94 protein-coding genes, 2 pseudogenes and 1 other annotated feature (1 of these 97 running past the window's edge) are annotated in these 88,816 nt (G+C 38.1%); of the genes and pseudogenes, 14 read left to right on the forward strand and 82 right to left on the reverse strand.

All coding sequences use genetic code 11. From position 1 onward, the window contains the following. From fabG to J416_RS00935, 8 genes and pseudogenes are all read right to left on the reverse strand, one after another. On the reverse strand, nucleotides 1-624 hold the 5' portion of the coding sequence (gene fabG / locus J416_RS00905) for a 3-oxoacyl-[acyl-carrier-protein] reductase (protein ID WP_003462994.1). The gene continues 120 nt to the left of window position 1, outside the view; only the first 624 of its 744 coding nucleotides appear in the window; its start codon is at nucleotides 622-624; its stop codon lies off the left edge, out of view. A 2-nt stretch (nucleotides 625-626) separates the two neighbouring features. Further along, the gene (fabD, locus tag J416_RS00910) at nucleotides 627-1,571 is read right to left on the reverse strand and encodes an ACP S-malonyltransferase (protein WP_003462998.1); all 945 of its coding nucleotides are present in this window, start codon (nucleotides 1,569-1,571) and stop codon (nucleotides 627-629) included. Between the two features lie 3 nt (nucleotides 1,572-1,574). Next, nucleotides 1,575-2,578, reverse strand: a pseudogene (gene plsX, locus J416_RS00915) (phosphate acyltransferase PlsX). Further along, the gene (fapR, locus tag J416_RS00920; protein ID WP_003463001.1) at nucleotides 2,575-3,156 is read right to left on the reverse strand and encodes a transcription factor FapR; all 582 of its coding nucleotides are present in this window, start codon (nucleotides 3,154-3,156) and stop codon (nucleotides 2,575-2,577) included. The pseudogene plsX and the gene fapR overlap by 4 nt, the downstream one beginning before the upstream one ends. Nucleotides 3,157-3,276: 120 nt before the next feature. Further along, on the reverse strand, nucleotides 3,277-4,428 hold the full coding sequence (locus J416_RS16520) for an ATP-dependent DNA helicase RecG (protein ID WP_338029435.1): 1,152 nt from the start codon (nucleotides 4,426-4,428) through the stop codon (nucleotides 3,277-3,279). Between the two features lie 2 nt (nucleotides 4,429-4,430). After that, the gene (locus tag J416_RS16525; protein ID WP_338029436.1) at nucleotides 4,431-5,309 is read right to left on the reverse strand and encodes an ATP-dependent DNA helicase RecG; all 879 of its coding nucleotides are present in this window, start codon (nucleotides 5,307-5,309) and stop codon (nucleotides 4,431-4,433) included. Between the two features lie 64 nt (nucleotides 5,310-5,373). Next, the gene (locus J416_RS00930; protein WP_003463003.1) at nucleotides 5,374-7,041 is read right to left on the reverse strand and encodes a DAK2 domain-containing protein; all 1,668 of its coding nucleotides are present in this window, start codon (nucleotides 7,039-7,041) and stop codon (nucleotides 5,374-5,376) included. Nucleotides 7,042-7,118: 77 nt separating this feature from the next. Then, nucleotides 7,119-7,484, reverse strand: coding sequence for an Asp23/Gls24 family envelope stress response protein (locus tag J416_RS00935; RefSeq protein WP_003463005.1), 366 nt, complete (start codon nucleotides 7,482-7,484; stop codon nucleotides 7,119-7,121). Between the two features lie 225 nt (nucleotides 7,485-7,709). On the opposite strand from J416_RS00935, the gene rpmB reads away from it, so the two are divergent. Next, on the forward strand, nucleotides 7,710-7,898 hold the full coding sequence (gene rpmB / locus J416_RS00940) for a 50S ribosomal protein L28 (RefSeq protein WP_003463007.1): 189 nt from the start codon (nucleotides 7,710-7,712) through the stop codon (nucleotides 7,896-7,898). Between the two features lie 56 nt (nucleotides 7,899-7,954). Here the strand turns inward: rpmB and spoVM are convergent, their stop codons facing one another. The 14 genes and pseudogenes from spoVM to J416_RS01010 all read right to left on the reverse strand — a co-directional run bounded on the left by spoVM (nucleotide 7,955) and on the right by J416_RS01010 (nucleotide 21,203). Further along, nucleotides 7,955-8,035, reverse strand: coding sequence for a stage V sporulation protein SpoVM (gene spoVM, locus J416_RS00945; protein WP_003463010.1), 81 nt, complete (start codon nucleotides 8,033-8,035; stop codon nucleotides 7,955-7,957). Between the two features lie 138 nt (nucleotides 8,036-8,173). Then, entirely contained in the window at nucleotides 8,174-8,815 is a 642-nt protein-coding gene (locus J416_RS00950) for a thiamine diphosphokinase (protein WP_003463012.1), read from the reverse strand. Nucleotides 8,816-8,839: 24 nt separating this feature from the next. Next, nucleotides 8,840-9,489 (reverse strand): annotated as a pseudogene (gene rpe, locus J416_RS00955) (ribulose-phosphate 3-epimerase). Between the two features lies 1 nt (nucleotide 9,490). Further along, entirely contained in the window at nucleotides 9,491-10,372 is an 882-nt protein-coding gene (rsgA, locus tag J416_RS00960; RefSeq protein WP_003463021.1) for a ribosome small subunit-dependent GTPase A, read from the reverse strand. Continuing rightward, on the reverse strand, nucleotides 10,373-12,373 hold the full coding sequence (gene pknB, locus J416_RS00965; RefSeq protein ID WP_003463024.1) for a Stk1 family PASTA domain-containing Ser/Thr kinase: 2,001 nt from the start codon (nucleotides 12,371-12,373) through the stop codon (nucleotides 10,373-10,375). Continuing rightward, the gene (locus J416_RS00970) at nucleotides 12,370-13,125 is read right to left on the reverse strand and encodes a Stp1/IreP family PP2C-type Ser/Thr phosphatase (protein WP_003463026.1); all 756 of its coding nucleotides are present in this window, start codon (nucleotides 13,123-13,125) and stop codon (nucleotides 12,370-12,372) included. Before J416_RS00970 ends, pknB begins: the two co-directional genes overlap by 4 nt. A 26-nt stretch (nucleotides 13,126-13,151) precedes the next feature. Continuing rightward, nucleotides 13,152-14,507 carry a 16S rRNA (cytosine(967)-C(5))-methyltransferase RsmB gene (gene rsmB, locus J416_RS00975; protein WP_003463029.1) on the reverse strand — a complete coding sequence of 452 codons (1,356 nt, stop codon included), beginning with the start codon at nucleotides 14,505-14,507 and terminating at the stop codon, nucleotides 13,152-13,154. After that, nucleotides 14,504-15,442 (reverse strand): methionyl-tRNA formyltransferase, encoded by a 939-nt coding sequence (gene fmt / locus J416_RS00980; protein WP_003463031.1) that lies wholly within the window; start codon nucleotides 15,440-15,442, stop codon nucleotides 14,504-14,506. Before fmt ends, rsmB begins: the two co-directional genes overlap by 4 nt. Before the next feature lie 11 nt (nucleotides 15,443-15,453). After that, entirely contained in the window at nucleotides 15,454-17,862 is a 2,409-nt protein-coding gene (gene priA / locus J416_RS00985) for a primosomal protein N' (protein WP_003463032.1), read from the reverse strand. Next, a complete protein-coding gene (gene coaBC / locus J416_RS00990) occupies nucleotides 17,849-19,060 on the reverse strand; it encodes a bifunctional phosphopantothenoylcysteine decarboxylase/phosphopantothenate--cysteine ligase CoaBC (RefSeq protein ID WP_003463034.1) in 1,212 nt (403 codons plus the stop codon). Before coaBC ends, priA begins: the two co-directional genes overlap by 14 nt. Nucleotides 19,061-19,155: 95 nt before the next feature. Continuing rightward, nucleotides 19,156-19,356 carry a DNA-directed RNA polymerase subunit omega gene (gene rpoZ, locus J416_RS00995; protein ID WP_003463036.1) on the reverse strand — a complete coding sequence of 67 codons (201 nt, stop codon included), beginning with the start codon at nucleotides 19,354-19,356 and terminating at the stop codon, nucleotides 19,156-19,158. Next, complete coding sequence (gene gmk, locus J416_RS01000; protein ID WP_040512495.1) at nucleotides 19,353-19,973, reverse strand: guanylate kinase; 621 nt, start codon at nucleotides 19,971-19,973, stop codon at nucleotides 19,353-19,355. The genes rpoZ and gmk overlap by 4 nt, the downstream gene beginning before the upstream one ends. 15 nt (nucleotides 19,974-19,988) lie before the next feature. Beyond that, nucleotides 19,989-20,249: an extracellular matrix/biofilm regulator RemA gene (gene remA, locus J416_RS01005; RefSeq protein ID WP_003463047.1), complete on the reverse strand. Its 261-nt coding sequence runs from the start codon at nucleotides 20,247-20,249 to the stop codon at nucleotides 19,989-19,991. A gap of 81 nt (nucleotides 20,250-20,330) precedes the next feature. Continuing rightward, complete coding sequence (locus J416_RS01010; RefSeq protein WP_240407232.1) at nucleotides 20,331-21,203, reverse strand: YicC/YloC family endoribonuclease; 873 nt, start codon at nucleotides 21,201-21,203, stop codon at nucleotides 20,331-20,333. Nucleotides 21,204-21,375: 172 nt separating this feature from the next. Here J416_RS01010 and J416_RS01015 point away from each other — a divergent pair, with 172 nt between their 5' ends. Beyond that, the gene (locus J416_RS01015) at nucleotides 21,376-23,100 is read left to right on the forward strand and encodes an Rqc2 family fibronectin-binding protein (protein ID WP_003463050.1); all 1,725 of its coding nucleotides are present in this window, start codon (nucleotides 21,376-21,378) and stop codon (nucleotides 23,098-23,100) included. A 65-nt stretch (nucleotides 23,101-23,165) separates the two neighbouring features. On the opposite strand, the gene J416_RS01020 is transcribed toward J416_RS01015, so the two are convergent. After that, nucleotides 23,166-23,366 (reverse strand): hypothetical protein, encoded by a 201-nt coding sequence (locus J416_RS01020; protein WP_040512498.1) that lies wholly within the window; start codon nucleotides 23,364-23,366, stop codon nucleotides 23,166-23,168. A gap of 91 nt (nucleotides 23,367-23,457) precedes the next feature. Here J416_RS01020 and J416_RS16090 point away from each other — a divergent pair, with 91 nt between their 5' ends. Next, nucleotides 23,458-23,781: a hypothetical protein gene (locus J416_RS16090; RefSeq protein WP_003463067.1), complete on the forward strand. Its 324-nt coding sequence runs from the start codon at nucleotides 23,458-23,460 to the stop codon at nucleotides 23,779-23,781. A 48-nt stretch (nucleotides 23,782-23,829) separates the two neighbouring features. Next, nucleotides 23,830-24,318, forward strand: coding sequence for a nitroreductase family protein (locus J416_RS01030; RefSeq protein WP_003463070.1), 489 nt, complete (start codon nucleotides 23,830-23,832; stop codon nucleotides 24,316-24,318). A gap of 139 nt (nucleotides 24,319-24,457) precedes the next feature. Here the strand turns inward: J416_RS01030 and pyrE are convergent, their stop codons facing one another. The 21 genes from pyrE to J416_RS01130 form a co-directional block, all read right to left on the reverse strand. Continuing rightward, nucleotides 24,458-25,084: an orotate phosphoribosyltransferase gene (pyrE, locus tag J416_RS01035; RefSeq protein ID WP_003463072.1), complete on the reverse strand. Its 627-nt coding sequence runs from the start codon at nucleotides 25,082-25,084 to the stop codon at nucleotides 24,458-24,460. Continuing rightward, nucleotides 25,077-25,781, reverse strand: coding sequence for an orotidine-5'-phosphate decarboxylase (pyrF, locus tag J416_RS01040; RefSeq protein ID WP_003463074.1), 705 nt, complete (start codon nucleotides 25,779-25,781; stop codon nucleotides 25,077-25,079). The genes pyrE and pyrF overlap by 8 nt, the downstream gene beginning before the upstream one ends. Next, on the reverse strand, nucleotides 25,778-26,689 hold the full coding sequence (locus J416_RS01045) for a dihydroorotate dehydrogenase (protein ID WP_003463081.1): 912 nt from the start codon (nucleotides 26,687-26,689) through the stop codon (nucleotides 25,778-25,780). Before J416_RS01045 ends, pyrF begins: the two co-directional genes overlap by 4 nt. Further along, nucleotides 26,686-27,447, reverse strand: a complete 762-nt coding sequence (locus J416_RS01050) for a dihydroorotate dehydrogenase electron transfer subunit (RefSeq protein WP_003463090.1) — start codon at nucleotides 27,445-27,447, stop codon at nucleotides 26,686-26,688. The genes J416_RS01045 and J416_RS01050 overlap by 4 nt, the downstream gene beginning before the upstream one ends. Beyond that, nucleotides 27,444-30,644, reverse strand: a complete 3,201-nt coding sequence (carB, locus tag J416_RS01055; protein ID WP_003463097.1) for a carbamoyl-phosphate synthase large subunit — start codon at nucleotides 30,642-30,644, stop codon at nucleotides 27,444-27,446. The genes J416_RS01050 and carB overlap by 4 nt, the downstream gene beginning before the upstream one ends. Then, complete coding sequence (locus tag J416_RS01060; RefSeq protein WP_003463100.1) at nucleotides 30,631-31,737, reverse strand: carbamoyl phosphate synthase small subunit; 1,107 nt, start codon at nucleotides 31,735-31,737, stop codon at nucleotides 30,631-30,633. Before J416_RS01060 ends, carB begins: the two co-directional genes overlap by 14 nt. After that, a complete protein-coding gene (locus tag J416_RS01065) occupies nucleotides 31,734-33,014 on the reverse strand; it encodes a dihydroorotase (protein WP_003463102.1) in 1,281 nt (426 codons plus the stop codon). The genes J416_RS01060 and J416_RS01065 overlap by 4 nt, the downstream gene beginning before the upstream one ends. Continuing rightward, on the reverse strand, nucleotides 32,974-33,903 hold the full coding sequence (locus J416_RS01070; protein WP_003463104.1) for an aspartate carbamoyltransferase catalytic subunit: 930 nt from the start codon (nucleotides 33,901-33,903) through the stop codon (nucleotides 32,974-32,976). The genes J416_RS01065 and J416_RS01070 overlap by 41 nt, the downstream gene beginning before the upstream one ends. Nucleotides 33,904-33,937: 34 nt before the next feature. Continuing rightward, complete coding sequence (locus J416_RS01075) at nucleotides 33,938-35,320, reverse strand: uracil-xanthine permease family protein (RefSeq protein WP_003463106.1); 1,383 nt, start codon at nucleotides 35,318-35,320, stop codon at nucleotides 33,938-33,940. 146 nt (nucleotides 35,321-35,466) lie between these two features. Further along, on the reverse strand, nucleotides 35,467-36,009 hold the full coding sequence (pyrR, locus tag J416_RS01080; protein ID WP_276116381.1) for a bifunctional pyr operon transcriptional regulator/uracil phosphoribosyltransferase PyrR: 543 nt from the start codon (nucleotides 36,007-36,009) through the stop codon (nucleotides 35,467-35,469). Between the two features lie 166 nt (nucleotides 36,010-36,175). After that, complete coding sequence (locus J416_RS01085) at nucleotides 36,176-37,090, reverse strand: RluA family pseudouridine synthase (protein WP_003463109.1); 915 nt, start codon at nucleotides 37,088-37,090, stop codon at nucleotides 36,176-36,178. After that, nucleotides 37,091-37,561 carry a signal peptidase II gene (gene lspA / locus J416_RS01090; RefSeq protein WP_003463110.1) on the reverse strand — a complete coding sequence of 157 codons (471 nt, stop codon included), beginning with the start codon at nucleotides 37,559-37,561 and terminating at the stop codon, nucleotides 37,091-37,093. A gap of 112 nt (nucleotides 37,562-37,673) precedes the next feature. Further along, the gene (ileS, locus tag J416_RS01095) at nucleotides 37,674-40,433 is read right to left on the reverse strand and encodes an isoleucine--tRNA ligase (protein ID WP_003463111.1); all 2,760 of its coding nucleotides are present in this window, start codon (nucleotides 40,431-40,433) and stop codon (nucleotides 37,674-37,676) included. Nucleotides 40,434-40,516: 83 nt separating this feature from the next. Next, nucleotides 40,517-40,745, reverse strand: a binding site (T-box leader). A gap of 54 nt (nucleotides 40,746-40,799) precedes the next feature. After that, entirely contained in the window at nucleotides 40,800-41,321 is a 522-nt protein-coding gene (locus tag J416_RS01100; protein ID WP_003463112.1) for a DivIVA domain-containing protein, read from the reverse strand. 83 nt (nucleotides 41,322-41,404) lie between these two features. Next, nucleotides 41,405-42,178 carry a YlmH family RNA-binding protein gene (locus tag J416_RS01105; protein WP_003463113.1) on the reverse strand — a complete coding sequence of 258 codons (774 nt, stop codon included), beginning with the start codon at nucleotides 42,176-42,178 and terminating at the stop codon, nucleotides 41,405-41,407. Between the two features lie 19 nt (nucleotides 42,179-42,197). Next, complete coding sequence (locus J416_RS01110) at nucleotides 42,198-42,467, reverse strand: YggT family protein (RefSeq protein ID WP_003463114.1); 270 nt, start codon at nucleotides 42,465-42,467, stop codon at nucleotides 42,198-42,200. Nucleotides 42,468-42,471: 4 nt separating this feature from the next. Then, nucleotides 42,472-42,891: a cell division protein SepF gene (locus tag J416_RS01115; RefSeq protein ID WP_003463115.1), complete on the reverse strand. Its 420-nt coding sequence runs from the start codon at nucleotides 42,889-42,891 to the stop codon at nucleotides 42,472-42,474. A 32-nt stretch (nucleotides 42,892-42,923) separates the two neighbouring features. Beyond that, on the reverse strand, nucleotides 42,924-43,613 hold the full coding sequence (locus J416_RS01120; RefSeq protein ID WP_003463116.1) for a YggS family pyridoxal phosphate-dependent enzyme: 690 nt from the start codon (nucleotides 43,611-43,613) through the stop codon (nucleotides 42,924-42,926). 76 nt (nucleotides 43,614-43,689) lie between these two features. Then, nucleotides 43,690-44,265, reverse strand: coding sequence for a peptidoglycan editing factor PgeF (pgeF, locus tag J416_RS14900; protein WP_083875501.1), 576 nt, complete (start codon nucleotides 44,263-44,265; stop codon nucleotides 43,690-43,692). A gap of 11 nt (nucleotides 44,266-44,276) precedes the next feature. Beyond that, a complete protein-coding gene (locus J416_RS16375) occupies nucleotides 44,277-44,492 on the reverse strand; it encodes a laccase domain-containing protein (protein WP_003463125.1) in 216 nt (71 codons plus the stop codon). Between the two features lie 79 nt (nucleotides 44,493-44,571). Continuing rightward, nucleotides 44,572-44,847, reverse strand: a complete 276-nt coding sequence (locus tag J416_RS01130; protein ID WP_003463129.1) for a YlmC/YmxH family sporulation protein — start codon at nucleotides 44,845-44,847, stop codon at nucleotides 44,572-44,574. 130 nt (nucleotides 44,848-44,977) lie between these two features. Between J416_RS01130 and J416_RS01135 the strand changes: the two genes are divergently transcribed. Further along, nucleotides 44,978-45,166 carry a YfhD family protein gene (locus J416_RS01135; protein WP_003463131.1) on the forward strand — a complete coding sequence of 63 codons (189 nt, stop codon included), beginning with the start codon at nucleotides 44,978-44,980 and terminating at the stop codon, nucleotides 45,164-45,166. A gap of 50 nt (nucleotides 45,167-45,216) precedes the next feature. Here the strand turns inward: J416_RS01135 and sigG are convergent, their stop codons facing one another. The 3 genes from sigG to spoIIGA form a co-directional block, all read right to left on the reverse strand. Continuing rightward, nucleotides 45,217-45,996: an RNA polymerase sporulation sigma factor SigG gene (gene sigG / locus J416_RS01140; protein WP_003463133.1), complete on the reverse strand. Its 780-nt coding sequence runs from the start codon at nucleotides 45,994-45,996 to the stop codon at nucleotides 45,217-45,219. Nucleotides 45,997-46,088: 92 nt separating this feature from the next. After that, complete coding sequence (gene sigE / locus J416_RS01145; RefSeq protein ID WP_003463134.1) at nucleotides 46,089-46,808, reverse strand: RNA polymerase sporulation sigma factor SigE; 720 nt, start codon at nucleotides 46,806-46,808, stop codon at nucleotides 46,089-46,091. Between the two features lie 27 nt (nucleotides 46,809-46,835). Further along, on the reverse strand, nucleotides 46,836-47,729 hold the full coding sequence (spoIIGA, locus tag J416_RS01150; protein WP_003463136.1) for a sigma-E processing peptidase SpoIIGA: 894 nt from the start codon (nucleotides 47,727-47,729) through the stop codon (nucleotides 46,836-46,838). Between the two features lie 418 nt (nucleotides 47,730-48,147). Between spoIIGA and J416_RS01155 the strand changes: the two genes are divergently transcribed. Genes J416_RS01155 through J416_RS01165 form a run of 3 tightly spaced genes read left to right on the forward strand, consistent with a single transcriptional unit; the run spans nucleotide 48,148 to nucleotide 50,409 of the window. Continuing rightward, nucleotides 48,148-48,897: a methionine ABC transporter ATP-binding protein gene (locus J416_RS01155; protein WP_003463138.1), complete on the forward strand. Its 750-nt coding sequence runs from the start codon at nucleotides 48,148-48,150 to the stop codon at nucleotides 48,895-48,897. After that, a complete protein-coding gene (locus J416_RS01160; protein ID WP_040512529.1) occupies nucleotides 48,890-49,552 on the forward strand; it encodes a methionine ABC transporter permease in 663 nt (220 codons plus the stop codon). Before J416_RS01155 ends, J416_RS01160 begins: the two co-directional genes overlap by 8 nt. Nucleotides 49,553-49,566: 14 nt before the next feature. After that, nucleotides 49,567-50,409 (forward strand): MetQ/NlpA family ABC transporter substrate-binding protein, encoded by an 843-nt coding sequence (locus J416_RS01165; RefSeq protein WP_003463142.1) that lies wholly within the window; start codon nucleotides 49,567-49,569, stop codon nucleotides 50,407-50,409. A gap of 358 nt (nucleotides 50,410-50,767) precedes the next feature. On the opposite strand, the gene ftsZ is transcribed toward J416_RS01165, so the two are convergent. The 17 genes from ftsZ to J416_RS01250 all read right to left on the reverse strand — a co-directional run bounded on the left by ftsZ (nucleotide 50,768) and on the right by J416_RS01250 (nucleotide 69,192). After that, a complete protein-coding gene (gene ftsZ, locus J416_RS01170) occupies nucleotides 50,768-51,901 on the reverse strand; it encodes a cell division protein FtsZ (protein WP_003463144.1) in 1,134 nt (377 codons plus the stop codon). Between the two features lie 67 nt (nucleotides 51,902-51,968). Next, the gene (gene ftsA / locus J416_RS01175; protein ID WP_003463146.1) at nucleotides 51,969-53,261 is read right to left on the reverse strand and encodes a cell division protein FtsA; all 1,293 of its coding nucleotides are present in this window, start codon (nucleotides 53,259-53,261) and stop codon (nucleotides 51,969-51,971) included. 165 nt (nucleotides 53,262-53,426) lie between these two features. Further along, nucleotides 53,427-54,212 (reverse strand): cell division protein FtsQ/DivIB, encoded by a 786-nt coding sequence (locus tag J416_RS01180; protein WP_003463175.1) that lies wholly within the window; start codon nucleotides 54,210-54,212, stop codon nucleotides 53,427-53,429. A 102-nt stretch (nucleotides 54,213-54,314) separates the two neighbouring features. Further along, nucleotides 54,315-55,415 (reverse strand): stage V sporulation protein E, encoded by a 1,101-nt coding sequence (spoVE, locus tag J416_RS01185; protein WP_003463177.1) that lies wholly within the window; start codon nucleotides 55,413-55,415, stop codon nucleotides 54,315-54,317. Between the two features lie 126 nt (nucleotides 55,416-55,541). Further along, nucleotides 55,542-56,888, reverse strand: a complete 1,347-nt coding sequence (gene murD, locus J416_RS01190; RefSeq protein WP_003463179.1) for a UDP-N-acetylmuramoyl-L-alanine--D-glutamate ligase — start codon at nucleotides 56,886-56,888, stop codon at nucleotides 55,542-55,544. Next, nucleotides 56,885-57,871 carry a phospho-N-acetylmuramoyl-pentapeptide-transferase gene (gene mraY, locus J416_RS01195; RefSeq protein ID WP_003463181.1) on the reverse strand — a complete coding sequence of 329 codons (987 nt, stop codon included), beginning with the start codon at nucleotides 57,869-57,871 and terminating at the stop codon, nucleotides 56,885-56,887. Before mraY ends, murD begins: the two co-directional genes overlap by 4 nt. 47 nt (nucleotides 57,872-57,918) lie before the next feature. After that, nucleotides 57,919-59,388: a UDP-N-acetylmuramoyl-L-alanyl-D-glutamate--2,6-diaminopimelate ligase gene (locus J416_RS01200; RefSeq protein ID WP_003463183.1), complete on the reverse strand. Its 1,470-nt coding sequence runs from the start codon at nucleotides 59,386-59,388 to the stop codon at nucleotides 57,919-57,921. 86 nt (nucleotides 59,389-59,474) lie between these two features. Continuing rightward, a complete protein-coding gene (locus tag J416_RS01205; RefSeq protein WP_003463186.1) occupies nucleotides 59,475-61,400 on the reverse strand; it encodes a stage V sporulation protein D in 1,926 nt (641 codons plus the stop codon). A 101-nt stretch (nucleotides 61,401-61,501) separates the two neighbouring features. After that, nucleotides 61,502-63,655, reverse strand: a complete 2,154-nt coding sequence (locus tag J416_RS01210) for a penicillin-binding protein (protein ID WP_003463189.1) — start codon at nucleotides 63,653-63,655, stop codon at nucleotides 61,502-61,504. A gap of 10 nt (nucleotides 63,656-63,665) precedes the next feature. Continuing rightward, nucleotides 63,666-64,046 (reverse strand): cell division protein FtsL, encoded by a 381-nt coding sequence (gene ftsL / locus J416_RS01215; RefSeq protein WP_003463192.1) that lies wholly within the window; start codon nucleotides 64,044-64,046, stop codon nucleotides 63,666-63,668. A 36-nt stretch (nucleotides 64,047-64,082) separates the two neighbouring features. After that, entirely contained in the window at nucleotides 64,083-65,021 is a 939-nt protein-coding gene (gene rsmH / locus J416_RS01220; protein WP_003463195.1) for a 16S rRNA (cytosine(1402)-N(4))-methyltransferase RsmH, read from the reverse strand. Nucleotides 65,022-65,057: 36 nt separating this feature from the next. Continuing rightward, entirely contained in the window at nucleotides 65,058-65,489 is a 432-nt protein-coding gene (gene mraZ / locus J416_RS01225; RefSeq protein ID WP_003463198.1) for a division/cell wall cluster transcriptional repressor MraZ, read from the reverse strand. Nucleotides 65,490-65,655: 166 nt separating this feature from the next. Then, on the reverse strand, nucleotides 65,656-67,281 hold the full coding sequence (bshC, locus tag J416_RS01230) for a bacillithiol biosynthesis cysteine-adding enzyme BshC (RefSeq protein WP_003463201.1): 1,626 nt from the start codon (nucleotides 67,279-67,281) through the stop codon (nucleotides 65,656-65,658). Between the two features lie 87 nt (nucleotides 67,282-67,368). Continuing rightward, the gene (locus J416_RS01235; RefSeq protein ID WP_003463205.1) at nucleotides 67,369-67,755 is read right to left on the reverse strand and encodes a DUF3397 domain-containing protein; all 387 of its coding nucleotides are present in this window, start codon (nucleotides 67,753-67,755) and stop codon (nucleotides 67,369-67,371) included. A 123-nt stretch (nucleotides 67,756-67,878) separates the two neighbouring features. Beyond that, nucleotides 67,879-68,337, reverse strand: coding sequence for an RsfA family transcriptional regulator (locus tag J416_RS01240; RefSeq protein ID WP_003463207.1), 459 nt, complete (start codon nucleotides 68,335-68,337; stop codon nucleotides 67,879-67,881). A 142-nt stretch (nucleotides 68,338-68,479) separates the two neighbouring features. Beyond that, nucleotides 68,480-68,653 (reverse strand): 50S ribosomal protein L32, encoded by a 174-nt coding sequence (gene rpmF / locus J416_RS01245; protein ID WP_003463209.1) that lies wholly within the window; start codon nucleotides 68,651-68,653, stop codon nucleotides 68,480-68,482. A gap of 23 nt (nucleotides 68,654-68,676) precedes the next feature. Next, nucleotides 68,677-69,192: a YceD family protein gene (locus J416_RS01250; protein ID WP_003463212.1), complete on the reverse strand. Its 516-nt coding sequence runs from the start codon at nucleotides 69,190-69,192 to the stop codon at nucleotides 68,677-68,679. A 164-nt stretch (nucleotides 69,193-69,356) separates the two neighbouring features. On the opposite strand from J416_RS01250, the gene J416_RS01255 reads away from it, so the two are divergent. Next, nucleotides 69,357-70,568 (forward strand): nucleotidyltransferase, encoded by a 1,212-nt coding sequence (locus J416_RS01255; RefSeq protein ID WP_003463216.1) that lies wholly within the window; start codon nucleotides 69,357-69,359, stop codon nucleotides 70,566-70,568. A gap of 27 nt (nucleotides 70,569-70,595) precedes the next feature. Here J416_RS01255 and J416_RS01260 read toward each other — a convergent pair whose 3' ends face one another. Beyond that, on the reverse strand, nucleotides 70,596-71,597 hold the full coding sequence (locus tag J416_RS01260) for a SepM family pheromone-processing serine protease (protein WP_003463219.1): 1,002 nt from the start codon (nucleotides 71,595-71,597) through the stop codon (nucleotides 70,596-70,598). Between the two features lie 208 nt (nucleotides 71,598-71,805). Between J416_RS01260 and ylbJ the strand changes: the two genes are divergently transcribed. Next, complete coding sequence (gene ylbJ / locus J416_RS01265; RefSeq protein ID WP_003463221.1) at nucleotides 71,806-72,993, forward strand: sporulation integral membrane protein YlbJ; 1,188 nt, start codon at nucleotides 71,806-71,808, stop codon at nucleotides 72,991-72,993. 2 nt (nucleotides 72,994-72,995) lie between these two features. Here ylbJ and coaD read toward each other — a convergent pair whose 3' ends face one another. From coaD to J416_RS01300, 8 genes are all read right to left on the reverse strand, one after another. Then, entirely contained in the window at nucleotides 72,996-73,493 is a 498-nt protein-coding gene (coaD, locus tag J416_RS01270) for a pantetheine-phosphate adenylyltransferase (protein ID WP_003463222.1), read from the reverse strand. A 1-nt stretch (nucleotide 73,494) separates the two neighbouring features. Further along, nucleotides 73,495-74,055 carry a 16S rRNA (guanine(966)-N(2))-methyltransferase RsmD gene (rsmD, locus tag J416_RS01275; protein ID WP_003463223.1) on the reverse strand — a complete coding sequence of 187 codons (561 nt, stop codon included), beginning with the start codon at nucleotides 74,053-74,055 and terminating at the stop codon, nucleotides 73,495-73,497. A gap of 275 nt (nucleotides 74,056-74,330) precedes the next feature. Then, nucleotides 74,331-74,606: a YlbG family protein gene (locus J416_RS01280; RefSeq protein WP_003463225.1), complete on the reverse strand. Its 276-nt coding sequence runs from the start codon at nucleotides 74,604-74,606 to the stop codon at nucleotides 74,331-74,333. A gap of 31 nt (nucleotides 74,607-74,637) precedes the next feature. Further along, nucleotides 74,638-75,081 (reverse strand): YlbF/YmcA family competence regulator, encoded by a 444-nt coding sequence (locus J416_RS01285; protein ID WP_003463227.1) that lies wholly within the window; start codon nucleotides 75,079-75,081, stop codon nucleotides 74,638-74,640. Between the two features lie 63 nt (nucleotides 75,082-75,144). After that, nucleotides 75,145-75,477 carry a YlbE-like family protein gene (locus tag J416_RS16530; RefSeq protein ID WP_338029437.1) on the reverse strand — a complete coding sequence of 111 codons (333 nt, stop codon included), beginning with the start codon at nucleotides 75,475-75,477 and terminating at the stop codon, nucleotides 75,145-75,147. Beyond that, on the reverse strand, nucleotides 75,392-75,775 hold the full coding sequence (gene ylbD, locus J416_RS01295; RefSeq protein WP_003463230.1) for a spore coat protein YlbD: 384 nt from the start codon (nucleotides 75,773-75,775) through the stop codon (nucleotides 75,392-75,394). Before ylbD ends, J416_RS16530 begins: the two co-directional genes overlap by 86 nt. Before the next feature lie 81 nt (nucleotides 75,776-75,856). Next, on the reverse strand, nucleotides 75,857-76,219 hold the full coding sequence (locus J416_RS14910; protein ID WP_052000903.1) for a CAP domain-containing protein: 363 nt from the start codon (nucleotides 76,217-76,219) through the stop codon (nucleotides 75,857-75,859). Then, nucleotides 76,195-76,896: a CAP-associated domain-containing protein gene (locus J416_RS01300; RefSeq protein ID WP_052000904.1), complete on the reverse strand. Its 702-nt coding sequence runs from the start codon at nucleotides 76,894-76,896 to the stop codon at nucleotides 76,195-76,197. Before J416_RS01300 ends, J416_RS14910 begins: the two co-directional genes overlap by 25 nt. Nucleotides 76,897-77,038: 142 nt before the next feature. Here J416_RS01300 and J416_RS01305 point away from each other — a divergent pair, with 142 nt between their 5' ends. Both J416_RS01305 and ytvI read left to right on the forward strand, forming a co-directional pair. Further along, nucleotides 77,039-77,404: a YugN family protein gene (locus J416_RS01305; protein WP_003463232.1), complete on the forward strand. Its 366-nt coding sequence runs from the start codon at nucleotides 77,039-77,041 to the stop codon at nucleotides 77,402-77,404. 104 nt (nucleotides 77,405-77,508) lie between these two features. Beyond that, complete coding sequence (gene ytvI / locus J416_RS01310; protein WP_003463233.1) at nucleotides 77,509-78,567, forward strand: sporulation integral membrane protein YtvI; 1,059 nt, start codon at nucleotides 77,509-77,511, stop codon at nucleotides 78,565-78,567. A gap of 92 nt (nucleotides 78,568-78,659) precedes the next feature. Here the strand turns inward: ytvI and J416_RS01315 are convergent, their stop codons facing one another. The 7 genes from J416_RS01315 to cyoE form a co-directional block, all read right to left on the reverse strand. Next, entirely contained in the window at nucleotides 78,660-79,115 is a 456-nt protein-coding gene (locus tag J416_RS01315) for a DUF420 domain-containing protein (RefSeq protein ID WP_003463244.1), read from the reverse strand. A 21-nt stretch (nucleotides 79,116-79,136) separates the two neighbouring features. After that, complete coding sequence (gene ctaG, locus J416_RS01320; protein ID WP_003463246.1) at nucleotides 79,137-80,033, reverse strand: cytochrome c oxidase assembly factor CtaG; 897 nt, start codon at nucleotides 80,031-80,033, stop codon at nucleotides 79,137-79,139. 189 nt (nucleotides 80,034-80,222) lie between these two features. After that, the gene (gene ctaF / locus J416_RS01325; RefSeq protein WP_003463248.1) at nucleotides 80,223-80,540 is read right to left on the reverse strand and encodes a cytochrome c oxidase subunit IVB; all 318 of its coding nucleotides are present in this window, start codon (nucleotides 80,538-80,540) and stop codon (nucleotides 80,223-80,225) included. A 1-nt stretch (nucleotide 80,541) separates the two neighbouring features. After that, nucleotides 80,542-81,162, reverse strand: coding sequence for a cytochrome (ubi)quinol oxidase subunit III (locus J416_RS01330; protein ID WP_003463250.1), 621 nt, complete (start codon nucleotides 81,160-81,162; stop codon nucleotides 80,542-80,544). Beyond that, nucleotides 81,162-83,012: a cytochrome c oxidase subunit I gene (gene ctaD, locus J416_RS01335; RefSeq protein ID WP_420805419.1), complete on the reverse strand. Its 1,851-nt coding sequence runs from the start codon at nucleotides 83,010-83,012 to the stop codon at nucleotides 81,162-81,164. The genes J416_RS01330 and ctaD overlap by 1 nt, the downstream gene beginning before the upstream one ends. 55 nt (nucleotides 83,013-83,067) lie before the next feature. Then, entirely contained in the window at nucleotides 83,068-84,126 is a 1,059-nt protein-coding gene (gene coxB, locus J416_RS01340; protein ID WP_003463254.1) for a cytochrome c oxidase subunit II, read from the reverse strand. Between the two features lie 116 nt (nucleotides 84,127-84,242). Next, on the reverse strand, nucleotides 84,243-85,184 hold the full coding sequence (gene cyoE / locus J416_RS01345; protein ID WP_003463256.1) for a heme o synthase: 942 nt from the start codon (nucleotides 85,182-85,184) through the stop codon (nucleotides 84,243-84,245). A gap of 346 nt (nucleotides 85,185-85,530) precedes the next feature. Here cyoE and J416_RS01350 point away from each other — a divergent pair, with 346 nt between their 5' ends. Then, nucleotides 85,531-86,421, forward strand: a complete 891-nt coding sequence (locus tag J416_RS01350) for a COX15/CtaA family protein (RefSeq protein WP_003463258.1) — start codon at nucleotides 85,531-85,533, stop codon at nucleotides 86,419-86,421. 49 nt (nucleotides 86,422-86,470) lie between these two features. Here the strand turns inward: J416_RS01350 and ftsW are convergent, their stop codons facing one another. Both ftsW and J416_RS01360 read right to left on the reverse strand, forming a co-directional pair. Beyond that, nucleotides 86,471-87,658 carry a putative lipid II flippase FtsW gene (ftsW, locus tag J416_RS01355; protein WP_003463261.1) on the reverse strand — a complete coding sequence of 396 codons (1,188 nt, stop codon included), beginning with the start codon at nucleotides 87,656-87,658 and terminating at the stop codon, nucleotides 86,471-86,473. Nucleotides 87,659-87,801: 143 nt separating this feature from the next. Further along, nucleotides 87,802-88,104 (reverse strand): Fpa/YlaN family protein, encoded by a 303-nt coding sequence (locus J416_RS01360; RefSeq protein WP_003463263.1) that lies wholly within the window; start codon nucleotides 88,102-88,104, stop codon nucleotides 87,802-87,804. Nucleotides 88,105-88,282: 178 nt separating this feature from the next. Between J416_RS01360 and J416_RS01365 the strand changes: the two genes are divergently transcribed. Continuing rightward, complete coding sequence (locus J416_RS01365; RefSeq protein ID WP_003463278.1) at nucleotides 88,283-88,744, forward strand: hypothetical protein; 462 nt, start codon at nucleotides 88,283-88,285, stop codon at nucleotides 88,742-88,744. Nucleotides 88,745-88,816: the final 72 nt, after the last annotated feature.

The following is an 88,816-nucleotide window of genomic DNA, read 5'->3' on the forward strand; positions in this document are numbered from 1 at the left end:
CGGAATTAATGACAAAATTTGTTCTTTTTGATCTTCAGTTAATTCATCCGTCATATCTGTAGCAATAAAGCCGGGAGCAACGGCGTTCACTAATATATTTTTCGCTGCAAGTTCTTGGGCTGCTGATTTCGTTAAACCAATCACTCCAGCTTTAGCAGATACGTAATTCGCCTGACCAGGATTACCACTAATTCCTACAACGGAAGAAACATTAATAATTCTACCCGATTTTTGTTTCATCATTTGTCGTGTCACTGCTTTTGTACAAACAAATACACCTTTTAAGTTCGTATCGATGACATCGTCAAAATCTTCTTCACTCATTCTCATTAATAAATTGTCTTTCGTAATGCCAGCATTATTCACAAGAACATCAAGACGTCCAAATGTGTCAATCGTTTGCTTGACCATCGCTTTTACTTCTTTTTCATTACTGACATTGGCTTGTATTTTGATTGCTGTTCCACCGATTTCTTCAATTTCATCAACTACTGCTTGTGCTTTATCAGCACTCCCAGCATAATTAACAGCGACACTAGCACCATTTTTCGCCATTTGAAGTGCGATTGCGCGGCCAATGCCACGGGATGCTCCCGTCACTAATGCTACTTTGTCTTGCAACATATTTATTCCTCCTTCACCCAATCAATAAACGCTTGAAAGGATTCAATATCTTGTACATTGAAAACTGTTGCTCTTCTTTTCACTTTTTTCACGAGCCCCGTCAATACCTTTCCAGTTCCAACCTCTACGATTGCATCGATATCTTGTTCCAATAAACCTTCAATGGTCTCCTCAAAACGAACTGGTGAATACAACTGTTGTACGAGTAAATCTTTGATATCTTCAACTTGTGTGACTTGATCAGCAGTTACATTAGCATAAACCGGAACAGTCGCCTTGTTCCAATCAATCGCCTCAACTTCCGTGCGCAAATCCTCGGCAGCAGGTTTCATTAAACTTGAATGGAATGGACCACTAACTGGTAACGGCATCACTCGTTTCGCTCCTGCTTCTTTTAACACATCAATACTTGCGGTAATTCCACTTTTCGTACCTGAAATCACAATTTGGCCTGGACAATTTATGTTTGCTAGTTCAACAGTTTCACCATGAGCTTCTTGAATACGGTCTAATTCATCTTCAATGGTATTACGGTCTAATCCAAGCACAGCAGCCATTGATCCTTGTCCTTTTGGATAGGCTTTTTCCATTAATTTGCCCCGCTCATGAACCAGTTGTATGGCATCTTTAAAATCAATCGCATCTGCAGCAACAAGAGCACTATATTCACCTAAACTATGACCGGCCGTGATCGAAGGATGGATTCCTTGTTCTGCTAATAATTGTGTAATTGCTGTACTGACAGTCAACAATGCTGGTTGTGCATTCTCAGTATTTGTTAGTGTTTCTTCAGGTCCTTGAAGCATAATTGATTGTAAGTCATAACCTAATTGGTCGTTTGCTTTTTGAAACAGTTCTTGAACAAGTGGAAATGATTCGTACAATTCTTTTCCCATTCCAATGGTTTGTGACCCTTGCCCGGGATAAATAAAAGCTAATTTTTTCAAAAGTTACTCCTCCCTTGTTTCCACAGATAAATTTCCTATCTCTTGCTGAATCGTCTCTGTAACATTAGCTTCGATCATATGTACAGCTTGCTGAATCGCATTAAAGATCGCTTGTTGATTGGATGATCCATGTGCTTTAATAACAGGTGCTCGTAATCCAAACAAGCCTGCACCTCCATACTCTGAATAATCAAGCTCATCTTTTAACCCTTTTAATTCATTTTTGGCTAAAAGTGCCGCTAGTTTGGTTTTCGGATTGGCTGTAAACTTCTCTTTCATTAATGAAAACAACGTCAGTGCCGTTCCTTCAATTGTTTTTAACGCAATATTACCACTAAATCCGTCGGTAACAACAACATCTGCTACCCCCTCTAATAAATCTCTTGATTCCACATTTCCGACAAAATGAATAGGGCTTCATTTAACAGTTCATACGCTTTCTTCGTTAATTCACTACCTTTGCCACTTTCGGTTCCGATATTTAATAATCCAACTCTCGGTTGATCAACGTTTCTCACTCGGTTCATATAAATAGAACCCATCACACCGTATTGCAACAAATGTTGTGGTTTAGCATCCACATTCGCTCCTACGTCTAATAAAAGAAAACCATCACCTGATGTAGTTGGTAGTGTTGGACTTAGCGCTGGACGATCAATGCCATTTATGCGCCCAATCGTAAATAAACCTGTACTCATCCACGCCCCGGTATTTCCTGCTGATATACAAGCATCCGCTCGCTTTTCTTTCACTTCATTTGCTGCTAATACCATGGAGGATTGTTTTTTTCTACGTACCGCTCTAACGGGTTCATCTTCACTCGTAATCACTTGCTCGGTATGAATCACATCGATCGAAGCATGATCATGAAGAAACGGTTGAATTTTTTCTTCATCTCCGATTAATGTAATTTGTATATTCGGAAGGTGTTTCACAGCCTTGATCGCTCCCAATACCATTTCACCTGGAGCATGATCACCACCCATAGCATCAATCGCTATTCTCATGATTCATCTCCTTCCTTATCTTGATTTGAACGAAACATTTCAAATCTCCCAGTAAATACTTGCTCGTTTTCTACCGTACTATGAACTTCCACTATTGTCCGACGATGTTGTGTCCGAACAACTTTAGCTTTTGCTACAACGCGTTCTCCTTCTAACACTTGCCTAGTAAATGTAATATCTGCGTTCGTAGTTAACGCCAGTTCATCATTGATCACAGCTACCGCCAATGAATTGGCTTGTGCAAATAAATGATGTCCTCTCGCAATTTTATTCCGTGAAAAAACGTGTTCACCTGTAATATCTAAGATGGAAATCGCTCGTTGGTCTAGTTCTAAATCAATGATTTCTCCAATGACTTCATCGATCGGCAATGCTTTCACTTCTTCATTCCATTGATGAGTCGCGACAGATTTAATTCGCTCACGCAATTCGGGTATGCCTAACTCCATACGATCCAATCGAATGGTTTGAATACTGACACCAAAATCCTTCGCTAATGCTTCATCTGTGATAAACGGCTTTTCATCGATTGTCTCTTTAAGTATGGATTGTCGTTGTTTTTTTGATTGTTTTCTCATTCAATTATCCACCATCCATTAGGAACCTTATCATGTATCCTCTTCTTTAAACGAATTGTTATTAATTATGACTAGGTACTAATAGTAATATATAATACCAGCGTTAATTATGCAAGGTTCTTAATGTAATAAATCCCGATTTGCTTTAGCTTGTTGCAAAAAATAATGTCGCAATGGTTGATACGCTTCTTCTTGTAACTTGTTTGTCTCAACGATTTCATACGCATCTTGACGGGCTGTCTCTAGCGCACGATAATCATGAACTAAATCACCAAGACGAAATTCAGGCAGTCCACTTTGCTTGACTCCGAAAATATCGCCAGGACCTCGCAATTCAAGATCCTTTTCAGCTAAATGGAACCCATCTGTTGTTTCAGTCATAATCCGCATTCGTTCTTTGCCTGTATCTCCTTTTGGATCGGCTACTAAAATACAATAACTTTGCGCCTCTCCTCGACCTACCCGACCACGAAGTTGATGGAGTTGACTTAATCCGAATCGGTCGGCATCTTGAATCATCATTATCGTAGCATTTGGAACATTCACACCTACTTCAACAACAGTTGTTGAAACTAGAATTTTCGTTTGGTTCATAGCAAAACGATTCATGACGTCTTCTTTTTCTTCTGTGGAAAGACGTCCATGCATGAGCCCGACCTCTGTTTCATTTGACAGCATTTCTTCTAACTGATGGTATAAATCAACAGCATTTTGAATATCAAGCTCATCCGATTCTTCAATGAGTGGACAAATAATATAAGCTTGATGGCCTTGTTGCACCTGTTTTAAAACAAAAGACAATACTCGATTCATCATATTTTCTTTTACCCAATACGTTTCTACAGGCTTTCTTCCTGCTGGCATCTGATCGATTTTAGAAACGTCCATATCACCATAAGTTGTTATGGAAAGTGTTCGTGGAATCGGTGTAGCGGTCATAAACAACACATCAGCCAAAATCCCTTTTTCTTTCAGCGATTTCCGTTGTTGTACACCGAATCGATGTTGTTCATCAATGACGACAAAACCGAGATCAAAAAATTCAACATCATCCTGAATTAATGCATGTGTTCCGATCACAACATGGCAGGTGCCATCACCAATGGCGGTCGTTATTTCTCTTCGTTTTTTTCCTTTCACAGAACCTGTCAGACGTTCCACTACCACATCTGTAGGCAACCATTCTCTTAATGTTTGTTCATGTTGTTCTGCTAAAATTTCAGTCGGTACCATGACAGCAGCCTGTTTTCCTGCGGTCACACTTGCAAACAAACTTAATATGCTACAGCCGTCTTTCCTGAACCAACATCTCCTTGAAGCAAACGATTCATGCAATAAGGTGATGTCATATCCGTTAAAATTTCATGCAAACTTCTCGTCTGAGCTTCTGTTAAAGGAAAAGGTAATTCGTCAATCATCGTTTGCAGTCTCTCTTTATCATAGAGTTGTGCGTTACCACTTGTAGCCTCACGTGTTTGTCTACGATACAATTGCATTTTTAACTGAAACAACAAAAATTCCTCATAAATAAACCTGCGTTTGGCATGTTTTAACGTCGAAAAAGAACGAGGAAAATGTATGTCTTTAATAGCATCAGATCGGTTCGGTAATTTATATGCATGAAGGTACGTTGAGGGCAAAATCTCTTCGCACGCATCTGCATAGGATTGAATAGTCGATTGCATCACTTTTTTTAATTGATAATTTTTCAAGTCACCGGTTAACGGGTAAATCGGCGTGATTGGTGTATCTTGATCCATTGTTCCTTGCTGAAACTGATCAATTGTAATCTGTAATCGATGTTGATCCCACTTTCCATTTACAGAAACGGTTTCTCCTGGGTGAAAATATTTTTTCGCAAATGCTCGGTTAAACATAATCCCTTTAATCGCAATCCCGTCTACTTGCAAACGCACAGTTAATCGCGAACGCTTTTTGCCATAATATTGTACAACAGGTTCTTGCATGACTTGTGCAACAATTGTCACTTTCTCATCATGCATCAACTCATGAATCGGCTTTTGCTCATAGTGATCATACCGATTCGGAAAATGTAGCAATAAATCTTCTATCGTATATATACCTAAGTCAGTTAATGATTCTGCCAGTTTAGATCCGATCCCTTTAATGTCCTGTATTGATCGTTGTAACATTTCCTCGCCCCACTTGTCTATACATGATAAAGCCCTATCGAATGGCGATAGAGCTCAGGCAACACTATTCAACTGAAAGAATATATGAATAAATGGGTTGTCCACCGTCAACAGTTTCTACCTCGATATCTTCAAAGTTCGCTTCCATAAAATGATTTATTTCCTCGACTTCTTCCTTTGTCGAATCATCACCACAGATGATCGTCATAATCTCGTCTGTTTCATCATCAATCAAATCGTGTAAAAGTTGTTTCATGACAGTCATTTTATCTTGATCTGAAGAGTTAATTTTGCCGTCATACAATCCCATGAAATTTCCTTTTTCGATGGTAATTCCTTCAATTTGTGTGTCACGTACAGCATACGTAATTTGACCTGTTTTCACACTGCCGCTAGCTTCTTTCATTTGTTCTTGATTTTCTTTTAGATCGATCTCTGGGTTAAAAACAAGCATGGCGCTAATTCCTTGAGGTATGGTCTTTGTAGGAACGACTGCTACATTTTGATCAGCTAACTCTTGCGCTTGTTCAGCTGCCATGACAATATTTTTATTATTCGGAAGTACGATAACATTTTCTGCATTCGTTTGTTCAATCGCATCGGCAAGGTCTTGTGTACTCGGATTCATCGTTTGGCCACCTTCAATCACTACCGTTGCGCCTATGCTTTCAAACAAATCACGAATGCCGTCCCCCATGGCTACTGTAACGATTCCATATTTTTGCTTTGGTTGAAAGGATGTGTTTGCATCATTTTGAACAATGTCAGAATGTTGTTCTCTCATATTTTCCGCTTTTAAATGAATAAAACTACCAAAACGCTGACCGAGATTAAACACATCTCCAGGATATTCCGCATGAATATGCACCTTTACCATCTCATCATCAGATACAACTAAAAGTGAATCACCATATTCACTCAATTCTTCACGAAACTGAGCTTCGTCAAATGGGTGTTCCTTTAGCTTCTCCTTTTCAAATTGAACCATAAACTCCGTACAATAGGTATAAGTGATTTCATCGGTGTTCATAAAATCTTGAGCAATTTTATGGTGTTCAGCCTGTACCATATCATCTAAATCTAACGTATCTTGATGCTCGCTCTCAGGTAATTCCTCACCTTTCAAAGCTGCTAAGAACCCTTCATAGATGACAACTAATCCTTGTCCACCACTATCAACAACACCAACTTCCTTCAATACCGGTAAAAGGTCTGGTGTCGTTTTTAATGATTTTTTTGCAGCTTCAACGACTTTTTCCATAAAAACAATCACATCTGACTCATTTTCAGCTATTTGCCTAGCTGTTTCAGAAGTATCTTTAGCCACTGTTAAAATGGTACCTTCAACGGGTTTCATGACAGCTTTGTATGCTGTTTGCACGCCATTATCCAACGCTATTGCCAAGTCAGTTGTTGTTAACTGCTGTTTTTCACTTACTCCCTTTGAAAAGCCACGGAATAATTGTGATAAGATAACACCTGAATTCCCTCTAGCCCCCATTAACAAACCTTTTGCAAAAGCATTGGACACTGCTTCTACATGATCATGATTTGCTTTTTTTACCTCATCAGCACCAGAAGTAATTGACAGATTCATATTCGTTCCTGTATCACCATCAGGCACAGGGAACACATTTAATGCATCGATTCGTTCCGCATGATTGGATAAGTGGTACGCCCCTGTTAATACCATCTTGGCCAACGTCGGGCCGTCAATATATGTTTGTGTCACTTCCAACTTCCTCCCTCTCACAACATAAAAAACTTTTTAACGTTTGTATTACTATGTACGGATCATGTTTCATGAATTTACCGATCTGTTAACACTCGAACACCTTGAATGTAAATATTAATCGACGTAATACTTAATCCAAGTGTCTTTTCTAGATTATATTTCACTTGTGATTGAACATTGTGTGCTACTTCAGAAATTTTTGTACCATAACTCACGATAATATACATATCAACATGTATATCATTGTTATTTTGTCGGATGATAACCCCTTTTGTAAAGTTTTCTCGACGTAAGATTTCACTAATTCCATCACGTAATTGATTTTTCGAAGCCATCCCTACAATACCATAACATTCAACCGCTGCACCACCTGCTACTGTGGCGATCACTTCATTTGTAATGGTCACTTGGCCATCTTTTGTATTCAATTCAATGGACATACGCCATCCTCCTTATAAATAAACATATATGACAGGTTTTGCTCAAAACACCCATCGATCATTTGTTATCATACAATAGAGATAGATTTGTTCACCTAATACAATGTATCAAAAAAACAATTCTGTCAAGATATCGATTCAATAATGATGAATTGCAAAATGATGTGAAATATGATAAATTAAATAAGTATGTGAAGAGATAGTGTAACTAGGAGGGAACGTAATATGGGACGTAAATGCGTTGTTACAGGTCGTAAAACGACTTCTGGAAATAAGCGTTCACACGCAATGAATGCGAATAAGCGTAAGTTTAAGGCAAATGTACAAAAAGTACGAGTTATGATTGACGGTAAACCGCAGCGTGTCTATGTATCAGCTCGCGCGTTAAAATCCGGAAAAATTGAGCGTGCTTAAACGATACGCTTGTAGAAAAAAGGCTCCTCTACCATGGAGCCTTTTTTCTTTTTCAATTATTCTTTTTTTCCTGTACCTAAAATCGCTCGGATAAATCCACCTAGAAATTTAGGGAGTTTAATAGTATAAAACCTCATTCTACCCCTCCTCATCCGCTTTTGAAACGTTGGAACCTGTATTTCGATTGGACACTTGTTTATCACAGTTTATGTTTGAATGACTTCATTATTGCTAGATTTTCTATTATTTGTTGTTATTAGAAAGACAAGCTATTTTCAAAGACTCTTTATCATTATTAATATGCCGTCATGGAATGAAAAAGTACCTGTTTCTGCAATTAATTGATTAGAAATACATAAAGTTGTTCCCCAATGAATCGTCTGGTTGACAAGCGGATAATAAAAACCTTCTAGAGATAAATTTTTCACGGTTTCCGTAAAGGGGAGAAATGAAAATTTTTGATCATAAGCGCTCTTTCGCACATGATGTATGCCTGGTTGGTGGATCGTTAATTGGTTTAAATGGTCAACTAAAACGGGTTCAATCCCTTTCATTAAAAGACGATATAACAACTGAATATTAGCTAATTCGTGGTCTAAACGTCCACCTGTAATACCGAATAAAAATAGACGTGTCGGTTGATAACTCAAACCAGCCTGTATCGCTAGTTCCAAGTCAGTTTCATCCTTTTCCATAGGATACTTTTCGATTCGTTCTGCTTCGTGTTCAACGCGGGATATGTCTTCTTTCGTAATGGAATCAAAATCTCCAATCGCTAACGCTAAACGAAGATGATTCTGAGTAATATATGTTGCACCCAAATCAGCACCAATCCATACATCAACCTCACGCTCATACTTCCTAAGATCAGCTAAGGCATCAAATGGCCCACCAGCAACAATGGCAACGGTAGTCAACGTATGTCATCCTTCCCTTCAAGCTTATGCATGACGAATGGTTTCAATCATTTGTTTGCGGTCTGTTTGATTAAAAATCGCACTGCCAGCAACAAATACATCGACACCAGCATTTTTGCAAGCGACCGCAGTTTCTTGATTAATACCACCATCCACTTCAATCTCAAAATTCGTTCCTAGTTCCTCTCGCCAAGCTACAGCCTGTTTCACTTTATCTAATACTTCAGGGATAAAGGATTGACCACCAAACCCTGGATTTACCGTCATCAATAAAAGTAAGTCAACATCTTTCAGTATAGGTTTCACCAATTCGAGCGGTGTCGCAGGATTAATGACAACACCAGCTTTGCGCCATGTTCTTGTATCATATGAATCGTTCGGTGCAAGTGAGGGCAAGCTTCCGCATGAACACTGATGATATCTGCTCCTGCTTCCGCAAATTCAGGAATATATTGATCAGGATTTTCTATCATTAAATGGACATCTAGTGGAAGATCCGTAATTGGACGAATGGACGATACGACAAGTGGTCCAATTGTAATATTCGGAACAAAATGTCCGTCCATTACGTCGACATGGATATAATCAGCACCTCCACGGTCGACATCCGTAATTTCGTTTTCTAATTGTGCAAAATTGGCTGATAAAATAGACGGTGCAATTTTAATGCTCATACTAATACCTCGGCTTTCTTTGTTGGATTTCCTCAATAAATTGTACATAATTCTGATACCTTTCAGATCGTATGTCTCCATTATCCACAGCTTTTTTCACCGCACAATGTGGCTCTTTGAGATGTAGGCATCCCCTAAATTTACATTCATCTTGAATATTTACAAATTCAGGGAAACATGCCGGTAATAGATCTAAATCAACTTCTGAAAAGTCTAATGCACTGAAACCTGGCGTATCAGCAATATAGCCATTTTCAAATCGAATGAATTCTACATGTCTTGTCGTATGCTTTCCCCGACCAAGACTTTGCGAAATATCACCTGTTTCTAACTTTAACCCTGGGATTAAGGTATTTAAAAGCGAAGTCTTACCTACACCAGATTGTCCAGCAAAAACAGATATTTTTCGGTCAAGGATTGGGGCTACATCATCACTATCAATACCATCTTCATTTGACAGAAATAGTACTTGATAGCCGATTGTCTGGTAATAAGAAAAAGTTTGAATCACATGTTCTTTTTCCTGTTCGGTCAATAAATCCATCTTAGTGACAAATAAAACAGGCTCAACCTCTTTCGCTTCAATCATGACAAGAAATTTATCCATTAAATACGATCGCCATGTTGGTTCTTTAGCTGATGTGACAATAATCGCCTGATCAATGTTCGCAACTCGAGGTCGTGAGAGCTCATTTTTTCTGTTATCGATTGCGGTAATCGAGCCTTCTCCTTCATCTGTATACTCAAATGTTACATCATCACCTACAAGTGGCGTGATTTTCTGCTTTCTGAACAGACCTCGCCCTCTACATTGAACAATATCTTTTTCATGCTGTACATAGTAAAAACCACTTAATGCTTTTATAATTTTTCCTTTTGGCATTTACTCACCCTTTATATCATCATAAGCGATCGATTTATTTATGATTTCTTGATCTTCTCTTAACACGCGATACGTCGCCTCAGAATCTGGCGCTATCGTAAGATCAATTGAAAACATTGTATCTTCTGTTATCATTTCAACTTCTTGGTATAATTCTGTGATGTCATGTTCCATATCACCAACATAAATACTTACTGCTTGTGGTTCAGGATCATCCGAGTCATCACGATGATTTTCATCATTAGTATAAGGTACAGTGAACGATACAGAATGTGTGATGGGCGGTTCCTCCTCAGGACCAGAAGATACAATTAACTCAACCACTTCTTCCTTCTCCACTTGTTCATTAGCTGAAGGTGTTTGTTCAATGACGTGATTTTTCTCAACGTCATCATGATGCTCCTTAATCACTTCATGATTGAGTTCATTTTCCTCTAAATAGGATGTCGCTTCATCTACATGCATGCCAACTAAACGGCTTAATGTGATTTTCTCTGTACCTTTACTCACTTCAAAGATCACATTGGTATCTCTCGGCACCACTTCTCGACCTGGTTCTGGTTCTGTCTGGGCAATGATTTCGCCTACTGGTTGTTCAGAAAACTGCTCGTATGTACGTATCTCTTCAAACCCAGCTTCATGCAATTCTTCCTCTACCTGTTCAAGTTCCCGACCTACGTAATCTTCCATCGTTACTTTCTCAGGTCCTTGACTTACAAATACTGTGATTTCCCGTCCTTCTTTCACTACATCATCAACTTCTGGCATGGTTTCGATGACTTGATCAGCTTCTATTTCTTCATGTGTTCGATTTTCTCTAGTAACTGATAAATTCAAGTTCGTTAATTCTTCAAGTGCTTGATCATATTCCATACCCGAAACATCTGGAATAGTTACATCTTTGGGTTGAAACCAACTAGGTAAAATAAACAAAGCTAACAAAATCGCACCACATAAAACAAAGAACAGCGTTGTCACCCAAATAACTGTTTTTTTACGCTTTTTCTTGCGATTTTCATTTGCTACGCCTTGATCTTCTGATTCATTATTTGTTTGGCGAATCATTGTGTCTTGGTTAGCGTTTTTCATATTCTCTTGTGATTCTGTCCCTACGATAGGAATTGCTTTGGTTATTTCTTCATCTGAATCAGGCACTTGAAACGGTTCTGCATCCATATGTTCTGGATATAATGCCACGTTCAAATCATCTTCCATCTCATATACATTTGCATATCGATGAAACGGATCCTTTGCCGTTGCTTGTAATACAATATTTTCCACAGATTGCGGAACATGAGGATACGACTCCCTCACAGTCGGTAAATTGTGCTGTAAATGTTTCAGCGCTATCGATACGGCCGATTGACCTGAAAAAGGTAAATGACCGGTAATTAATTCAAACATAACGATGCCTAGTGAATAAATATCTGATTTTCGGTTCGCTTTTCCACCTCTAGCTTGTTCAGGTGACAAATAATGCACAGAACCTAATACTGAATTCGTCTGTGTTAATGCTGTCGCACTTAATGCAATGGCAATACCGAAATCCGTTACTTTCACTTGACCATAAGAATCAATCAACATGTTTTGTGGCTTAATGTCCCGATGAATGATGCCATTATCATGGGCATGAGAGATAGCTGAAGTGATTTGTGACATAATATCAATCACTTCATCCACCACAATAGGTGCATGCATTTGTATGTATTCTTTTAACGTTAAGCCACTGATATATTCCATCACCATAAAATAAATATCTTCTTCTTCACCTACATCATAGATGCTAACGATATTCGGATGAGATAAACTAGTAGCAGCTTGTGCTTCTCGATGAAATCGTGCAATAAATTCTTGATCATTGGCATATTCAAACTTTAATACTTTGATCGCTACTTGACGGTTGAGAATGGTATCTTCTCCTAAATAAACATTCGCCATACCGCCACCGCCGATTAATTTTTCAATCTTATAACGTTCGCTTAACAATTTCCCTTCGATCATAATTGATCACCAGCTTTTTGATCAGCATTAGAAATCAAAGCGACCGTTATGTTATCTTCTCCTCCACGAGTATTTGCTCGTTCAATCAACTGTTCTACAAGTGATTGAGATAATGTTTCACCTGTTAATAGAGACTGAATCTCCTGGTCTGATAATTTATTGGTTAGCCCATCAGTACACAATAACAATTGACTGTCATCGTTATGCCAATCCATCGGGATAATATCCGGTTCAACATCCTTTTCTGTACCCAATGCCTTTAATATGACATTTTTTCGCGGATGTACTTCGGCGTCTGCCTCAGATAATTGACCTGAACGAACTAATTCGCCAACGAGAGAGTGATCAGCAGTCACTTGTTTCATTTCACCATCTTGAAGAAAATAGCATCGACTATCTCCGACATGACCGATAATGACAAATTGTTCCGAACAAAGTGCAGCTACAACAGTCGTTCCCATCCCTTGACAATTTATGTCATCTAGTGACTTCTGGTAAATTTGTAGATTCACTTCGGTAATCGCTTCTTTTAGCCATTCACTTGCCGACTCTTTTGAAAAGGGATGATCACTATTGATCCATTTGTTACCCATCCCTTCAACCGTTAGCCGACTAGCGATATCACCTGCTTGATGACCACCCATACCATCTGCAACGATTGCTAATAGATAGCCATCTTTTTCAAACACATCGACTGCATCTTCATTTACTTTGCGAATTTTCCCCTTATCTGACTGAATGTAGTATTTCATTCAAACACCTCACCTCATTACGAGCCTCATCCAGAGGTTCTAACTAATCTTGTGATAAAAAATCCATCACTATTTATGTCTTGTGGAAACATTTGAATCCCATAACGACTGATACCACTGCCTTCACTTAGTACATTTGGCAATTGTTCAAAAAATGATTGGTCAACTTCCCAATCGTCAAGTTCTTGTAACAGTCGAGCAATCAACCATTCATTCTCTTCTTTGTCTACTGTACATGTACTATATATTAGCTTACCATCTTTTTTCAATAATCGAGTCATTTTTTTTAGAATCTCGTATTGAATGTCTGCTAATGTGCTAATATCTTCAGCTACTTTATTATACTTTATATCTGGTTTACTACGTAAGACACCTAATCCAGAACACGGAGCATCGACTAATATTCGATCAAAACTCTCCGCCTCGTGGATTTCATCAAGCTTTCTAGCATCTGCTTGTTGCGCATGAATGGACTGTAGGGATAATTCTGTCGCCTTTTGTTCAACAAGCTTTGCTTTTTTACCATGTAAATCATAGGCAATAACTTCTCCTCTGTCTTGAAGTTTTTCAGCGATGTGTGTTGCTTTACCGCCTGGTGCACTACATGCGTCAAGTATCGTCATATTTGGCTCAATATCCATCATTTCAGCAACGAGCATCGAACTCTCATCTTGTATCGTACATAAATGATTCTGAAACACGGAGTGATGAAGAATATTCCCCTCTTTCACAACGATTCCTTGATTCGAGACAATTGATGGCTCAACATGAAAACCATCTCGTTCCAATTGCTGCAACAATTCATCACGATTACGCTTCAATGGTTGTGTACGAATCGTCATCGGTTTCGTCTGGAGATTGGTATGACACATATCTTCAGTTATGGCCATTCCAAATTGATCGACCCAACGCTTCACAAGCCAACCTGGATGACTGGTAGCAATACTCAAGCGTTTGATCGGATCTTCAATAGCTTGTATTGACGGAACGCCTTTTCGCTGAATCGCTCGTAAGACCCCATTGACAAAATTCGCTATTCCTTTATGTCCCCGTTGCTTAGAAATTTCAACCGATTGATGAAAAACCGCATGATCGGGGACTTTTTCTAAAAACTCCATTTGGTACACAGATAGATATAATAACCATTTCACCCACTTATCTATTTTCTTCTTTTGGACAAAAGGTTGCAAGTAATATTGTAATCTGAATTGATATTGTAATGTTCCGTATACAATCTCGGTTAATAATGCTCGGTCTTTTGCGTTAAGATGATTTTTTTGCATAGCTTGATCGAGTAATAAGTGACTATATCCACCTTGTTCACCGATTCGCACTAAAAGATCTAGTGCCGCTGTTCGTGTTGCATATGGTTTTGTATTCATTCGCCTAACCTCTCATGCGTTTCTAATGTATGACCAACACCTCGAAGAAAGTCGGTTGCAGCCATTTTCTTCTTTCCAGCTGGTTGTAAGGTAACAATTTTGACGCCTTGTTGATCCCCTGTTGTCACAACAAAACCGTCCGAATCAATTTTAACGATTTCACCTGGTTGAAAATCAAACGTTTCACTGTATTTTTGAGCTTCCCAAACCTTCATCGTATCACCACGCCATTTGGTATAAGCGACAGGCCATGGATGTAAACCACGGATTTGATTATAAACCGTTTGCATGGGTTGAGACCAATCGATTTGTTCTTCATCTCTTGTAATATTCGGAGCATAGGTTGCCTTTTGATCGTCTTGCTTCACGCGTTGATTCGTACCAGCAAATATATCTGGTAATGTATCCACTAACAATTGAGCACCAATGGTTGACAGTTTATCATGTAAATGCCCCACATGATCATCTTCAGAAATATCCACTTCACGTTGGGCAATGATATCACCAGCGTCTAACTTTTCAGCCATATACATAAGGGTGATTCCCGTTTTTTCCTTCCCTTGTAAAATGGCATGATGGATAGGTGCCCCGCCTCTTAGCTCCGGCAATAAGGATGCATGAACATTGATACAGCCAAATCGAGGAATATCTAATAGAGCTTTCGGTAACAATTGACCAAACGCCGCCGTCACAATTAAATCTGGGTTCAATTTTTCAATTTCTGAAAAGTCATCTTTGATTCTTTCTGGTTGAAATACTGGTATTTGCTTGTTTACAGCAGCCTCCTTTACCGGGGGAGGTGTCAAGATCTTTTTTCTGCCCTTCTTACGATCAGGTTGGGTGACAACCAAATCAATTTGATACCCGTGATCAATCATTTTTTCTAAAACGGGAACAGCAAAATCCGGTGTACCCATAAATATAATATGTTTCATCCAATCCTCCTCTACATTAATTGATAAGGTTCAAAATCAACTTGTATTCGTAAATCATGTTGCTGAATCTCTTCATGATAATGCTGTAAAATTTTGCGAATAATCATCCGTTGATTCGGCTCATGTCTATATTTTATCATGCACTGATAACGATATCGATTATTAATCCGAACAATTGGTGATGGCGTTGGTCCTAGTATCGTTGCTTGATCTGACAAATGCTTCCCTAACAATTTACGAATCATCTTCGTTACTTCCATCACTTTTACTTGGTTCGGATGTGAAACCGTAAGTAACGATAAAAAATAATATGGCGGATAATGAAATGCTTTACGTGTTTGCATCTCCTGTTGGAAAAAGGATTGATAATCGTATTGACTAGCAAGTTGAATGCTATAATGCTCGGGTGAGTAAGTTTGAATAATCACTTTCCCTGGTAATTGATGTCGTCCAGCTCGTCCACTGACTTGTGTTAACAATTGAAATGTTTTTTCCGCCGAGCGAAAATCTGGAATATGTAGCATGGCATCAACCGCTAATACACCTACAAGGGTAACATTTTCAAAATCCAATCCTTTGGCAATCATCTGGGTACCGAGTAAAATATCGGCTTTTTTCTGACCAAATCGATCCAATAGTTTCTCATGTGCCCCTTTACGCCTTGTCGTATCCACATCCATACGAATAATTCCTGCTTCTGGCAACACTTCCTTCAAGGATTCTTCCACTTTCTGAGTACCTGTGCCGAAATAACGTATGGTATCACTTCCACAAGCCTGACATTCACTTACCATAGCAATATGATAATCACAATAATGGCATTTTAACTGATGGTGACTTTTATGATAAGTTAATGCAATGTCACAATTCGGGCATTTCATGACATCACCACACTCCCGACACATGACAAATGTTGAATACCCTCGTCGATTTAGGAAAAGGACAATTTGTTCGTTTCGCTGGATCCGGTCGCGAATTTCATCAAGTAATTTACGGGAAAACATCGTACGATTGCCAGCATGTAATTCGTCACGCAAATCCACGAGTTCCACTGGTGGCATCGGTACGTCATTCATCCGTTCTGGCATTTCGAGTAATTGATAAACACCTCGTTGTGCACGAGCATAAGATTCCAGTAACGGGGTCGCACTGCCTAATATAACTGGACATTGGTGAAATTCCGCTCTTTTTTTAGCTACTTCACGAGCATGGTAACGTGGTTGCTCATCTTGTTTATAACTGGTTTCATGTTCCTCATCAATAATGATAATACCAATATTCTCAAAAGGAGCAAATATTGCAGATCGTGCACCAACAACGACTTTCACCTCGTTGTTATGAATCTTCGTCCATTCATCAAATTTCTCCCCTGGTGATAATGCACTATGTAATGCTGCTACATCTGAGCCAAAACGTCCCTTAAAGCGATGGACCATTTGTGGGGTTAGCGCGATTTCTGGTACAAGCACAATGGCCTCTTGCCCTTTCATGAGTACTTTCTCAATGGCTTGTAAATAAACTTCCGTTTTACCACTCCCAGTCACACCATGCAATAAAAACACATGATGGTTTTCTCTATCAACTGCCTCGTTGACAGGTTCAATAGCTTGTTGCTGTTGCGTACTTAATGGAAGTGGAGATGTTGGCTGAATGGCGTCATCATCATAAGGATTACGATAAACGAGTTGTTCTTTTTTCCGCAATAGATGCTTTTGTATGAGTGATTTCACGGTAGAGGTCGTTGTATTTAGTTTTTCCATTAAAAGACGTTGTTCAATCGGTTCAGGATGCGTGATAAAGTACTCGAGAATGGCTCGTTGCTTTTTCGCATTACTCTTCATATCTACGAGTGCTTCTTCTATCAAGTATGGCTCGACATTTGGTTCAATAAACACGAGTCGTTTCTTCGTTTCCTTTGATTGAACTTTATAATTCATTTTCACATGACCCGCTTTGATCTCTTTTAACAGCGCTTGATAATTTCCTTTCCGTTGTTCAAATTCTTCAAAATCCATCACAGCACGTCCGTCTAATAATTGTTGAATCTGTGGCGATAATTCAACGTCCGTTAATGCCTCTATTTCTTTTTTATATTTTGCCTTTAATACTTGTGGAAGCATAGCTTGAAATGCTTGAATATAAAAACTGACCGTCTGTTCTGCTAACCAAATTCCTACTTGAATCAGTTCTTCAGTCAGAACAGGAGTGATATCCATCATTTGATCGATTGGTTTTAATTGATCAAAATCAGAGTCATTTGTAATATCCACAATAAAACCCATCACTTTTCGAGGACCAAAAGGAACAGATACGCGCATCCCTTTTTGAGCAAACTCTTCATAATCTGCAGGAATGATATAATCAAAAGTATGATTCGTTTGACTTGTTGGTACATCCACAATCACTTTAGCTACTTTCATATATATCCTTCCAATCCCGAGCAATTAAATCAAGTATGTGCTTGGCAATGGTTGGTTTACTTGACTGTTCTATCGATTTTTGTTTTCCTGATTTAGATAAGAATACTACTTCATTGTCATCAGCATCAAAACCGATATCATCACGACTAATATCATTCATCACAATCGCATCCAAATGCTTATGATAGAGTTTTTTCTCTCCGTTTTGTCTAACATTTTGTGATTCAGCAGCAAATCCGACGAGATATTGATGACGCTTTTCTTCACCTAACGTACGTAAAATGTCCCTTGTTTTCTCCAATTCGATGGTTACAGATTCTGTCTGTTTTTTCATTTTTTGGTCATATACCTTCTTCGGACGATAATCCGCTACTGCAGCTGCTTTAATCACAATATCGACTTGATCATACCGTTTCATGATTTCTTGATACATTTCTTCAGTGGTTGTGACATCCACGCGCTCCACTTGATTGATCACTGATAACGAAGACGGTCCAGTCACTAAAGTCACATTTGCGCCTTGTTGATAAGCCGCTTCAGCAATCGCAAATCCCATTTTCCCTGACGAATAATTACTGAAATAGCGTACAGGATCGATCGCTTCTTGGGTAGGGCCGGCTGATACTAATACATTTTTACCAATAAGCTGTTGTTGACTATCCTCATGTTGTTGTATGACTTCTATGATTTCTTCTGGTTCTTCAAGTCGACCTTTACCGACATAGCCACATGCTAAGTAACCATCCCCTGGTTCAATGAATCGATATCCCCATGTTGCGAGTTGAAGCATATTTTGTTGGACTGCTGGATGATCATACATATGAACATTCATTGCTGGTGCGATATAGACAGGCGATTGGGTAGCTAACAAAATCGTTGTGAGCAAGTCATCAGCCAGACCATTTGCCATTCTACCGAGGACATGGGCGGTAGCAGGAGCTATTAGCACAATATCCGCCCAATCCGCTAAATCGATATGTGCAATTTTGTCTGGTTCCCTTTCTTCAAATGTGTCTACATAAACCTCATGTCTTGATAAGGCTTGAAATGACAGCGGTGTAACAAATTCAGTCGCATGCTTTGTCATCACAACTTTCACATCAGCACCTGCCTGTGTGAGTTTACTCGTTAATGCAACTGCTTTATAAACAGCAATACCACCTGAGACACCTAACAATATTTTCTTTCCTGTTAACATTTCGAATATCCTCCCTACTCCCTTACTCACGAAATAACAGAACGGTTTGATAGAAGAAACCCTCGCAAGCTAAAAAAGCAATGCGAGGGGGGTGATTATTCGTCGTTCTTCACCTTTAATTTGTCATCCATAATTTCTTCTAGTGCTAACCCAACATACGTAGCAGATTGCGGATTCTCCAATTGATGTCTTTTCGTTAATTGGATTTGACGTGCCCGCTTAGCTGCTAACGTCACTAATGTGTACTTTGAGTTAATTTTTGTTTGCAACCGGTCAACTGACGGTTCCAGAATCATCGTTCATCCACCTCCAATAATTGTTTATATTGTTTCGCAATACGCTCTCTTTTACAATGTTCGCTTTGTACAATGGATTGTACTTTACGGACTGCATGATCAACATCATCGTTCACAACAACATAATCATAAGCTTCCATCATTTCAATTTCGTTTTTGGCCTCATCTAGACGACTAGAAATTAAATGTTCAGATTCTGTTCCACGATCGATAATGCGATTTTTCAGTTCTTCTAAACTTGGTGGAATCAGAAATATAAAAACCCCATGTGGAAAGTTCTGTTTTACTTGCATCGCACCTTGAACTTCGATCTCAAGAAAAACATCGTGCCCTTTGTCCAACATCTCTTCTACATAAGCTTTTGGTGTGCCATAATAATTCCCGACATATTCTGCATACTCTAACATTTTATTTTCATCGATCATGTTTTCAAACTGTTCCCGTGTGCGATAGAAATAATCGACACCTTCTTGTTCACCTTCGCGAATCGGTCGCGTCGTCATCGAAATTGAATACTTTAATTCCGTATCTTGTTCAAATAATGCTTTACGAACGGTACCTTTTCCCACACCGGAAGGACCAGATAACACAAATAATATTCCCTTTTCTTTCATCAAAACCGTTCCTCCTAATTACTCTTCACTAATCTCGTCATGGCTCAAAACGCGTTGTCCGACCGTTTCAGGTTGAACAGCTGACAAGACTACATGATCACTATCTGTAATAATGACTGCTCTTGTTCTTCTACCATACGTAGCATCCACTAGTTTATCATTGTCTCTAGCCACTGTCACAATACGTTTAATCGGTGCAGATTCTGGTGAAACAATCGATATAATCCGATTTGCTGAAACTACATTTCCAAAGCCAATATTAATTAATTTTAAACTCATTCGAGTTTCCCCCTTTAGTTCTACCAACCACTTTACTCTTTTTGTGGCAACAGATAAACCGAAACGGTCAAGTCGATGGTGTTATTCCACATTTTGTACCTGTTCCTTTAATTTTTCTGTATCACTTTTTAACTGTACAATGGTTGCTGAAATCTTTGTGTCATTAGACTTTGAACCGATGGTGTTCAATTCACGATGTATTTCTTGTAAAATAAAATCAAGTTTGCGACCAACCGGCTCAACTTCATCTAACATTTCTTCAAATTGCACAAAGTGACTATGTAATCTCGTTAATTCCTCAGAAATATCTCCCTTTTCAGCCAATAAAGCGATTTCCTGTCGTAATTGGCTCTCATCATAAACAGAAGCGTGTTGTAAATGTGTTTCAATTCTTTCTTTAATGCGTTCTTGATACTCTATTATAACAATTTCACGGCGATCGCCCAAATCATTTACTTGATGTTTCATTTGATCGATTCGTTGCTTGAGGTCAACTTGTAGTGCTTGTCCTTCGGTTAACCGCATTTGATCCACTTCACGCACCGTTTTCTGGACTAACTGTAAAATCTCGTCCACCATGTTCGTTTGATCTTGTTCTGACTGATCCGTAACTTCCACAATATCCGGTACACGGGTAAGCATATCGATATGAATGTCACCGTCTAAGTCAAACGCTTGTTGCAGTTCTTTCATTTGCTGAATATATTGACGCGCTAAGTGCCAGTCAACTTGCAAGCTTTTTTCTTGTAAAGGCGGTCCATCAACGGTCAGTGATACGTCAACTCGACCCCTTTTTAACGTTTGTTGGATAATTTTTTTCATAGCATCTTCTTTATGTACGAATGCATTCGACATATGTGTACGTACATCTAAATATCGATGATTCACTGTACGAATCTCTACAGATAATTTGCGATCATTTTGATGAAGCTCAGATCTACCATATCCAGTCATGCTTTTCAATTGTCCACACACCCATCCGCTTCAAGTATAGGCTATCAACGGTTACCATAAACATCATACCAAAAAAAACGACCAATAGACAATTGAAAATTCGTGATTGATTGACGTATTCATATCGAACAGTTAAAGAACATGCTATAATAAAATGACGAGGTGATTGAATATGGTATTTGATGGAATGGTGACACGCGCCATCACACATGAATTAGATCAACAACTCGCAACGGGACGCGTGTTAAAAATATATCATCCGACTGAAACTGAAATTGTTATGAGCATTCGTAGTTATGGAAAAAACAAGAAGTTACTGCTATCTGCACATTCAAGTTATGCAAGAGTTCACTTAACGAATGATCATTACGAAAACCCGAAAGAACCAACTATGTATTGCATGATCTTACGAAAGTATCTAAGTGGAAGTTTTCTCGAAAAAGTGGAACAAACAGAAAACGAAAGAATCGTTCAACTTCAGTTTCGTACAACAAATGAAATTGGTGACGTAAAATATATGACCTTATGTATGGAAATCATGGGAAAACATAGTAACATTCTCTTAATCGATCAAGAAAAACAGGTCATTCTCGATAGCATTAAACATATTTCTGCCAGTCAAAATCGGCATCGAACCCTTTTACCGGGCAGTCCTTATAAAATGCCACCTACGCAAGGAAAACTGAATCCATTTACCATCGATGGTGACAAGTTTATTCAGAAACTTGATTTTAATGCAGGAAAATTAGATCGACAAATCGTTGATCAATTTATGGGTATGTCTCCATTGCTTGCAAAGGAAATGATCAATCGCACCCATTTAGGAACACTTTCTGATTATAAAGAAACATTTGTAAACATTCGCGATCAGCTCTTGAATCATGAATATCAACCACAAATCATGTACGGGAAAAAGAAAGAAACCTTTTATGTATTACCTCTGACGACACAACAAGGTGAGATAAAAGAATTTTCCTCCGTCAGCTCTTTGCTGGATCACTACTATTCTGGAAAAGCTGAGAGAGATCGCGTTAAGCAGAAAGCTGGTGATTTAACAAGAATGCTCAAAAATGAGATCAATAAAAATCACCGAAAATTAAAGAAGCTAGATCAAACTTTAGACCAAGCAAAAGATGCGGCTAATTACCAGCGTGATGGCGAGCTATTAACAGCACATATGCATCTTGTGACTCCAGGTGATAAAGAAGTGGAAGTCGTCGACTATTATCATCCTGATCAAATCAAGCGCACGATTTCGTTAAATGAAAATAAATCACCAAGCGAAAATGCGCAATCATTATTTAAAAAATATCATAAATTAAAAAATTCGAAGTTAATGGTTGAAGAAGAAAAGAAAAAGGCTTATGAAGAGATTGAATATTTACAAGAAGTCATTGAACAAATCGAACATGCTCGTGAGCAAGATATTGAGGAAATCAGAGAAGAACTACAAGAACAAGGCTACGTGAAAAAGAAAGCGAAAAGTAACAATAAGAAGAAACAACAGGCGAATAAACCAACACCTGAAAAGTTTGTTTCTTCCGATGGTATCGAAATTTTAGTCGGCAAAAACAATAAGCAGAATGAATATCTAACCAGTCGAATCGCGAATAAAGATGATATATGGTTACACACGAAAAACATTCCTGGTTCACACGTTGTCATTCGCTCAAATGATCCACATGAAGAGACACTTTATGAAGCAGCACAGCTAGCAGCAAATTTCAGCAAGTCGAGCCAATCATCTTCTGTTCCAGTTGATTATACGCGGATTCGTCATGTCCGTAAACCAAATGGAGCAAAACCTGGCTTTGTCACCTATGATCATCAAAAGACACTTTATGTGACACCAGAAAATCGTTTTTTGAGAGAACTAAAAGACAATGAATCAGAATAAGGTAAACGGCCCCCGAAGTGAGATGAGATCGAGACTCGCTTTGGGGGTTTTCTTATCATTTTTTATCAATTTTTTATGCAAACAGCGTCGTTTCTTACATCTGTTTGAATGATAAATGAATTTTCAATGCAAATATACGTTCTTGAACTCCTTGTTTGACGCATATACTCATTTTCGATGCAAACAAGCGCTTCTACTTCTTCTATTTGAAGCATATATGAATTTTTCATGCAAACAGCTACTTTCATTTCTTCTGTTTGAAGCAAATCTTCTCCACATAATATATGTAATGATTGCATAATTGTATACATTTGTATACAATTATGCTTATAGACATAGACATAAGGGGGTGTAACTGTGAATCAGTCATCACACCAAGAAAAAAAGCAACACGAGAAACATAGAAGCCATCAATCTCACGACAAGAAACAAAAAGCAAAAACATTTCGCCGTGGAAAAGCGGTTGCATTTATGGACATGATGGAGCAAAAGCGTTCAACTATTAAACAACAATTAGATCAGCCCGAATATGAATCGATTCAGCAAATCTTAATTGGTGAGTTAAAAGCGATGGATATGGTTCTGAATGAATTTCGGCAATTATTCCATCTTGATGAAAAAGACAGAACGAAAAACGCAATGCCATTGAATCAACAAAAGGTGAATGATCGAACCAATTAAACATGTGCATTGTTTTTTGTCATTATCTATTTATTAAGGAGGCAAATCATGAGTTTCATAGATTTGATTAAAACAAGACGAAATACCAAAAGTTTTAAACCAGATCCAATTAGTATGGATCAACTATACGAATGGCTTGAAGCTGGAACACTAGCTCCAAACCACCGAATGACTGAACCGTGGGAAGTATTGATCGTTGGGGATGAAACGAGACAAAAATTAAATCATAAAACTAACTTCCATCAAGCCCCACTTGTATTAGCGGTACTATCAAAGGATGGTCGCCATGATTTCGAAACAAAAGAAAATGCATTAGCAACGGCCTGCTTTATCCAAAACTTTCAACTGGCCGCTTGGGCAGAAGAAGGTGTTTGTACGTTCTGGTCATCGATGGGAAGTTCAGAAAGAAATCGTGACATTCTAGGGGTTCCTGATAACTATGATGTGATCGGTCTATTTGGTGTCGGTTATCCAGTGGAACACGTTGAACCAAAGACTCGAATACCCATTCAACAAAAAGTGAAACAGTTACCTTAATTCGTATGGATCAAGTGCAAATATTTAGCGGAGCACCCCATCGATTTGATGAAATGCTCCGCTTTCATATGATGATTTTTATCATGTCAAAGTCGAAAATGTTCGAATTCATGAACATTATGCGGTTTCCCGGGAAATGTTATCCATCATTTCCTAATTGGTCTCGCCAAGCGATTAAGTCCTGCTTTTGTTCTTCGGTAATTTCCTTATTTTCAACTAATGCTTCCGACAACACGTCAAAGTTGGTAATAGTCGCATAAGAAAGGTTAGCTTTTCGAAAGTTTTCAGCTGCTTTTTCTAATCCATAACTAAAAATAGCAAACACACCTAATACATCTGCTCCTGCTTTCTTTAGGACTAGTGAACTATCAATCGCAGAGCCACCAGTTGATATAAGGTCCTCTATGACAATGACTTTATCGCCTGGTTCTATTTTGCCCTCGATTTGATTTTCTTTCCCATGTCCTTTTGGTTTCGAGCGTACATACACCATGGGCACGTTTAAATACTCAGCTAACCATGCTGCATGTGGAATCCCCGCTGTCGCACAGCCAGCAATTACATCAGGTTTTTCTCCTTTATCTTGAATTAGTGCAGCAAACTGTTCAGCAATTTGCCGACGAATAGTTGGAAATGACATAGTTAAACGATTATCGCAATAAATGGGTGAGTGAATACCTGATGTCCATACAAATGAGCGATCAGGACGGATCTGTATTGCATTGATTTCATATAATGCATTGGCAAGTTGTTTTGAATTACGCATTATTCCACTCCTCTATCACACGATGATAATTGGCTTTCGGATTTTCAGCTTGGGTAATACTTCGACCAACCACTAAAAAATCAGCCTGGTTTGCTTTTGCAAAAGCGGGTGTAGCGACACGTTTCTGATCGTGTTGATCTGAGCGCTGAAGGCGAATCCCAGGTGTAACAGTAAGAAAATCTTCTCCACATACGCTTTTAATGTTTCTTGCTTCGTGCGCTGAACAAACCACCCCATCTGCTCCATTTTCTTTCGATAACCTCGCTAAGCGAATGGCTGCATCTTCAACAGATTCTTTCACTTGTAATTCATGTTGTAACGTCGCTTCATCCATTGAAGTTAAGACAGTCACAGCAATGAGTTTCGGTACGTTTTGATTGACTGCTGTCTCAAGCCCTCTTTTGGCTGCTCGTATCATCTCACTCCCACCAGCAGCATGAACATTAATGATATCAACCCCAAGAGAAGCAATATTATTCATTGCTTTTTCAACAGTTGTTGGAATATCGTGAAGTTTTAAATCTAAAAAGATCGGATGTTTTTGTTCCTTTAACCATTCAATAATAGGTGGCCCTTCCCGATAGAATAACTCCATCCCAACTTTTACCGGAACTCCTTGCAATTGATTCGATTCGATAAATTGCTTCACACGCTCTGCGTCTTCAAAATCGAGCGCAAGAAAAAATGGATATTTCACGTGACATGCCCCTTTCCAATTGCATCCTCTACGGACGAAAAACCATATTGATGCAAAGTTTTTGGTAATTGTTCAATGATTTCAGGACATGCGAAAGGATTTTGAAAATTCGCTGTTCCAACGGCTACCGCATTGGCACCGGCTAACAAAAATTCCAGAACATCTTCTGAGGTCACAATGCCCCCCATACCAATGATAGGCACATCCATCATCTGGCGGACTTGATAAATCATACGAATGGCAATGGGTTTAATGGCTGGACCCGACAAGCCACCTGTTTGATTGGCGATGATTGGTTTACGCTGCTTCAAGTTCATTTGCATGCCTGTCAGTGTATTGATCATCGAAAGACCATCAGCCCCACCGTCTACAACTGCTTTTGCCATCGTTGTAATATCCGACACGTTAGGAGACAATTTGACATAGACGGGATAACGACTCACTTCTTTCACTTTATAAGTCACTTCTTTGGCCAACTCTGGATCCGTACCGAATTGAACGCCACCTTCCTTAACATTGGGACAAGAAATATTTAACTCTAAAGCAGAGATATCCACAGAATGATTCAGTCCATTCGCCACTTTTACGTATTCTTCTACCGTACTTCCCGCTACATTTGCGATGACAGAAGTCTCATACGTACGTAGAAATGGTAATTCTTCTGCTACGATTCGTTCCACACCAGGATTTTGTAAACCAATCGCATTTAGCATACCACTGGATGTTTCAGCAACCCGTGGTGTTGTATTTCCATAACGAGTTTCACCTGTTGCTGCCTTGACAATAATCGCTCCCAGTTTACTAAGATCGTAAAATTGACTGTATTCCTTGCCGAATCCAAAACAACCAGACGCTGGCATGACTGGGTTTTTTAGCGATAAACCAGGAATATTGACTGTTGTATTCACTGAAGCATCACCTCATTTGCCGAAAATACAGGACCGTCTTTACATATTTTTTTCGATTCTTTCGGATTTTGCCGTAATGGAACAACACACGCGTAACATGTCCCCACACCACAACCCATACGTTCTTCTAAAGAAATGTAGCCATTCTCGTCTTGTAACTGATTCGTTACCGCTTTAAGCATCGGTGTTGGGCCACAAGTGAAATAATAATCGATCGGTTCATCTAATTGCTGAATGATATCTGTCACAAAACCTTGAGTACCATAACTACCATCATTCGTTGCAATATACGTATCACCTAATTGTTGAAACTGCTTTTCATAGAATACTTGTGATTTTGATTGAAAGCCTAGGACACTTGTTACGTGAACTCCTTTTTCTTGCAATGTTTTGCCTAAATAATAGAGAGGAGGGACTCCAATCCCTCCGCCAACGAGTAAAGCATGATCTAGAGACAGTGACTCCACTGGATAATAACTGCCACATGGTAATAAAACATCAAGGTTGTCGCCTTGTTGATATTGACTTAACGCTCTTGTACCTTCACCAAAAATTTTAAAAATAATTGTAAATGTTTTCGCATTCGCATCAACATCCGCTACAGAAACCGGTCGACGCAACATGTGGCCATGTAATGCAATATGCACAAATTGACCTGGCTTTAATTCGGCGCTTATTTCCGAATGAAGGACAACTTCAAACGTTTCTTCAGCAATTTCTCGTATGTGTTCGATTGGCAATAACTGTTTATTTATCACAATACAACTGCCTTCCCTTCTACTGCTGGTCTTGCAGTAAACGTCGTTGAATCAATCACATTCACAATTGCTTCAGCGGTATCCAAGCTCGTTAAGCACGCAATTCCATGTTCTACGGCCTCTCTTCGAATACGGAAACCGTCAGAACGAGGTTTTTGTCCAGAAGTCAGTGAATTGACAACGACTTGAACTTCGCCGTTTTCAATAATTGATAACACATTACGTCCTTCTGCTCCTACTTTTCCAACTGGAGTAACCGGTAGATTGAGATCTTCAATTGCCTTTGCCGTACCTTCTGTGGCATATAGATGGAACCCTAATTCATGGAAACGAGTGGCAATGTCACATGCCTCCTGTTTATCTTTATCAGCTACAGTTAGTAACACAGCACCTTCCATAGGAATTTTGAGCCCAGAAGCAGTGAGTCCTTTATACAATGCTTTTTCTAACGTTTGATCACGACCGATTGCTTCACCGGTTGATTTCATTTCAGGTCCAAGCATTGTATCCACACTACGTAATTTCGCAAAAGAGAATACAGGGACTTTCACTGATACCGTATCAGGTTCTGGTAAGACACCTTTGTCATACCCCATTTCCGCTAACGATTCACCGATAATGCAGCGTGTCGCAATATTGGCCATCGTTACGCTCGTAATTTTACTTAAAAATGGAATAGTACGACTAGCTCGTGGATTCACTTCTAAAACATATACTTCATCTTCATGCACAACGAATTGAATGTTTAGTAATCCTTTCACTTGTAACTTCTCAGCAATTTTGATCGTAATATCGGCACATTTATTTTTAATGTCATCAGATAACCTTTGTGATGGGTAAACTGCAATCGAGTCTCCTGAATGGACACCTGCTCGTTCAATATGTTCCATAATTCCAGGTATAATGGTTGTTTCACCATCGCTAATTGCATCTACTTCGACTTCGATGCCGGTCAGATATTTGTCAATCAATACCGGATGGCGGTGATGAATATGATTTGTTTTCTCTAAATAATTTTCTAATTCCGCTTCATTGTAAACAATCTCCATTTGACTTCCGCCAATCACATAAGATGGACGAACAAGTACGGGATAACCGATAGCATGAGCGGTTTCTTTCGCTTGATCCAATTGACGCACACTTCTGCCTTTTGGTTGCGGAATATTTAAATCATGTAACAATTGTTCGAATTTATCTCGATCTTCCGCTGCATCGATGGCTTCCATCGCTGTCCCTAATATGCGCACACCGCGGCGTTCTAATCCTTCTGCTAGATTAATCGCCGTTTGCCCACCAAATTGGACGATGACGCCTTCAGGTTTTTCTAACTCAATGACATGCATGACGTCCTCTAAAGTAAGTGGTTCGAAATAAAGCTTATCCGATACACTAAAGTCAGTTGAGACTGTTTCTGGATTACTGTTCATAATAATGGCTTCATAACCAGCTTCTTTCAATGCAAGTACCGAATGCACTGTCGCATAATCAAATTCAATTCCTTGTCCTATTCGAATCGGTCCTGATCCCACGACGAGTACTTTCTTCCGATCTGTCACTTCGGATTCATTTTCTTCTTCATAAGCACTATAGAAATAAGGGGTAGCTGATTCGAATTCTGCTGCACAGGTATCTACCATTTTATATACTGGTAACATGTTTTGATTCATTCGCATCTGATACACTTCATCGACATGAACACCCCAAGATCTAGCAATCTGTGTATCAGATAATCCGAGTTCTTTCGCTTGTTGTAAAGCTTCTTCATCATAACGTTGATTCGCTAATTGTTTTTCGATATCAATGACTTTCTTTAATTTTTCTAAGAAAAAGCGATCAATTTTCGTTAATTGATGAATCTCTTCCACTGTGATTTCCTTGCGTAACGCTTCACCTAATACGTAAATCCGTTCGTCATCAGGTGTAATCAACCGTTCTTTTAAAGCTTCTTGATCAAGCTCGGCTAAAGAAGTTAAATAAAAATCTTCACCACTAATATCTAGGGAACGAACCCCTTTTAGCATAGATTCTTCGAAATTACGACCAATCGCCATGACCTCACCAGTCGCCTTCATTTGCGTGCCTAACTGACGATTTCCGGTAACAAATTTATCGAATGGAAAGCGTGGAATCTTTGAGACAACGTAATCTAAAGCAGGTTCATAACAAGCATACGTCGTACCAGTAATAGGATTCTTAATTTCATCCAACGTCATCCCAATCGCAATTTTCGCTGCGATTTTCGCAATCGGATAACCTGTCGCTTTAGAAGCCAACGCGGAAGAACGACTCACTCGTGGATTCACCTCAATAATGTAATATTGGAAGCTATGTGGATCCAGCGACAATTGAACGTTACAACCCCCTTCAATTTCTAAAGCTCGAATAATCTTTAAGGAAGCTGAACGTAATAATTGATATTCACGGTCGCTCAATGTCTGAGATGGTGCAACGACAATCGAATCTCCAGTATGAACACCAACTGGATCAATGTTTTCCATATTACACACCACAATGGCTTGATCATTTTTGTCACGCATCACTTCATATTCAATTTCCTTAAACCCAGCAATATTTTTCTCAATGAGACACTGATTCACAGGGGATAAAGCAAGCCCGTTACGCGTAATTTCCTGCAAATCTGCTTCATTGTAACACATACCGCCACCAGTGCCACCGAGCGTATATGCCGGACGGACAATTAAAGGAAAACCAATTCTTTCAGCGAATTCAAATGCTTGATCAATCGTATTTACAATTTGACTTTCAGGTACAGGCTCACCAATTTCATTCATCAGCGTACGGAATTTCTCCCGGTCCTCTGCCTGTTGAATGGCATCTAGTTTGGTTCCAAGCAGTTCGGCATTATATTCTTCTAATATACCTGAGTCATCAAGTGCTACCGCCAAATTTAATCCTGTTTGTCCGCCAAGCGTCGGTAAAACAGCATCAGGGCGTTCTTTACGGATGATTTTAGATAAAAATTCAACCGATAATGGCTCCATATACACCGTATCAGCAATGGTATGATCCGTCATGATTGTAGCTGGGTTGGAATTTGCTAATATGACGGTATACCCTTCCTCTTTCAACGCCTGACAAGCTTGTGTTCCTGAATAATCAAATTCTGCTGCCTGTCCAATGATAATCGGACCAGATCCAATGACTAAGATTTTTTCGAGATCATTACGCTTTGGCATGAGTCGTTTCCTCCTTTTGTTGTGTTTGATAGTTTTCAATCATTTGTAAGAAACGATCAAATAATTGATTGGTATCATCAGGTCCTGGTGATGCTTCTGGATGATATTGTACCGAAAAAGCTGGGTATGTCGTATGTTTCACTCCTTCAACGGTATCATCATTTAACGCAATTTGTGTCAATTCTAATTCTGTCTTCTCTATCGATTCTTTCGTAATGGCATATCCATGATTTTGTGATGTCATATAAGTTTTCTTCGTTTCATAGTCATAGACGGGATGATTGGATCCACGATGTCCGAATTTTAATTTCGCTGAATCGGCTCCACAGGCAAGTGCTAATAGCTGATGTCCAAGACAAATGCCAAAGGTCGGTATCGATGGAATCACTTTTTGGATCATCTCAATCGCCTCAGGAACATCTTTCGGATTACCTGGACCATTGGTTAACATCATGCCATCAGGTTTCAATCGAAGAATATTTTCTGCGCTATAATTATATGGGACAACCGTTACGTGACAATGCCGTGTAGTTAGTTCACGTAATATCCCATGTTTCATGCCGAAATCAACTAACACTATCCGATATCCTCGACCCGGTGATACATATGGTTTAATTGTCGAAACTCTTGACACTTGATCATTTAAGCGAGGTGTAGCCTCTATCTTTTTTAATGGATCGGTTTCTTCAGTTTCTGCTGCGGTTAAAATGCCACGCATTGTGCCGTGCTGGCGAATAATTTTCGTCAATTTACGTGTATCCACCCCAGTAATTCCTGGAATATCATTTGCTTGAAGAAATTGATCGAGATCTTCATCACTACGAAAGTTTGACGGTGTATCACAAAATTCTTTCACAACAAAACCAAAGACTGCAGGATTGATCGTCTCGAAATCATCTCGATTAATGCCATAATTACCAATTAACGGATAAGTCATCGTCACAATTTGACCACAATAGGACGGATCGGATAACGTTTCTTGATACCCAGTCATTCCCGTGTTAAAAACAACTTCACCTACTGATTCCTTCATTGAGCCAAACGCTTCACCAGTAAAAACTGTACCATCTTCTAGCACAAGTTGACGTTTCATCTCGTTTCCTCCTCATATACAATATGTCCTGAAACCATTGTCATTATAGGTTTACTCGTTACTTCCCAGCCATGGAATGGCGTGTTTTTTCCTTTTGAAACAAACTCATTTTTTTGAATTGTATGTCGTTTCTCTAAATCTATTAAAGTGACATCTGCACTTTTTCCTACTTCCACTTGTCCGTATGGCAGGTTGAAGCTTTGAGCGGGCTTAACGGTTAGCCAATCAACTAACTGCTTTAAGCTGAATGTCCCTGTCTGAACAAAATGGGTGTATAACAAGGCAAATGCTGTTTCAAATCCGACAATACCAAAAGGGGCTTCCTTCATACTTCTTGCCTTTTCTTCTTCGGTGTGCGGTGCATGATCCGTTGCTATAAAATCAATCGTGCCGTCTTTTAGTCCTTCAATCAGTGCTTGTTGATCTTCACTTGCCCGAAGTGGCGGGTTCATTTTAAAGTTTCCATGATCTTCTGTTACTGACGTTTCATTCGTTAGCAAATGGTGTGGCGTCACTTCAGCTGTCACTCGAATGCCTGCTCGCTTGGCATCACGAATCACACGCACTGATTCTTTTGTACTGACATGACATACGTGATAATGGCAACCCGCTGCTTCCGCTAATAACACATCACGTGCAATCTGAACAGACTCACTGACCGATGGAATGCCAGGTAAGTTTAACGTTTTATTTACATATCCTTCATGCATCACCCCATGATATACTAAACTGTTTTCCTCACAATGTGCGACAATCGGCATATCGATGGCTGCTGCTTCTTTCATCGCCTGAAACATTTGATCAGCCGATTGGACCCCCACACCGTCATCACTAAAAGCAAACGCTCCAGCTTGTTTCAACGCGTTCATTTCCGTCAAATGCTCACCCGCTAACCTTTCTGTAATGGAGGCATAAGGTAACACGCGAATGTGGGCAGTATGCTGAATTCGTTTTTGAATATCTTCTAATACATCCACGCTGTCTGGTGTAGGTGTCGTATTCGGCATCGCACATACGGTTGTGTAACCGCCACGAGCGGCTGCTTTCGTACCTGTTGCAATGGTTTCCTTTGCTTCACCACCTGGTTCTCGTAAATGAACATGCACATCTACAAATCCAGGTGAAACGAAATAACCTTTTCCGTCGATCACCTCTACCCCTTCTCTAGGCAGTGATAACCCCATGGCTTGGATGAGGCCATCTTCCATCAAAATTTCTACTGTTGTTAAGCTACCGTTATCCGATAATTGCTTGACGTTGGTTAATAGTTTTGCCATTCCGTTGTCCCCCCTGGTCCAAAAGTGTTTGTATCACGGCCATTCTTGCAGCTACGCCATTCTCCATCTGTTTAAAGATTCGCGAACGGTCACACTCAACTAAACTTGTATCCATCTCGACCCCTCGATTGACAGGGGCTGGATGTAGAAGAATGGCATGATCTTTCATTTTCGCCTCTCGCTCTGTTGTTAATCCGTATTGTTGCAAATAACTCATGCTATTAAAGTGATACTGATTGTCATGACGTTCATGTTGAATGCGCAGTAACATTAACACATCACACATTTCTACTGCTTCATCCATTGATACTGTTGGAAAAGGTAGACGATCATCTTGCCATTTTTGCATACCGGTAAAAAAGACATCACATCCTAATTTCGACAGAGCATACGCATTTGATCTGGCGACACGACTGTGCTTAATATCACCTGCAATCACGATCTTCAATCCTTCGAAATAACCATATTCTTGATAAATCGTTAATAAATCCAATAAAGATTGTGTCGGATGCTCCCCTGTTCCGTCACCAGCATTAATGACAGGAATCGAAAGTGATGCTGCTAATTGATTGGCAACATTTTCTTCAGGATGTCGAACGACCAACAAATTCGCTCCAATTGATTCAAACGTTCGTGCTGTATCATATAAACTTTCTCCCTTTTGTACACTCGATTGATCAGTGGCAAAGTCTAATACTTCCATACCTAACTTTCGTTCTGCCACAACGAAGCTCATCTTCGTCCTTGTACTTGGTTCAAAAAACAAGTTGGCTGCAAATAATTGTCTTTGAAAGGACTGATACCCTTTCGTTGCCAGTCGATTAGCTCGTTTCACATAAGAAAGGATGTCTTGTTTTGGCAATACTTCCATTGAAATGAAATCTTTCATTTGATCGTCCTCCTTATCCTATTTTGTTCAAGCTTTATGAGCCCTCTTCTTCTGTTGAAAACATCTTACCGTTCCCATATCCTGATTCTTTATCTGGTAACAAGAGATTTAAAACTAAGCCAATAATGGCAGCTAAAGCCATACTGGGAATTTCAACATTCATCTCTTCTGTTACTGGAATTTGTATAACAGCACCACCAATTCCAATAACAAGAATGACCGATGAAATCACAAGGTTTCGCTTATGTGCTAAATCAACTTCATTGTCAATCAGCATACGTAAACCACTTGATGCGATAATACCGAATAATAGAATCGATACACCTCCCATGACAGGTCGAGGAATGGAAGCAATAACTTCCGTTATAATTCCGATGAATCCAAAGAAAATGGCAAGAATTGCGGCACCGCCAATCACAAACACACTGAATACTCTCGTGATCGCGAGCACACCAATATTTTCACCATAAGTAGTATTTGGAGGACCACCAAGTAAAGACGCTATCAAAGTAGCGGCACCGTCCCCGAAGATCGAGCGATGAAGTCCTGGCTGACGCAAGAAATTTCTACCCGCTACTTTAGACAGCACCATTTGGTCACCAATATGTTCAGCTACCGTTACAACCGCAATAGGTACCATAATCAATATAATACTTAGATTTAATACGTCTAATGGCTGATAATCGACAAACGGAACGGTGAACTCTGGCATAAGAAAAGCCGACGAAATAGCTTGAAAAACAGAATCACTATCGATAATTTTCGACCAAGCTGCTGAAATACCGCTTGTATCAACCACCGTGATATTTGTGAATATCGTAAAAACAAGAGAATAAAGATAACCTACTATAATTCCTATTAAAATCGGTATGAGTCCAAAAAACCCTTTAAAGTAAAGAGAGCCAAGAGCAGTCACTAGTAATGTGACGATAGCGACACTAAAATGAATTCCACTGTACTCTCCATCTACATTCATCGCTTGATCGATGGCTGTTGGTGCTAGGCTCAAACCAATCACCATAATAACTGGTCCAACGACAATTGGTGGTAGTACTTTGATCACCCAATTGGTGCCAAACATTTTCATGAGCATCGATAATAGTCCATACACAATACCAGCAAGAAAACTCCCTACCATGACACCTGCTGTTCCTGAGACTTCCATGGCTGTCTGTATTGGCACAATAAAGGCAAAACTTGATCCCAAATAGGCTGGAATTTGGCCTTTCGTAATGAACAAATAAGCTAGTGTTCCTAAACCACTTGATATCAGTGCCACTGCTGGTGATAACCCGGTCAAAAATGGAACAAGAATGGTTGCTCCAAACATGGCGAATAAATGTTGAATACTAAATAATATCCATCTTGATAATTGAGGTACATCTTTTACATCTAGTACCATTTTTTGATCTGACATATTTTCTCATCCTTTGCCTGCTATTTTATCCATGAAAAAACCCCTTTGCGAAGGTCGCAAAGGGGTATACGTGTATCAAGGTATACACGAGTCCTATATGCGACCTTGCAAGTATCTCTGTACTTCCTTAAAGGTCACCTCTTGATTTATTTTTGGTAAATGCTCACGGCATCCTGATGGTCGATTTCCTCTAAATCTACAGTAACAATTTCCTCATGTGAGGTCGGTATATTCTTTCCGATAAAATCGGCTCGAATCGGTAATTCCCGATGCCCTCGATCAACAAGCACAGCCAGCTGTATTTGTGATGGCCTGCCTTGGTCAATCACTGCATCCATTGCAGCACGCACGGTTCTTCCTGTATACAAAACATCATCGATAAGCACAATTTTCTTCCCAGATATCGATTCTTGAAGATTGGTTTCATTGATCTGCGGTTCGCTGTGTTCGTGCGTTAAATCATCTCGATAAAGGGTAATATCCAATTCTCCAATTGGTACTTCTACCGACTCAATTTCCTTTATTCTCTCCTGGAGACGTTTTGCAATCGGCACACCTCGTGTTTTAACGCCTACAAGCATGAGCGATTCAAACCCTTTATTCCGCTCTAAGATTTCATGAGCAATACGAGTGATTGCCCGTCTCATAGCAGAACCATCCATCACATTCGCCTTTTTCTCCATCCTTATTGACTCCCTTTTTTCACCTAAATAAATACCCCTTTATCACCGTAAGGGAATAAAGGGGGTTAGATATACGTATCCACGTTCACCGTCACTCCTTCTCAGCCTCACGGGACTGTATTTAAAGGCATCTATGATATTTCTTATATTATTACAAAACGATAGTGTTTTGTCAATCATTTTGGCGTAATTTGTGTAAAACTTGCTTGAATTTTTCAGGTGGGGCTACCTCCCACTCCATCCATTGCTGTTTCATCGGATGATACAACCCTAAATAGTATGCATGTAAAGCTTGACCATCGACGTCTATCGTCTTCCGTTGACCGTATTTCGGATCACCGACAATGGGATGGTCAATATATTTTAGATGAACGCGAATCTGATGGGTTCTCCCTGTTTCCAATTGACATTTAATGAACGTATACTGATCATGAATACGCTCGAGAACTTCAAAATGGGTCATCGCATCTTTACCATTTTCAACGACATCCATTTGTTGACGATTTTGTTTACTTCGCCCAATTGGGGCATCTATCGTACCATATTCGTGCGTAATATTTCCGTGAACAATCGCCTGATAGAATCGTTTGATTTGTTTATCCTTCAATTGCTCGGATAATCGTTCATGTGCACGATCATGTTTCGCCACGACTAACAATCCACTTGTGTCCTTATCAATTCGATGCACAATACCCGGTCTTGCCACACCATTTATGCCAGACAAATCGTCACAATGATATAATAACGCATTGACTAATGTTCCATGATGATGTCCAGGCGCTGGGTGAACGACCATATCACTCGGTTTGTTGACGATAAGTAGATCCTCATCTTGATACAAAATATCAATCGGAATAGGTTCTGGCTCAATTTCCATTGGTTCTACTTCTGGTACTTCCCATTGAATGTCATCACCGCTTTGACATTTATAATTTTGTTTAACTGATGTTCCATTTACTTTGACGCGTTTTTCATCGAACCATGTTTTTATTTGCGTACGAGAATATCCATCTGTAATAGTCACTAATAATTTATCTATTCGACTATTATGGTCTTGATCAGTCACTTGGTAAAATTGAGCTTCCATTTAATTTGCGCTCCTTTTCTTCTTTCGCTCATCAATGATCGTATAAATCAACATGGCGATCACACCTACCACTAATGATGAATCAGCAATATTAAAAATCGGATAATTATAGCTGCCAAAATAGAGATCAAAGAAATCTACTACTTCTTTTCGAAATAAACGATCAATAAAATTGCCAATCGCACCACCTAAAATGAAAGCTAAAGATATGGCCAGCCATTTACTATCTTTGGCATACTTGTTTATGTAATAAACGACAAAACCTATTACCACGAATGTAATCACATAGAAAAATAACATTTGACCTTCTAAAATGCCCCAAGCAGCACCCGTATTTCGGTGTGAGGTAATAAGAAAGAACGAATCAATCACAGGAATCGACTCACCAACTTCCATTTGGCGTACCACGATCCATTTGCTTGCTTGATCGAACAAGACCACTACCAACGCTACTATATAAACCCACCACATAAGCGGTCCTCCTGCCTCTTTATTATCCATACGCAATCATTATAGCATAAAAATAAATATGAACATGAGATAAAAAGCAACTACCCAATTGTGATGGGTAGTTACCAATTTATTATTCCACTACATCTGCTGGTAGTGACTTCACAATTTCAGCACAACGAGTGCAGAGTGACGGATGTTCTTCATCTTGCCCGACAGAATCTGAAATCACCCAACAACGTTCACAAGTCTCACCATCATGCTTATCAATCTGTACTGAAACATATTGATATTCTTTGGCATCCTTAAGGTCATCATCAATTTCAGCATGTGAAACGATTAACAACTGATGAAGCTGTGGAATCTCATGAAGTACAGATGCAATTTGTTGATTGTTCGGCTTAATCATAACAGCTGCCTCTAAAGATTTACCGATCACTTTGTTGGCACGAGCTTCCTCTAAACCTTTCAAAATATCATCCCGAATGTCCATAAACTGATCCCATTTTTCTTCAAGTTGTTGCTCATCTGCTAAATGTGTTGCTGATGGCATATCACACAGTTGCACGCTATCTTCTTCTACATCCGGAATATATCGCCATACTTCATCCATCGTATGACTAAGAATCGGTGATAGGAGCTTCACTAATGATGTTAAGATCTCATAATAGACCGTCTGAATACTTCTTCGTTTCGGATGATCTTCTTGTTCGATATACAAAATATCCTTCGCAAAGTCTAGATAGAATGAACTTAAATCAATGGTACAGAAATTGTGGATCGTTTGGTATACCGTAGAAAAATCATATTCATCATATGCTTTTCGTACCTTAGCAATCACACGATTTAATTTCACTAACATATAACGATCGACTTCTTGTAAATCCTGTTCATCGACTTTATTTTCAACTGAAAAGTCTTTTAAGTTTCCTAAAATAAAGCGGAACGTATTACGGATCTTGCGATAACCTTCAGCAATTTGTTTTAAGATCTCGTCAGAAATACGTACGTCTGCTGAATAATCAACAGATGCCACCCACAGACGTAGAATATCGGCACCATACTGCTTCATGACTTTTGAAGGTACCACGACGTTTCCGAGCGATTTACTCATCTTACGACCATCGCCATCTAACGCAAAGCCGTGACTAATAATTGTCTCGTATGGAGATTTTCCAGTAATGGCAACAGACGTTGAAATCGACGAATTAAACCAACCACGGTATTGATCAGATCCCTCTAAATAAACATCAGCCGGACGCTGTAATTCTGGATGGTTATTTAGCACGCCTTCATGTGTTGAACCAGAGTCAAACCAAACATCCATAATGTCCATTTCTTTTGTAAATCTACCATTTGGACTATGTTGAGACGTAAATCCACCTGGCAATAAGTCTTCTGCGTCCCATTCGAACCAGATATTTGATCCATGTTTCTCGAATAATTGAGCTACATGAGAAATCGTTTCGTCGTTAATAATTGGCGTTCGATCTTCAGCATAGAATACCGGGATCGGTACACCCCAAATTCTTTGACGTGAAATACACCAGTCTTCACGATCTCGCACCATATTATATAAACGCGTCTCTCCCCACTTTGGTAACCAAGTAATCCGTTTAATTTCATTCAAAATATCTTGACGAAAATCCTTAATGGAAGCAAACCATTGGTTCGTTGCACGGAAAATGGTCGGCTTTTTCGTACGCCAATCATGCGGATAAGAGTGCGTAATAAATTCTAAGTGTAATAACGCACCTTTTTCATCTAACTTTTGCGTAATTTCTTTATTCGCAGCATCATAAAATACACCTTCAAATCCTGGTGCTTCATCCGTAAAATACCCTTTTTCATCGACAGGGCATAATACGTCAAGTCCATACGCTTGACCGATAACAAAGTCATCTTCACCATGACCAGGGGCTGTGTGTACCAATCCTGTACCACTATCAGTCGTAACGTGATCACCTAAAATCACTAACGAATCACGGTCATACATTGGATGTTTGGCCACTAATCGCTCTGCTTGATCCCCTTTAAATGTTTGCACAACTTCTGGATTCTCCCAACCAAGTGCTTGTTGAACTTCCTCCACTAAATCATGAGCAATCACATACTTTTGACCTTTTACGTGAACAACCGCATATTCTAACTCAGGATGAACAGCAATCGCTAGGTTCGCAGGGATCGTCCAAGGTGTGGTAGTCCAGATGATAAACTGTTCATCGCCTGCTAAGAGATTCTTACCATCCTTTACTTCAAATCCGACATAAATCGAAGGTGAGCGTTTATCATGATACTCAATTTCAGCTTCTGCTAAAGCTGACTCAGAAGAAGGTGACCAATATACTGGCTTGCGTCCTTTGTATATATAGCCTTTTTTCGCCATTTCTCCAAACACTCTAATTTGTGAAGCTTCAAATGATTTATTGAGTGTAATATATGGATTTTCCCAGTCACCACGTACACCGAGTTGTTTAAATTGTGTCCGTTGATTATCTAATTGTTTCAGTGCGTATTCAGCACACTTTTGTCTAAATTCTGCTGCGGTCATTTTCTTTCGATCGACTTTCTTTTTAGCAAGTGCATGCTCGATAGGTAATCCATGTGTATCCCATCCTGGAACATACGGGGCGTAAAAACCAGCCATAGACTTATAGCGAATAATAAAGTCTTTCAAAATTTTATTCAGCGCATGCCCCATATGAATATCACCATTTGCGTATGGAGGCCCATCATGCAAAACAAATAAAGGTCTATCTTTCGTACGTTCTTGCACCTGTTCATAAATGTGTTGTTGATCCCAATCTTGTTGAATTTGCGGTTCTTTATTGGGGAGATTCCCTTTCATTTTAAATGCCGTTTTAGGCATATTTAAGGTCTTTTTATATTCCATACAAAACATCCTCCTTTTCGTGTCATTAAAGCCATAACTTCATCAACTATCTATTTCTTACGATAAAAAAAGCCCCTCTCATCCTAAGGGACGAGAAGGACTCGCGGTACCACCCTCATAGACAATGCCGATGATCAATCAGTCATTGTCCACTCCAACATTCGTATCGTGAATGAAACGATTGCGTCTACTTATATTCAACACAACTACTTCATGGGTGATCTTCTGATAATGGGCTTTATCAGGCTTCCACCATCCCTGACTCGCTTTGAAAGCTATTCATCACCATACTCTCCCAATCAACGTACTTTGCTTATTATTTCGATGTAATCAAATTATATGTAATTCGTTAGGTCACGTCAAGCGTTAATAACTATTTACTTCTTCTTCTTGCTCTACGTCTTCTCCTTCTTGCTCATCAAAATTGACATCCAACAATTCTTCCCAATCATTGCTGTTAATCAAGTCAAGTTGGGCTTCCACTAACATTTTTAATCTTGTACGGAAGACTTTGGCTTGCTTTTTTAATTCTTCCACTTCTAGTGCAATCGTTCTTGATTTATGTAGAGCTTCATTCACGATACGATCTGCATTTTTTTCTGCTTCTTTAATGATTAATTTCGATTCTTTTTGCGCACTCTCTTTCACATCTTCTGCTGTTTCTTGAGCGACTAAAATCGATTTATTCAAAGTCGTCTCAATATTCGAAAAGTGTTCCATTTTTTCGTTTAATTGTTCTACTTGTTCTTTTAAATCTTTCTTTTCACGAATAACAGCTTCATAATCTTTGATCACTTGGTCTAAAAATTCATTAACCTCATCTTCATCGTACCCACGAAAACTACGTGTGAATTCCTTGTTATGAATATCGAGCGGTGATAATCCCAAAGTGGCCCCTCCTTAACGAAGTATTCTCTTTGTATTCTATCGTATCATATTTATTTCATAAGAAAAGCAAAATTCTACAATTTTCATAATAATTTTTCATATGAAATACGTATTTTCCCTTTTTTTGTATAGCCTTGTACATCAGCTATACTTGCTCTTCCTTTACCACGTACACTGAGTAAATCGTCTGCTTCCACAACAAATGATGGTTGTTCCACGGTTTGGAAATTCACTTTCACCAATCCTTTTTGAATGTACGTTAAAGCTTGTTTGCGAGATAATTGATAAATTTCCTTTAGAACAACATCCAAGCGTAATGATGAGCAGGTCGTGATTTTTTCCTGCCAACTTTCTTGTGGCACGATGCGATTTTGTATAGGTACTTGTTCAAATTGAACACGTGCCTTTTTAATCGACGTGATATTGGCAAGCAAATATGCCGTAATGTCCCGAGCAACCAATATTTGCACCTGATTGTCATTAATAACAATATCACCGATTTTTTTCCGTTTAATGCCCGCCGATAAAAAAGCTCCCAACACATCTGGGTGTTCAATCGTGACAAATTTCTGTGGATAGGTTGCTTCTAACAGATCGACCTCATAACTACTTTCTTGGATCGTCTGATAAAAGGGGGCTAATATTGCACGTTTACGTTCTGCCTGATCCCAACCGCCAAAAAAAGAAAGCTGTAAATTTTCATCATTTCCAATAATGGTACGAAATATTTTCTGCTCCCTTGGGTGTAAAAAGTCGGTGATTTTCATTTCGTATCTTGTCTCTACATGATCACGCCAAGATAATACTTGGTCGATAAAAGGATACTCTTCTTCCCGAAAATGTTGATATAAATCCATGGTCCACTCACCTTATACGCTACATCAATAACTCAAAAAATAGATAATATAAACCCGTTTCAGCAAATCGCAAAACAAATAATGCTACAATCGGTGAAATGTCAATCATACCACCAATCGGAGGAATCACTTTACGAAACGGTTCCAAATACGGTTCAACAATCGAAGCAAGAATCTGACCAAATTGCGATTCTCTTGCCCCTGGAAACCAGGACATTAAGATATATACAATCATCGCATAAAAGTATATAGTCAGTGCTGTTGATAAAATCTCATACACAAAAAACATTGATTTACCACCTTTGTTCTGGATCTGCTTCTTCCATAATTTCTGTTATATTGCCAGACACTTCTACATGGTCTGGTGTACAAAGAAAGGTTTGTGATCCTAATTTTTTAATTTGACCGGATAATGCATACACCGTGCCGCTCATAAAATCAATAATCTGTCTCGCTTGTTCTGTATCTACGCGTTGTAAATTAATGACAACTGCTCGACGATGAATCATGTGATCTGCAATCTCTTGCACTTCACTGTAGGACCTTGGCTCACATAATATCATTTTTGAACTTTTTTGGACAGATGATAATGACACGACATTGTTTTTCTCTTTCCCACGCTCATCTAATTCTTCATCATCTTCTACTTCGTCTACAAAATCATATTCGTCTTCAATGCCAAAAAAATTTTTAAATTTCCCTTTCATTCCCATTTTTTCACCTCTTTTCATTTCATTGCATAGGGTTAAGAAGTCTGTTCTTCATATGGTCCGACTAATTCGCTGCCAATACGTATATAAGTTGCTCCTTCTTCTACTGCGATCTGGTAATCATTGCTCATACCCATTGACAACTCTTGACAAGGTGCATGTGCCCAATGATGTTGTTGAACTTCGTCTCGTAATTGTCGTAATGTACGGAAAATTGAGCGAAGATACTCGTGATCGTTCGTATAAGGTGCCATCGTCATTAATCCTTCCACTCGAATATTGGGATAATCTTTCATTTGCTCAATAAAAGAAACCACTTCATCTTTGGCCACACCATGTTTTGACGATTCTCCACTGACATTCGCTTGCACAAAACAAGAAACAGGTTTTGTTGCTCGTTTATGAATTTCTTTCGCAAGTGAGCGTCGATCCAACGAATGAATCACATCAACATCTTCAATGACTTCTTTCACTTTTCTCGATTGTAATGAGCCAATAAAATGCCATTCTGCCTCTTTACCAATTGCTTCATGTTTGGCTAAAAATCCTTCCATACGATTTTCCCCTAAACAGGAAATGCCCGCATCAATTGCTTCTTTTGCTCGGTTGATGGATACGTACTTCGTTACCGCAATAATATTTACATCATTTTCTCTTCGTCCAGCATTTTTGCATGCTTGTTGTATGTTTTTTCGAATCGTTTGTAAATTTTCTTCGACTTTCATCATATGTAACCCCCTGTTCGCCTATTGCCTACGATATCACTATATTGAAAAGAAATGAATGTTTCATGGCTTGAACTCATGATTTTGTCATATAAATAAATCCGAGCATTCTTCCAGTTGGCTTTGGATCATGACGATGCGAATACAATAACTCACTTTCTGCCGTACAATCATCCGTTACCATAATATTTTCATCGACAATACCCGATTGTCGTAAAAAAAGCTGATTTAATTTCTTTAAATCCAAATGATAACCATTTCCATCTTTTTCATATACAATGGAACAATCAGTTGGTATATGGTCAATGACGTTCTGATCCACTTGATAACATTGACTGCAAATGGAAGGTGCGATAACGACTTCAATTTGATCTCTACGTGCTCCTAATTCGACCAGTTTTTCTACGGTATGTCCAGCAATATTCCCTGTTGTACCACGCCATCCTGCATGAGAAATACCAATCAGTTCTTGTTCTGGTTCATAAAAGAATAATGGCACACAGTCTGCAAATAATGCCGTAAGCAGTAGATTCTTTTGACGTGTCACTAATCCATCACATCCACGAACTGTATCCGTCATGGATTGACTTCCCTTGCCCGCCTCATCTTCAGTGACTACTTTTACGTTTGTCCCGTGAACCTGTTCCGGCATGACCCAACGATTTAGTGCACTTCAAGCTTATCGGCCAATATATTTCGATTTTTATACACATCGTTCGGATCATCATCCACGTGAAAACCAAAATTCCAACTCTCATAAGGAGGTTGACTGACACCACCCCATTTTGTAGTCAAACCAGCAAGAAGGTTGTTGTCTCGTTTGTTCCACATGCTTGTCCAAAACAATTGGTTCGTTTGACAAAATTCAAACGGCTCCATTTTTCGATCCTCCTATTTTTCATCATTTTACCACAATTTTATTACCGTTTACAGTCACAATCATAAACAACTCTTCTTGCTAGGCATTTTGTTGATTATGATCACCGTTAGGCAACGAATAATAATTTCCCTTCTTCACTAAAATAACATCATGACCAATCTTCATAATATGTTCCCAAGGGATGTTGACTTCCCTGGATTCGCCAAACATACCGAATACTTTAGATTTCGTCGCAATCACAAGATTCGTAATCTGTCCTAAATCAACATCAATTTCAATATCTGTAATATGGCCAACTTTCGTACCATCCTCAATATATACAATATCTTTCATTTGCAAAGTCGATAATGTCATCAAACTCATCACCACCCTTTATATTCAATATATGTCCATTTTTAAAATTTATGGTGCATGAATCGAAAAAGATACTGACGCATGATTTAAGCGTTCGTGTTCACACTAATGTGTAGAAAGGAGGGATCATATGGGGAGAGATGAGCACACAAAACCAAAGGGCAAAAAGCCACTAGCGCAAACACCCAAAAATCAGATCGCACATGCCTTCGATACTGAATTTTCCGAAGAATTAGCAGATCATGATGACCAAGAAGCTATGGCAAGAAGCGAACAAGCAGAAAAACGAATGCAAGAACGATCACGAAAAAATCGATAATATAAAATAAAACCCGACCGTGCAATGATTGGTCGGGTTTTATGTATCAGTTATTCAAACATTTCTTTATTCATTTCTTTAATGGCTGCTTTTTCAAGGCGAGACACTTGCGCTTGGGAAATGCCAATTTCTTCAGCCACTTCCATCTGAGTCTTTCCTTGAAAAAAACGTTTACTTAGAATCATTTTTTCACGTTTATTGAGTCTGTGCATACCTTCCTTGATAGATAGATGATTCACCCAATCGCTATCTTTAATGCTATCATCACTTAATTGATCAAGCACGTAAATGGGATCTCCACCGTCATTAAAAATTGGTTCAAATAAGGACACTGGATCTTGAATCGCGTCTAAGGCAAAAATAACATCCGTTACGGGGACATCTAATTCTTCGGCTATTTCACTTGGAGAAGGATCCTTTGATGTTTCGTTCATTAGTTTTTCTCGTGCATGTAATGCTTTATACGCGATATCACGTAAGGATCTTGAAACACGAATCGGATTGTTATCACGTAAATAACGTCGAATTTCCCCGATAATCATCGGAACGGCATAAGTGGAAAATTTCACATTTTGACTTAAATCAAAGTTATCAATCGATTTCAATAAACCAATACAACCTACTTGAAATAAATCATCTCCATATTCACCACGGTTAGAAAAACGTTGAATCACACTTAATACTAAGCGTAAGTTTCCGTTTACTAATTGTTCTCGTGCATATTGATCTCCTGCTTGCATTTGTGTAAACAGTTCTCGCATTTCTTCATTTTTTAATACTGGTAAGGTTGCGGTATCTACCCCACAAATTTCTACTTTTTGTCTCGTCATATCGTACCCTCCCGATTGGAGATCCTTCTCAATCTTCAGTATCACCAATCGAGATGAAAATATGCACGAGGATAGATACCCATTAATTGGTATTAAACCATTTTATTAAATTCTTTTTGTAGACGTTTAATAATTTTTTTTTCCAGTCGAGAAATGTATGATTGGGAAATTCCTAACATATCAGCCACATCTTTTTGGGTTTTTTCTTGATGATTAACGAGCCCAAATCGCAATTCCATAATTTGTCGCTCTCTTCCATTGAGTTGACTTAACGCTTTTTTCAATAAGGATTTATCTACGTTCGATTCAAGATCTCTAAATGTTATATCCTCATCTGTTCCTAACACATCAGATAACAATAATTCATTTCCATCCCAATCAACATTCAAAGGTTCATCAAAAGAAACTTCTGTTTTTAGTTTATTATTTTTTCGTAAATACATGAGAATTTCATTTTCGATACAGCGAGAAGCATAAGTAGCTAGTTTGATTTTTTTCTCCGGATTAAATGTATTGATCGCTTTAATTAAACCAATGGTACCAATACTAATTAAATCTTCAATATTAATTCCTGTATTCTCAAATTTCCGCGCGATGTATACAACTAGACGCAAGTTACGTTCAATTAACATCGCACGCGCTGCCTGATCGCCCTCTGGCAAGCGATGAATAAGTTTATATTCTTCTTCTTTCGACAGAGGTGGGGGTAAAGCTTCACTACCTCCAATGTAATAAACTTCGTCAACGTTAATACCTAACTTTTTTAAGATACGGTAAAAAATCATTTTATATTTGTGTTGAGTAAACTGCATACGCTATATCTCCTTTATCTTTCTTTTTTATCCCACTTGATCGAAAAGTTTGGGATGAAGCAAACATTGATACCTACCATCAGAAGTGATTTCGCCGAACTGGATGCCAATGAGTACACGTCTATTCGTGCTCATTGTATGATCTGTTTGAATTTGAATATAATCTGGTTTAAAGACAACCATCAGATCTGTTTGACCACTTACGCCTTGATAAGGAATAATACGAAAATCTTCGAGCGCCAAATGGTTGATTTCTCCATTGATGAGTTGTTGAGATGAACTCTCTAATCGCTTAATTTCTGTTGGTGTCAGCCACGTATGTAACACAGATTGTTCACATATCATCACAGGAGTTTGGGTCATTGGATCGCTCAGATGATTTCCACTATCTAGATACCCATGAACACTAGCAAGTTTCCCTTTCCAGCTAATCGTAATTTGATAAATATAATTGGCTTTCAATTGATGAAATTGGTGCTTGTCCATACGGATTTTCGTAAATAAAGCAATTACAGGAAAACCAATCAACACAAATAGTCCATTAATATACGTTGGTTCCATAGTCGGACTTGTAGGTATCATGGTTTCAGTTGCGAATAAATAGTGACAGGCTAATAATCCACCACCAATAGCAAACGTCATAAAATAAAAGGTCAGTAGCGCTCGCATATAAGTGACAAAATTGGCAAAGCCGAACGCAACATAGACGATAACGAGTGAATGAATCACTTTCAGTGGCCAAGCTTGCATATTAAAAGAAGGAAATAGAAACGCTAATGGAATTACGATAGCTCCGATAAAACTTGCTAGAAATAATCGATATTGTTTCGTTGTTTGTTTCGTTATGGATTGTGTGAGTAGTAATATCATCCAATCAATTAACAAATTTAACAACCATATGACTTCTACATATACAATCACCTTTTCCTTCCTTTCAAAACATTCTCAATGTTTCTGATCCCTCTCTCTGTCCATAAGTATAAAGAAAATAGAAACAGAAGTCTGTCACACTTTGTAAAGTGTATCCATCTTTTTTTAGGCTATTTTTATTGATTTTGTCAAAAAAATGAAGTCGGACAAAGGAATGACGATTGGATGGGTAAAACAAACAGATGACATCATCAGTTTTCCTCAATCTAAAAGAGCAAGAGAACAACTTAATGCTCCCTTGCTTGAGGAATACCTATAATAAAAATCAGTTCATTTGTAACATACAAACAAATGATGAAAAGAATCTGAACCAGCATTCGTATCAATTTCTAACGAATGACAACCACATGTTCATGAGTTATAATAAAGAAGTTCTGATTCACCTTTCATGTAGGAAAGGGGTTTTTTTATGATTACTTTGGATAATGTCAGCAAACTGTTCGGCTCATTCGAAGCGATTCAGTCGATATCATTACATATTACTTCTGGTGAAATTCATGGAATTATTGGTGCGAGTGGTACAGGAAAATCAACATTACTACGTTTAATGAATGTAATTGAACATCCTGATGCAGGAGACGTGATCATCGCTGGTAAAACGTTAAATCATTTAAAAGGCAAGCAAATTCGTCATATTCGTCAGTCGTTAGGTATGATTTTCCAGGGGTATCATTTAGTCGGCAATAAAACTGTATTTGATAATGTCGTCGTGCCACTAGAATTAGCGAAAACGCCGAAAAAGGACCGCAGAGAACGTGTCATGGAGAGTTTACGTTTTATCGGCCTTGAGACGTTAAAAGATCATTATCCAGGGCAGCTTAGTGGTGGTCAAAAACAACGTGTCGCTATTGCACGAGCAATCGTTAATCAGCCTCAAGTGTTGTTATGTGATGAACCTACGTCATCGCTTGACCCGAATACGACAGCAGAAGTGCTAGAAGTATTACAACGGATCAATCAAAAATTTGGTGTCACCATTGTCATAGTTAGTCATGAAATGGAAGTCATTGAAAGTATCTGTGAACGAGTAACTGTTTTAGCAGATGGTCAAGTCTATGATGAACTTGAGATTAAGCCGACTGGTATACACAAAATGGAGCATAGCGCCGAAGGATTTGTCAAACGGTTAACATCAGGTGGTGACATCAATGATGCCTGATATATTAGTGAAGTATCAAACTGAGATTTGGGTATCTATTGGTGAAACATTTATTATGGTTGGTTTTTCAATACTAGCGGCATTATGTATAGGGCTTCCAGTAGGTACCTTTTTGTTTTTGTGTCGCAAAGGGCAATTACTTGAAGATCAACTCATCTTTTCATCGTTAAACTTGATCGTAAACATTATCCGTTCGTTTCCATTCTTGTTACTCGTAATCTTCTTGATTCCGTTTACCCGTTTCATTATTGGAACGGCGATTGGTACGGCTGCTGCGACTGTACCGATGACCGTTATCGCGATCGCACACTATTCTCGCCTTGTAGAGCAATCGCTTCTCGATGTGCCAAAAGGCGTAATGGAGGCGGCTGTTTCGATGGGGGCGTCGGTTAAAGATATTATTATCAAATTTTTATTCGTTGAAGCACGCTCAGCGCTTATCCTAAGTATGACAACATCGACGATTAGTTTTATATCTTATTCAACGATTATGGGTGTCGTCGGTGGTGGTGGTATTGGCGACTTTGCTATCCGTTATGGTTACCAACAATTTCGAACTGATTTGATGATATATATTATCATTATTATGGTGATATTTGTACAACTCATTCAATATGCTGGCATTACATTAGCAAGAAAGTTAGATAAACGATAAGGGGGACATGATTGATGAAAAAAAGATTACTAATCATGATGGTCGTTCTAGTATCTGTGCTCGTCGCATGTAACGAGAATGGCGACAGCGAGAATACAAACGAATCAAGTGATAACAATAATAATGGAGAAAGTCAAGAACAAACAGTGAGCGTTGCTGTAGTTGAGTCGCCGATGTTAGATGTTGTGGAAATTGCTAAAGAAAACCTTGCTGAAGAAGATATTCACGTAGACATTGTTGAAATGGGAAACTATATTCAACCTAACGAAGCTTTAGCAAACGAAGAGGTGGATGCGAACTTTTCACAACACGTCCCATTTATGAAGCAGTTTAATCAGAACTCAGATGCTGATCTAACCGAGGTTCAGCCGATTTATTATGCTAATTTCGGACTCTATACAAAAGAATACGCAAGTATCGATGCGCTTCCTGATGACGCTACAATTGGTATTGCAAATGATCCATCTAACATAGACCGTTCTCTTCGCCTGTTAGCTGCACATGATTTAATAAAGCTGAAGGAAATAGATAATGGACAGTATGGATTAGAGGATATTAAAGAAGACTCTCACAACTATCGTTTTGAACAAGCAGGAATTGCTGCATTAACGCGTTTGTATAAAGATGTTGATGGCATTATTGTGAACCCAACACACGCTGGTCATTTAGATTTAACCCCAGCTGAAGATGCGCTTATTACCGAAAAAGAAGATAATAAATTTGCAATCACATTAGTCGCGCGTAAAGATAATGCGGATTCAGAACTTATTCAAAAATTAGCTGATGCGATGACAAGCGAAGAGGTTCGCACCTTTTTAAATTCTCGTGAAGGAGAAGCTTCTATTCCCGCATTCTAAAATCAAATGATTCACATCCTTTAGCATACAGTATGAAAGTCCCCCTTAACGTTAGCAGCTTATGGGGGACTTTCATTTTTTGATGCAAATAGGTGACCTCCAGACCCTTGTTTGCATCATATATTCATATTTACTGCAAACAGCAACTTCCTCTTCTCCTGTTTGACGCGTATATTCATATTTGCTGCAAACAGCTACTTTCTTTTCTGCCGTTTGACGCAAATCACAGATCACGATTGATAAAAAAATCCGAACCTATCTGTTGACTCACAGATAAGATTCGGATGTTTCGATAGTATCGAACTTTTTTGACAGTCGCTTACATTGACATACATTTGATCACAGTAATATCTATAAATTATCTTCTTTTATTTCGGTTACGTAAGAAGGTTGGAATATCCAATGTGTCTTCTTCTTGTTTTGGCCGTTGATTAATGGTTGGTTCCTGATTCGGCGACTCTTGTTTTCTTTCACGTTGATTGTTTTGTTGTTGCGGCATTGCCTTTGGTCGTGAAGATGATGATTGCTGTTTTAATTGCGTTTCATCAAAACCAGTAGCAATGACAGTTACAACAATTTCATCCTTTAACTCGTCATTAATGACTGAACCAAAAATGACATTCACTTCTTGGTCTGCTGCAGACGTCACAATATCAGCAGCTTCTTGAACTTCATATAAGCTCAAGTTCGTACCACCTGTAATATTCATTAACACACCATGCGCACCATCGATTGACGTCTCCAATAATGGTGATGAAATAGCCTTTTTCGCTGCTTCGCCTGCTCGACTTTCGCCAGTTGCTACACCAATTCCCATTAATGCTGAACCTTTATCAGCCATGATCGTTTTTACGTCAGCAAAATCAACGTTAATCAATCCAGGTGTCGCAATGAGGTCAGATATACCTTGAACACCTTGTCGTAGCACATTATCCGCTTCCCGGAATGCCTCTAACATCGGTGTATTTTTATCGATAATTTCGAGTAAACGGTCATTTGGAATCACAATCAGCGTATCAACACTTTGTTTCAATCCATCAATTCCAGAAACCGCTTGTGTTGCTCTTTTTCGCCCTTCAAATGTAAATGGTCTTGTAACAACACCGACTGTTAATGCCCCTAATTCCTTCGCTACTTGTGCAATAACCGGTGCCGCACCAGTACCAGTGCCACCACCCATACCAGCTGTAACAAACACCATATCAGAACCTTTTAAAATCTCTTCCAATTGCTCTTTACTTTCTTCTGCTGCTTTTCTACCTACTTCTGGATTCGCTCCAGCCCCTAATCCTCTCGTTAACTTTGTTCCAATTTGCATTTTCACTTCAGCTTTTGAAAGATTAAGAGCTTGTGCATCAGTATTCACAGCGATGAATTCAACACCTTGAACACCATGTTCAATCATGCGATTCACAGCATTACTTCCACCACCGCCAACACCGATTACTTTTATCGTTGCAAGTTGGTCCATATCTGTTTCAAAGTCTAACATTCAATTTCCTCCTAATTCTCCTAGTTTCCCGTCACAAATACTTCTATCAAATATGTATCATTCATTATCAATCAAAGAAGTACTTAAAAAAGTTTGCTAATTTCGGTTCTTTATTCGATCGTTTCTTTTGTTTTTTAGGTTCTTTCGGTTCCTTCATCGTTTTTTTCTTTTCAACTGGAGCTTGTCCTGCTGTTTCCATTACCACTGCATTTGAAAACTCTTTCCCTTGTATTTTCGCATTCTTATAAGCAAATTTCAAGATACCCACACCAGACGTAAACTGAGGATCACGTACGCCTATGTAATCCGGAATAGCGATGCGTACATTGCTTTGGAAAAGATCTTGGGCGAGTTCACTAGCACCTGGCATATTCAAACTGCCACCCGTTAAAACAATTCCTCCCGGGATTTCATCTAACCCCATTTTTTGAATTTCCCTTGCACTGTAATAATAAATTTCTTCCAATCTAGCTTCAATAATTTCAGCGATATCTAATTGATGAAACGTTTGCTTTTGATTGCTCCCGATAATATTTACATCAAACATTTCCTCTTCACTGGCATTATCAAAAAAAGCATGACCATAATTCATTTTAATATCTTCAGCTTCTTCGGATGTTGTACGTAAACCAATGGAAATGTCTTTCGTAATATTATCACCACCTAACGGAACAACAGCAGTATCGACTAGCACATCGTTTTCAAAAACGGAGACAGTCGTACTGCCACCGCCGATATCCATTAAGGCTACACCAAGGTTTTTTTCATCTTTGGACAATGCCATCTCACCTGTGGCTAAAGGTTGCAAGCAAATATCCATAATTTCAAGGTTTGCTTTTTCCACACATTTTAGAATATTATGTAAAAATGTTTTTGAACTAGTAATAATGGTGCCTTCCATTTCTAATCGTACACCGATCATACCTCTTGGATCGCGTATTTCATCTAAACCATCGACAATAAACTGCTGCGGAATCACATCCACAATCTCACGCTCTGGTGGGATCGAAATGACTTGAGCAGCATCCATGACTCGATGAATGTCCTCCTCCGCAATTTCCTTATTTTCATTTGATACAGCTACTACTCCATGACACGGTTGTAACTGTACATGATTTCCGTTAATGCCAACAATGACGCGATCAATATGTATGTCCACCATTCTTTCTGCCTGCTCGACAGCAGACCGTATGGAATGAACGGTTTGATCAATGTCAACAATTGCACCTTTTTTCATTCCTAAAGATTTTGCTGATCCAACCCCGATTATATTAAGAGAATCTTCTAAAATTTCTCCAATGATTACTTTCACATTTGATGTACCTATATCCAGGCTGACCAAAATATCACTGTTGTCCATAAGGCACCTCCTATTTCCTCACATAGCTTACTACCGATTGCATAGAATAAATAGTGTTAACACCCATTATAATAAAAAAACAACAATTTTTCATGAAAATATGCAAATTTATCACAAAAAAATCCACTTAAAATGATTATTCTACATATATAATAAAATTCCTGCTTACTCTACGCTTTCTTCCTCTTTATCTTCATTTACTTCGTCATAAGGTGTAAAAACAGCTCCACCATCATCAATCGTTATGACACCATCTTGTTTCGAATCAAGTTGTGAAACGATCGAAGGATAAGTATCGAGTAATGCAGATAAATTGCGAATCGAAGACTCTACTTCATATCCATCACTCATATATAATGTAATTTGATAAGGATTTCCCTCTGTCGGCGTCCAATGAATTTCAGAAATGATAGACAATAGATAAGTCGATAGATTATTTAATTCATTAGCCAATTCTTGGATATATATCGGTTTTGAGAAGTCAGATAAAATTGGTACAGATGGATTGACTTCTTCCCAATTGATAGCATCTAACTGATCACCGTTTTCCAATAGAGGGACAACTTTACTTTCTGCTTCAATATAGCCGACATGCTTTAATTCCTTAATGTCAATTCGAATTTGATGATAAAATTGCTTTGATACGCTCACCGACTGAATCAATGGATGCTCTACAATCGCTTGCTTAACTTCACTTGACTGAACACCCCAAAAATTCGATTCTAAAGTTACTGCACTCTTATCAACTATTTCTTGCTTATCCACCCATTGATTGCCGTCTACGACAACTTTCTGAACATGACTTAATGGTGACTGTAAATAGATGACGAAACAAATTAAGAAAAAGAAGATCGCCAAATAAATAATGAGTCGACGGTTTGCTTTCTTCCTTCGCTCGCGCTTTAATTTTGGAATCCGATCTTCGATTGAAACGACTCGTTTTTCGGGCATGACGATAACTTCCTTTACACATGTTTATCTTGAACAGTTACCCATATTCGTAGTGTATCTATTATACCATACTCTCGTGCATGGTAACACGATCAAAAAGGCCTAAAATTTTCTATATTGGCTGATATTTATCAGTATACCCACCGAACATAATGTTAAAGTTAACGATGAACCACCGTAGCTCAAAAAAGGAAGTGTAATGCCTGTAACTGGGATTAGGCCGATAACAACACTAATATTAATTATAACTTGCGTCGCGATCATTCCAACAATTCCAATCGCAAGTAAACGTGCATAAAGGTCAGGGGCATAAATAGCAGTTAACACACCTCTCCAAATAAACGTAACAAAAAGGCTGATGACAGCTAATCCACCGATGAATCCTAATTCTTCAGCAATGATAGCAAAGATAAAATCGTTATGTGGTTCTGGCAAATAAAAATATTTCTGCAAACTGTTTCCGAATCCTACCCCAAATAAACCACCAGGACCTATAGCATATAATGATTGAATAATTTGAAACCCATTTCCTAATGGATCCTCCCATGGATCAAGAAATGCAGTAATTCGATTGATTCGATAGGGGGCTGAAATAATTAAAAACAAAAACCCGATGACACCTATTCCTGCCAGAAACAGAAAATGAGCAATCTTTGCTCCAGCTACAAATAACAGTAAAAAACAAGTGAGTAAAAATACCATGCCTGTCCCTAAATCTGGCTGTAACATAATAAGGAGAAACATCGTAACAATAAGTGAAAGCGGCGGGAGAAACCCTTTTTTAAACGACGTAATTTTCTCTTGATGATTTACAAGATAGCCACTTAAAAAAATAATCATTCCGAGTTTCATAAATTCTGCTGGTTGAATACTAAATGCGCTAACACCTATCCAACTGCGAGCCCCACCCCGAACCATACCGATTCCAGGTATTAAAACAGCAACTAATAACAATAAGCAGCCAAGAAATATCCAAGCACGGTAACGTAACCACTGATAATACGGAACCTTCGCAATGAAAAACATCGCAATAACACCAACTCCAGCAAATAACACTTGTCGTTTCGCAAAATAAAATGGATCATCAAACTTATATGAAGCCCAAATGGAAGATGCACTATAAACCATTACCGTACCGAACAATAAGATCATAATGATCGTTACCACTAACACACGATCTGGATTACTTATTTTCTTATTCATAAAAAACCCCCTGTCCATGAATTGGTTCGGGGCTTTTTATACCTAATAATAGTCAATAAACAAGTATGGCTCTACAATCAATGTAAGCATCGATATCATGCCTTTCTTACTAGACAAGCCCCTTGTTTATAATTTATGCACGAAGTTGACAAACATGTCGCCTCTCTCTTCAAATGTTCGATACTGGTCCCAACTCGCACAAGCAGGCGAAAGTAAAATCACATCACCCGATTGCGAAAGGTTATAGGATGATGCCACGGCTTCTTCCATCGTCTCCACTATAGTGATGTCTTGAATACCAGCTTTTTCAGCCGTACTTGCAAGTTTAAAAGCCGTTTGTCCAAATAAAACCATCGCTTTTACATTCGTTACATAGGGCAACAAGTCGTCAAAGCCATTTCCTCGATCCAAACCGCCAGCTAAAAGAATCACTGGTTGTCGAAAACTACGTAACGCTTTAGAAGTTGCTAATATATTGGTCGCTTTCGAATCATTGTAAAAGAAGCGTCCGTTGACTTCGCTCACATATTGCAATCGATGTCTCACACCAGTAAATGTTTGTAAAACAGATTGAATCGATTGATTACGAACACCTTTTGCTTTTGCCACACTAACCGCGGCCAAAATATTTTCAAGGTTATGTTGGCCAACTAATACAATCTCATCAACATCGATCACTCTTTCGTTCTGATAGAAAATAGCTCCATCACTACAGTACGTTCCATTGAGCAACACTTCATTCATGCTAAATGGGATACAAGTGGCTTCAGCATCTTCGATCATGGATAACACCAACTGATCATCAGCATTATATACCAATACATCATCTGCAGTCTGATTTTTGAAAATATTCGCCTTTGCTTCCATATAATTTTCGAGCGTATGATGGAAATCAAGATGCGCTTCAAAAATATTTAATAACACTGAAATATCCAGTTTCAATCGAGTAATACCTTGCAACTGAAAAGAAGACAATTCAACAATTAATGCTTCATTACTTTTTGCTTCTGCCGCAATTTCTGATGCAACAAAACCGATATTACCGGCAATTTGAACAGGCTGTTCGTCCGTTTTCACCATTTCATAAATGAGCGAAGTCGTCGTTGTCTTACCATTTGAACCTGTTATTCCTACTAATGAGTCAACGTCCATATAATGCATCAATTCAACTTCGGTAATTACAGGTATTCCTCGACGAATGGCTTCATCAATTAACGAATTATGATAAGGAATACCTGGGTTTTTTATCACAACGTCCACTCGCTCAAGTAAAGACAGTGAGTGATGTCCCAATTCAATATCAATTCCCATGTCCATTAATTCTTGTACCGCAGTATCTTGTGTCGACGCTTTTAAATCATTGGCCACGACCTCAATTTGATGATTGGCCAATAGCTTGGAAACAGCTGTACCACTTTTTGCTAATCCAAGGACAAGTACGCGTTGATATGGAAAATTTCTTAATTTATTCATGACGTCCACACCTCAATATAAATACCAATAGCAGCAAATATAATGGCAATCATCCAGAACGTTGTTACCACACGCCATTCTGACCAACCATTTAATTCATAGTGGTGATGTAACGGGCTCATACGAAAAATCCGTTTCCCAGTTGTCTTAAAAGAAATCACTTGTAAAATAACTGACAATGTTTCAATGACAAAAACACCACCAATCACAATAAGCAAAATCTCAAGTTTCAATAATATGGCGATGGCAGCAATTGCACCACCTAAAGCTAATGATCCAGTATCTCCCATAAACACTTTGGCGGGATGTGCATTAAACACTAAAAAACCTAATAAAGAACCAACAACTGCTAAAGCAAAGATTGTTACCGGTACATTCAGCGCGCCGTAGCCAGCTAAAATGGCAAACGCACCGAAACTAATAGCAGCAGTACCCGCTAATAATCCGTCCAATCCATCAGTTAAATTGACTGCATTGGAAGCACCAACAAGCATTATCATAATAAAAACCGCGTAAAACCAACCAAGATCGAAACCTATGTCCGTTCCCGGCAACATCACCGTTGTCGAGAAGTTTTGTCGTTTTAGCACCATAAAAAAGATCAACGAAATCACAATTTGACCGAGCAATTTCTGTTTTGATGTTAATCCTAAATTTCGTTTTAACACGACCTTAATAAAATCATCTAAAAAGCCTAACAAACCAAATCCTATGAGTACCAATAATAAAAGACCGGTTTGATAACCAATTCCATCACTCCCGACTTTACTAACGACAATAATGGAAGTAACTGCGGAACTTAGAATAATCATAAGTCCACCCATCGTCGGCGTTCCTGACTTTTTTTGATGGGATTTCGGCCCTTCTTCTCGAATGCTTTGACCAAACTTTAGCTTCCGTAAGAATGGGATAAAAATCGGAGAAATAAGGACGGTTATTAAAAATGCAATAGCGATGGTTATAAAAAATGAATACTCACTCATCTGTTTTCTCTCCTAACTCGTTTCCGTCCATGTAAAGACGCTATATATTACTTTTTTTCTTCTTGAAGCACTTGTAATGCTACTTTTTCATCGTCAAACTCATAGGTGTGATCACCGATGACTTGATATGTTTCATGACCTTTGCCTGCAATTAAGACCATATCCTTCGAAGTTGCTTGTTGAATAGCTGTTCGAATCGCTTGTTTACGATCAGCAATGACCTGATAATTCGTTGCATCTAAATCAACCACCATATCATCAATAATAGCTAAAGGGTCTTCCGATCGTGGATTATCAGATGTAAAAATGGCTTTATCTGCATACCGACAAGTGATGTCTGCCATTTGTGGTCGTTTATTTCGATCACGATCTCCACCACAACCAACGATAGCATAGACATTTCCGTGACAAACATTCTTTATCGTTTGTAAAACATTCTCTAAAGAGTCAGGTGTATGTGCATAATCTACAATCACGCCAAAGTCATGCTCTGTTAACACCGGCTGAAACCTACCCTTTACACCTTTCGTTTGTTCGATCACTTCTTTGATGGTTGTTATAGATATTCCTGCATAATAAGCAGTTGCCGCAGCAGCTAACATATTATAGACACTAAACTTTCCAATGAGATGACTATTCATAGATATCGTTCCCTCAGGTGTCTCCATATCGAAATGAACCCCCTGCTCAAATAGAGTAATATTGTTAGCACGGAAAGTCGCTTCTTGTTCAATACCATAGGTGATCACTGGTTGCGCTGTACTTTTTATCAATTGATGAGCAGCGGGATCATCAATATTGATAATGGCATATTTGGGTTTGCTTTTGCTATAACTATTGCCCAGTTGAGAAAATAATAAGCTTTTGGCAAATAAATAATCCTTCATTGTTTGATGATAATCAAGATGATCTTGCGTTAAATTCGTAAATACTGCGAGATCAAAATCCGTTCCATGAACTCTTCCTTGATCTAATGCATGAGAAGATACTTCCATAATACCGACATCAATTTGTTTTTGTACCATTTGGTCAAAGCTTTTTTGTAACACTAATGCATCAGGAGTCGTATTGTTTACAGGTTCATACTTCTGCTGGATACGCATACCAATCGTACCAATTAATCCAGTCCGGAACGTAGCTGCTTGAAGGATTTCTTCCAGTATATGAGTGACAGATGTTTTACCATTTGTACCAGTTACACCAATCATTTTCATCTTGGTTGTGGGATAATCATAAAAAAATGATGCAACTTGTGGTAACACTCTTTTCGTATTAGGTACAATGATAACTGGAACATCAAGTGATAATGGCTTTTCTGCTACAATCGCTACCGCCCCACGTGTAACAGCTTCTGCTGCAAATTGATGGCCATCAACCGTATATCCATGAATACATATAAACAACGTATTGGATGTCACTTGTCGATGATCCTTCTCCACATTCGATATGTGAATCCCATCTAAGGTCTTCTCACATTGATATTGAGGTAATGAACGAATAATTTCTCCCAGTTCCATGAACAATCTCCTTTTTTATTTTCTCATAACTTCACAATTCTTATATTATAGCAAATTTACAGGGTCTTTTCGATTGTTTTTTTTTGTTATTTTTCGCCAAGCACTAAACGAATTTCACTACCTTCTTCAACTTGTTCACCAGCTGCAGGTGCTTGATCAATAATATATTCCCCTTCACCTAATAAATCTACTTGTAGAGACATGAGTTGCTTTTGCAATTCCTTTTTGTGTAAACCAACTAAGTCAGGTACTTCTATTTTAGGGGTATCTGGCCACTGATAGTCCTTCTCAATCCCATTGTCTTGCTTCTCTACACCTAATGCTCGTAAACTATCATTAATAATCGTTCCAACAATGGGAGCAGAAACAACTCCACCGAATTGAACCGTATCTTTCGGGTTGTCAATGGCAACATAAACAACAATTTCTGGATCATTTGCAGGCGCAAAACCAATAAATGATACAATATGATTATTTTCTAGATAACTTCCATCCGGACCGACTTTTTGTGCCGTACCCGTTTTCCCACCTACACGATATCCTTCAACGTAGGCGCTTCTTCCCGTACCTAGTGCAACGACTCTCTCTAGTGCTTCTGCTACTCTATTTGATGTCTCTTTAGAAATAATTTGGTCTTTTAAGATAGGTTCTTGTTGCTTAAGAACTTCATTCGTCTTCGAATCTACCCATCCTTTTGCAATAAAAGGTTCATACAAATAACCACCATTCACTGCTGCCGATACAGCCATCACTTGCTGAATTGGTGTGACCGAAACGCCCTGCCCGAATGAAGTCGTAGCAAGTTCCACTGACCCTACATTCTCTATATCAAATAATATACCACTTGCTTCTCCTTGTAGATCAATACCTGTTTCTTGACCAAAGCCAAATTGATCGATATAAGAAAACAATTTTTCCTTACCCAATCGTTGACCTAATTCCACAAATCCAGGGTTACACGAATTTTGCACAACTTCCATAAACGTTTGTTGACCATGTCCACCACTTTTCCAACAATGTAAATGGGTACCGCCGACTTCAATATCCCCATCGTCGTAAAATTCTTCATCTTCTAAATCAACGACATTTTCTTCTAATGCTGCCGCTAATGTAATAATTTTAAATGTCGACCCTGGTTCATAAGTACTCCAAATCGGTAAGTTACGGTTATAAATTTCAGGTTCAATTTCCCGGTAATTGGCTGGATCAAAATTCGGTCTAGAAGACATCCCCAAAATACTACCATCATTCGGATTGACGGCAATAGCAATCGCACCATCAGGATTATAAGTAGCTTCTGCTATATCTAGTTCTCGCTCGATAATTTTTTGCACGTCTAAGTCAATCGTTAATTGCAGATGATCCCCATCTTCAGGGGCCGTATATTTATCCGCCATTTGTGGCAGTCGTTTACCTTTGGCATCGCTATAAAATGACAAACTTCCAGGCGTTCCACTTAACTGATCATCATAGAATAACTCTAAACCCGTTAAACCTTGATTATCAATACCGCTAAAACCTAAAACGTGTGACAACAATGTATCATGGGGATAATGTCGCTTCGAATCTTCCGCAATATAAACGCCTTCAAGATTGAGCGTTTGAACAGCAATTGCTGTTTCTTCAGAAATTTTTCGACCTTCTGGTTGAACAATAACGATTCTCTCGTTTTTGGTAATCGATGTTAGCGCTGATTCATAAGACATGTCCAAGACACGGGCTAAAGCTTCTGCCGTTTTTTCTGGTTCCGAAATTTGTCGTGGGACAACCATGACCGTCGGTGCAGAAACATTCTCAGCCAATACATCTTCATCATTATCTAAAATTTTTCCCCGCTCTGGTTCAAATACGATATCACGACTCCATAGAGCTTCAGCCTTTTCCATCAAAAAGTTCGATTGAATAAATTGAACAAACCCTAATCGGAAACCAATCATCATAAAAATCACTATAGCGAAAAGAAACACAGTGACTATTCTTTTTTGAACCATAATATTGGCAACACGTTTCATGGCACTTCTCCTTTATAGAAAGAAACTGTTTGTCCTAATATATGATTGCAATTAATTGAATAGAACACTGTGACTTGTGCTAACAATTTCAGCTATGACCTTCATGATTCATTTGGTTCAGCAAACTCTACCATTAAATAATCATTCGACTGAATAGGACTTCCTGCTTTAATACTTTGCTTCGTTACATATCCATCGCCTAGCCATTCTACATCGAGATCAACAAAGTCTCTCAACATCAATACATCATTTCTCGACCAACCAGTAATATCAGGCATTTTCGGTTGATCCGTCAAAATGAGCACACGTTTATTCGGTAAAACTTTTGTACCTTCTGAAACACTGACCTTTTTCACATTCTCACCATCACCAACTGTAGTGTAGTGGATGCCTTTCTCTTCAAACGTTTTGGTCACTTCTTTTGTTTGCTTCCCTCGCCAATCTGGGATTTCAATTAATTCAACAGGCTCGACCTCTTCTTTATCTGGTTCAATATTTAAGTAGCGTAGGCTATTTTCCATCACATTTTTGAAAATAAAAGATGTCGGCGCTGAACCTAATTCTGTCAGCTCAAGTTCAGGCTGTTTCACTGCTACATACATCATTAACTCTGGATCATCCGCCGGTGCCATTCCTAAAAATGAAAAGATGTTATTGCCATGACCTGTCATATAGCCATCTGAATTTGGATCAGGAATTTCTGCGGTTCCAGTTTTTCCTGCAACAGAGTAATCTTTTAAATTATAGACGTTATGTCCCGTCCCTTCTTCAGCGGTGATCACTGTTTCTAGTATGTCACGTGTTTGTGCTGCGGTTTCACTAGAGATTGGCTTGCTCACTACTTCAGGATTATGAACATCGATCGTTTCTTGTGTCTCACGGTCTACTGTTTTTTCAATGACATATGGTTGCATCATTTTACCATCATTTGCAACGGCAGATGCTGCTTTGATCAATTGTATCGGGGTAGTTGTCGTCCCTTGTCCAAAGGCTGTTGTAATTTGTTCAATGGGATAATCAAACAAAATATTACCCGGCTCTTCTCCCGATAAGTTGATTCCTGTTTTTTGACCAAAATCAAATGCTTTTAAATACTCTAAGAATTGATCTGAACCAATCTTTTCATAAGCTAGTTTCGCAGCAGCCACGTTGGACGAACGTTGAATCCCTTCAAGGTAGGTAATTGGTCCCCAGCCTTCACCACCATTATGGTCACTGATAGTCGTAATGTTGTCTCCAGCCTTATACCTGCCCGATTCATAAAACTCATCAGGATTCCAAACACCTTCTTCGATCGCAGAAGCAAGTGTGAAAATCTTCATCGTTGATCCAGGTTCAAATGGAGTCGAAATGACGTCATTATACCAATTTTCTACGTCACCTAAATCATTCGGGTTGTAGCTAGGACGGTTACTCATAGCAAGGATTTCACCCGTTTTTGCGTCCATTACGACTGCAGACATCCTTGCCGGATCATAAGCTTCGACCATTTCCGACATCGCATCTTCCATCAAGGTTTGTATCTTTTGATCGATCGTTAAATACACATCGTCTCCATCTTCAGGTTGATTCACAATTTCTTTTGGGTTTAATAGTTTGACATTGTAACTATCTCGTTGGTATGAAATCGATCCATCTATCCCTGTTAAGTGGTCATTTAAATGACTCTCCACACCATTTAATCCTGTAATTTCACCCTCTTTTTTATCTGTTAAACCGATCGTATGAGAAGCAAACATCCCATTTGGATAAAAACGAATCGCCTCTTCCCGAAAGTTAATCCCTGGTATTTGTAAAGATTCAATTTTATCTTTTGTCTCCTGACTTAATTCACGACCTTTATTACCAAACTCAACTTGAAAACGATCCTCTTCTCTACCCTCTTCAAGAATTTCACGCATCTCACTTGGTTCCATGCCAATGATAGATGCGATTTGATCAACCACTTGATCGATATCGGTAACATGCTTAGGTTCTGATGGATTCACAGTATATGATTCATCTAATATAGCATACATCCGATAAACAGTATGTTCTTGCGCTAATGCCATGCCGTTTCGATCAAAAATTGTTCCCCGTTCTGCTGGTATTTGATAGCTATTCGTTCGTTGTTCCTTTGCCAACTCTGTGACAGAAACATTTGCTACCTCTCCAGTTACTTGTATGTATAAAAAACGTCCTGTAATGACCAAAAATGCAATGGAAAAAATCACGATCCAAAGAACAGGAATCACATGCGTCGTTTTATGTTTCATACGAGTTCACCTATTCTTTCATTTCACTAGCTTGTTTGACTTCTGTGTTTTGAATTTCAAGGCCATGCTTTTTCGCATTTGCAATAATACGATCTGGTTGACTTAATTCTTTTACTTTATGTTCTAAATTTTTATTAGAAACCATTTGATTATCTACTTTTGTTTCCATCGATTGAATATTGCGATTCATTTGATCTAGCGACACGCTGTAAGAAACGATATATAAAAGACTAGAAATAACAAAGACAGCGAATACGCTGTATAGCAATTTTTCCCCTTTTGTAATCCAACGTTTTTTTACTTTTACTTTCTGTTCTGTCGCATCACTTTGTCTGCGTTGAGGGGCGGTTTGACTTGTAGTTTGCCAGCTTCTTACCTGTTCTGCTTCCATTGTAACGCCACCTTTCGATTGATTATTGATTGCTTTTTATTCAGCAATTCTTTCAACAATTCTTAACTTCGCTGATCGAGAGCGCCGATTATGTTCGGTTTCTATTTCTCCAGGGATAATCGGTTTTTTGTTAATAAATTGAAACGGTGGTTGATATTCATCTGGAATCACTGGAATTTGTTTTGGTAAAGGAGGTGGTGTACTCCATTTTTTAAAGGTTTGTTTACAAATACGATCTTCTAATGAGTGGAAACTTATGACAGCAATTCTACCATGACGGCCGATTATTTCACCTGCTTGATCAAGGGCTTCTTGAAAAGCTTGCAATTCATCATTTACCGCAATACGCAATGCTTGAAAAATACGTTTTGCCGGGTGGCCACCTTTACGTCTTGCAGGTGCAGGAATCGCCTCCTTGATAACATCAACGAGTTCAAAAGTGGTCGTAATTAGTTGTTGTTTACGTTTTGCTTCAATCTTTCGAGCAATTTGCTTGGAAAACTTCTCCTCACCATATTTAGTAAAAATAAATACTAATTGTTGATAACTCCATTCATTCACAACAGTAGCAGCAGTGAGTGATGAATTTTGATTCATTCGCATATCTAATGGGGCATCATGTTGATAACTAAATCCTCGTTCAGGTTGATCCAATTGAGGAGATGAAACGCCTAAATCAAACAAAATACCATCAACTTTGTCAATCGATCGCTTAGCTAGCTCTTCTTTCAGATAGCGAAAATTACGTTTGATCAAAATAGGTTCTGTCTGATAGCCCTTCAACCGCTTTTCAGCTGCTTGCAGGGCCACCTCATCTTGATCAAAAGCAATTAATTCACCAGATGAGTCTAGTTGAGCGATGATCGCTTCTGCATGGCCGCCGCCACCTAGTGTGCAATCAATATATGTACCATCTGATCGAAGGTTTAATCCGTCAACGGCCTCTTGTTTAAGTACTGTTTCATGATCAAACATGTTCTTCACCCCGCTTTCACCAATTAAAATTCTCACTTATAAATCAAAATCCATCATATTTTCAGCAATATCAGCAAACGAATCCTCTGATGTTTCAACAAATTCATTCCATTTTTCATCAGCCCAAAATTCTACGCGATTTGAAACACCGATGACAGCACATGCTTTTTCAATTTCAGCGTATTTTCTCAACGGGGCTGGAATATTGATTCTTCCTTGTTTATCAATCTCACATTCAACGGCTCCTGAAAAAAAGAAGCGTGTAAAGGCTCTGGCATCTTTTTTTGTTAACGGCAGTTTCTTTAATTTTTCTTCAAGAATTTGCCATTCATTCATAGGGTAAGCAAATAGACACTGATCTAAACCACGAGTCACGACGAAGCGTTCACCGAGACCCTCGCGAAACTTAGAAGGGACAATAATGCGACCTTTTGTATCAATGTTATGTTGATATTCCCCCATGAACATGCCAAAGCACCCCACTTTCTACCCCTATCGTACCACAATCCACCACAATCCACCACTATTTATTTAAAAAAAGTTACAATTTCTAGTCTTATTTCAACAGCTAACAGAAATGCACGAAAAAAAGATACCCAATTCGATATGGGTATCTTTAAGAACACAGATTAAGTTATGGTAAATATGCGATATAGTGTGGTTGTTGATAATCAAAATCGTATTGATACAATTGGTGGATCCAGTCCGTTCCATATTGATTCATGAAATACAACACGTTCCATATTCTCTCTTGCAAACCGTTTTCGGGATGTAAATGTAAGTTGACATAATCAAACACTTGAATATGATGCGTATTCTCATTTTCCACTTCTTTACGTAAACGTTGGGTCAATGTTTCGACATCCTCTAATATAAATTCCAAATTTTTCTTTGCGTAATGCTTCACATCATCACTCATCGAATTCGCAACATCTTGAAGTGGTTCGTGCGCCTTTGTAATCGTCTGTTTCAATTGCGTTTCTAATGTGTGGATGGGTGGTGATAATTGTGATCGTAGCCAATTTTGTTTTTGATCTATTGTGCCATATTGAATGCTTGAATCGACGGGAATATCATATGTTGCTAAACGTTTATTGACCTTTTCCTCAACTAACGTGATTGAAACTCTTGGTAATACTGGTGGCATTTTTCGTTCGAAGGCTTGAAATGTCGGCTTTAAAATTGACCAATAGCCTACTTCACTCGGTCCACCAAGAAATGCAAGTGTCGGAAATAATAAATCCTGCATGATAGGTCTTGTCACCACATTGTTGCTTAGTCTCTCAGGATGATCTGAAGCGATATGTAGCAATTCTTCTTCTGTTAATCGACATTCATTGTTTTTGCCAATCCATAGCGCACCTTCACGTTTTAATAAAATACGTTCGTTATCCAAATGATAAAACAGATGTCCATCATCTTCATCTACATCCACCGAAATAGGATAACCTAATTGTCTCAAGGATTGTAATGATTGATATACACCTGGATGCCAGGTTCCATGCGTTTGAATCATCTTTGTGAAAAATTCAGCTTCTAAACCTCGGACCTGGGGATCAGCAGAATCAACTAATATCAGCCCAGATTCAGCAAACAAATGATGGACAAACGTAGCAAAGAAATCTACTAGCGTTTCAGATTCATCAACACATCGATTCATGGTATAGAATAGATCTTTCGTGTACGTTGTTTCATCTAATTGTTTGGTGACTTCCTTTACCCACTGCTTTAATTGATCTCGGTCGACCTTTCGATGAGAAACAGAGGAACGGTCAGTGGCCCCATCATTAAATGGATGCTTGACTAATTCATTTTCGCTTGGTAAGTAAATATGATTAATTTCATCAAAATCATGATCCTCACCCGCAATCCAAAACACAGGCAGTACAGGTTTATTCAATTCCTTTTCTTGTTTTTGAGCTAATTGAATGATCGAAACAATTTTATGTATCGTATAAAGTGGTCCTGTAAGCAAACCTGCTTGTTGTCCCCCAATGACAACCATACTTTCATCAGCTTTTAAGCGCTCAATGTTTGAAAAGGTCTCATCCGAAGCTTTCCAACGTTTGTTCAGATCATTTAACACCTTTGATAAATTTTCACGCGGATACGTATATTCCTTCATGTCTTGCATTCGCTCATGAAAAACATTTTCTTCATATGGCTGATAATCAAAAAAACGAAAAAGCTCTTGATGTTTGTTTCGATAAGAAGTGATAAATGTATGTAATAAGTCGATTGCGATCGATTCCATTTGCATTGGTTATATGCCCCTTTGTTCAAATGATTCATTTTATGATACCACTTGTATTTTACATAATTATATAAAGAAAAGCACATCATTTGTTTACACAGCGCGATAGATAAACAAGCACACACCATAGAGACTAAATCCAATATATAGAATAAAAAAAAGTAAAAAGCTCGATTTCCAAAAATACTTCCATATAACAGAAAAAATAATATCCTTCCCTTGTTTCCATTGAGCGAAAACAAAAATCGTAAACATAAAAGCAAGAAATAATATCATATAACCCGTTACATGATATTGAAATAGACTATAAATCATAGCGTTAACTGCTAAAATATAAAAAATTGTTGTTGAATCAACAGCGATATGAATTGCTCGCCAATGCCGTTCAACTAAGCGCTTCGATGTAAAATATACCAAAACCGTTATGAAGAGCGGAATTGTAATCGCTATCGCCATAACATGAGCTAAAACATCAACCATATTTTTCCACCTTTTTACTAATTTTCATAACTGAACATATTTTATACTTGAAATAATACGACATTTTTGTACAAAAAACAACAAATACCCTATCTTTTGACAGGGTATCATAGGACTTTCATATCATTTTTTCTGTAAAGCTTTCGCTTGTTCAATGTAAACTTCAATCTTTGAAAGATACGAATCCATTTGCTCCATGTATTGTTTCAATTTTCTATTTTCAGTTCGTAAGACCTCTAATTGCGTCTGATCATCTACTTGCGCATAATAGGATTGTAACTTCTGTAATAATTGTATAATTTCTTGATTATCAAATTCCTCTAAGTGTTCTGTTTCCATGACATACCATTGCGTCTGTTCTTTCTTACGATTCGTTTTAGCCATTTGTATGGCATCTTCATAATTTTTTCGTAATGCAGCATTCCAGCGAAACCCACAAGCTGCTGGCGTTCGTGACAATTCATCACCAACTTCTTTAAACGCTTCTAATTGTGTCTTACCTTCGCGAATATATCGCAACACCGTCTCAGCTAATAAAATATCTTCATCCTTCGTCCAGGCATCTTGACGATTCCCACGCATTCATTCACCTCCTCCAACCGTTGCTATCAATGTATGCATTTAATAGAGGAGATAGAATAGAAATGAACATTTTCATAAAAAATAAAAAAATAGTGTAAGAGAGAGAAACACTCTCTTACACTATTTTTACTTTACCATTGATTTACTGTTCAACCACTTGCTTCCCATCATAATGTCCACAAGCTTTGCATACATGGTGCGGCTTTGTTAATTCACCACAGTTTGAACATTCAACCATTCCTGGTACGTGTAATTTCTTATGCGTACGGCGTTGGTTTTTTACCTTTTTTGAAGTTTTTCTCTTAGGTACTGCCATGCATCACACCTCCTTTATGGAAGTCATTTATCTTCCTGATTATCCTGATCTAAGAACTCTTTTAACTTTTCAAAGCGAGGATCTACCTTTTCTTCCTGTTTAAACTCTGTTACAAGCTCCCAACCTTCTCCCGCTTCCAATGTATTTGCATGTAATGTATCTTCATCAGCAAATACACGAATCGGAATTTCCAATATTATATTTTCCTTGATAAATGGAGTTAAGTCAAGTACTTCTCCTTCAATTGTATGAACATCCTCATCACTACTACCGTAAGGTGAAGTAGTAAACTGTTCTGATGCTTCAATTGTAAAGGGATAAGCAACGTCAACCAGCGTTCGGGCACACGGTAAGATCATTGTACCATTTATCGAGAAATCGCAATAAATATGATTACCTTTCATCGTTAGCGTTGCATGTACATGTATCGAATCAATAGAACGGATATCATTATCCCATTCTTCGATTGCTGATACATCCACTTGTTCATCCAAAGAGATGGATTGATCCTTCGCTTGTTTTAGTTTTTGAATATACATTTTCACAATGATCACCTCAAGGCAACAAGAAATATTTTAAAAGGAATCAGCCAATTTGTCAACATTTTATCTTTACAGCACAACGAATCGTTCTTATGATATACTTACCGTTAACATCATCTTTTTATTCAATAAAATCTGTTTACATACGGATGGAGGTAGTTATGAAAGCATGCGGTTTAATTGTTGAATATAACCCCTACCATAACGGACATCGTTATCATTTGCAACAGTCGAAACAACAAACGAACGCAGATTGTATCGTAGCCGTCATGAGCGGAAATTTTCTACAACGCGGAGAACCAGCCATCGTTGACAAATTCACTCGTGCAAAGATGGCCATCAATCAAGGAGTAGACTTAGTCGTTGAATTACCTTATCATTATGCAGTACAACATAGTGAACTTTTTGCCAAAGGAGCCGTTGCGCTATTAGAAACCTTACACGTAGAACATCTTGTGTTTGGTAGCGAACATGGACAAATAGAAGATTTTGTACAAATGGCCAACCTTCAATATCAATATCAGGACACTTATGAAGCGTATGTGAAGCATTTTCTTCAACAAGGGGTTCGTTATCCAGTAGCGAATCAACTCGCATTTGAATCGATTCACAATGATCGACTGGCTATCGATGTCACAAAGCCGAACAATATCCTTGGCTATCAATATGTAAAACAAACAATAGCATCTAATGGAAAGATCACACCACATACCATTCAGCGTATAAAGAGTCAATATCATGACCAGCATATCGAACAAGACATTGCTAGTGCGACCAGTATTCGCAATCAGTTGCAGCAACAAAAACAAATGACAAAATTAATTGAAAATACATTGCCCTTACAAACGGTACAATTATTAACATATTATCAGCAACACTATGGAAAATGGCATTTTTGGGAAGACTATTTTCCCCTATTACACCATAAAGTACTCACATCTTCACCAACGGAACTTCGGCAAATCCATGAAGTAAGAGAAGGCATTGAACATCGACTTTATCACACAGCAAAACAAGCAACATCCTTTCAAGACTGGATGGAAAAGCTAAAAACGAAACGTTATACATGGACAAGTTTACAAAGGATGTTCACACATATTCTTACTCATACAACGAAAACAGAAATACAATCATTGTTGGCGTCTAGCGTTTTGCCTATACGAGTTCTAGCGATGACGAATATAGGGCAAACTTATTTACGATCGATCAAAAAAGAAATAAAGGCACCATTTTTCACAAGTATTAAGTCACCATTTCCATTACAAGAAAGCGCAGAACGGATTAGCAATGCATATTACGGAATTCAAGATCCGCACATACAACCCATGATGCGAAACCAAGAATATCAACAACCGATTCAAAAAACCATGTGATCAGTCATCACATGGTTTTTCTATGCTTCAATTATTCATTTCTTTAAGGTAGTTGACAGCTTCAGTAAAGTCTTCGACAGTGACAATTTCCATATCGGTATTGATTTCTTCTGCCGTGCGATTCGCTACCTCTGCATTCGCTTTTGGAACAAAGAAGAGATCACAATTCTCTTGGTCTGCAGCAATCACTTTCTTATCAACGCCTCCAATAGGGCCGATATTACCTTCATAATCAATCTCACCTGTACCAGCAACCTGTAACCCATTCGTTAAATCTTGATCTGTTAACTGATCATATATTTCTAAAGAGAACATCAAACCTGCACTTGGACCACCTATATCTCCACTAGAAAACTCTACAGGTGGTTCTTCTGACACTTCCCGATTCGTTACTAATTGAATACCGATCCCAGCTTCTCCATCTAACTCAGGCATCGATTCAAGTGTAATCTCTTCGGTCCAGGTTTCATCATCACGTTCAATAAAAACTTCGATCGTATCACCGGCGTCTTTATTTTCCACATAAGAAAGCAAGTCCTTCGTTTCGACAATTTTTTGTTGATCGATCCTTACTATTTTATCTCCTGTTTCTAATATTCCCTGTGCTGGAGAACCATCAACAATCGAGACAACATATATTCCTTTGTACTGAATATCTATTTTCTTATTCGCTGCTTTGTATGCAACAACAGTTGATGCTTCCTGCGAATTCTCCATCATCAGTAATTGTATATCCATATATTCTTCTTGACTCATACCATTTTGCAATACTTCTTCAATCGGCAATATCTCTTGATGATCTTGTAGTTTCGCAATCAAATAACTTAAAATCGTTGCTTGTCCTCCTTGTATCGTGACTAGGTGCATGTCACCTTCACTCTCTTCATCATCACCTACGGAAATTACTGGATCAAGCGGATCAGCGCTGCCTGGTTTTTGAATATAATAGGGTAGCTGATAATTAAATAAAACGAATACGCACACAACTAAAAGAATGATAAATAAAATTTTTCCTTTATTCTTGAACATACGAGAACCTCTCCTTCTATGACCACACGCTCGAATCATAAATCATTCGTACAAGTAATACGTATATATAGACGAATAATTTCATCATCAAAAGTAATTATATTCTACAACTTTATCGAACATACGTACAGTAATATGCTAAAAAAAGACGAAACACATGATCATGATAAGGTTAGAATGTTCTATGATTGTCCAAGGAGGATTATGTGTGAATCAAAAAATGATTTCTGTCACTTATGCCTGTTTATCACTAACTATGGCAATCTCCATTATATATTTTCCACATGCCGTATTAGATGCAAGTAGACGCGGATTAGACATGTGGGCAACCGTTGTTTTCCCATCATTGCTTCCATTTTTTATTGTTGCTGAACTTCTCATTGGATTTGGAGTTGTCCATTTTGTTGGGGTATTATGTGAACCTATCATGCGACCATTATTTAATGTTCCAGGTGTTGGTGGGTTTGTCTGGTCAATGGGGATGGCTAGTGGGTATCCTTCAGGCGCAAAACTGACTGCAAGATTGCGTCAAGAGGATCAATTAACCAAAATAGAAGCAGAGCGATTGCTCACATTCACCAATGCGTCTAATCCACTCTTTATCATTGGTGCGGTCTCCATTGGATTCTTTCATGATCAAAAACTTGGCATTTTACTAGCTATCACTCATTATTTAGGGAATTTTTTCGTAGGCCTTTGTATGCGTTTCTATAAATATAACGAAAGAAGCCGCTCCTCTCATTCTTTTTCAATTATTCGTGCACTACATAAGCTACATGAAGCTAGAATGAAAGATAAACGGCCGTTCGGAAAAATACTTGGAGATGCTGTCACCCAATCGATTCAAACATTGCTGTTAATTGGTGGCTTCATCATGCTTTTTTCAGTTATTACCCGATTAATCCAGGAAATGAAACTAAGTAATCTGATTGCTCACGTGATCGGGCAGTTCTTACAGCTGTTTCAACTTCCAAAAGAAATGGCTTCCCCTTTATTTACTGGCATGTTTGAAATCACACTAGGTGCGAATGAAGTCGCTCATCAAGATGAAACATCCATCCTTGTACAAGCTGTTGTGGTCGCATTTATTCTTGCGTTCAATGGTTTTTCTGTACAAGCTCAAGTGGCTAGCATAATCGCTGAAACAGACATCCGTTTTGCTCCTTATTTTTTTGGACGGATTCTACATGGATTGATCGCTTGTCTGTTGACCATATTACTTTTTAAACTGATTTATCCTGTTCATAAACCATTGCCTGCTGAGATCCCTGTATGGTACCAACAATCGGTCAATCAAATTGAGCAATCGATGCAGTTTTTCAACCAATTTGGTCCTTGGCTAACGATAAGTGCGTTATTTGTGTATTTACTTTTATATTTACGTCATAAAACATAAACTTATAGGTCAAATGAACCGGTGGCGTATTTTTGCTTTAATGCTTCTTCAACAACGGGTGGCACTAGATCAGAAACATTTGCTTGATATTTTGCCACTTCTTTCACCATACTTGAACTTAAAAAAGAATATTGATTATTCGTCATCATAAAGAAAGTTTCAATTTCCTCATTTAACTTACGATTCATCGATGTAATCTGCATTTCATATTCAAAATCACTAACGGCTCGCAATCCTCGAAGAACAGCTTGAGCATTTTTTTGACGAGCATAATCCATAAGCAAGCCATTGCAAGCATCAATCGAAACATTTTCTAGTTCAACCGTAGATGCCTTTAATAATTGCACTCGTTCGTCAACGCTAAAAAAAGGAGTTTTTGCTTGATTATTAAAAACAGCAACAATCAATTCGTCAAATACTTTCGCCCCACGTTGAATAATATCTAAATGCCCATATGTAACGGGATCAAAACTTCCTGGACAAATGGCTAATCTGGACATGTTATTCCTCTCCTTTTTTCAAAATTGTAAGAGCAGTTGTATCCCCATATTCTACCCTTTTCCACTCGAAAAATGCTGAATGATCCAAGTTCATATATTCATCTATTGAATGCTCACAAACAATCATTCCGTCTGTTGTTAGCAGGCGGAGCGTATGTATTTGCTCAATCATTTGACCATAATATCCTTTCGCATATGGTGGGTCTAAAAAAATGATATCAAAGCAAAGATTCCTTTTTGATACGGCTTTTAGCGCACGACGAGCATCATTTCGATAAATTTCTACATGATCTTCCATGTTTAATTGCTTCGCATTTCGATGAAGAATAGATACCGCCTTCGGATATTGATCAATCATAATGGCGTGATTCATGCCACGACTTATTGCTTCGAAACTTAAAGATCCGCTACCCGCGAATAAATCTAAACATTTTCCACCATCAAAAAATGGCCCAATCATTTGAAACAATGCTTCTCTTACCTTATCTGTCGTTGGTCGTGTTTGTTTTCCAGTTATCGTTTGTAACGTATGACCTTTTTTGTCACCTGCAATGATTCTCATGATTCCCCTCCGACGTTCAACATGTAAGAATTTAGATCTATCTTACTATAGCACGAATGGACAAAACATCTCAAATTTTCATGTATATTTTGGCTGCTTTCCGTGCAAACTTTAATTAAAGCAACAATCATTATGGGTTGCTTTAATACGGAGAAGACTTACTTTTCCCCATAAGTTCTTCCTCCGGTTTCTCCTCTCCCTTTATCTTTTTATTTTCCGAATCGGGAAATAAAAAGAACCTGCAGTTGTTTTATCAACTGCAGGCTTTTTTTATTTTATAAACCCATTCGGTAATCATACTCTTTTGCCTTGTCCGTAATCGGGTTATCAAATTCTGTTTTTACAAATGGTTTATATGATGGCTCAACATCAGTGACAAATTTCAGTTCTTTTAAAGCTTCGATTTGATCTTCAAGCTCGTCTTGATTGACATAAATAATAGCGTATTTTAGCCGTTTCGAAACATGAATGAGATGACCATAACGTTTCAAATGCTTCACATGTTTCATTTGATGGAACCAAACAACAATTCCTTGTCTCTTTGTAAACATATCAATTCCTCACTTTTTAGCCGATAATGAATTAGGAAGCTTTGCAACCACAACCACCGCTTCCTGATCCACAGCCACAACCGCCTTCTTTAAGTACAGCACCGTCTTTTGGTACTTTTACGTTGTCACTAACACTTGTAGCCACCACTTCACTCACTTCATCCAGTAGTTGTTGTAAATTACGCTCAGCTACCTTATATTCAGCCACTGTATGATGCATATCCATTTCCCGTTTCGCCACACGTATATCCTTCATAATCTTATTATAGTCAGGATGATACCTGCCAAAGCGCTCCACTTCCTCATATGAGTCCTTTAATTCATTAAAACGGGTAATGAGTGCTTGCGCTTCTGTGTCATGATCCATTGTACTTTTTGCCTTCTGAAATTCTTCCATGACTTCAGATTCTAATACCATTTGTCCTAATGCTTCTGATTGATCTAATATATTAACAATTTCCATTGTCGCTAGCATGCGCTTACACCTCCACAGTATTATCATACCAGTAATTTCGCTGAATGAAAAGTGGCAGACTTTTTAGTCGTTCCATGCACCTGCCATTTCCATTAATAAGCGAATCATCTGTACATTTTGTTGTGTTTTTTCAAGTCTTTGCGGAATCGTTTTTCCATAGAATGTTTTTGCATACACTTCCATTTCTTTTATACTGGCTGGTTCCCTTGATAAATAGCGATACCATTCAGGATTCTTTCTGACAAACACCCATAAATCCTCTCGTTGTTGCATATAACGATACGCTTCAGGTTCTATTTTTATCCACTCCTTAATCGCTTGACCTGTTCGTAAAAAGATGGTTGAATGATTGACCATTGGACCGAGCTGATTGTTTATACTGTTTAAATTGATCAATTAATGTAATCATGTTATCGATCGCTCCATTTAAATCATGAATGTGAGATTCCACTTGATTTAAATCAACATTTTCTAGATACTTCGCTAATTTTTGGTGCAGCTTTTCATCTTGTTCCGCATCAGTTTCCGCGGTTTGATAATTGTCCCAAAACGGATCATCTTCACCTAGTAACACATATTTCTCATACAGTTCTTGTAGATTAGCATTACCTGAACGTACTTGTTTTATCACATGAGGGTGTTTTTGCAAAAACGCCTTAAAATCTTTGACAGACGGATGTAAATTATCAGCCACGATCATTCACCTCACTTACACATCTTCATTTACTCTACTATATGATAATGAGAGAATGAATGTGCCTAATGAAGCGAATTGTTATTTTTCAATGAAGTTTTGGGTGTAATATAGCTCATAAACACCGACACCTAAATAATTATACGCTTCATTTAACAATGTTTCTCGATGGCCTTCACTATTCATCCATCCATGTATCGTCGCTGGACTGTCAATATAATGAGCGGCTATATTTTCACCAGCTGACAAATAGGTTGCCTCCACATCCATTAGTCGTTTCTTTAACCCATCCCCATTTAACCGGTAATGCGAAAAATATTGGTTTTCATTCATATCTTCACTATGATGTTTTGCAGCAATAGCAGCTTCGGCATCCCATTTTAAACGTGGAACTTCTTTTTGCTCACGGATAATGTTAGTTATATCAAAGATTTGTTGAGCCATCGCTTCATCGACTTTTCTTTGTTCGTTTTTATTTCGCTTGGTGACTGACGGCAATTCGCCTGATAATATAATTCATACGGTTGAAGTAAAATAAGTGTTTCACGGTTCATGATTCGTATTCCAGCCAAAGTCTTTGAGATCGTATCCATATACAATTGGGCATATATGTTTTTATCTACTTGGATTAATGGTCGTTGTTTCTTGTCTGTTTCTGAAAGGTGGAAGGTGAATTGATCAAATTGAACTTCGTCATGTAACAGATAGTTATTTTGAATGTCAGCCGAATCCTGTCCAATCGAAAAAGGTGATACATCGATCTGTTGATCAGGTGTATATAAACTAACGACTACATCGTCTTTTACACCTGCTTGAAAATAGCCTGCATCCGATTTATAAATCCACCATTCATAACCATAATAACCACGATCGACTCGTCGCGGCTCACCATATGCCTTCTTCAATTGATCTGTTGATTCGTCAATAAATGTCCACAACTCCCCCTGAAAAGCAACAGCTGGATGAAGGGAGTGAACCATTGACTTACTAGAGCTTTGGTCCGTCTTTCCTTTATGCAGGTTTATTGCTAATGCTTCATTATTCTCCATTTGCAACAAAGCATAGATAACGATAACCAATGAGATGAATATAATAACTGTGATAATAACGTTTTTCTTCATTTATAGACCACCATCCTGGTTTATTTTATGAATAACTTGTCTAACAAATGAACGTTTTTTAAATTTAAATGATTATAAATTGCATCTTTTCTTCATTCATACTATGATAGTTTTAGTGATAATTATAGATGAGGTGAAGTGTATGGAAATTCATAATACTGGAATTGAAGATGTAGTTATTGATTTGAAACCGTTAGATCATGCGATGGAGAATGCAAATTTTGTTCGAGCAGCACAATGGGACTATGAACGCGTAACTTATGATTATAAAATCGGTTCACCAGAAAAGAATATTACATATTATATTCGTGTCCAAGGATATGCTGTGGAAGGTGATGTGGATACAGGTACAGCTGTGATTAAATTGTTAACGCCTTTATTAGGTAAACATTATTATCCACACGGTATCGAATATGGAGAGAATGAAGAGTTTCCTGAAACCACACAAAATCGTGCAGAAGAATTGTTACAAAAGGTATATCAGAACATCCAATCTTTTATTAAATAACAAACTGTGAATGAACGCATACGGCTGTATCAGATCGCATACAGTCGTTTTTAAAATGACTTCATATTACTTGAGTAGGAATCGAAAGGAGCCTTTTTATAACAGTGTTCAAACATATTACGAAACGACAATGGAAATTAATTATTCTAATACCTATAATTCTCGTCATCGCTTATTTTGTTTTACCTGTATCCATTCCCATAATCATCGCATTACTGACTGCTTTAATGCTAAATCCGATTGTGCGGTTATTTATAAATAGGTTACGATTTAATCGTAAAATTGCGGTAACGACTGTTTTTCTATTGTTTATTATCGTGCTCAGCACCATTGGTACATACGCAGTTACCAAAGTTGTTTCTCAAATTATCGCATTAACCGAAAACTTCCCTTCTTATGTCATTCAATTTAATCAACAGTTATTGCAATGGGAAACCCAAATTGATCATTTTACTTCAGACATTCCTGATGAAGTGATGACACAGGTAAAAAATACAATTCAGGACAGTTTATGGCAGTTTGGTACCTCGTTACAAGATAGCTTTGAAATTGATCGTATCGCAGGTATAGTTAGTAAAATACCTGATTATATTGTTAGTTTGTTAGTTTATCTCATTGCTTTATTTATGTTTATGCTCGAATTACCTCGTCTTAAAGCAAAAGTATACAGTTATTTAACAGAACAGACTGCTGAGAAAGTTAAGTTTATGAATGGTCGATTATCTTATGTGATTTTCGGATTTTTAAAAGCTCAATTTTTAGTCAGTATTATTATCTTTATCGTAACGTTAATAGGGTTGTTACTATTTGTACCAGAATATGCATTGATTATGTCCTTGCTTATTTGGCTCATTGACTTTATACCTATTATTGGCTCTATTGCGATTTTAGGTCCGTGGTCACTATATTTATTAATTACCGGCGACTATGTTCTCGGCTTACAACTTGCGATACTTGCGATTATATTACTTGCCATACGCCGAACAGTCGAGCCTAAAGTGATGGGGGCTCATATTGGCTTATCTCCACTTGCAACACTTATCGCAATGTATGTCGGACTTAAGTTATTAGGTATTCTCGGCTTTATTATCGGTCCCATTATCGTTATCGCATTTAACTCTGCCAAAGAAGCAGGTATCATTAAATTAAATATCAAAATCTAACGAATCTCGAAAAAATGTGAATAAATAACTAAAAACCGAATGTTAACTGATTAACATTCGGTTTTTTTACGTTTCTTGTATTGTTGAAAAATTTACGTCCCTAATATCGCTTTTAATAAGCTCGTTGTTTTTCCGCCGTCATAAAATACATAAAGTAATAGATAGACAACTACTCCTGTTGCAGCGGAAAAAAACCAAATGGTACTTGTCACGGGACCAATTTTACGGTGCTTGGCAATTTTTCGTTTAAAAGCTAATATTAATGTAATCACGCCAAAAATCGCACCACTAGTCGCTAAGAAAATATGAAAAATTAGAAAGATGGTATAATAGATTTCTAAGTCACTTGGACCACCAAAACTTGTATTGCCAATAAATATTGTACGTGACATATATATAATGAAAAAAGCAAGTGCACTAATAGCGGCTGAAATCATGACTTTTTTATGGGCCGCACGTTTATTTTTAATAATAAAGCGCCAGCCAATGGCCACTAAAATGGCACTGATGACGATAAAAAATGTACTTAAAGTTGGTAACAGTTCCATGCTTGTCCTCTCCCTTATTAATTACGTTTGTCTTATATTAGAATTCTGTTCTGACGGTAATGGATCAACTTTGTCAGCTCCTTCACGAAACCACGGGAAGAAAATCGAAGCAATCACTGATCCATAGACGATTTCTTGACCAATCTTCATTACAATACCACCTAATTGCTGATCTTCTACGATGCTCATCGGCGAAAACATTTCAGGTCCATTTAAGGAAATATCACTTAACACATTAGTTGGAACACAAAGCGCTAGAGCTTGCAACCAACTTCCTGATGCACTATACGTATCATAAACGCTTATATTCGAAAAGATTAACAGTGCACAAGCTGGTGTTATTAATAAGCCATTTGCAGCCATATATCCGATCTTTAGTAACGGTGACATCGTATCCATTGATTTAATCGGTGTAAAAATCGGCCACCACATAAAAAATGCAGTGACTAAAATACAAACAGACATGGCTGCATGTATAATTTCATCCTCTTTCACAAAGTCAAAAACGACAGGAATATGATAAACAGAGAATACGCCATTAAATAAAATGATCGCAATCAATGGTTTTGTAAGTAAATGTAGCATAGGTTTTAACAAAGGCTGGAAAAAGATCGCTTCCCATGCCCATTTTGGTATTCCTTTAATAATTAGGATCGGAAATATCATATAATATAGCCCTAACTGTATCATATGTGCTGTAAACATAATATGGGACATTAAATCAATCGGTGATCCCTTTATGATATATAATAATAACAAACCCGTATAAAAGGCTGTTATTTGCGCTTGATTAGCTTTTTTATCGCTCTTTCGTCGGATAAATAGGAAATAATAAACGATTCCTAACATCATGATAAACACCATATAATAAGGGCTCCATAACGCCCGAAAACCAAATATCTCTAGATCAGTTAACATATTATCACTCCATTAAGGATTCTAACGCTTATTATAACCGATTTTAATCATAGAAAAAAGCTTGTTTCTTATTGAATTATTAACAATTTCATGAACAAGAATAATCAACATTCATACCGAGCAAAAAAAAGGGGCTGAACCCCTCTCGTCCATTTAAATGACAAAAAGGATACGCCCCCATTTGTTGGCTTACCACCAAACAAGTACAGCTAATGCAATGATACATAGAAAGGCTGTAAAGACACCGCCATAAAACATCAGAGCTGGCAGTTCGTGTCCTTTATGACTCATATGCATAAAGTAATACAATTGAAAACCTACTTGTATAGCTGCTAATACCAAAATAATCGGTATAACAAATAATGCATCTAAGTCACTTTGTACCATAGCAAAAGCAATGATCGTAAAGACTATCATCAATACAAAGGTGATTACTTGTTGTTTCATTTCTTCTTTTTTCTTCTGTTTATGGTAATCCAATTGATCAGTCGTATTGTTTTCAGTCATCCTACAGCACCCCCATTAGGTAAACTACAGTAAAGATAAATACCCAAACGACATCGATAAAGTGCCAATATAAACTAGCGATATAATATTTTGGTGCATTATATAAGTTTAGCCCTCTTTTAGCATTACGGATCATCAATGCAATAAACCATAGAAGACCAAAAACAACGTGTCCCCCGTGAAATCCAACTAAAGTATAGAAAGCAGAACCAAAGGCAGAGGAACGGAAAGTAAACTCATATCCATGAATATAATGGTAAAACTCATAAATCTCACAACCTAAAAATGCTAAACCTAAGGCTACCGTAATGCCTAACCACACTTGCATTTTTTTAAAGTCATTATTTTTCATGTGGTACATGGCATACACGCTAGTTAACGAGCTTGTTAGTAAAAGCATCGTCATGATAAAAACGAGTCCTAATCCAAATAAATCCTCTGATGAAGGACCATTATTGGTTGAATTTCTTAATGCTAAATACGTACCAAATAAACTGGCAAAGAGTACTGTTTCTCCACCTAGAAAAAACCAAAATCCAATAAACTTATTTTTTCCTTCTAAGGTGGCTTTTTCGGGATCGTGAGGCATTTCTTTCGGATTTAAAATATCGTGATCACTCATTATTCCCCAGCCTCCTCTTTTTCAAGATCTTCTTTATGAATATGATGTCCTAAATCGTCCTTTAATGAACGTGTCAACATGGCTCCTAATGTAATTCCCATTCCTATAAATAGAACGATCAGCCATGATAAATCATACTTTTGGTAAATAAAACCGAAACCAGCAATAAATAATCCTAAAGACATTATGAATGGCAGGATGGAGCCATTTGGCATATGAATATCATCTAAAGGTTCAGCTGGGGTAATGCCTTTTCTACCTTCTGATTTCTCTACCCATAAAGGATCCAAACCTCTTACTAAAGGTGTTTGTTTAAAATTATAATGCGGTGGTGGTGATGGTATAGCCCATTCTAATGTACGACCATCCCATGGGTCTCCACTTACTTTTTCACCTTTAATCGACGTAACGACAATGTTATACAATAATACAATTGTACCGACACCCATTAGTAGTGCCCCAATGGTACTGATCATATTTCCTAAGTTTAATCCTTGATCTTCTAAATATACCCAATATCGACGTGGCATTCCCATTAACCCGAGGAAATGCTGAATGAAAAAGGTTAAGTGGAAGCCGGTGAAAAATAACCAAAAAGTAACTTTTCCTAATTTGTCATTTAAAACTTTTCCGAACATTTTTGGCCACCAGTAGTGTGTACCTGCAATTAATCCAAATACGACACCACCTACAATGACGTAGTGGAAGTGAGCGACAACAAAATACGTATCATGATATTGAAAGTCAGCTGCTGCAGCTGCAAGCATGACACCAGTGAACCCACCAACTGTAAATGTTGGAATGAATCCAAGTCCCCATAACATTGGTGTATTTATCGTAATGCTACCGCCCCATAAAGTAAATAACCAGTTAAAAATCTTAATACCAGTAGGCACAGCAATGGCCATTGTGGCTACTGCAAATATCGAGTTAGCAGCAGGACCTAAACCAACCGTAAACATATGGTGAGCCCAAACCATAAAGCCGAAAAACGCAATTAATACTGTCGCAAATACCATGGCAGTATAACCGAACAGTCGCTTTTTGGAAAAGGTTGAAAAGATCTCGCTAAAAATACCGAAAGCAGGTAAAACTAAAATATATACTTCCGGATGTCCAAAGATCCAGAATAAATGCTGCCAAATGACAGAGTTCCCGCCCATTGAAGGGTCAAAAAATCCTGAATCAAACAAGCGGTCAAACATCATTAAAAATAGTCCGACAGTTAATGCAGGAAATGCAAATAGAATAAGTGCACTTGCCACAAACGCGGTCCAAGTAAACAAAGGCATGCGCATGTATGTCATACCAGGCGCTCTCATATTAACGATCGTTACCAAGAAATTGATCCCACCGATTAATGTACCTGCACCAGATATTTGTAAACCTAACACATAATAATCGACGCCTTCACCTGGTGAAGTGGTTGATAACGGGGCATATGCTGTCCATCCAGCATCGGCTGCACCGCCTGTAAACCAGCCAACATTTAACATAATTCCACCAAATAAAAACAACCAAAATCCTAAAGAGTTTAAAAACGGAAATGCCACATCTCGTGCCCCAATCTGTAATGGCACTACTGCATTCATAAATGCAAAGATTAAAGGCATGGCTGCTAAAAATATCATCGTCGTACCATGCATCGTTATTAATTCATTGTAAAAGCCTGAACTGACAAAATCGTTCATCGGCTCAACTAATTGCCATCTGATTGCTAGTGCTTCTAAACCACCAATTAGAAAGAAGAAACCACCAGCAACTAAATACAAAATAGCTATTTTCTTATGGTCAACGGTGGTTAAATAATCCCATATCTTAGCACCGAAGCCTTTTTGATTCGCTACCATTGTACTCACGGTTTTGAAACCTCCCTTATTCTCTGATCGATCACATAATTTATATTTATTTTGCACTTTCAGGTGTAATTTCAGAAGGTTGTAATTGCATTAAATAATCAGCAATTTTCTCTGCTTCTTCATTACCAATATGCCCTTCTTCTAAATAAGGAGCATCTAACATTCCGTTCGCTGGTTTTTGTTCTGCTGGGTTAGTAATCCAATTCACTAATTCTTCTTTATTATAATCCAACACACCTGCAATGGTTGTCCGGTCACCGAAATTTGCTAAGTTCGGACCAGCGGACGGCTGGTTGGCATCTGTTGCATGGCACTGCAAGCAATTATTACTAAACAATTCTTGACCTTCCTGAGCAGTTGTTGTTTCTGGAGTACTCTGTTCGCTTGTACCTTTCATGTCTTCAACCCATTGATTATATTCTTCTGGACTAACAGCAATCACCTTAAAGTCCATTAAAGAGTGAGATGACCCACAAAATTCGGTACATTTCCCCCAATATACCCCTTCTTCATAAGCTTCAATATACATGGAATTCTCATTCTCAGGATTAACATCCATTTTTCCAGAAATCGATGGTAACCAAAACGAGTGGATGACATCAGTGGATTCCATATTCAAATATACCTTTTCACCAGTTGGAATATATAAATCCTGACTTGCTTGAAGCCCTTCATTTGCATATTCAAAATGCCACCAAAACTGTTCACCTTGAACATTAATATTAATAGCGTCTTCTTGATCACTCGTATCAGCTAAATCATATGTAGCTGTAATCGTTGGTACTGCGATAACAATCAATAAAATAATCGGAATAATCGTCCAAATCGTTTCCAATGTTTTATTCCCTTCCGTCTGTTTCGGAATATCATCTTCCTGTCCTTTCTTTCGACGGAAACGTAATATAACGTATAAATAAATAGCCATTACGACTACAAAGACGATGATCATGACTAAGATCGATATGATCATCACGTTAAACGACTGCTCTGCTCCGTACCCTTTAGGAACGAGTGATGTTAAATTCTCTTTCCCACAGGCAGAAAGTATAAGAACCATAAAAGCAAATAAAGACAGCGTTCGTAATTTACTTATCCAGCCTTTCATGCGAATACCTCTCTTTCTATGTATAAAATACTTAAAATGTATGAAAAAACAGGGCTTATCACAAGCATTATGTTCAAGCATCTTTTGTCAAAAGTCCCTGTTTCATCCTCGATTCTTTAACGAAAAACCATAACTTCTGGTAATGTAACAATGATCATTAGTACAAATACGCTTGTTAAATAAAATAACGAATAAATAAACATACGGTTGGCCCATTGTTTGTGTTGATCTGTAAACAAACCTTTAACTGCTAACACAAGCCAGCCAATATTCAACATTGTTACCACGATTAAAAAGAAATAACCTAATGAAATAAAATAAAGTGGTAACGGAAGTAAACATGCAATATAAATGAGCATTTGTCGTTTTGTAATGGCATCACCATAAACTACTGGCAGCATTGGAATATTAGCTAGCTGATATTCTTCTTTCTTTTTTATGGCAATGGCTAAAAAGTGCGGCGTTTGCCAAATGAATACGAGAAAGAATAGTAACCAAGCGACAGGATGCAAATGAGGATCAACGGCTGCCCACCCAATTAAAGGCGGAATTGCCCCAGATAAACTCCCTATAGCAGTATTAATGGTATATCTCCGTTTAGACCACATGGTATAAAGAATGACATAGCTGAACCATCCAATGGCACCAACTACGGCTGCTTGCCATGAGGCTAAGGACAAAATCAAAAGCCCCACAACTGTTAATGTCATCCCAATCATTAAGATATGTGATAACGAGATACTTCCTGTTACACTAGGTCTCGTTTTCGTTCGTTGCATAACTTGATCAATATCACGGTCATAGTAGTTATTTAATACACAACCACCTGCAATAACAAATGCTGTTCCAATGATAACAACTAAAAATATATGCCAATGCGTGGCAAAGGAGGCACCAGTATAAAATAACGCTAACCAAAATCCTGCAAAAGCAGTCATCGTATTCGATTGGATAATCCCTATTTTTAACAATGACTTTAATTCTTGCCAGTTCCAGTCAGTGCTCTTTGTTTTCGTAGCCATTAATGGTTTTTCCGAAGATAACTGCATTTTATCCATTTTGTTTGGTTGATACCTCCTTTCTTATCGTTCCTTATTAATCCGTTATCATACGAATCAATGCTATTGTACCATGTATTGATTCGCTTAGCTATTTAAGCAAACGAATCATTTTAATTTATGACATTTTTGTGAACAATTTGTTGAAATGATAAAAAACCTGCGATATAAATCCCGAATCTGTTATACTAAGGTGGATTTTGACTCGCTATATTGAATGACATACCCTATTTATTTCTAGCAAACTATACGGTACTTTGCAAGTGTTTTTTACTTTTTCTCGCCTATCGTGTTAGGATAATATAGTATTTTTATAACACATATCACAATTGAGGTGTATCACACAATGAAATTATTAAAAAATTTATCGATAATATCCACGTTATGTATGGTTTTTGTCCTTGTCGGTGGTGCATTAGTCACCAAAACCGAATCTGGGATGGGGTGTGGTGCGCATTGGCCCTTTTGTTATGGTGATTGGTCATTAGAAATGTTTATCGAATTAAGCCATCGCGTCGTTTCTGCCTTAGCTGGTTTTCTCGTATTATTTTTGGCTATTTTCTCTTGGAAACAAATCGGACATATTCGTGAAACAAAATTTTTGGCTGTTATTTCAGTGGGATTTCTTGTTGCTCAAGGATTGATTGGTGCCGCTGCTGTATTATGGCCGCAATCAGATTTTGTTATGGCACTGCATTTTGGTATTTCACTTATATCTTTTGCTGCTGTCTTATTATTAACCTTACTGATTTTTGAAATTGATAAAAAATTTGATGCCAAATCACTACATATCGATCAAACCTTTCGCAGACGTTTCGTTCAAATAACGATTTATGTTTTAATTGTTGTCTACACAGGTGCGTTAGTTCGTCATATGGACTCCAGCTTAGCTTGTGGGAGTTGGCCGTTTTGTAATAATACCAGTCCTCTGTCATTTCAATTTCATGTGGGACAGTGGGTACAGATGATGCACCGTTTGTTAGCTGGAATCTTGTTTGTTTGGACATGGGTTCTTTTCTTTCAAATCAGAAAAAGCTATTACCATAGTCAAGTGATGTATAAAGGGTGGATGATCGCTTGTATCTTAATTTCATCCCAAGTACTACTAGGTGCATTCATTATTTTTAGCCTCGGTAACTTACTCATAGCGCTTATGCATGCACTCGTTATCTCTATCTATTTTGGCTTATTATGTTATTATTTATTACTTTCCTATCGTAGCACCCGACAAATGTAAAAGTTATGAAAAAGACGTAAAGCTCACCGCCTTACGTCTTTTTGCTATATTATCCATTTTTTGCTTGATTCACCATACCAATGTTTGACTTGATATTTTCTTCTTCTTTTAGATGATAAGAACCTTTGTGATATTCATGATGTTTCACGTGTCTGGCAATATTATTTAAAATCCCTAGTGACATCATAAACATTATTAATGATGAACCACCATAACTGACAAAAGGTAATGGCACACCAGTAATCGGTAATAGTCCACTGATGGCACCTAAATTAATAATCGATTGAATACCAACCATTCCTGAAATACCGATAGCCAGTAACGAACCAAATGAATCCTCACATTTCCATGCAATAAACATACCTCTTAACACCATAATCAATAAACAGGTAAGTACAAATGATACACCAATAAACCCTAACTCCTCCGCAATGACTGCCATAATAAAATCACTTTCTGCCTGCGTTAGATAACCTAGTTTTTGAACTCCTTGTCCTAAGCCTTGACCAGTAATACCACCTGTTCCAATTGCAATATATGATTGAATCAGTTGATATCCATCACCCTCAGGTGCAGAAAATGGTTGATAAGCGCCAACAAAACGAGACAAACGTTCGTCTGTAACCAAATGAAAACTCAAGGCCAACAGTAATGTCACAGCTGTAATAATTAAAAACGAAAGATGTTTCCAACGAACACCAGAACTAAAAATTACCACACAACTAACTGCAAATACTATCCCCGCTGTACCAATATCTGGTTGCATAATGATTAATCCTAATAATATGCTTGTTACAACCAATGGTGGCAAAACACCTTTAAAAAAATCACTGATATATTCTTGTTTTTTTGCATAAATGGCAGCCAAATAAATAATGAGACCAATTTTAACAAACTCAGAAGGTTGTAAAGAAAATGGTCCGATTTCAATCCAAGATGTAGAATTATTAAAAGTACTACCAAAAATCAATACAGAAATTAACAACCCCATTAAAGTCAAAACAATCAGTTTCATCATTTTCTGATAAAACGTGTATTTAAAAAAGCTAGTAAACACAAATAATACTAGACCAATGCAAAACCATATCAGTTGTTTTACCATCAAATCATTTGCGGGATTATCTTCCAATAAAGAAGTCACCATACTTGCGCTATAGATCATAACAATCCCAAATCCCGCCAATAAAAGTGGAATGATCATTAAAGTGAAGTCGAATGATTTGATCGTGTTTCTCATAAGCATACCCTCTACTATCTTCGTTTTATCTTCATATTACCATACATGATTCGAATACAGAACATAATACATGAATGTTAACGTGTATGAATATGTATTTTGTCAATTATGAGTAAAAAAACCTTGCCAGTTATGGCAAAGTTTCACTTGGATTTGGCCTGTTGATATTTTTCCTGTGTTGCCTCGTGTAACACACTTAATTCCTTTTCTAAATTATCAATTAATTGCTTACCATCCTCTTCAGTAATTAACTGCAAACGGACAGCAAAATCAATCTCTCTAGAAAGTCCAAACATTTGCGTATCTAATACCTCTTCATACAAAGGACATTGAGGCATGGTTAAATTATCTATTTGCACCTTTATGAGTTGTAAAATTTTATCTGCATCCGCCTTTAGAAGGGCATAGGCTTGCTCCTCATTACTAACAGCCACTTCAGGTATCACATAATCCCCTCCGTAAACAATCTAGCCTTATATCTTACCTACTATCATACCGTTTCTATCAAAAAATTGCAAGATTAGCCTTGTCTTCAATACATTATATTCGTCCTTTTTTTAATAATGCATTTTTTCTTATAGTCTGATATTCTATAGGAGAATGCTTGAAATGGAGGTGCGATAAATGATTATTCAAATAAAAGGGAACGTAACCTACCCAATCACACTTGATCCAACCGTATGGATTTTTGATGATCGAAAAATTAAATGGGAAGATGCCTTTTCAGTTGGATATGAGAGTGAAGTAGAAGAAGATGAAGTAACTGAGCATAACAACCGTATTCGTCCACCAGTACATAATAGTGTAACGAAACAAAATAAAAAAGATGTTTTAAATCACTCCTATGTCATGCCGATCATTGAATTTTTAGGCCATGCTGAAGTAAGTAATGATGCAAAAGAAGCTATACTGGAATCAGATACAACATCTACCACGATTACGCTCGATCAATTAGAGCAGTCATTACTCCTTTTTGCTGTCGATGGAAGCGTTGTAAAAGATCAAGGGCCTGCCCACCTCTACTTCGATGATGGCTCAAACCGAGAACATCCAATAAAGGGCATTAAAAAAATCCACATCCAATAACCAACCAGTGAAATCTTTAAAGATAGTCACGGAGATTCAAAGTCGAAATCATTCGCTCACAAACTAGGAGCC

The sequence above is a fragment of the Gracilibacillus halophilus YIM-C55.5 genome (genome assembly GCF_000359605.1).
In the GTDB taxonomy this organism is placed as follows: Bacteria; Bacillota; Bacilli; order Bacillales; family Amphibacillaceae; genus Gracilibacillus; species Gracilibacillus halophilus.

Bases quoted from the DNA above. Each gene is read 5' to 3' on its own strand.
- fapR (WP_003463001.1), bottom strand. From the start codon at position 3,156: ATGAGAAAACAATCAAAAAAACAACGACAATCCATACTTAAAGAGACA.
- J416_RS16525 (WP_338029436.1), bottom strand. From the start codon at position 5,309: ATGTTACAACGATCAATACAGGACATTAAAGGGATCGGATCTAAACTG.
- J416_RS00935 (WP_003463005.1), bottom strand. From the start codon at position 7,484: ATGTCCATTGAATTGAATACAAAAGATGGCCAAGTGACCATTACAAAT.
- rpmB (WP_003463007.1), top strand. From the start codon at position 7,710: ATGGGACGTAAATGCGTTGTTACAGGTCGTAAAACGACTTCTGGAAAT.
- spoVM (WP_003463010.1), bottom strand. From the start codon at position 8,035: ATGAGGTTTTATACTATTAAACTCCCTAAATTTCTAGGTGGATTTATC.
- rsgA (WP_003463021.1), bottom strand. From the start codon at position 10,372: ATGCCAAAAGGAAAAATTATAAAAGCATTAAGTGGTTTTTACTATGTA.
- pknB (WP_003463024.1), bottom strand. From the start codon at position 12,373: ATGATCGAAGGGAAATTGTTAAGCGAACGTTATAAGATTGAAAAATTA.
- J416_RS00970 (WP_003463026.1), bottom strand. From the start codon at position 13,125: ATGAAATACTACATTCAGTCAGATAAGGGGAAAATTCGCAAAGTAAAT.
- rsmB (WP_003463029.1), bottom strand. From the start codon at position 14,507: ATGAATACAAAACCATATGCAACACGAACAGCGGCACTAGATCTTTTA.
- fmt (WP_003463031.1), bottom strand. From the start codon at position 15,442: ATGAAACATATTATATTTATGGGTACACCGGATTTTGCTGTTCCCGTT.
- priA (WP_003463032.1), bottom strand. From the start codon at position 17,862: ATGAAAGTAGCTAAAGTGATTGTGGATGTACCAACAAGTCAAACGAAT.
- coaBC (WP_003463034.1), bottom strand. From the start codon at position 19,060: ATGTTAACAGGAAAGAAAATATTGTTAGGTGTCTCAGGTGGTATTGCT.
- rpoZ (WP_003463036.1), bottom strand. From the start codon at position 19,356: ATGATTCTGGAACCGTCAGTTGACCGGTTGCAAACAAAAATTAACTCA.
- remA (WP_003463047.1), bottom strand. From the start codon at position 20,249: ATGAGTTTAAAATTAATTAATATTGGCTTTGGAAATGTAGTTTCAGCA.
- J416_RS01010 (WP_240407232.1), bottom strand. From the start codon at position 21,203: ATGACTGGATATGGTAGATCTGAGCTTCATCAAAATGATCGCAAATTA.
- J416_RS01015 (WP_003463050.1), top strand. From the start codon at position 21,376: ATGGTATTTGATGGAATGGTGACACGCGCCATCACACATGAATTAGAT.
- J416_RS01030 (WP_003463070.1), top strand. From the start codon at position 23,830: ATGAGTTTCATAGATTTGATTAAAACAAGACGAAATACCAAAAGTTTT.
- pyrE (WP_003463072.1), bottom strand. From the start codon at position 25,084: ATGCGTAATTCAAAACAACTTGCCAATGCATTATATGAAATCAATGCA.
- carB (WP_003463097.1), bottom strand. From the start codon at position 30,644: ATGCCAAAGCGTAATGATCTCGAAAAAATCTTAGTCATTGGATCTGGT.
- J416_RS01060 (WP_003463100.1), bottom strand. From the start codon at position 31,737: ATGAAACGTCAACTTGTGCTAGAAGATGGTACAGTTTTTACTGGTGAA.
- J416_RS01065 (WP_003463102.1), bottom strand. From the start codon at position 33,014: ATGGCAAAACTATTAACCAACGTCAAGCAATTATCGGATAACGGTAGC.
- J416_RS01070 (WP_003463104.1), bottom strand. From the start codon at position 33,903: ATGAAAGATTTCATTTCAATGGAAGTATTGCCAAAACAAGACATCCTT.
- J416_RS01075 (WP_003463106.1), bottom strand. From the start codon at position 35,320: ATGTCAGATCAAAAAATGGTACTAGATGTAAAAGATGTACCTCAATTA.
- J416_RS01085 (WP_003463109.1), bottom strand. From the start codon at position 37,090: ATGGAAGCTCAATTTTACCAAGTGACTGATCAAGACCATAATAGTCGA.
- lspA (WP_003463110.1), bottom strand. From the start codon at position 37,561: ATGTGGTGGGTTTATATAGTAGCGTTGGTAGTGGTCTTGTTCGATCAA.
- ileS (WP_003463111.1), bottom strand. From the start codon at position 40,433: ATGGAATATAAAAAGACCTTAAATATGCCTAAAACGGCATTTAAAATG.
- J416_RS01105 (WP_003463113.1), bottom strand. From the start codon at position 42,178: ATGGATTTATATCAACATTTTCGGGAAGAAGAGTATCCTTTTATCGAC.
- J416_RS01110 (WP_003463114.1), bottom strand. From the start codon at position 42,467: ATGTTTTTTGTGTATGAGATTTTATCAACAGCACTGACTATATACTTT.
- J416_RS01115 (WP_003463115.1), bottom strand. From the start codon at position 42,891: ATGGGAATGAAAGGGAAATTTAAAAATTTTTTTGGCATTGAAGACGAA.
- J416_RS01120 (WP_003463116.1), bottom strand. From the start codon at position 43,613: ATGAAAGTCGAAGAAAATTTACAAACGATTCGAAAAAACATACAACAA.
- pgeF (WP_083875501.1), bottom strand. From the start codon at position 44,265: ATGCCGGAACAGGTTCACGGGACAAACGTAAAAGTAGTCACTGAAGAT.
- J416_RS16375 (WP_003463125.1), bottom strand. From the start codon at position 44,492: ATGGAGCCGTTTGAATTTTGTCAAACGAACCAATTGTTTTGGACAAGC.
- J416_RS01130 (WP_003463129.1), bottom strand. From the start codon at position 44,847: ATGACATTATCGACTTTGCAAATGAAAGATATTGTATATATTGAGGAT.
- J416_RS01135 (WP_003463131.1), top strand. From the start codon at position 44,978: ATGGGGAGAGATGAGCACACAAAACCAAAGGGCAAAAAGCCACTAGCG.
- sigG (WP_003463133.1), bottom strand. From the start codon at position 45,996: ATGACGAGACAAAAAGTAGAAATTTGTGGGGTAGATACCGCAACCTTA.
- sigE (WP_003463134.1), bottom strand. From the start codon at position 46,808: ATGCAGTTTACTCAACACAAATATAAAATGATTTTTTACCGTATCTTA.
- J416_RS01155 (WP_003463138.1), top strand. From the start codon at position 48,148: ATGATTACTTTGGATAATGTCAGCAAACTGTTCGGCTCATTCGAAGCG.
- J416_RS01160 (WP_040512529.1), top strand. From the start codon at position 48,890: ATGCCTGATATATTAGTGAAGTATCAAACTGAGATTTGGGTATCTATT.
- J416_RS01165 (WP_003463142.1), top strand. From the start codon at position 49,567: ATGAAAAAAAGATTACTAATCATGATGGTCGTTCTAGTATCTGTGCTC.
- ftsZ (WP_003463144.1), bottom strand. From the start codon at position 51,901: ATGTTAGACTTTGAAACAGATATGGACCAACTTGCAACGATAAAAGTA.
- ftsA (WP_003463146.1), bottom strand. From the start codon at position 53,261: ATGGACAACAGTGATATTTTGGTCAGCCTGGATATAGGTACATCAAAT.
- J416_RS01180 (WP_003463175.1), bottom strand. From the start codon at position 54,212: ATGCCCGAAAAACGAGTCGTTTCAATCGAAGATCGGATTCCAAAATTA.
- spoVE (WP_003463177.1), bottom strand. From the start codon at position 55,415: ATGAATAAGAAAATAAGTAATCCAGATCGTGTGTTAGTGGTAACGATC.
- murD (WP_003463179.1), bottom strand. From the start codon at position 56,888: ATGAATAAATTAAGAAATTTTCCATATCAACGCGTACTTGTCCTTGGA.
- mraY (WP_003463181.1), bottom strand. From the start codon at position 57,871: ATGAGTGAGTATTCATTTTTTATAACCATCGCTATTGCATTTTTAATA.
- J416_RS01200 (WP_003463183.1), bottom strand. From the start codon at position 59,388: ATGGAACTGGGAGAAATTATTCGTTCATTACCTCAATATCAATGTGAG.
- J416_RS01205 (WP_003463186.1), bottom strand. From the start codon at position 61,400: ATGAAACGTGTTGCCAATATTATGGTTCAAAAAAGAATAGTCACTGTG.
- J416_RS01210 (WP_003463189.1), bottom strand. From the start codon at position 63,655: ATGAAACATAAAACGACGCATGTGATTCCTGTTCTTTGGATCGTGATT.
- ftsL (WP_003463192.1), bottom strand. From the start codon at position 64,046: ATGGAAGCAGAACAGGTAAGAAGCTGGCAAACTACAAGTCAAACCGCC.
- rsmH (WP_003463195.1), bottom strand. From the start codon at position 65,021: ATGTTTGATCATGAAACAGTACTTAAACAAGAGGCCGTTGACGGATTA.
- mraZ (WP_003463198.1), bottom strand. From the start codon at position 65,489: ATGTTCATGGGGGAATATCAACATAACATTGATACAAAAGGTCGCATT.
- bshC (WP_003463201.1), bottom strand. From the start codon at position 67,281: ATGCAAATGGAATCGATCGCAATCGACTTATTACATACATTTATCACT.
- J416_RS01235 (WP_003463205.1), bottom strand. From the start codon at position 67,755: ATGGTTGATGTTTTAGCTCATGTTATGGCGATAGCGATTACAATTCCG.
- J416_RS01240 (WP_003463207.1), bottom strand. From the start codon at position 68,337: ATGCGTGGGAATCGTCAAGATGCCTGGACGAAGGATGAAGATATTTTA.
- rpmF (WP_003463209.1), bottom strand. From the start codon at position 68,653: ATGGCAGTACCTAAGAGAAAAACTTCAAAAAAGGTAAAAAACCAACGC.
- J416_RS01250 (WP_003463212.1), bottom strand. From the start codon at position 69,192: ATGTATATTCAAAAACTAAAACAAGCGAAGGATCAATCCATCTCTTTG.
- J416_RS01255 (WP_003463216.1), top strand. From the start codon at position 69,357: ATGAAAGCATGCGGTTTAATTGTTGAATATAACCCCTACCATAACGGA.
- J416_RS01260 (WP_003463219.1), bottom strand. From the start codon at position 71,597: ATGTTCAAGAATAAAGGAAAAATTTTATTTATCATTCTTTTAGTTGTG.
- coaD (WP_003463222.1), bottom strand. From the start codon at position 73,493: ATGTCCAGATTAGCCATTTGTCCAGGAAGTTTTGATCCCGTTACATAT.
- rsmD (WP_003463223.1), bottom strand. From the start codon at position 74,055: ATGAGAATCATTGCAGGTGACAAAAAAGGTCATACGTTACAAACGATA.
- J416_RS01280 (WP_003463225.1), bottom strand. From the start codon at position 74,606: ATGTTTACAAAGAGACAAGGAATTGTTGTTTGGTTCCATCAAATGAAA.
- J416_RS01285 (WP_003463227.1), bottom strand. From the start codon at position 75,081: ATGCTAGCGACAATGGAAATTGTTAATATATTAGATCAATCAGAAGCA.
- J416_RS14910 (WP_052000903.1), bottom strand. From the start codon at position 76,219: ATGGCTCAACAAATCTTTGATATAACTAACATTATCCGTGAGCAAAAA.
- J416_RS01300 (WP_052000904.1), bottom strand. From the start codon at position 76,896: ATGAAGAAAAACGTTATTATCACAGTTATTATATTCATCTCATTGGTT.
- J416_RS01305 (WP_003463232.1), top strand. From the start codon at position 77,039: ATGGAAATTCATAATACTGGAATTGAAGATGTAGTTATTGATTTGAAA.
- J416_RS01315 (WP_003463244.1), bottom strand. From the start codon at position 79,115: ATGGAACTGTTACCAACTTTAAGTACATTTTTTATCGTCATCAGTGCC.
- ctaG (WP_003463246.1), bottom strand. From the start codon at position 80,033: ATGTTAACTGATCTAGAGATATTTGGTTTTCGGGCGTTATGGAGCCCT.
- ctaF (WP_003463248.1), bottom strand. From the start codon at position 80,540: ATGACTGAAAACAATACGACTGATCAATTGGATTACCATAAACAGAAG.
- J416_RS01330 (WP_003463250.1), bottom strand. From the start codon at position 81,162: ATGAGTGATCACGATATTTTAAATCCGAAAGAAATGCCTCACGATCCC.
- ctaD (WP_420805419.1), bottom strand. From the start codon at position 83,012: ATGGTAGCGAATCAAAAAGGCTTCGGTGCTAAGATATGGGATTATTTA.
- coxB (WP_003463254.1), bottom strand. From the start codon at position 84,126: ATGAAAGGCTGGATAAGTAAATTACGAACGCTGTCTTTATTTGCTTTT.
- cyoE (WP_003463256.1), bottom strand. From the start codon at position 85,184: ATGGATAAAATGCAGTTATCTTCGGAAAAACCATTAATGGCTACGAAA.
- J416_RS01350 (WP_003463258.1), top strand. From the start codon at position 85,531: ATGAAATTATTAAAAAATTTATCGATAATATCCACGTTATGTATGGTT.
- ftsW (WP_003463261.1), bottom strand. From the start codon at position 87,658: ATGAGAAACACGATCAAATCATTCGACTTCACTTTAATGATCATTCCA.
- J416_RS01365 (WP_003463278.1), top strand. From the start codon at position 88,283: ATGATTATTCAAATAAAAGGGAACGTAACCTACCCAATCACACTTGAT.